Origin of the sequence: Bradyrhizobium sp. HKCCYLS3077 (genome assembly GCF_051167555.1) — a bacterium.
In the GTDB taxonomy this organism is placed as follows: domain Bacteria; phylum Pseudomonadota; class Alphaproteobacteria; order Rhizobiales; family Xanthobacteraceae; genus Bradyrhizobium.
The window spans coordinates 111,522-225,840 of record NZ_JBNPTH010000007.1 but is presented as its reverse complement, the minus strand read 5'-3'; the positions used below and the strand labels follow the sequence as shown (position 1 = coordinate 225,840).

Sequence of the window (114,319 nt, the reverse complement as noted above, 5' to 3'; positions counted from 1 at the left end):
GCTCCCGAATCCCGGCGCGGAAAAACGCGGGATCGCGTGGCCTGGCATTGTCGTAGCGACCGCCGCCCTCGACGCTGATCCATTTCGCCGGCACGATCGTTATGAGGTAGAGCATTACGCTGGCGAAAATGCATAGCTCAGCAATCGTCATGGCTCCTCCAGCCCGATGACATCGGTGAAATGGCCCTTATCTTGACAATGTCGAAACAAGCCGCCAAGCCACGCCCTTCACCAGTCACGGGCATCATGACCGCCGCCATCTCTCTCGACAATGCCAGGCCTGTCGAAGTCAGGCCCGTCGATATGAAGCCGTCACCAGCCGCGAGCACGGCGCGGGTCGGCGTGCTGCTCGTCAATCTCGGCACGCCGGATACGGCCGATGCCGCCGGCGTGCGCGTCTATCTCAAGGAATTCCTGTCCGACCGCCGCGTGATCGAGGACCAGGGACTGTTGTGGAAGATCATCCTCAACGGCATCATCCTCAATGTCCGGCCGCGCAAGAAGGCGAAGGACTACCAGTCGATCTGGAACAACGAGAAGAACGAATCGCCGCTCAAGACCATCACCCGCGCGCAGAGCGAGAAGCTTGCCACGGCGATGGCCGATCGCAGCCATGTCATCGTCGACTGGGCGATGCGCTACGGCAATCCGTCGATCAAGGCCGGCGTCGACGGCCTGATGGCCAAAGGCTGCGACCGCATCCTGGTGGTGCCGCTGTATCCGCAATATTCGGCCGCAACCTCGGCGACCGTCTGTGACGAGGCGTTCCGCGTGCTGACCGAGATGCGCGCGCAGCCGACGATCCGGGTGACGCCGCCCTATTACAATGACGATTTCTACATCGAGGCGCTCGCGGTCTCGATCGAGGAGCATCTCAAGACGCTGCCATATACGCCCGAGCTGATCGTGGCGTCGTTCCACGGCATGCCCAAGGAATATGTCGACAAGGGCGATCCCTATCGCGAGCAGTGCGTGGCGACGACGGAGCTGCTGCGCAAGCGGCTCGGCATGGACGACACCAAGCTGCTGCTGACCTTCCAGTCGCGCTTCGGCTTCTCGGAGTGGCTGCAGCCCTACACCGACAAGACCATCGAGAAGCTCGCCAAGGACGGCGTCAAGCGCATCGCGGTGGTGATGCCGGGCTTCGCCGCCGACTGCCTCGAGACGCTCGAGGAAATCTCCGGCGAGAATTGCGAGATCTTCAAGCACAATGGCGGCGAGGAATTCTCGGCCGTGCCGTGCCTGAACGACAGCGCGCCCGGCATGGAGGTGCTGCGGCAACTGGTGCTGCGCGAGCTGCAGGGCTGGCTCTGAAGCCGGCAGCGGTATTGCCGGCCGTCTAGGTAAGCTCCACTTCGGCACAAGATCGACGGAGCCGCGGCCGTCGAAAATATGTTGCTGAACCGTGACCATCGGACCCCCGACAAAATCATGCGGCAATCCCTAGATTGTGATTGCTGCAGAGTTCGGTGAGGAGACGGCTGTCTCCTCCCTTGGAGGATCCATGAGCGGTTTCGACATTTTCGCCATAGCGCTGGTGCTGCTGGTCATCTTCACGCTGTACTCCGGCGTAAAGACCGTGCCGCAGGGCTTCGACTGGACCGTGGAGCGGTTCGGCAAATACACCCGCACCTTGTCGCCGGGCCTCAACATCATCGTCCCGTTCTTCGACCGCATCGGGCGCAAGATCAACATGATGGAGCAGGTGATCGACATCCCCGAGCAGGAGGTCATCACCAAGGACAACGCCACCGTCACGGTCGACGGCGTCGCCTTCTACCAGGTGTTCGATGCGGCCAAGGCGAGCTACGAGGTCGCCAACCTCAACCAGGCGATCATCACCTTGACCATGACCAACATCCGCTCGGTGATGGGCTCGATGGACCTCGACCAGGTGCTGTCGCATCGCGACGAGATCAACGAACGGCTGCTGCGCGTCGTCGATGCCGCGGTGTCACCCTGGGGGCTGAAGGTCAACCGCATCGAGATCAAGGACATCGTGCCGCCGGCGGATCTGGTCGAGGCGATGGGCCGGCAGATGAAGGCCGAGCGCGTCAAGCGCGCCGACATCCTGCAGGCCGAGGGCCAGCGGCAGTCGGAGATTTTGCGCGCGGAAGGCGCCAAGCAGAGCCAGATCTTGCAGGCGGAAGGCCGCCGCCAGTCGGCGTTCCTCGATGCCGAGGCGCGCGAGCGCGCCGCGGAGGCCGAGGCCAAGGCGACGCAGATGGTGTCGGACGCGATCGGCAAGGGGGACGTCGCGGCGCTCAACTACTTCATCGCCGACAAATACATCAAGGCGTTCGGCCAGCTCGCGGACTCGCCGAATCAGAAGGTGATCATGCTGCCGATCGAGGCGACCGGCATGCTCGGCTCGCTCGCCGGCATCGGCGAGATCGCCAAGGCGACGTTCGGCGAGAATGCGGTCGCCGCCGCGCGCCGCGGCGGCTCGGTACCGTCAGCGGGCACGCCGCCGAAGCCGCCGGTGCCGCCGCAGGCTTGAGGCAGGGGAGGTCATCATGAGCGACATGTTCGTGACGCTCGGCACCTGGAACTGGCTGATCTTCGGCATCATCCTGATGGCGCTGGAGCTGCTGGCGCCCGGCGTGTTCCTGATCTGGCTGGGCCTTGCCGCGCTCGTGGTCGGTCTGCTGTCGTTTGCGTTCGCGCCGGGATGGCAGCTGCAAATCCTGCTGTTTGCGGTGTTTGCGATCGCCGCCGTGCCGCTGTGGCGGCGGCTCGCCCGCGCCAACGCCGCGCCGTCGCAGGACAACCCGTTCCTCAACCGCCGCTCGGCTGCGCTGGTGGGCCGCGAGTTCACCCTGGAGAAGCCGATCATCGACGGCAACGGCACGGTGCGCATCGACGACACGGTGTGGCGCGTGGCCGGCCCCGATACGCCCGCCGGCAGCCGCGTGCGGATCGTGCAGGCCGATGGCGCGCATCTGACGGTGACGGCGGCGTAGGTCTGCGGGCGGTGTTGCTTGATTGATGCGACGCTCTAACCGCGTCATTGCGAGCGCAGCGAAGCAATCCAGGGCGTCACGTGCGGCCCTGGATTGCTTCGTCGCTTCGCTCCTCGCAATGACGGGGAGAGAGAGGGCGGGGGCTCAATTCTGCAGCCTCACACCCAGCATCACCACGGTGCCCGACGACGCCGCGCCCGCGATGTTCGAATCCAGCTTGTCGTAGCGTAGCGTGCCCTTGACCCACAGGCTGCGGGTCATCTTGTAGACGAGGTTGCCTTCGGCCGAATAGGTCCGGTCGTTGCGGCCGTAGCCCTGGTAGTCGAGCGTGCCGAAGGTGAACTTGCCGATGCCGGTCAGCCAGCGTCGGAAATCGTGGTCGACCTGCACGGTGTAGGTGCGGATCAGCACGCCGGAGGCCCCCGCGACGGTGGTCTCGGCGACCTGCGTGTCCGAGAGGAAGCGCGCCGTCGTCAGCGGTGTCGCCGACCACACCAGCGAGGCCGAGGTCAGAAATCCCTGCAGCCGGTCGAGCCGTGGATCGGTGTAGCTGCGCGTGGCGTAGCCGAGCGAGAGCTCGCCGGTGAGCAGACGGGTGAACTCGAACGAGGTGCCGGCCTTGGCGTAGCCGCCGGCCGAATCGCGCTGATAGAAGGAGCGGTCGAACTGCCGGTCGTAGGTGCGGGTGTTGCCCTGCACCTCGACGAACGGCTTCAGGGCGGGCGTGACCTCGTAGGACACCCGGCCGATACCGCCGAACTGGTTGTAGTTGCGGTCGTCGTTCGAGGTCATCGTGCCGTCGGTCAGCTTGCTCTGCTGATAGCTGGTGCGGTCGGCGGTGGCGCCGGCCGAGATCTGCAGCCGGTTGAAGCGCTGATCGAAGCCTACGGTGGTGCCGAGCGTGGTGTAGACCGGATAGCGGGCCAGCCCCGCCTGCACGCTCGGGCTACCGGGATTGTCGGTCGCGGCGCGCAGGCGGAGCTGGGCGCCGACCGAGGTGTCGCGGGTGACATCGAGGCGGCCATCGACATGGCCGGTGAAGTCGGGACGGTCGAGCGTGGTCGGCGCCGAATTGATGCCGCCGTCCATCGTGGCCGGCAGGGTGCTGCCATAGCCGGTGAACGAGCCGCGCAGATCGGCGACCAGCGCGTGGCGCTCCCAGTTCGACACCGCCAGAAATTCCGGCGCGATCATCCAGGCCGGCATGCCGCGCGGCCGCGCGAGGCGCGCCGGGTTGCTGTCATAGCCGGCCGACAGCTCGACCGCGCCCTTGATCAGGAACGGCCCGACATAGTCGCCGACCGCGCCGAACGGGTCGTCGTCGATCCGCAGCCGCTTGCGCGGCGGCTGGCCGGGCACGGTGCCGGCCATCGCCGGCGGGACTGGCTGCCGGTTGGCGGAGGCGGACGGCGGCAGGGCCGGGCGGAGCTGCCCGGTCAGCTCACCCGAAGGCGGCGTGCCCGGCCCGGGCGCCGGCTTCGGCCGCGGTTGAGCGGGGTAGAATTTCGGCTTCTTGCGGGTGCGGTTCAGCGAATCATAGCCGACATCGGCCGCGCCGCTGGCGGCGGGCACGCCGGGCAGCGGGACCCGCGTCTGGCGCGCCGGGGAGCCGGGCGGAGGCGGCGTGGAGGGGACGCCGGGGGTCGTGACCGCATCGGACAGGCCGCTGACCGCGGTCCGCCGCAGCGGCGACTCCTGTGGGGCGAGAAAGCCGTCGCGCACGGGCCGGAAGACGTCGATGGTCTGGGCGCAGGCCGCGTCGGCGCCGAGGGTGCCGAGCAGCAGGCAAGCGGCGGAGACGCCGCGCCGCATCGCGCGCCCCCCGCGGCCGCTGTCAGGCCTCCACCCCACGATGAAAATACTCCAACAAAATCAATTGCGTCGCGAGGCCGTCCCGCGCCGCCGGCCAACACCGTCGTTAAGGGAGTAAAAACAAATATGGTTAATGGGCTGTTGATGACGCCTTGCCGCCTTACCCATGCTAAAGAGCGGCGCCTGACTGTCTCAGCCTTTGAATCAGCCTGGAAGCGAGAATGCCGAGATCGAAGCCGTTGACCGAAGCCCCTCCCGCCAACGCGGACATTCAATCGGCGCTGCGCACGCTCGACGCCGGCAGCAACGGCATTGCCGCGATCTCGGCGGCGTTGCGCGGCCCGTTGGGGGCGGCCTTCGCCGCCGCCGTTGAGCTGATCCGCCAGGCCAAGGGCCGCGCCATCCTGACCGGGCTCGGCAAGTCCGGCCACGTCGCGCGCAAGATGGCGGCGACCCTGGCTTCGACCGGCACGCCGGCCTTCTTCGTCCATTCCGCCGAGGCCGGCCACGGCGATCTCGGCATGATCACCTCGGATGACGTCGTCATCGCGCTGTCCTGGTCCGGCGAGCAGCCGGAGATGAAGACGCTGGTCAACTACACCAAGCGCTTCGCCATCCCGATGATCGCCATCACCTCGAATGCGCAGTCGTCGCTGGGGCAGGCGGCGCGGACCGTGCTGGAGCTGCCCAAGGCGCGCGAGGCCTGCCCGCACAATCTCGCGCCGACCACCTCGACGCTGATGCAGGCCGCGATCGGCGATGCGCTCGCGATCGCACTGCTCGAGGGCCGCGGCTTCACCGCGCTCGAATTCGCCAATTTCCATCCGGGCGGCAAGCTCGGCGCCATGCTCAAGCACATCTCGGACCTGATGCGCTCGGGCGATGCCGTGCCGCTGAAGCCCTTGGGCACCGGCATGGCCGATGCGCTGGAAGAGATGTCGGCCAAGGGCCTCGGCTGCGTCATCATCGTCGACGGCCGCGGCCATGTCGCGGGCATCATCACCGACGGCGATCTGCGCCGGAAGATGCGGTCCGACCTGCTGTCCGTTTCGGTCGACGAGATCATGACCGCCAACCCGCGCACCGTCCGCCGCGAGGCGCTGGCGTCGGAGGCGCTGGAGATCCTGAACTCCGCCAAGATCACCACGCTGATCGTGACCGACGGCGCCAAGCCGGTCGGCATCCTGCACATGCACGACCTGCTGCGTGCCGGGGTGGCGTGATCTCAGCCATCGTCATTGCGAGCGAAGCGAAGCAATCCAGAGTCCTTGCTGAGCCCTGGATTGCTTCGCTACGCTCGCAATGACGACGATTGATATAGCGGCCTGTGTTGTTGGAAGTTTTCGTCACGATGTCTCCCGACTTCAACCTCGACAAATATCTCGCCCGCATCGGCTATCGCGGGCCGCTGACGCCGAGCTTTGATACACTCGCCGGCTTGCAGGCGGCCCATGTCGATGCGATCGCCTTCGAGGGCATCGATCCCTTGCTCGGCCGTCCCGTGAACATCGATCTCGCGTCGGTGCAGGCCAAGATCGTCGACGGCCGCCGCGGCGGCTATTGCTTCGAGCAGAACGCGTTGTTGAAGGCCGCGCTGGAGGCGATCGGCTTCGCGGTGACGCCGCTGTCGGCGCGGGTGCGCTGGCGGCTCGATGCGGCCGCGCCGCATACGCCGCGCACGCACATGATGCTGAAGGTCGACCTGCCGGAGGGACCGTACCTCGCCGATGTCGGCTTCGGCTCCTGCCTGCTCGATACGCCGCTGCGGATGGTCCCCGACATCGAGCAGCCGACGGCGATGGGTATGTTCCGTCTGACGCTGTCCGATGGATTGTATTGGCTCGCGGCGAAGCAGCCGGCGGGCTGGCGCACGATGTATGTGTTCGATCTCACGCCGCAGATCCACGCCGACTATGTGCTCTCCAACTGGTTCACCTCGACCAGCCCGCTGACTCCGTTCACCTCGATGCTGATCCTGGAGCGGCTGACGTCCGAGGCGCGCTACAAGCTGGTCAACCGCCGGCTGGTGGTCGAGGCGCGCGACGGCGAAATCAGGAGCGAGCAGATCATCGAGACGCCGGAGGCGTTGCAGCGGGTCGTAGAGGAGGTCTTCGGCGTCACGCTGCCGGTTGCCGTCGATGCGATCTGGGCGCGGATCGAGAACTGATCGGAAGGCGATGCGATGGCGGACGAGTTTCAGCTGGAATCTTATCTCGCCCGTATCGCCTATCGCGGACCGCTTGCGCCGCACCTGGCCACGCTGAGCGCGCTGCAGGCCGCGCATGTCGATGCCCTGCCATTCGAAGCGCTCGATCCGCTGATGGGGCGCCCCGTCCATGTCGATCTCGCCTCGGTGCAGCGGAAGCTCGTCCACAGCCGCCGCGGCGGCTACTGCTTCGAGCAGAACGTGCTGTTCCAGGCGGCGCTGGAGGCGATCGGCTTCAAGGTCACCGGCCTCACCGGGCGGGTGCGCTGGCGCTCGCAGCCATCAGATCCGCTCGGGCCGCGGCAGCACATGATGCTGCTGGTGGAAGCCGAAGGCCGGCCATATCTCGTCGATGTCGGCTTCGGCATCTGCGTGATGGATGCGCCAATCGCGCTGGAGGTCGGGCCCGAGCAGACCACGCCGATGGGCACGTTCCGCATCGGCACGTGGGACGGGCTCTACACGATCAGCGCCAGGCAGCCGGCCGGCTGGCGCATGATGTACGCCTTCGATCTCGCCCCGCAGATCCATGCCGACTACGTGCTCGGCAGCTGGTACACGTCCACCAACGCGAATGTGCCGGCCACGCACACGCTGATGATGGAGCGCGTGGAGCCGACCGTGCGGCACAAGCTGGTCAGCCGCCGCTATCAGACGCAGGCCCGCGATGGCGAGGTGATCGAGGAGCGGACGGTCGAGAGCGCTGACGAACTCGGCCGGTTGATGGACGAGGTGTTTCGGGTGACGCCGCCCGTGCCGGTCGAGGACATCTGGGCGCGGACGACAGCCTGATTGTTAGTCGGCTTGATGTGTCAGTGATCGGCCGACCGTCCTGCCGCAAAGACGGTGCGCTCCCCTCCCCCTTGCGGGGAGGGGTCAGGGGTGGGGGTCCACGAATCCAGACCTACGTCGTTGAGCTGAACTCTTCCCCGCGGGCGAACCGCTCGCTTAAGCCGATGAACTTACCGCGTCATTGCGAGCGCAGCGAAGCAATCCAGAGGCCTGCCCACGACTCTGGATTGCTTCGCTGCGCTCGCAATGACGGAAGTAGCTAGAGTGGAGAGCGTCGGCGGGAGCTGCGACTGCCGCTTGCTAGGTTGAAGTCCGGCGGACTCAACTTCGTTCAGCGCCCGGGGACCCCCACCCCCGCCCCCTCCCCGCAAGGGGGAGGGGGCGCAGCGAACTCGGGGTTGGCGGATCGGGTCCAATTAAGAAGGTAGAGGCCAATACGCGCGGCGTCTGCCGCGCTCAGCGCGGCAGCTCGGTCTTGCCCATCAGGAACTTGTCGACGGCCTGGGCGCAGAGGCGGCCCTCGCGGATCGCCCACACCACCAGAGACTGGCCGCGGCGCATGTCGCCGGCGGAGAACACCTTCGGCAGCGAGGTCTGGTAGTCCGAGAGGTTGGCCTTGACGTTGCCGCGCGGGTCGAGGTCGACGCCGAGGCTCTTGAGCAGGCCCTCGTGCACCGGATGCACGAAGCCCATCGCCAGCAACACGAGGTCCGCATCGAGCACGAACTCGGTGCCGGGGATCGGCTTGAACTGGGCATCGACGCGCACGCAGTGCAGCTTCTTGACCGCGCCGTTCTCGCCCTCGAACTTCTGCGTCAGCACCGCGAACTCGCGCACCGCGCCCTCGGCTTGGCTCGATGAGGTCCGCATCTTCAACGGCCAGTTCGGCCAGGTCAGCTCCTTGTTCTCACGCTCCGGCGGCGCCGGCATGATCTCGAGCTGGGTGACGGAGAGCGCGCCCTGGCGCAGCGAGGTGCCGATGCAGTCGGAGCCGGTGTCGCCGCCGCCGATCACGACGACATGCTTGCCGCCGGCGAGGATGTCGGTGGCGTTGACGGCCTCGTTGCCGACACGGCGGTTCTGCTGCGGCAGGAAATCCATCGCGTAGTGGACGCCGGCGAGGTCACGGCCGGGGATCGGCAGGTCGCGCGGCGCTTCCGCGCCGCCGGTCAGCGCCACCGCGTCGTAATCCTTGAGCAGCGACTTCGGATCGATGCCGTCCTTGCCGCCGACATGGGCGCCGTAGTGGAAGATCACGCCTTCGCCTTCCATCTGCGCGATGCGGCGGTCGATGATGCCCTTCTCCATCTTGAAGTCGGGAATGCCGTAGCGCAGCAGGCCGCCGGCCTTGGCGTGCTTCTCATAGACGTGCACCTCGTGACCGGCGCGCGCGAGCTGTTGCGCGGCGGCAAGGCCCGCGGGGCCGGCGCCGACGATCGCGACCTTCTTGCCGGTCTTCACCGCGGCCGGCTCCGGCTTGATCCAGCCCTGCTCGAACGCCTTGTCGACGATCGCGCATTCGATCGTCTTGATGGTCACCGGATTGTCGTCGATGTTCAACGTGCACGACGCCTCGCACGGGGCGGGGCAGATGCGGCCGGTGAACTCCGGAAAGTTGTTGGTCGAGTGCAGGTTGCGCGACGCCTCTTCCCAGTTGCCATTGTAGATCAGGTCGTTCCAGTCCGGGATCTGGTTGTTGACCGGGCAGCCGGGCGTGCCCGGCGCGGCCGAGCCGGTGCCGTGGCAATAGGGGATGCCGCAGTTCATGCAGCGCGCCGCCTGGTCGCGCAGCTCCTTCTCGGAGAGCGGCACCACGAATTCCTGGAAATGCTTCAGCCGCTCGGCAACCGGCGCGTACTTGCGATCGTGCCGCTCGATTTCGAGAAAACCTGTGACCTTGCCCATGACCTACGACGTCCCTGACTGCTCGGGCCTCATGGTTCGAGACGGCGCTTTCGCGCCTCCTCACCATGAGGAATTTCCTCTGTGCTTCCCCTCATCCTGAGGAGCGGCGCCTTCGCCGCGTCTCGAAGGATGAGGCCTCGATCTCGGCCTCATGGTTCGAGACGGTGCTGCGCACCTCCTCACCATGAGGATCTAGTTTCCTGCTTCTCCTCACCCCCGGGGAGCGGCGCTTGCGCCGCGTCTCGAAGGGCGAGGCCCCGCTCTCGGCCTCATGGTTCGAGACGGCGCTTCGAGCCTCCTCACCATGAGGAGCAACATCAAGCCCCGATCGCGATCTTCGGCTCGGCGTCGGCCTTGGCCGCGAGCTCGCGAAGGGCGCGGCGGTACTCGACCGGCATGACCTTGCGGAACTTCGGCGCAAATTCCTTCCAGTTCGCCAGGATGTCGGCGGCGCGCTTGGATCCGGTGGCCTTGGCGTGACGCGAGATCAGGACGTGCAGGCGCTCGACGTCGGACGCCAGCAGGTTCTTGAACACGTCGACCCGGCCATGCGCCTCGAGGTCGCCCATCTGGTGATAGGTGTCCTCGGCGATCATCTCCTCCGACAAGACAGGCTCAAGCTCGACCATCGCCATGTTGCAATGCTTGTCAAAGTCGCCGGCCTCGTCGAGCACGTAGGCGACGCCGCCCGACATGCCGGCCGCGAAGTTGCGCCCGGTCTTGCCGAGCACGACCACGATGCCGCCGGTCATGTATTCGCAGCAATGATCGCCCGCGCCTTCGACCACGGCGACTGCGCCGGAGTTACGCACCGCGAAGCGCTCGCCGGCGATGCCGCGGAAGAAGCACTCGCCGGAGATGGCGCCGTACATCACGGTGTTGCCGACGATGATCGACTCCTCCGGCACGATGCCGGAATTGCGCGGCGGCTTGATGATGATGCGGCCGCCCGACAGGCCCTTGCCGACATAGTCATTGCCTTCGCCTTCGAGCTCGAAGGTCACGCCGTGCGCCAGCCATGCGCCGAAGGCTTGTCCCGACGTGCCCTTCAGGCTGACATGGATCGTGTCCTGCGGCAGGCCGGCATGGCCGTAGATCTTGGCCACCGCGCCCGAGAGCATCGCGCCCGCCGAACGGTTGGTGTTGTTGATCTCGGCTTCGATCTTGACCGGCGCGCCGCGGTCGAGCGCGGGCCTGGCCTGCTCGATCAGCTTGCGGTCGAGAACGGCCTCGAGGTGATGATCCTGCTTCTCCGAGTGGTGGATCTTCTGGCCCGGGGCTTCCTTCTGCTTCACGAACAGCTTGGAGAAGTCGAGGCCCTTGGCCTTCCAATGCGCCACCAGCTTGGACTGGTCTAGCATCTGCACCTGGCCGACCATCTCGTTGAAGGAGCGGTAGCCGAGGGCTGCCATGATCTCGCGGACCTCTTCGGCCACGAAGAAGAAGTAGTTGATGACGTGCTCGGGCTGGCCGGTGAAGCGCTTGCGCAGCACCGGGTCCTGGGTGGCGACGCCGACCGGGCAGGTGTTAAGATGGCACTTGCGCATCATGATGCAGCCCGCCGCGATCAGCGGCGCCGTGGCGAAGCCGAACTCGTCGGCCCCGAGCAGCGCGCCGATCACGACGTCACGTCCGGTGCGGAAGCCGCCGTCGACCTGGACGACGATGCGGCTGCGCAGCCGCTCGCGCACCAGGGTCTGATGCGTTTCGGCAAGGCCGATCTCCCACGGCGAGCCGGCATGCTTGATCGAGGTGAGGGGCGAGGCACCGGTGCCGCCCTCGAAGCCGGCGATCGTGACATGGTCGGCGCGCGCTTTCGCAACGCCGGCCGCGACGGTGCCGACGCCGATCTCGGACACCAGCTTGACCGAGACCTGACCGTCGGGATTGACGTTCTTCAGGTCGTAGATCAGCTGCGCGAGATCCTCGATCGAATAGATGTCGTGATGCGGCGGCGGCGAGATCAGGCCGACGCCAGGGGTCGAGTGGCGCACCTTGGCAATGGTGGCATCGACCTTGTGGCCGGGCAGCTGGCCGCCTTCGCCGGGCTTCGCACCCTGCGCCATCTTGATCTGCATCATGTCGGAGTTGACGAGATACTCCGTGGTCACGCCGAAACGTCCCGAGGCGACCTGCTTGATCGCCGAGCGCATGGAATCGCCGTTCGGCAGCGGCTTGAAGCGGTCGGCTTCCTCGCCGCCCTCGCCGGTGTTCGACTTGCCGCCGATCCGGTTCATGGCGATCGCGAGCGTCGTGTGCGCCTCGCGCGAGATCGAGCCGAAGCTCATCGCGCCGGTGGCGAAACGCTTGACGATCTCCTTGGCCGGCTCGACCTCGTCGAGCGGGACCGGCTTGCGCTTGTCGTCCTCGGCCGACTTGATCCGGAACAGGCCGCGCAGGGTCAGGAGCCGCTCGGACTGCTCGTTGAGCAGTTTGGCGAATGCCTGATAGCGGTCCTTGGAGTTGCCGCGCACGGCATGCTGGAGCGTTGCGACCGACTCCGCCGTCCAGGCGTGATCCTCGCCGCGGGTGCGGAAGGCGTATTCGCCGCCGACGTCGAGCGCGGACTTGTAGACCAGCGCGTCGCCGAACGCGTCGCGGTGACGGCGCGTGGTCTCCTCGGCGATTTCGGCGAGGCCGACGCCTTCGACGCGGGTGTGGGTGCCGGCGAAGAACTTCTGGACGAACTCGGCACGCAGCCCGACCGCGTCGAAGATCTGGGCGCCGCAATAGGACTGGTAGGTCGAGATGCCCATCTTCGACATGACCTTGAGCAGGCCCTTGCCGATCGACTTGATGTAGCGCTTGACGACCTCGTAGTCGCTCAGCGCGCCCGGCAGCTTGTCCTTCAGCGCGATGATGGTCTCGAAGGCGAGATACGGGTTGATCGCCTCGGCGCCATAGCCGGCCAGACACGCGAAGTGATGCACCTCGCGCGGCTCACCGCTCTCGACGACGAGACCGACCGACGTGCGCAGGCCGGTGCGGATCAGATGGTGATGCACGGCGGCGCAGGCCAGCAGCGACGGGATCGGGATCCGGTCGTTCGAGACCATGCGGTCGGACAGGATGATGATGTTGACGCCCTCGCGGACGGCAGCTTCGGCGCGGCCGCAGAGATCGTCGAGCACCTGCTCGAAGCCGGCGGCGCCCAGGCTCGCATCGAACGTGGTGTCGAGCGTGCGCGAGACGAAGTGGCTGTCGGAGACCTCCGAGATCGAGCGGATCTTCTCGAGGTCCGCATCCGTCAGGATCGGCTGATGCACTTCGAGCCGCTTGGTCGAGGCGACGCCTTCGAGGTCGAACAGGTTCGGGCGCGGGCCGATGATCGACACCAGGCTCATCACCAGCTCCTCGCGGATCGGGTCGATCGGCGGGTTGGTGACCTGGGCGAAGTTCTGCTTGAAGTAGGTGAACAACAGCTTCGGCTTGTCCGACAGCGCCGAGATCGGCGCGTCGTTGCCCATCGAGCCCGTCGCCTCCTCGCCGGTGGCCGCCATCGGCGTCATCAGGATGTTGATGTCCTCGGCGGTGTAGCCGAACGCCTGCTGCCGATCGAGCAGCGGCAAATTGGTGCGCGCGCCCTTGGTCGGCGCATCCGGCAGCTTCTCGACCTGGATCTGCGTCCGGGCGAGCCACTCGGTGTAGGGATGGCTGGCGGCGAGCTGCGCCTTGATCTCGTCATCCGGGATCAGGCGGCCCTGCTCGAGATCGACCAGCAGCATCTTGCCGGGCTGCAGCCGCCACTTGGTGACGATCTGGTCCTCCGGGATCTTCAGCACGCCCATCTCGGACGCCATCACGATGCGGTCGTCCTTGGTCACGAGATAGCGCGCCGGCCGCAGGCCGTTGCGGTCGAGCGTGGCGCCGATCTGGCGGCCGTCGGTGAAGGCGATCGCGGCGGGGCCGTCCCACGGCTCCATCAGCGCGGCATGATATTCGTAGAACGAGCGGCGCTCCTCGCTCATGAGCGGATTGCCGGCCCACGCCTCCGGGATCATCATCATGACCGCATGCGGCAGCGAGTAGCCGCCCTGCACCAGGAATTCGAGCGCGTTGTCGAAGCAGGCGGTGTCGGACTGGCCTTCATAGGAAATCGGCCAGAGCCGGCTGATGTCCTTGCCGAACAGCTCCGACGACACCGACGCCTGGCGCGCCGCCATCCAGTTGACGTTGCCGCGCAGCGTGTTGATTTCGCCGTTATGCGCGATCATCCGGTAGGGATGCGCCAGCGACCAGGTCGGGAAGGTGTTGGTCGAGAACCGCTGATGCACCAGCGCCAGCGCGCTCTCGAAGTCCGGCTCGTGCAAATCGGCGTAGTACTTGCCGAGCTGGTCGGCCAGGAACATGCCCTTGTAGATCACGGTCCGGCACGACATCGAGCACGGGTAATAGCCCGACATGCCGCGGTCGCGGCGCTGATAGATTGCCTGCGAGATCGACTTGCGGAGGATGTAGAGCTTGCGCTCGAACTCATCCTCGGTCTTGGCGGCGCCGTTGCGGCCGATGAACACCTGCATGCTGCGCGGCTCGGTCGGCTTGACCGTCACGCCCAGCGAGGAGTTGTCGGTCGGCACGTCGCGCCAGCCGAGCAGCACCAGGCCCTCGTCCTCGATCTGGTCGGCGATGATGCTCTTGATGACGTTCCGCCAGGCTTCGTCGCGCGGCATGAACAGCGCGCCGATGGCGTATTCGCCGGGGGCGGGCAGGGCAAAGCCGAGCTCCTTCGCCTTGCGCGAGAAGAAGGCGTGCGGGATCTGCACCAGGATGCCGGCGCCGTCGCCGAAGCGCGGGTCGGCGCCGACCGCGCCGCGGTGCTCGAGGTTGCACAGGATGTTCAGCGCATCGGCGACGATCTGATGCGACTTCTGGCCCTTGATATTGGCGATGAAGCCGACGCCGCAGGAATCCTTCTCCAGCGAGGGATCGTACAGGCCCTCAGCCTCGGGGCGCCACGTGTGCAGCTCGCGGGTGATCTCGGCCGGTTTTTCATGCGAATCCACAGCCAGCACCGCGCCGCCCAACTTTCCGTGCTCGACCTTCGATCCGCTCATATCCGTCCCCATCAGTTATTGGTCAGGGCCTTCACCACAGTCCGGTACACAGTCCGGCGCACCCCGGGCGCTGCGCGGGCCCCTCTCCGGAACCAACGCTCGTCCTTCTCAGCGAGCCGCATTTGCAGAGTTCAGGCCAGCCACCGGGGGACCATGTCCCACTGAACGACCGCGGCCTGTTCATGTCGCAGCGCCCACGATCGGGAGCGGCGCCGTAACATCATTGCAAAGTCTCGGTCACCTTTGCAACGAAATTTTAGACAGCAATTCTGTCCTAAACCGCAAGATGCCAAACTTGACCCTATCACACAAGCGGCCCGGAGTCCCCGGTTCCGCAGCGCTCAGGCCGGTATTCTCCAGGCAAATCTCCCGTTTTCTCTTCACTGAACGGCCCGTCCGGCTCGGCCGATCACGTGCATCGCTCGATTTTGCAACACGGCGCCCCGATCCCGCCCACACTCCGACCCATGACCGCCGGAATCGCGGCAGACCTTCTGTGGCACTTGAGAAGAAGCGAACAGCTTCACGTGCGGGGGCATGCAGGAGCTTTGAGCCATGAAGTTGCTAGTTGGAGCCGTCTCGGCCTCGTTGATCGCAGCCTTTGCCGCCCAGGCGGAGCCGCTGCCGGGTATGCGCGGGCCGTACACGGCGGTCTCCGATTTCGATGCGCCTTATTCCGAGGCGCCGCCGCCGGCGGTCGTGCCCGCGCCGCCGCCACGCTACGGCTACGGACCAGGGCCGGACGACGGCTATCGCGAGGAGCGCTACGCGCCGCCGGCGCCGGTGTACCGCCAGGATAGCTACCGCGACGGCTACCGGCAGGACGGCTACCGTGAAGGCTATCAGCAGGACTATGGCTATGCGCCCGCGTTCCTGCCGGTGCACGAGGTCTATGCCATCCTGCGCGACAACGGCTTCTCGCCGCTCGGCGCACCGCGCCAGCGCGGCAACGTCTATGTCGTCGCGGTGCTGGACCGCCAGGGCGAGGACGGCAAGCTCGTCGTCGACGCCCGCTCCGGCCGTATCATCCGCTTCGTGCCGGCGTTCCAATGGGGCGAGCAGTACGAGCGCATGCGCTACGAGCCGGCGCCGCGCGGCGGCCTCGACCGGCTGCCGCCGCCGACCGTGATCCGCGCTGATCCACGTATCGTGCCGCCGGCTCCGGTGGCGCCGCGGGTGGCGGCTGTTGCCCCGACGCAGGCACCAAGGCTGGCCGCTCCGGCCGTCCGACCCGCCGCGCCGTCGCCGCAGACCGCGGCGCTCGCGCCGAGGCCGGCTGACGCCCCGAAGGCCGCTGTGCCGAAGGTCGCCGACATCAAGCCGGCCGAGATCAAGCCTGTCGAGTTGAAGCCTGCCGAAACGAAGTCGGCAGACGTAAAGCCGGCAGAGACCAAGCCGATCGAGGCGAAGGCCGACGCGCCCAAGCCGGTCGAGGCGAAATCGTTGGAGGCGAAGTCGGCCGACGCCAAGCCCGTCCAGTCGGCGGCAGCCGCTCCGCAGACGACCGGATCGACCGCGCCGGCAGCCAAGCCGGCGCCGCAGATCCTGCCCACCGCAAAGATGCCGCCGGCGCAAGGCCTGGAGTAGCAGCAGCCGGCAAGCGGTCCGCCCAACCGCCTGCCGCCACCGCGACTGTCACCGCCCGGCTTGGCCGCGCGATCGGGTCGCCACCGGCACCTCGGTTCATCACCACCGCCGCGGCGTGCGGGATGCCCGCCTCTGCGGGCATCCCATCTTCAGTTGGAAGCCGGCATCGCCGGCCGCGCTACTCGTGCTGCCTGGCCGCCTTGAGGATCAGCTCCGCGATCTGCTTCGGATGCGAGACCATCGACAAATGTCCGGCATTGAGCTCGATCGTGGTGGCGTGCATGCGGCTGGCCAGGAAGCGCTCGAAATCGGGATCGATGGTCTTGTCCTGTTTCGACACCGCATAGAATGACGGCTTGTCGTGCCACGCCGCCTGCGTGGTGCGGTTGGCGAAGATCGTCGCCGCCGTCGGCCACTGCACGGCATAGAGCTCCTTTGCCGTGGTCGCATCGACGCCGTTGGCGAAGTCGTTCAGGAAGGCGCTCTCATTGAGCTTGGTCTCGCCGTCATGATCGACGATACCCGCCCGCGCCGGCGGAGTAGGATATTGCCCCGCGAGCTTGACGAAATCCTCGTCCGCATCGGGCGCCCGTGCCGCGACATAGACCAGCGCGCTGACCTTCGGATCGGTGCCGACCTCGCTCACGACCGTGCCGCCCCAGGAATGGCCGACCAGCACGGCCGGTCCGTCCTGCTGGTCCAGAGCGCGGCGGGTGGCGGCCGCGTCCGCCAGCGAGGTCAGGGGATTTTGCACGGCCGTGACCTTGAGGCCGGCGGCCTGCAGATAAGGGATGACCTTGGCCCAGCTGGAGCCATCGGCCCAGGCGCCGTGCACCAGGACGACATTATGGACCCTGAGCGGCGCTGCCGGCTGGGCGAGGGCGGGGCCGGCCAGGGAGGTCAGGGCGGCGATGAGGGTGAGAGTGCGAACGACGTTCAAGGAAAGGCTCCAGTGACTTAGGGGTAGGCAACACTGGGCTGTTCGCGTCCGGTACGCGGGCCGTTACCGACCTCACAAGTGTTTGATTGCACCGCAGCAAGGCTAGAGAAAACGCTTCGGTAGCTCTGCGCATGTCGTCTCCAGCGCGCGGTCGGTCGCTTCTAAGCCGCGCGGACCAGCCACCAGGTCCAGACCAGTTCGAGCGCGATCCAATGCTGCAGGCGCTGATAGAACCCAGCGTCGAGCAGCACCTCGCCGCGGCGTGGTCCGAGCGTCAGCCAGCCCTGGTCGCGTGCGGCGGCCAGCAGCTTGTTGAGATGGGTCCGCGAGACGTCTACGCGCGGCGCCAGGATTGATGGCTGGACGGCGGTCAGGACGCCTGCCCCGTCGGTGGGGCCGCAGTTCTGCAGCAGCTCGAGCAGAAGCAGATAGCCGGACGCCCGGTCCATGAAGGCCTGGATCTCCGGGAAGCCGTCATAGAGCCTGAAGCGATGGCGCGCGAAGACTTCGACATTGCCGCCGTAGAAGGCGAGCATCACATGGCGCTGGCGGCCCCATTCGTGCGCAGGCGCGGGAAGCGGCTGCACGGTCTCCAGCGCCGCGAGCCGCGCCGCGACATTGTCGCTCTGGATGTCCAGCAGCAGCGGCAACGGTCGCAGCCGCGTCGCGCGCCCGTCGGTCGGATGGTCGTCCTGCCCGATCAGGTCAAATGACAGCAGCGTCTGGATTGCGCCCTTCACCGCCTTCGGACCCGCGAGGCCTCCGTTGGTGCAGAGCTCGATGAGTTGCGAACTCGTCGTTCCCTCGGGGCTGACGTGATCGAGATAGACGATCAGAACCGCGACCGCCCAGCCCAGCGTATGGCCGAGCCCGATATTGGCCAGGCGACGGCCGGCATGCGTCTCGATCATGCCCTGGCAGAACGCCCGGACCGCGCGATCGAAGTCCGGATGGGACCGCAAAGCCCGCGCTTCCTGATCGAGCGCGGCCCGGTCCGGCGCGGAATTAGAGTCCCTTTGTTTCATTGCGTGCATTCCTGTGGCCGATCTACTTTCCCGTAGAAATACTGTGAAACAGACCAGAAAATCGAGGGGCAGCAGATCGTGGGGACGGCTGAACTGCGTTCCGGATATCGTCCGCCGGGCGCGGGGGACGGCTGCGATCCGAGCGGTCTAATCTCATGGCTCTTTCGGGCCGGCCAGCGCGGCCTGTACTCCCTGGCAGCCTTCGCGATTATCGCCTCGACATTGGCACTTGGCTCGAGCCCAGCGCGCGCCGTCATATGCGGTGTTGCAGGCGCGACCGCGGGAGGCAGCGTGGCGTCTGTGCCGTCTGGAACGGTGATCGCGGTCAATGCTTTTCCCCCTTCCGCTGTTTACGCGATACCCATCACGGGTGGTGCGCCCGCGGGCTCTCCTACGTATCTCGGGGCGCCGGGTGCCTTCGCCTCTCAGCCGATCGTGAATGGGGCGGGAAATGACGCAGGCGCGGCTGATAGTTTGGCATGCGGAGACGGTGCAGTTGCGAATGCAGCGGCAGCAACCGCAATCGGCGCCCGTTCGGAAGCAACTGGCGGTGCCAGCACGGCGTTAGGGATCGATGCTCGCGCCAGTGCAGTAAACTCCATTGCCATTGGCTCCTCCGTCGTCAATGCAAACTCCTACAACGGCATCGCCATAGGTCAATCGGCCGGTGTACTCCCAGCAAGTAACAACGCGATTGCGCTTGGCGTCGCAGCCAGGTCGAATGGTGACAACGCCGTCGCGATCGGCACTGTTAATACGGTCAATGGGAGAAGCAGCGTCGCCTTAGGCAGCTTCAACTCACTAAACGGCATTAACTTTGTCGGTACGCCGGGCTGGGGCGACAACGTCACCGTCCTCGGCTTCAACAATCAAGCCGCAAGGACGGCTAATGCGTCAGGCAGCGCCATCGTCGGCAATAGCAACGTGGTCAACGCCCAGAACGCGATCGCGATCGGCAACAACACGTTCGTGACTGGCGATACTTCAGTAACGATCGGCTTCGGCGCGGAGTCGTCTGGTCTCAGCGCGATCGCGATCGGCAATGGCGCTACGTCCGCCGCCAGCTCGGCGGTGGTCGGCGCCGGCGCCACCGACAACAGTTTCGCCAATGCTGCGGTCTACGGCGCCGGTGCCCAGGTCGGCGCGGCCGGCAACGTTGCGATCGGCAGCGGTGCCAACGCGGCCGGCGCCAATTCTGTCGCGATCGGCCAGGGTTCGGTGGCGAGCGCAGCCAATACCGTGTCCGTCGGAGCGGCGGGAAGCGAGCGGCGTGTGACCAACGTGGCCGCCGGCGTTAGCCAGACCGATGCCGTCAACGTCTCGCAGCTCAGCAGCGTGGCTGCGGGTGTCCAGACCCAGATCACCGGCCTGCAGACGCAGATCACCGGAATACAAACGCAGATCAACGGGCTGCAAAGCCAGATCAGCCAGGCCAATTCCGGCATCGCGATGGCGATGGCGATGGGCGGCGGCTTCCTGCCCGACAACAAGCGTTTTGCGCTCGCGACCAATTACGGCACCTTTGCCGGCCAGAGCGCGGTTGCGATGACCGCGCTGGCGCGGATCTCCGACAACGTCGTGCTGTCGGGATCGGCGAGCTACGGCATGCGCGCCGAAGGCGGCCAGTTCGGAGGACGCGTCGGCGTGCAGGTGGCGTGGTAGATCGTCGCCCGATCGTTGCTGCTGGCTCGGAACGGCGCTGCCGCTGGCTGCTGACCGGGTTGGCCGTCATGCTCGATCCGGGCTTAGTCCTCGCGCAGGGCGCACCACCGCCAGCGCCACCACCCGTTCAACAACAGCAGCCGGTCCCACAACAGGTCGCGCCTCAGCCGCAGCCCCAACCGTCGCCGCAATGGATGCAGATGCCGCGGATGCAGCTCGAGCGGCAATATGCTGGCCCGCTGCAGGACACCATCGTGCAGCGCTGGCGCGATCCGGCGGACGGGTCGGTCTGCTACATCTATCTGCCGATCACCGTGCAGCATTCGCCGCCGACGTCTGCCGGCTTCGTACAGTATGGCGGCAACGCGATCGGGACCATCTCCTGCTTTGCAGGCCCCGCGCCATCGCCGCCGCGCGCTGCTGCTCTGCCCCGTCCCGCGCCGCAGCAACGGGCTGCGCAATAATCGCGATCGCGATCAGCCGAACGACGGACCGCGCCGGTCCCCCACAAAAAACGCCCCGGTCTCCCGGGGCGTTCGTAGTCCTGATGAGCTGTCGGGCCGGTGACGCGGCGGCCTTCTCAGCCGTGCCTTCAATCGCTGGCCGCAGCGCGACCGGCCGCACCCGTCGATGCGCTGCCCTCGCCGCCTGCCGCCGCACGCAGTACGGTCTCTGCCTGCAGGAGTGAAGTTGTGGCTGTGCTCATATTCGCGCTCCTGGTGTGGCGGATGGTCACAGTTGCGGGCCGACCACGAACCCGAAGCCTGCGGGGGGCAACGAACATCTGCCCAGTCAAATGAAGGGCGTCGGTAAATCTCATTTGCACCCCCACAAGGAGCTAGTCCCATGACGCGCAATTCCCTCAATCGTGTTTCCGCTCTCGCCGCGGCAATCTCTGCTACCTTCCTGCTGACCGCTGCCCACGCGACCGTCCCGTCCGCTGCTCCGGCCGATACGGTCGTTGGTGCTCCGGTGCAGACGGCAGGCCTTGCCTGGCGCTGCGGCAAGAACAACCCGGCCGAGTGGGGCACGTTCGGCAATGGATGCCTGAAACAGAAGCGCGCGGCTCGGCGCAATGCATCCTTCATCGGCCCGGAGCCGTCTCAGCCAGCGTGATGGGGAAACTTCATCAGACCCTGGAGGCTGGCGGCCTCCGGGGTCTCCCCTATACCAACTCGCGGCGTGACTTCTGGTTAAGTCACCGCGATCTGGCGAGGCGCGGGGCAAACCAGCCAGGTGAGACGCGTCCGACCTCATCGGTCACCGACCACGCCGTCGTCGGCGCACTTGTGCAAGCACCGTCGCCGCTGGCTCTCAGCGTTGCCATCGCACGATGATCAATGACTCGACACTTCAGCATGATTCGCCGGAACGCGGCGGGTAGCGTCGCGGTCCTGACGCGTCAACTCCACCGCGTCTTACTGATCTCAGGCAAGCATAGCGAAACGCCCCGGTCTCCCGGGGCGTCTGCGACTGCAACGAATGACCGAAGATCGACGTGCGATCAGGCGGCGGCCTTCTCGGCGGTGCCTTCGAGCACCGGCTGCTCGGCGCCTTGCGCCGACGTCGAGATCGGAATCGACCGCGGCTTCTTGGCCTCGGGGATCTCGCGCACGAGGTCGACATGGAGCAGGCCGTTCTCGAGGCTGGCGTTCTTCACCACCACGTGGTCGGCGAGCTGGAACGAGCGCTCGAACGCGCGGGCGGCGATGCCGCGATACAGCACTTCGCTCTTCTTGCCGTTCTCATTGGCGGCCTTCTCGCCCTTGATCGTCAGCGTGTTTTCCTTCGCGACGAGGGAGAGTTCGTCCTTGCCAAAGCCGGAGACGGCAACGGTGATGCGGTAGGCGTTCTCACCGGTGCGCTCGATATTGTAGGGCGGATAGCCGGGGCTGGGCTCGGCGGTCGCCTGGTCGAGCAGCGAGAACAGACGGTCGAAACCGACGGTGGAACGATAGAACGGGGTGAGATCATAGGTACGCATGGTCAAAGTCCTCCATTGAGCGACTGCTGGGCAAACCCGCCCGCCATCGGGCCGGGCTGTCGTGCAGCCGTGACGGCCTGCACCTCCCCGATATGGTTCGGACGTCTGGACGTTCAAGGGCTCCCGAAAGCAGCTCTTTTTGCCGTTCCACCCCTTGATTCCCGCACCCTTTCACCTATTCGATGGGCGCCTCATGACGCTCGTCTCGATTCCCGCCAATCCCGTTCCCGAAAACGCCACCTCCGGCACCATCAAGACCCCTGATGGCGCCGAGCTGCGCTTTGCGCGCTGGGCGCCGCCGGCTGGGCGCAAGGGCACCGTCTGCGTGTTCACCGGCCGCAGCGAGTCGATCGAGAAGTATTTCGAGACGGTGCGCGATCTGCGCGACCGCGGCTTTGCGGTCGCGATCATCGACTGGCGCGGCCAGGGCCATTCGTCGCGGCGGCTGCGCGATTCCCGCAAAGGCTACGTGCGATCGTTTTCCGACTACGAGCTCGACGTCGAGACCTTCGTCACCGAGGTCGTGCTGCCGGACTGCCCGCCGCCTTACTTCGCGCTGGCGCATTCGATGGGCGGCACCGTGCTGCTGCGGCTCGCCCATGCCGGCAAGCGCTGGTTCGACCGCATCGTGTTGTCGGCGCCGATGATCGACCTGCCGGGCAACCGCACCTCGCTGCCGGCGCGGCTGCTGCTGCGCGCGATGCGGATCGCGGGGCAGGGCGGCCGCTACGTCCCGGGCGGCAATGACGAGATGAGCGGGCTGGCGCCGTTCGTCAACAATCCGCTGACATCAGATCCCGTGCGCTACGCCCGCAACGCCGCGATCCTCGAGGAGGATCCGACGCTCGGCATCGCCTCGCCCACCGTGGCCTGGGCCGATGCCGCCTTTTCGGCGATGATGACGTTTCGCGGCATGACCTATCCGTCGCAGATCCGCCAGCCGATCCTGATGCTGGCCGCCTCCAGCGACACCGTGGTGTCGACCGCGGCGATCGAGGAGTTCGCCTATCACTTGCGCGCCGGCTCGCATCTCGTCATCGCCGGCGCCAAGCACGAGATCCTGCAGGAGCAGGACCGTTACCGCTCGCAGTTCTGGGCCGCCTTCGACGCCTTCGTCCCGGGCACGCCGCTGTTCGGTTGAGCTGATTGCCCCAAACCCGGCGTCATTCCGGGGCAAGGCCGAAAGGCCTTGAACCCGGAATCTCGAACATGGCCTGGAATTCTTTTTCAACAAGCTTGAGATTCCGGGTTCAATCGTCGACGTGCGGCCGCGCATCGCCGATTGCCCCGGAATGACGGTGAGGAAGCTTATTGAGCTCGGTCCGACCCAGGAGCAGCATCCGCCTGTTTGCTGGACACCTCATCTCCTCGCGGGCTAGACCTATCGTTCCCCTCGCTTGGTGATGATGGATCGTGAGCAAGGCGCAGAACAGGTTGCAGGCGCAGGCGCTGCAGGAGGCCATCCACGCGCTGCGTGGGCGGCAGTTCGCGCGCGCCGAGCAGATCGCCGCCTCGATCCTGCGTACCGCCAAGACCGATCGCGCCGCGCTGCTTGTCCATTCCCATGCGCTGCTCGGGCAGCAGCGCGCCGCCGAGGCGGTTGCGCCGCTGGAAAAGGCAGCGTCGCGCGGCCCCGATCCCGAGATCGAGATGCTCTTGGGCGCCGCGCTCTGCGACTCCCGGCGCGCGGCTGACGGCCTCGCGCAGCTGCGCAGGACCGCGGCGCGGCGGCCGCCGTTCCTGCCGGCGTTTCAGGAACTGGCGGGGCGGCTTGCGAAATCCGGTCAGCTCGTGGACGCGATTGGTGTCATCGAGGAGGCGCTGACGCTGGCCTCCGACAGCGTCGATCTCAAGCTCGATCTCGGACGGCTCTGCCTGCAGGCCAACCAGCGTGCGCGGGCGCGCGAGAACTTCGTCGCGGCGCGCGACGCCGCGCCCGGTCGTCCCGACATCCTGATCGAGCTCGCCTGGGTGCAGTTCCTCGACGGCGACTACGCGGACGCGGCCGGGACCTACAAGCACGCGCTGGGCCTGCGCCCCGAGGACACCCAGACCCGCGCCAATCTCGCGATGTGCCTGATGGAGCTGGGCGACCGCGCCGGCGCGGAGGCGGCGCTGCGCACGATCATGCGCGGCCGGCCGCATCTGCTCAGCCGCGCCGCCTACACGATGGCCGTCAGCTCGCACGGCCGCTTCTTCTTCCGCCCGAGCGACGCCGCGAGATTCCTCGGCGCCGACGGGGCAGGGGCCATCAAGCCCTGAACTGCTTGCGGTACAGGCCCTGCTCGCGCTTCAGGGCGTCGCGGACGCTGTGAATCTCGGCAACGTCCTCGTCGGTGAACGGCGCGGTCTGCATCGCCCAATCCTGCCGCTTCACCGGGATGCATTGCGCGACCGGCGTGCCCCTGGGCAGCACGCCACGAAATGACATGTCGTGCCAATGCGCCGGGAAATGCACGAAGCTGTCGTGAAAGCGGTCGCTGTCGACGAGCCCCGTCACGGTGGTGAACGGCAGGTCGAAGCGGTTGAGCGGATGCGTGAACAGCAGCGACCAGCCCTCCGGCGCCTCGATCGTCCACAGATTGTGAAACTTCAGCAGGAAGCGGTCGGCCTCGAACAGCGGCGAGCCCGTGACCTGCGACACGTCGTGGAAGCTGACCGGCGAGCGCGGAAAATCGATCGCCCCGCCCGGCGGCAGCTCGTTGTCCCAACTGATGCCGCCGTCCTCGACCTTGAGGTCGCAGACCAGCGGAATCAGGAAGCCGGCCGTCATCGCATCGATGAACGGCGGGCAGCGCTTGACCGTCTGCTCGTCCGCCTGGTTGAGCTGACTGAACGCGGTGGCCGGCATCGCCTTGACCCAGTCGGGAATGCCCATCGGCGCCGGCACCGGCGGTGGGATCAGGCCGTCGAGCTCCCGCGGGCAGCGGAATTTCAGCGTGAGGGCATCAGTCTCGGACATCGGCGCCGCGGCTCTCCTGTGGTCGACAGGAGAGGTCTACGCCTCCGGCGCCGAAACGCCAACCCGCCGCTATTTGGTCGAGAGCACCTCGCCGAACCGCTCCCACTGCTTGCCGGTGAAGCGCATGAACTGCACCTGCTCGACCGGCAGGTGGTCGCCCTCCGATGTGCTGACCCTGATGCCCGGCAGCAGCATCGGCAGCTCCAGATCCTTGATCGACAGCGCCTGCTTCAGGATGTTCTCGCGCGACAGGTCGTTGCCGGCGGCCTTCAGCACGTGCTCCAGCACCATGCCGTTGTTGTAGCCGTTGACGTAGTTGGAATCGCGGATGTCGCCGTCGGGGACGTATTTCGCCATGTACTCGCGCCAGCCCTTGACGCCGGCATCATCGGCCCAGGCCGGATCGAGCGGGTCCTTGACGTAGGCGGTCGAGATGATGCCGGTGCCGGCTTCGAGCCCGGCCGGCTCCATCACCGAGGACATCCACACCGAGACATTGGTGAGGAACGTCATCGGCCGCCAATTGATCTCGAAGGTCTTGCGGATCGCCTGCGCGGCGAATTTCGGCGTCGCGGCGATGATCAGCGCGTCGGCGCCGCTCGATTTCAGCTTTACGATCTGCGAGTCGATGGTCGGCTCGGTCGACTCATAGCTTGCCACCGTCACCGCCGTGTCGAAGCGCTCGCCGAGCACGTCCTTCAGCCCGGCAAGATAGTCGCGGCCGAAATCGTCGTTCTGCGCGAGGATCGCGAATGTCGCGTCCGGCTTCTTTTGCAGCGCGTAGCGCGCATACATCCGCGCCTCGTTGCGGAACGGCGCCATCACGCCCATCAGCGCGAACGGAAACTGTGCGGGGTCGCCGAACTTCGAGGCGCCGGAGGCCACGAACAGCTGCGGCACCTTCTTGGCCGATAGATATTTGGCGATGGCGGTGTTGTGCGCGGTGCCCATGGTCGAGAAGATGAAGGAGACTTCGTCGCTCTCGACCAGCCGCCGCGTCTGCTCGACCGTCTTCGGCGGCACATAGCTGTCGTCGAGCGATATCAGATTGACCTTGCGGCCGTTGATGCCGCCGCGGTCGTTGACCATCTTGAAATAGGCCACCTCGCCCTTGCCGAGGATGCCGAAGGCGGACACCGGCCCGCTATAGGGCATGGTCTGGCCGATGCGGATTTCGCTCGCGGTGATGCCGGGCTGATCCTCGGCGCGCGCGCCAGGCGCCAGCACCGACGACATGACCACCAGACCTGCGGCTGCGATGACGCTTCGCATGGACTCCTCCCCTGAAGGCCGCTCGATCGGCGGCGTTTTGTTGGCAGCATAGGCTTGCCTCCGCGTCCGTCGCAAACAAAAAATATATTTTTGTATGAAAATCTATTTTTCGAGTCTGTTATGGTCGCGCACGATGCCATCGAGTCCTCCCATGTCCGGAAGCGCGACCCAGACCGTCTATGAGCAATTGCGTGCCAGCCTGCTCTCCGGCCTCTACCGGCCGGAGGAGAAGCTGAAGATCAGCGAGCTCGGCTCGGCGTTCTCGGTCAGTCCCGGGGCGATCCGCGAGGCGCTGGCGCGGCTGACGGCGGAGGGGCTGGTGACGGCGATGCCGCAGCGCGGCTTCCGCGTGGCGCCGGTGTCGGTCGCCGATCTCCGTGATCTCACCGAGATGCGTATCGAGATCGAGACCAAGTGCCTGCGCCGGGCGATCGCCAACGGCGATCTCGCCTGGGAGACGGCCGTGGTTGCCGCCCATCACCGCATGGCGGCGACGCCGATCGCCGCCGCCGACGGCAGCTTCTCGCCGGCCTGGACCATCGCGCATGGCGAGTTTCACGCCGCGCTCGCCCAGGCCTGCGGCAGCGTGTGGATGATGCGGGTGCGCGATCTCCTGTTCGTCCACAATGAGCGCTATCTGGACCTCGCCCGCAAGGCCGATCGCGGTCATCGCGACGTCGCGCGAGAGCACCGCGACCTGATGGAGGCGGCGCTGGCCCGCGACACCGAGCGGGCGGTAAATGTCATGACGGCGCATCTCGGCAAGACCCGGGACACGATCGAAGCGGCGCTGCTCGCGTCCGCCGCGCTGAGCGCGGCGAGGTGAGGGCGATGACAGCGCGGCCGCGGACTGTGCTCCGGCGGCTCTCGCGCAACGCGCCGGCTTGCGTCATCCTGCCCCCGCCGCGCCTGACCAGCATGCGTGCGACCGACCTCTGCGGCCCCTGCGCGTCACGGGCTGTAGGACGCCAACGAATGAGATGACCATGCGGGACCAGCGCGAATCTCTGAGGGCCCTTCAGGACTGGTACGCCGCCCAATGCGACGGCCAGTGGGACCCGCTGTCCGGAATCCGGATCGGGACCCTGGACAGTCCAGGGTGGTCGCTCCGGATCGACCTCTCATCCACCGGTTTGGCCGGGCGGCCGTTCACCGAGGTGAAGGTTCAGGGCGATGACGATGACGATTGGTGCCACTGCCGCATCCGCAGCGAGGTGTTCGAGGCCTTTTGCGGTCCCGACCATCTCGTCGATGTGATCGCGATCTTCCTGGCCTGGGCGGTTGCGGCCGCGCGGAATGCCGCGCACTGAGCGCAACACTCGCGCGTCCCGCGGCGACGCAAAGGGTGCATTCTGCGACCAGGATGGACAGCAGCGCTGCCGGGATTTCTGGTGACCGATCGGGTTAGCCGGCATATGATACCGTTAAACGTCGCCAGTAAGTCCGGAGAGGCCGCCTCGTGGATCGGTCGGAAAAGTATCGTTCGTTCTATGCCAAGTTGATCTGCGCCGCCGCGAAACACGATGATGCTCGCCTCGAGGAGGCGTTTCGCGCGGTCAGGCGCGAGCCCTTTGCAGGACCGGGTCCCTGGTGGATGATCATCGGCGGCCATCCCTATGTGCAGACGCCCGACGATGATCCGGCGTTTCTGTACCAGAACCTGCTGCTCGCTCTGGACCATGAGCGCGGCATCAACATCGGCCAGCCCGCCGCGCACGCGCTCTGGCTCGGCGCCTGCAAGATCAAGCCGGCGGATACCGTGGTGCAGATCGGGGTTGGCAGCGGCTACTACACAGCCATCCTCGCGCAACTGGTCGGTCCCCAAGGTCAAGTCTACGGCTATGAGATCGACGAGGCGATGGCGGCGCGGGCGCGCGAGAACCTGAAGGACCTGTCGAACGTCGGGCTGCGCACACAATCCGGCGCCGAGGCGGAGCTGCCGCCGGCCGACGTCATCTACGTCTGCGCCGGGGCGGCGAAGCCAAGCCCGAGCTGGCTGAACAGCCTGCGGCCTGGGGGACGCCTGCTTTTCCCGCTGGCGCCACAGGACGTGTTCGGCGGCATGCTGCTGATCACCCGTCCCAGCACGGGCGCGGCGTGGCCGGCCACGTTCGTCAGCCGCGCCGGATTCATCGGCTGCGTCGGCCTTCAGGACGACGAGGGAGGCCGTCGCTTGAGTGAAGCCTTCTCCGGCAGATGGGACGCCGTACGCTCGCTCCATCTCGATGATGCGCCCGATGAGAGCTGCTGGTTCGCGGGTGACGGCTGGTGGCTGTCGACCAGAGAGGTGACCGTTCCAGGGACGGACTAATTCGACTGCATCGGAAGCAGCCGAACGGTTACCATGCCACCGTCGTGCCGGGCGGGTGCACCGGCAAAGACGTGCATCATCACCAGCAAGCGCGTCCTGCGCGCGCCAGCAGTCCACCCCTGCTGCCGGCATCGCGATCTCCAGGCGGGAGAGCTGCACGATACTCACATTTTTCGTGCGCCCGCATACCGCGCGTAGCTCATCAATTTCAACCACCCCCCCCCGTCAGCGTTAAGCAGGCTTCATGCTGGCCGCCTTGCGCATTCAAGGATGCATTCACCACGCGCTATGCGGCCAGCTCCCTTCTCGATGCCCGGAAACTTCCCGGTAACGCGCCCTCCCTCTAGTGATGCGCATTGATATTTCCAGGAGGAGACATTCATGTTGAAGATGATCGCGCGAAAACTACTTGGTCCCCACGCCCTCAATTCCGGCTTCGGCCTGGTGACGATGTTCGCACTTACCGGCGTCGTCGCGTCTCTCGTGCTGGTCCAGCACGGTGTCAATCTCAGCCCGCCTGCGATGTTCTGATCCGCTGTCGCCACGATCGTGCTCCCAGTTCACGGAAGGATCTGGGAGACACGCCGAAGATCCTTGGTCTCTGGCGACGCAGGCTCCAAAGCCGCGCATCGCGCGACTGATTTGCCCGACAGGCGGGCGTTGCGAAAACCTGTCCAGCCCTACGACGAAAAATATTCTGATTTACAGAATTAAAAGCTCGTGTAGTCTGTGCGCGTCCGGTCTCCGCGAGGAGGGGCGTATCGCGGTCGTCACGAGCGTGGGAGGCTGGACGCGGTGGGCGCGGTGGGTCGCAGCGTGAGCAATCATGCCGACGAACGATCCGCTGCGCACGATGAAATCGCGTGGTCCTGACGCCCCGATGCTGGCGTCAAGCTCGCTGCGCTGTCTTGACGAAGCGCGCGGGCGACGGTGGCTAAGAGCCGGACACCGGGGAGATCGCGTATAACTCGTAAAGCCACCGCGCAGGGAAGGCCGGGTCTGTCCGGCTGAACCTGTGGTTCCTGCCCCGTGCATTCTTTTTCCGCACGGGGGCCACGGGCCTCAGTCGAGGTCCGGCCTTCCCTGCGCCCTCCCGTGATCAGCGGAGGGTGATGATGCGCAAAGCTCGGGCCATTCTGGTCGCGAGAGCGCGATCCCGTGTGTTATGCTGTTTGACATCCGTGTAGTATGTCCATGTGTAATAGCGTTGTCCTCACATGTGAGGACAGGCGTTGGAAATGAGCGCGCTGCTCGTGAATGCGCCCTCTCCCCCAAGGCGAAGCTTCGCTTCGCCTTGGGGGAGAGGGCGCTGTATCGGGCAGCGAGTGGTATGGCCTCAGCCCGCCTTCTTGCCGCGCGATCCGATCAGCTCGGCGACCAGCGGGTTCGGGTAGCGACGCTGCTGGCTGACGGCGAAGAACTGCTCCTTCAGGGCGCCGAGCCGCGCGCGCTCGACCAGCACGCCGGTGCGCAGTTCATCGATCACGACGATCGACGGCACCAGGGTGACGCTGCCGCTCTCGCGCGCCATCAGGCGCAGCATCGCCATGTCGTCGACCTCGGCGGCGATGATCGGGCGGATGCCGCTCGACCCCACCAACGCATCGAAGGCCGAGCGCAGCGCGCTGCCGCGGCCGGGCAGGATCACCGGCATCGTCGCGAGGTCCTGCGGAAAGCGAAAGCGGGCGGGCTTGGACGGCTTGCGGCTGACCAGGCTGACGCGCTGCTCGTCGATCAGCGTATTCTCGAAACTGCTGCGCGTATCCGGCGCCGCCGGGTGGTTGGCGAGCACGAGGTCGAGCTTGTGCGCATCGAGCTGCTCCAGCAGGTCGGCGAACTGGCCGGTGCGGATGATGAGCTCGACATCGCTACGGCCGAGCAGGGGCCGCAGGAACGCGATCTGGAAGTTGCGCGACAGATTGGCCGCCGCGCCTACCCGCAGCAACTGCCGTCCGGGCCGCAGGCCTGACAAGGCCTCGATCAGCTCGTGGCCGGACTTGAACACGCTGCCGGCGTAGTCGAGCGCGATGCGGCCGGCCTCGGTCAGCTGCAATGAGCGACCGGTGCGCTCGAACAGCTTCTGTCCGAGCTGATCCTCCAGCGCTTTCAACTGGATCGACAGCGAGGACGGCGACACGTTGAGGCGCTGCGCGGCGCGGCTCATGCTGCCTTCGGTGGCGATGATCCAGAAATAGCGCAGGTGGTGGTAGTTCAGGTGCGGCATGATATCGTTCTATAATCTCTAACGATCGTGTTCAATGATTGAAATTTTAAGAAGGCTTCGGGGCCGGTAAGACGTGGGGCCACCGTCTCATGTGATCAATCGTCCGAGCCCCCATGACCCAGCTTCTCCCCTGCCTCGCGGCGCTCGCGCCGCTCACGCTCTGTGTTGCCGCGTTCGCCGGCACCGATGCCGGCGCCCGGACCGTCGCCCGCCGCGCGATAGGGGCGGCGGCCGTGGCCTTCGCCATTGCCGTCACCGCGAGCCTCGCCGCAGCATTGTTCGGGGCAGGGCGGACGCCGCTGCTCGGGGCCTTCGGGCTCGGCCTGTCGCTGCAGCTCGATGCGTTGGCTGCGATCCTCATCGTGCTGGTCAGCTTCATCGGCCTCGTCGTCGTGCGCTACAGCCGCAACTATCTCGACGGCGATCCGGGGCAGGTCCGGTTCATGCGGTGGCTGCTGCTGACGCTGGCCGCCGTGTTGACGCTGCCGATCGCGGGCAACATGGTCGTGCTGTTCGTCGCCTGGGTCGCAACCAGCCTGTCGCTCGGCAAGCTGCTGCTGTTCTACGACACGCGGCCGGCGGCGATCCGCGCCTCTCGCAAGAAGTTCGTGGCCAGCCGGCTCGGCGACGCCTTCCTCGCGCTTGCCGCGTTGCTGCTCTACATCCGGTTCGGCACGCTCGAGCTCGGCGGCCTCGCTGCCCAGGCGCGCGCCGGCGAGGGAGCTGGATCGGCCGTCGTCACGATCGCGGCGCTGCTGATCGTCGCGACCGCGATGCTGAAGTCGGCGCAGCTGCCGCTGCATGGCTGGCTGATCGAGGTGATGGAGACGCCGACGCCGGTGTCGGCGCTGCTGCATGCCGGCATCATCAATGCCGGCGGCTTCCTGGTGCTCCGGCTCAGCGACGTGCTGCTGCTGGCAACACCGGCGCTCGACGTGCTCGCGGTCGTCGGCGGCGCCACCGCGCTGTTCGGCTCCCTGGTGATGCTGACGCAGACTTCGGTCAAGGTGCAGCTGGCTTATTCCACCGTCGCGCAGATGGGCTTCATGCTGCTGCAATGCGGCCTCGGCGCGTTCTCCGCGGCGCTGCTGCACATCGTGGCGCACTCGCTCTACAAGGCGCACGCCTTCCTGTCCTCGGGCAGCATCATCGATCTCGCCCGGGCGTCGTGGACGCCGAGCCCCGGCGGCCAGCCGCATGCGGCACGGCTGATCCTGGCGCTGGCCGCCGTGATCGGTCTCGCGCTGCTGACCGGGCTCGCCTTCGGCATGACCTTGCGCAGCAACCCCGCGCAGATCGCGCTCGGCGCGGTGCTGCTGATGGGGCTGGTGCATCTGATGGCCAATGCCATCGACGAGCGGCCGAACGGCTTCGTCATCGCCCGCGCCGCAGTCACCGCCGTCGGTGTCGCGATCGTGTACTTCGCGCTGCAGACGGGCATGGCCTGGCTGGTGGCCGGCAGCTTCCCCGCCTCGCGCCCGATCGACGGCGTCGTGCCGATGCTGATCGCGGTCGCCGTCGTGGTCTCGTTCGCGGCAGTCACCGTGTTCCAGAACCAGATGATGCGCCGTGCCGATGCACCGTTCTGGATCGCAGCTTACGTCCACCTGCGCAACGGCCTCTATCTCAACACGCTCGCCAACCGTCTCGTGCTGACGGTCTGGCCCCGCACCTCCACCTCCTCGCCGTCCAACCCGTGATCCGAGATTTCCCATGACCCAGGCCGCCTTTGCCATGACGACGACGGACCCGATCGACACCGCCGCCGATGCCGCGCTGATGGCCCGCATCGACAGCGCCTGCCAGCGGGTCGCGCCGCTGTGGCCGCTGAAGCATTTCGTCGCGGTGAACCCATTCCTCGGCTTCACCTCGCAGAGCTTCGCCGCGACGGCGGCGACCTTCGAGCGCGTGGTGCGCACGCGGATGCTGATGCCGCGGGCCTACTACCGGCAGGCGCTGGACGAGGGCCGGATCGACGATGCAGCGCTGGCGCAGGCGCTCGCGCTGCATCCCTCGACCGGCCTCGATGTCGAGGCGCTGAAGCAGAAGGCGCGCGCCGAGGCCGGGCTGTCATCGCCGCCCGCCGTGGTGGCGACCGTGGCCGAGGTGCTCGACCGGCTCGCCGAGGGCGATCGCTACGTCTCGCTGGTCGCCTTCATGATCGACGAGATCTCGGCGTTCTGCGCCACCTATTTCGACGAGGGCCAGGCGAGCTGGCCGAGCCCGGTGCGCAAGCTGAAGCCGTATGCGGCGTGGCGGACGCTGGCGGCCTGCGACCGCAATCCGGAAATGATGGGGCTCACCGGCTTCCGCAAGGCGATCGCCGAACTGCCGTCCGACCCGGTGCAGGCGATCGGGCTGATCGTCGACCGGCTGGGCATCCCCGAGCGGGCGGTCGAGGACTATCTGGTGCGCGCGCTGTTCGATCTCGGCGGCTGGTCGGCCTATGCGCGCTACATCGGCTGGAGCGCGCAGCTCGACGGCCAGCGGGACGAGACGCTCACGGAGCTGCTGGCGATCCGGCTCGCTTGGGGCTTCGCGCTGTTCCAGGCGCGCACTGATGACGCCTTCAAGGCGGCCTGGGCGCAGGCCATGGCGGAGGCGGCAAAGCTGCCGGCCGACCATCGGCTTGACGCGACGCCGGAGCTCGCGATCGATCTCGTCCTGCACGAGGCCTATGAGATCGCGTTCCGGAGCAAGGTCGTCGCCAGGCTCGCCGCGCACAGCACGCAGGCGGCGATCGCGCGGCTGCCGGCGCGGCCGCCGGTGCAGGCCGCGTTCTGCATCGACGTGCGCTCCGAGATCTTCCGGCGGGCGCTGGAGACGGCCTATCCCGAGGCCGAGACCATCGGCTTCGCCGGATTCTTCGGCTTCCCGATCGAATACGTCCCGATCGGTCACAACAAGGGTGGCGCGCAGTGTCCGGTGCTGCTCAAGCCCGCCTTCATCGTCTGCGAGGCGGTCAAGGACGCCGACGATGTCGAGCAGGCCGAGGTGCTCGGCCTGCGGCTGTTGCGGCGGCGCGCGGCCAAGGCGTGGAAGTCGTTCAAGGTCTCGGCCGTGTCGTCGTTCTCCTTCGTCGAGACCGCCGGCCTCGGCTTCGCCGCCAAGATCGCGACCGACAGCCTGGGCGTGACGCGGCCCGTGCCGTCGCCGGTGGTGGATGGACTCGATCCGGAGATCGCCGCGCGGGTCCAGCCGCGGTTGACGCCGGGCGAGCTCGGCGGGCGGATCACCGGCTTCAACGACGCGCAGCGCGTCGCGATGGCCGAGGCGGTGCTGAAGGCGATGTCGATGACCGGGCCGTTCGCGCGGCTGGTGCTGCTCGCCGGACATGGCAGCACGACCGTCAACAATCCGCACGCCTCCGGGCTCGATTGCGGCGCCTGCGGTGGTCACACCGGCGAAGCCAATGCGCGAGTGGCGGCGGCCGTGCTGAATGATTGGCGCGTCCGCGAGGGGCTGCGGGCCAAGGGCATCGACATCCCCGCCGATTGCTGGTTCATCGGCGCGCTGCACGACACCACGACCGACACGGTGACGCTGTTCGACGAGGATGAGGTTCCCGCGGTGTTCGCGCAGGATCTGTCGCGGCTCAAGGCGCGGCTGAACGACGCCGCGCGGCTGGCGCGGCTCGAGCGTAGCGCGCTGCTCGGCATCCGCGACACATCCGATGTCGACGACGCCGTGATCGCGCGCAGCCGCGACTGGTCGCAGGTGCGGCCCGAATGGGGGCTCGCCGGCAACGCCGCCTTCATCGCCGCGCCGCGGGGCTTTACCCGGGGGCTCGATCTCGGCGGCCGCGCCTTCCTGCACTCCTACGAGGCGGCGCGCGACGAAGGCCATCGCACGCTCGAGCTGATCATGACGGCGCCGATGGTGGTCGCGAGCTGGATCAATCTCCAATACTACGGCTCGACCGTGAACAACGCAGCCTTCGGCAGCGGCAACAAGGTGCTGCACAACATCGTCGGCCAGCTCGGTGTGCTCGAAGGCAATGCCGGCGATCTCAGGGTCGGGCTGCCCTGGCAGTCCGTGCATGACGGCAGCCGCTTCATCCATGAGCCGGTGCGTCTGAACGTCTTCATCGCGGCGCCGGAGGCCGCGATGGACGAGGTGATGCAGCGCCATCAGGGCGTGCGCGATCTCGTGGTCAATGGCTGGGTGATGCTGCATTCCCTCGGCGATCAGGGAACGATCCGGCGCTGCGTCCGCCCCGGCGACTGGAGGGCTGCATGAATGCGGCGGCGCGCCTCGCCGGGGGCAAGGCGCGCCGCGCGATGGTCTCACAGCGTCTTCAGATACTCGATCAGGTCCCAGCGCTCCTCTTCCGAGAACGCGCCGCCGATGATGCCGTTCGGATAGTCCTTGTTGGGCTTGGCCGGACCCTCGAACGAGTGCCCCAGCGTGCTGTTGCCCTTGATCGGCTTGCCATCGGAATCGTTGGTGGCGAACAGCGACTGTCCGACCTTGCACGAGGTCTCGCCGCCCTTCGGCACGTCGAAGCCGACATGCTTCGGATCATAGTCGCGGGCGCCCTGGCAGAACGAGGTCGGCCGCTCCGCCGCCGGCGTCAGCATCCAGTACAGCGACGGCACCGAGCCGTTGTGCAGATAGGGCGCAGTCGACCAGACGCCGTTGAGCGGGCGGGCGCGATAGCTCTTGCCGGCCGGATTCGGGCAGTTCTTGCGGTCGCCCCAAAGCGCCGCCTGCTCGGCCGGAGAGAGCTTGCGGTCCTCCATCCATTTGTCGCTCGCCTTCTGCACCACGGCCATCAGTGCGAGCGCATAGGGCATCTCGGTGGTCGAGCCCTGCGGCAGGTTGCAGCCCTTGAGGTCCTTGGCCGGGTCGACATTGAGGAAGCCGGGCACCTTGACCTGGCGATTGGCGAGGATGCTCGCCTGGCCGGGATCGGTCTGCATCGCATCGACCGACTTCTGCACCAGATCGAGGATCGGTCCCCTGGCGTTCCAGCCCTTGCTTTCCCAGTCCTCGGCCGGCTTGATCTTCCAGAAGCTCTTGTCCGGATAGGTCTTGTCGAACACGGGGTCTGCGACCGGGCCGAGATGGCACTCGACGCAGATGTTGGCGTAGAGCTTCCGGCCGCGCTCGACGCGCGCCGGGTCGATCTTCCAGGCGTCGTCGCCGCCGAACAGCTTCTCCGGCCATTTCGGCGAGGTGAGGCCGCCGAAAGCGGGCGTCGTCGTCGCGAACGGGTCGGGGCCGCGCAGCATGTCCTCGATATGCAGCAGGTTCTCGATCGCCATCGTCGAGCGCCACAGCCTGTTGCTCGCCGTCTCCGGCGAGAAATTGATCTGCGCGGACACGCCGAGCGCCTCGCCGGCATTGCGGATCAGCGGCTGCGCGATCGAGCCGTCATATTGCGCCCAGGAGAACCAGGGGACGGTCCAGATCGGCGGATAGGACACCGGCGCGTCGATGGCCTCCTGGTTGCCGAGCATGTTCGGCAGGCCGCTCACCGCCATGTCGAGATAGAAAACCTGGTTGCCGATGCGGTTGAGCGCATCGAGCCGGCCGAAGCCTTCCTCGGTCTCGGTCTGCCCCTTGGCCGCGATCGTCTTCGCGTAGTTGTTGGCCTGCATGTTGAGCGCGAAGTCGGTCGCCGCCTTCAGCCCCTTCTTGAGGGCGTCGCGATCGGCGTCCGAGGCGTTCGGCCCGAGCACGCGATCGGCGAAGCGCGAGAAGCGGCCGGGCACGTATTGCGTGAAGATCATCGCAAAGCCCATGGCCTCTTCGAGCTTGCGCAGGTCGACCATCCCCGGACCGCCGTCGAAGCGCACGCTGACGCCCTTGTAGTGGATGCTGCCGGAGTGGCAGGCGGCGCAGGTCAGTCCGATCTTGTCGGACTGCGGCGCGCCGGTGGCCGGATCGGTGGAGCCGGAGAGTCGCGCGAAGCCGACCGGGAGGCCGCCTTCACTACCGGCCGGCGTGGGCTTCAGGCCGGCCGGCAGCGCCGGCGCGGTCTCGGTCTTGGCGGAGCTCGCGGCATAGCCATAGGGGCGCAGCGCGCTCGGATCGCCATCGACGCTCTTCGGGCTCGGCATGAAGCCGAAGCGTTCGAGATAGGCGCTGTCGGAGATCAGGCCGGGTATGCCGAACGGCGTCAGGTAGGGCTGCTCCATCGCCATGAACCAGGCGTAGGGGATTGGGAAGGTCGCCGTGCCCTGGGTGACATGGTGAAACCAGTGCCGGTCCTGCGTGCTCCAGCCCTGGTCGAGCCAATAAGCCGCCTTGGTCGGCTCGGTCTCGGGCAAAGCGGGCGGAATGAACGCCGCGGCGCTCTTGGGCAGGACCTTGACGAGCTTGTCGCTGACGGCATCCGGCGCGGCCACCCAGGCGATCAGAACGGCGGCGCCGGCCACGATCACCGTGCCGACCAGAGCCTTGCCGACGCGCCAGACGATGCTGGCGGGCTTGGGCTTCGCCATCAGCCGCGCAGTGATCCGCTGCGGCAGGCGGCGGTCGATGAACAAGGTGCTGACCTCGGCGACCGAGAGATAGCGGCTGTCACCCTCGCCCTTGCCGAGGATGTTCAGCAGCACCGGCCATTCGCCCTTCATCAGGATGGGATAGTACCAGTGCGCCTTGTCGCCATCGCGCTTCAGATTGGCGGCCATGAAGGCGTCGATCTGCTTGGCGTTCAGGCCGCGCTCGGTGCCGCCGGCAGGATCCGGATAATCGCTGCCGAAGCTCGCGAACCGCTCGATCTCCGCAGGCTGGACCTTGGCCTCGGCATCCAGGATGCGCGAGCCGCCGCCGTGCTTGTCGAGCGGTCCGTTGCGGAGCTGGTCGAGATCGGCCCCCGACCACAGGCTCTTCAACAGCCGCAACGGCGACAGGCCGTTGGCGATCAAGGCGACGCCGAAGGTCTCGATGCCGACGATCCGCTTCTTGAAGCCGGTCTCGCCGCTCGCCGCCTCGACCCTGTCGGCGATGGTCTTCAGGGGGACGCTATGGCCGTCGACGAAGCCCCCGGCGACGAGCGCGCGCAGGAAGGGACATGGATTGTCGGACGAGACCGGGATCTGCCCCGGCAGTGCGTCACGGACGCGGGCGCTGTCTTCTTGCATCGAAGAACATCCTCGAAAAGCACCTGAGTGATGAAAACGGACTTACACGAACAAAGCGGGCCGGCATCCGATGACGCCGAACAACGGGCGGCGCAGCCGCCACCATCTGAACGGTACAATGCAATAGTGAATGATGGCGTAACCCGCCGCGCTGTCAACCTCAAGTCGCGATCGCGCTACTCGCCTGCGAATTTGGCCTTGGTATCGACCAGAGTGAGCTTGGTCAGCGGGATGCCGGCTTTGGCAAGGCCATCGCGATAATGGGTGAGGTCGGCCGGGTTGCGCCATCGGATGTTGCTCAGCAGGCGCTCGATCGTCATCCAGGGATGCTGGCTGAGGAGGCTGCCGACCGCTTCACCCGCCTCGACGGATCGTCCGAGCTGCGCCAGCGCCGCGGCGCGGATCGCGAGGCACTGCAGATGGTTGGGGTTCTGATAGTGCGACTCGCGCGCCCACGACAGCGACGCGTCATATTGACCGAGCAGATAATGGCTGAACGCACTCAGCACCGACCACTGATAGCGTGGGTCACTGTTGCCGCGCTGCGCCGCGACCGAGAACAGCTCGATCGCCTGACGGTGCTCCCCGGCGACGAGATGGCAGACGCCGAGCACGCCGCGCGCGCCCATGTCATAGGGATTGAGCTGCAGCGATTTGCGGGCGGCCTCCATGCCGGCCTCGACCCGCCCCTGCATCGCGTGGACATAGGCCAGCAGCGAGTAGGAGAAGGACGAGCGGGAATCGAGGCGCACGCCGGCCTCGGCGAGCGCCATCGCCTCGTCCCACAGCGCGCGCGTGTTCCTGATCCAGCCGAAATGGATGCCTTGCAGCAGGATGGTGCCGAGATAGGTGTGGGCGATGGCGAGGCCCGGGTCGATCTTGATCGCCTCGCGGAACAGCGCGATCGAGCTTTCGTAGTCGGCCTTGGTCGGCTGATAGTAGTGCGACAGGCCGCGTAGGAAGCGGTCCCACGCCGTCAGGTCGGTGGTCTTGGAGCGCACCGGCACAGCGGCCTCGGCGCGGTAGATCTCGGGAATCAGCGCCGTGCAGAGGTTTGCGGTGATGTCGTCCTGGACGGCGAAGAGATCGCCGATGTCGCGGTCGTAGCGGCCGGCCCACAGCTGCTCGCCGTTCTCAGGCGCGACCAGCTCCGCCGTCACCCTGATCTTGTTGCCGGCGCGCCGCACCGAGCCCTGGATCAGGTAGGTCGCATCGATTTCGCGCGCGATCAGGCGCGCGCTCATGCCGGCGTGCTTGAAGGCAAAGGTCGAGTTGCGGCTGAGCACGCGGAAGAACGACTGCAGCGACAGCGCGTGAATCAGGTCCTCGGCCAGACCGTCGGAGAAATATTCGTCGGTCTCGCCGCTGAGATTGGCGAAGGGCAGCACGCCGACGATCGCGGTTCGGTATTGCGCGGGCAGGGTCGCAGCGGCCCGGGGCTCGCGGGCGGTCTCGGGCGCGGCCGGGTCCCAGGTCCAGACGTTGATCGTCTCTTCGATGTTCTTGAACCGGAACGGACCGCGGTCGACGAAGGTCACCGTCAGGTGCTTGCTGGCTTCTTGGTAGGCCTTGTTGGAGACGGCGATCCCGCCGGGAGGCGCTGCGGCTTCAAGTCGCACCGCGGTGTTGACGCCGTCGCCGAACACCTCGTCCTCATCGAAGATGACGTCGCCCATGTTCAGGCCGAGGCGGAATTGCATGACGCGGTCGGCCGGGAGATGCGCATTGCGCTCGGCCATCAGCTTCTGCACCTCGACCGACGCGGCAATGGCGCCGACGACGCTCGGAAACTCCAGGAGAAACCCGTCTCCCGTGTACTTCACGATCCGGCCGCCGTGATTGAGGATGATCGGGTGGATGGCGCCACGATGCGCCTTGAACGCGGCATGGGTTCCCGCCTCGTCGGCGCCCATCATCCGCGAGTAACCGACCACATCGGCACAGACAATCGCGGCCAGCCGTCTCTCCATTCCGTCCTTGCTCCTACACAGGGCGATACCACGGCAACAGCGGTCGAATCCAATCATTTTGCGGAAGCAATGTGTAGGCCATGTGGCGGCTCGGCGCTATGCCGCGGGCCCGGCTCAGCTCAGCCCCGCCTTGATCAGCCCGTCGCGGTAGTGCTCGATGTCGGCACGGTGCTTCCAGCGGATGTTCTTCAGGTGACGGTCCAGCGTCAGCCAGGGATATTGCTCGCGCAGCGCCTCGATTGCGGCGCGCGCCTGCTCGGTGTCGCCAAGCTGCGCCAGCGCTGCGAGCCGGATCGTCAGCGCCTGGAGGTGATTGGGATACAGGAACAACTCCTCGCGCGCCCAGGACAGCGCGGCCTCATAGCGGCCGAGGAGATAGTGGCTGTAGGCGTTGAGCGCCGGCCATTGATAACGCGGATCGCTGTTGCCGCGCTGGGCGGCGATCGAGAACTGATCGATCGCCTGCTGGTGCTCGCCATTGACCATGTGGCACAGCCCAAGCACCCCGCGCGCGCCCATGTCATAGGCATTGAGCTCGGTAGCCTTGCGGGCGGCCTTCATGCCGTCGTCATGGGCCCCCTGCATGGCCTGTACGAAAGCGAGGATCGCATAGGCGAAGGAGGAGCGAGGATCGAGCCGCACGCTGTCCAACGCCAGGGTTTTCGCTTCGTCCCAGAGTGACCGAGAGCCCTTGATCCAGCCGAAGTTGATGCCTTGCATCAGAATGGTCGCGAGATAGGCGTGCGCGAGACCGAGGGTCGGATCGAGCGCGATGGCTTGCCGGAACAGCGAGATGGAGATTTCGTAGTCTGCCTTGGTCGGGCGATAGTAGTGCGACAGCCCGCGCAGGAAGCGATCCCAGGCGGTCGGATCGGCTCCAGGCGAGCGCACGGGGATCGAGGCCTCGACGCGATAGATCTCCGGCATCAGAGCCGCGCAGAGGCTGGTCGTAATCTCGTCCTGCATGGCGAAGAGATCGCCGAGGTCGCGGTCGTAGCGTCCAGTCCACAATTGGGCTCCGGTCTCGGGCGCGATCAGCTCTGCCGTGACTCGGATCTTGTCATGCGAGCGCCGTACCGTCCCCTGGATCAGATAGGTCGCGTCGATTTCGCGCGCGATCAGGCGGGGGCTGAGGGTGCGGTCACGGAAGCGGAACGTCGAGGTGCGGCTCAGGACGCGAAAGAACGACTGCAGCGACAAGGCGTGGATCAGATCGTCCGCGAGCCCGTCTGCGAGGTATTCATCGGAGCTGTCGGCAAGATTGACGAAGGGCAGCACGCCGACGATCGCCGTACGATATTGGGGCGGCAGGCGCTGTGTCCGGTCATGGGATGCCGTTTCACTGCCAGGCTCCCAGATCCAGGCCTGGACCGGCTCGGGCTGGTTCCGGAACTGGAAGCTTCCGGCGCTGCTCAGCCGGATCGGCAGCTGCGCGCTCGCTTCCTCATAGGCCTTGGCCGAAACGGCGACACCGCCCGGCGTCGCAATCGATTCCAGGTTAACAGCAACATTGATGCCGTCGCCGAACGCCTGGCCCTCGTCGATCGTGAATTCACCCTTATGGATCCCAAGCCGAAAGCGCATGCTGCGCTCGGCGGGAAGATCCGCGTTCCGCTCCGCCATCAGGCACTGCATCTCGATCCCGAACTGGATCGCGCTGGCGGCGCTGGCGAACTCCAGGAGGAAGCCGTCACCGGTGTGTTTGACGATGCGGCCGGCGTGATTGAGAATGATCGGATGAATGGCGCCGCGATGCGCCTTGAAGGCGGCATGCGTGCCGGCCTCGTCGATGCCCATCATCCGCGAATAGCCGGCGACGTCGGCGCAAAGGATGGCGGCAAGGCGTCGTTCCATCACATCGTGCTCCCACCTCGCGCATACCATGGCCGAGGCGGCCGAATCCAACCCTTTTGCGGAACCACTCACGAGACCTTGCCGGCGGAGGAAGCCACTTGCGGCCCGCCGTTTCCGACGGCAATAGGCGGGCATCCTCGATCATTAGACCTATCTGGTTAGGAAACGTTCAATCATGCTCGGCATTCACGACCTGTTGCTGTTTCTGGTGTCGGGCCTGTTGCTCAACATGACGCCAGGTCCGGACACGGCCTACATCATTGGCCGCAGCGCGCAGATGGGCTGGCGCGGGGGCGCCGCGGCCGCCTTCGGCATCAGCGCAGGCTGTCTCGTCCACGTCGTTGCAAACGCGGTCGGATTGTCGGCGCTGCTCACCGCGTCGGCCACGGCGTTTGCCGCGGTCAAATGGGCCGGTGCCGCCTATCTGGTCTATCTGGGTCTCACGCAGCTCCTGGCGCGGCGGCCCGCAGACGCGCAGGCCGGGAGGGAGATGACAACGGCGCCCGCGGCGACGTTGCGCCAAGTGTTCTGGCAGGGCGCTCTCACCAACGTTCTCAATCCGAAGGTGGCGATGTTCTTCCTCGCCTTCCTGCCGCAGTTCGTCGCGGCTGATGCGCCGCAAAAGCCGATCGCCTTCCTGCTGCTCGGCACGATCTTCATCGTCAACGGCACGATCTGGTGCCTTGGCGTGGCCGTGGTGGCGGCGCGGGCCGCGCGCCGCGTGCGCGGCTCTTCCGCGGCCCTGTCCTGGCTCAACCGCGCGATCGGTGGGCTGTTCGTCTATCTCGGCGTGAGGATCGCGATGCTGGAGGCGCGCTGACTACCAGGAAAGTTCGATCACAGCGCTGCCTGCCAGATAGAGTCCCAGGGCGATCATGGCGATCAGGAACACGCGGCGGAAGGCCTCGGCCGGCAACCGCGACCGCGCAGCTTGGCCGGCGAACATGCCGGCGAAGGCGCACACCATCGCCACTGCGCCGGGCAGGGCGGTCGCCGGGCTGAGCAGGCCGGAGCTCGTCAGGTTGAAGGCGAGGGTGACGGTGGCGACCGTGAAGAATACCCCGAGCGCCTGGACGAGTTCGTCCTTCTCCAGGCCGATCGCCTGCATATAGGGCACTGACGGGACCACCTGCACGCCGGTCGCGGCCGAGATGAGCCCGGTGACGAGGCCGACGATGCCGCCGACCCATTTCTCGTGGCGTGGCGCGACCTTGAAGGCGAATTTGGTGAGGCCCAGCACGGCGTAGAGCACCAGGAGAACGCCGAGCGCAACATTGCCGCAGCGCGTCGAGGCATGGCTGAGCGCGCCGGCATTGAGGCAGATGCCGATCGCCGTCCCCGCCATCAGCGGCCAGAGGCGCCGGGCGATGTCGCGCAGATAGGGGCCGGCAAAGGTCTGCCAGATATTGGTGATGACGGCGGGGACAATCACGATCGCAAGCGCCCGCCCGGGCGGCATGGCGACCGCGAGCAGGCCGACCGAGATAGTCGGCAGCCCCAGGCCGAGGGCGCCCTTGACGAAGCCCGCCAAGGTGAGCGCGACAGCGATGAAGATGAGGATGGAATCGATCATGGCCCTCACATTTGACCAGAGCGCGCGGCGCGCACAATGTGGAGGCTACGGAGACAGCCTTCGTCCTGAGCTGAGGCAGAGGAAGCATGCGTTTCGATCTGGTCGATCTGAGGCTCTTCATTGCCGTCGCCGAAGCCCGCAGCATCACCGGCGGGGCCGACCGTGCGCATCTGGCGCTGGCGTCCGCGAGCGCCCGGATCAAGGGTCTCGAGGACGCGTTCGGCGTGCAGTTGTTCAAGCGCGGCCGCCGCGGCGTCGAACTGACCGCAGCGGGCGAGAGCCTGCTTGATCACGCTCGCATCATCATCGCGCAGGTCGAGACCATGCAGGGCGAGCTCGCCGGGTTCGCGTCGGGCCTTCGCGCCAACGTTCAGCTGCTTGCCAACACCGTCGGCCTGGCCGAGCATCTGCCCAAGGCGCTGGCCGTCTTTCTGCGCGAGCATCCCGACATCAACGTCGACGTGGAGGAGCGCGAAAGCACTGACATCGCCGAGGCGATTGCGTCGGGCCGGGCCGATCTGGGCTTTGCGGCGGAGCACGCCTTGCCCGAGACGGTCGAGCGTTTCGCCTTCGGCGAGGACCGGCTGATCCTGGTCGCCGGCCGGCGCAGCGCGTTTGCGGGCCGCCGGCAGATCGATTTCAGCGAGACGGCGGGGGAGGACTTCATCGGGCTGACCCAAGGCACCGCGCTCAACGCCCATATCGGCCGGCATGCGGCGCGGCTCGGCATTCGCCAGCACGTGCGGGCGCGGCTGCGCGACTTCGATGCGATCTGCCAGATGGTGGCTGCCGGGATCGGCATCGCCGTCGTGCCGGAGGCCGCGGCGCGGCGTTGCGCGCGCTCGCTGCCGATCAGCCTCGTGACGCTCCGCGACGCCTGGGCGAATCGCAGGCTCGTGATCTGCGCCCGGAGCTTCGAGGCGCTGCCGCGTCCCGCCAGGCTGCTCGTCGAGCATTTGCGCAAGGCGGCGGGATGAGACAGCTTACGCGGCGCGCACGGTCTCCAGGAAGCGGGTGACTTCGAGCTTGAGCCGATTGCTTTCGCCGGCCAGCGACTGCGCCGCCGACAGCACCTGCGCCGATGCCGAGCCGGTTTCGGTGGCGCCGTGCTCGACCTGGACGATGTTGTCGGAGACGCGCTGCGTGCCCTGGGCGGTGTGCTGAATGTTGCGGGAGATGTTCTGGGTCGCAGCGCCCTGTTCCTCGATGGCGGCTGCGATGGCCGACGAGATATGTGAGAGCCGCTCGATCGTTCCGGATATCTCGCGGATCACGTCGACCGATTCCACGGTCGCGGACTGGATGCTCGCGATCTGCTGACCGATCTCGCCGGTGGCTTTCGCGGTCTGCTCGGCGAGCGCCTTGACCTCGGAGGCCACGACGGCAAAGCCGCGGCCCGCGTCGCCGGCGCGCGCCGCCTCGATGGTGGCATTGAGCGCCAGCAGGTTGGTCTGGCCGGCAATGGTGTTGATCAACTCGACGACGTCGCCGATCCGCGTCGCCGCGCGTGACAGCTCGCCGACCCGATCATTAGTGCGTCGGGCCTGCCCGACCGCCTCGCCGGCGATGCGGGCGGATTCCTGCACCTGGCGGCCGATCTCGTTGACCGACGCCGACAACTCCTCGGTGGCCGAGGCCACGGACTGCACGCCCGCGGCGGCCTCTCCGGAGGCGGAGGCGACGGAGGTCGCCAGCGCCTGGCCGTGTTGCGCATTGCGCGTCAGGGTCTGCGCCGAGGCTTCGAGCTCGGTCGATGCCGACGAGACCGTCTCGATGATCTGGCCCACGGCCAGCTCGAACCCTTGCGCGAGTGCGGTCATGTCGGCCTTGCGCTGCTGCGCCTGGCGCTTTTCGATCTCGTCCTGCTCGGCGCGCAGCCGCTCGGCTTCGATGCGGTTGGTCTTGAAGACCTCGACCGCATCGGCCATCTCGCCGATTTCATCGTGACGGCCGATGCCGGGAATGACGATCGAGGTGTCGCCGCCGGCGAGCCGCGTCATGGCGCGCACCATGCTGCGGATGGCACTGGAGATGCCGCGGCCGATCAGGAAGGAGATGCAGGCGACCAGCAGCAGTGACACCGCGAGCGTGAGCAGCATGCTGCTCCGGACGGTCCGGCCGGTGCTGGCCTCAGCGGCTTGCGCCGCCGCATATTGCTGGGCCACGGTCTTTGCGATCTCGGCGACCAAGGGCTCGATGTCGGCGAACGCTTTCGACATTGCCGCGGCGTGTCGCGCGGCTTCCTGGGAGCCGTCGGCCCAGGCCAGAAAGTCCTTCTGATACTTGTCGAGCTTCTGGACGATGTCCGCCTTGACGGAGGCCGCCAGCTCCGCTGCCGCCACGGCCTTGCCGAACTCGCCGGCAGTGGTCTTCAACTCGGCCACATATTTGGGATCGCGGCGCAGCATGAAGTCCTTCTCATGCCGGCGCAGCATCAGCATGCCGCTGGTCAGCCGGGGATCGTTGACGTCCTTCAGCCTGGCTTCGATGTCGTGGACGGCCGCGCGCAGCGATCCCGACAGGCCCAGCGTCTCGTTGAGGCCGAGGCGGACTTCCGCCTTTTCGGCTTCGGTGAATTCCATACTGTAGGTGGCGAATCCTGAAGCCACCGCGTCCGCCTTGCCCGCAATCATTGCTTCGCCATGGCTGCGGACGGTGCTGCGCAGATCGTCGAGCTCGCGCTTGATGGCCGCGCTGAGCTCGGCGTGGCGAGCCGCATATTTCTGGTCGCGCCGCAGCAGGAAATCCTTCTCGGCGCGGCGCGCCTCGAGCAGATCCGTCGCCAGCTTCTGGTTGAGATCGGCAATGCGACGGGCATTGTCTGCGACCTCGCGGGACGCTTCCTGGGACCGGCTTCCCAGGAAGTAGATGCCGCCGACGCTGGCAAGCGCTCCGGTTCCGATCAGGGCGATGGCCATGATCTTGTGGGTGAGGCGGAGCTTGGTGCCGAGCATGAATCGTCCCCGGGGTCAGTCGTGCGGCCGCGCCCGATGCGCGTCGGCCTGCATTTTCTGTAAACCTAGACAGCTCGCCTCAATGCCATGTTAACAATGCATCCTATTGTGAATTGTACGTATTTGTACGGAAGCGCCGTCGTCTCCCTCAGCCTGCAGCGAGTCGCTTCAGCGCCGCCTCGTGCACGCGCTTGTCGCCGGCCGCGATGATCCGCCCGCCGTTCTGGGCCGGGCCGCCCTCCCAATCGGTGACGATGCCGCCGGCACCGTTGATGATCGGGATCAGCGCCGCGATGTCGTAGGGCTTGAGCTCGGTCTCGATGACGAGATCGAGATGGCCGGCCGCGAGCATGCAATAGGAGTAGCAGTCGCCGCCATAGCGCGACAGCCGGGTCTCGGCCTCGACGCGGCTGAAGATGGCGCGGTCCGACTCGTTCATCAGCCGCGGGCTGGTCGTGTAGCACACGGCATCTTCGAGCCGCTCGCAGCGCCGGACCGACAGCCGGCGCTCGCCGGCTGAATTCCTGTAATTGGCCGATTCGTTGTCGCCGGCGAAGCGCTCGGCGATGAAGGGCTGGTGCATCATGCCGAACACCGGCGTGCCCTTGTGCAGCAGCGCGATCAGCGTCCCCCAGGTCGGAAAGCCCGCGATGAAGGACTTGGTGCCGTCGATCGGGTCGAGCACCCAGACATAGTCGGCGTCCTCGCGCTCATTGCCGAACTCCTCGCCGACGATGCCGTGCTGCGGGAAGTTGGCCTTGATCAGCCGCCGCATCACCGCCTCGGCGGCGCGGTCGGCTTCGGTCACGGGGTCGAAATCCTGCCGGTTGCTCTTGTTGTCGACCAGCAGCGAGGTCCGGAAGAACGGCAGGATGGTTTCGCCCGAGGCCGTCGCGAGGCGGCCGATGAAGGCAGAGAAGTCGATGACCGTCACGGCACGTCCTTCGAACAGGGAATCGGAAAGCGGATGATGCCGTCATGCCTATCGCAAAGCCGGGAGGTGCGCATCCGGATATGGAACAGCGACTTGGTATCTTGGATTCCGCCCGGTGACCGGCGGCTTCGCATCGGTGCGGGATTTCTGCCCTCGCCACCCAACCGAAACCAGAACCGAAAGGTACCCGATCCCGCCATTGATCAGACTTTTAGATCAAGTCATTGAACATTCATATGAAATAAGGATCGGGTCGCGCTCAATGCAACCCGGCCTGTGTTTTTTGCATGGGGTTTGGCCGAAAAACCCTTGCGCTTTGTGCAGCGCATCTGCATATTGTTGCGGTGCGGTAGCGCTTCGCGTTATCGCTGCCCTCCTTGGGCGTTTCCTCCCTAGACTTGGGCCGCTTGTCATTCAAGCGGCCCTTTTTTTTGCGCCGGCGCCAGCGGCGATCGTCGTGATTGCGGGCGAAGATGAGACGGCTCGGTCCGATCTATTCGGCCGCGGCCTGGAACGGGCCGAGATCACCGAGCGGCACGGTGGCCAGCACTTCAGCCAGGACCGCGAGATCTGAGGCGACCTGGGCGAAGCGCGGGCCGCGCTCGCGCTTGCGCTCGTCCATGTAGATCGCGCGGTTGAGCTCGATCTGGATCGCGTGCAGGCCGGAGGCCGGATTGCCGTAATGCTCGGTGATGAAGCCGCCCGCATAGGGCTTGTTGCGGCCGACCGAATAGCCGAGCCGTCCGAGCACATCCTCGAACAGGTCCGGCAGCAGCGACGCGCAGCTCGTGCCGTAGCGATCGCCGATCACCATGTCCGGCCGCCGCGGCTCGTCGCGCGACACGCCGACCGACGGCATCGAATGGCAGTCGACCAGCACCACGGTGCCGAACTGCTGATGCACGCGGTTGATCAGCCGCCGCAGCGCGCGGTGGTACGGCTTGTACAGCGTCTCGATCCGGTGCAGCGCCTCGTCGACATTGAGCCGGTCGCGATAGATCTCCTGGCCGTCGCCGACCACGCGCGGAATGGTGCCGAGGCCGCCGGCGACCCGCATCGAGCGGGTGTTGGCAAAGCTCGGCAGCCGGCCGGTGAACATCCGCGGATCGAGCTCGTAAGGCTCGCGGTTGACGTCGACATAGCAGCGCGGGAAATGCACGCGCACGACCGGAAAGCCGCGCGTCAAGAGATCGGCGATCAGCTCGTCCATGAACGAATCTTCGGAGCGTCGCAGCGACGGCAGGTCGATTCGCGAGGCCAGCAGGAACTCGTCGGGATAGACCGAGCCGGAGTGCGGCGAATTGAAGATGATGGGCGCGCGCCATTCGGCAGGCTCCATGATCTCGAACGGCGGCAATTCGCCATCAAAATCGGTCATCTCTGGGCGTCGTCCCCTCAGGTCACGTGCGTTGGTGTCACGTCTGTTGATGCGCCGGTATCTTCCGGCCGTCGTGCGTTGGACAACGCAGGCGCTTGCCTTCGCCAACTCGCATCTTCGATAATCCGAGCCGTTCTGCCAAGCGAAAAGCAATGAAAAAGATCATCCCCGGCTTGGAACAACTCTGAGCTGGCGCGCAGCTTTTGGGCGAAACGCGTGGCGTCGGCCCTCAAATTGCCTTGCCGATGTCGGATCAAAAGCTGCAATCTTTCACCCGAAATTTACCGCCCGTCAGGCTTAGTGGCGGCAACGCTCGCCTCTCACCGGTCCAGACTCCCAAGCCATGCACAAGATCCTGCTCGCAGAAGACGACAACGACATGCGCCGCTTCCTGGTCAAGGCATTGGAAAATGCCGGGTTCCAGGTTTCGCCCCACGACAACGGCATGTCGGCCTATCAGCGGCTGCGCGAGGAGCCGTTCGAGATGCTGCTCACCGACATCGTGATGCCGGAGATGGACGGCATCGAGCTGGCGCGCCGCGCCTCCGAGCTCGATCCGGACATCAAGATCATGTTCATCACCGGCTTCGCCGCGGTCGCGCTGAACTCCGATTCGGAGGCGCCCAAGAACGCCAAGGTGCTGTCCAAGCCGGTGCACCTCCGCGAGCTCGTCAGCGAAGTCAACAAGATGCTGGCGGCCTGAGCCGCCGGGACCGCGGCTCGCGAATTCGCGGATTATTCCCAATTTCGGCATTTTGCGTCCTTGCCTGCCTGCGCGGGAGCCGATATAGGGACGCCCACCCGAACGGACTTTATGGATTAGGGCACGTAGCTCAGCGGGAGAGCACTACCTTGACATGGTAGGGGTCACAGGTTCGATCCCTGTCGTGCCCACCATCGGCCGAAACGGCCGGTGGCCCAGCCTGGTCCCATTTTCCGATCATTGAAGATCTTCCATCGTGAATGAGCAGTGTTCGGCGCGGCGCGCCGGGACGCTCGCAAGGCAACGGCCAGGAGAGGCGCTAGAGCAGCCTCTTGTGCCGCCGCGTCGCTGACCGGGTCGGATTTGGCTCCAACCGGCCATCCATACCGATCGCCTCGGTCTCTCTCACCGTCTCCGTCATTGCGAGGAGCACTTGCGACGAAGCAATCCGGAGTCGCACGCGTGACTCTGGATTGCTTCGCTTCGCTCGCAATGACGGCGGCTGGCGTGTGATGACTGCGATGGCACATGGCTTCGCTGCCTCGCGGCGCGTTCTCGCGTCCGAGTCTTGCTGATCGATGTCCCTCTCTTGAAAGAGGGCACGGGGAATGCCGGGCGCTGGCCGCACCCATGGCCCGCCTGCAACAAAAAAGCAGGCGGCAGTCACCACAGGTTCAGCCGAGAACACCCGGCATTCCCCGCGCGATGGTTTTGACGGCTGCTTCGCGATCTCCCCGGTGCGCCGGGCTTTCTGGCCACCGTTATCAGCGCGGCGCGTGAGCGCCGGCACGGACGTGACACCAGCATCGGGGTGTCAGGACCACGCGACTTGACCGTGCGCATCAATGCCGTTCGTCCGCGCAGATGATCCACGCGCAGCACCAACACGCCCACCGCATCCCGCCTCGACGTTCGTGACGACCGCGAAGCGTCCCTCGTGTGAGACGGGACGACTCGGATAAAAGCATGATTTCTGGAAAAAAGAAAGAAGAAATTTTCGGCATGACGGCTGGACGGGGGCGGGTCCATCCGCTTGTGCAAGGGTGGCAAGCCGATCAGTGGTCGGATCAAATCAAGTTCCCAAGCGCCGCATTTGCATTGTGTTGAGGGTGTCCCGCTATCGTCCGCCGCCAACGAGGACCGCGAGGACGCCATGGCCGGGAATGCCAGACCCCAATCGAACTGGGCCCAGATCATCTCGGCCGCCGTGTCGGTGGTCGGCTTCGCCTTGCTGGCGTTGCAGATCAATCAGCTGCGCACCAATGCGCGCGAGGCTGCGGCGCGCCAGGTGTACATGTCCTACAGCGAGGCGCAGCTGCGCCACCCCGAACTGACCGAGCCCGACCTCGCGGCGCTGCGCGCCGACAGCGTCAAATACGTCCTGTACAAGAATTTCGTGGCGCATCTGCTCTTCGCCTATGACGAAATTCTCACGGTCTACGATCACGAGGAATGGCGCAGGAGTTTTGCCCAGGAGGTCAAATATCACATGAACTATGTCTGCTTCGGCATGACGCCGGACGACGATGCGACCTATTTCCCCAAGATGCGCGCGCTCTTGAAGGAGTTGCGCCGCAAATGCCCGGCCTCGCCCGACGCGCCGAAGCCAGCCGCGAATTGATCGGAGCGTGCGGGCGACCGGTGCGGACAGAACTCTGGATGCCTCGTCAGCTCGCGCAGTGTGCTGCAGCTTGCCCCGGACATGACGGAACGCCGTCCCTGATCGCGGGCGGCAGAACACGTCGATCAACCACCTTCCTGGACCTGCCGCCGGAGCTGGGAAGGTCCGCTTCTAGCTGTCGACCGGAAGTAAGTCGTCCGGCGCTCGCATGACCGCTTTTGACCCACAGCGGATTTGGAGCGGGCCAAGTGTATTCATCTGCCACGGTCGCAATCGTCGACCAAGCGCCTAAGATCATCGTCCGAGGGGCGCTCCACCATACGATCAAATCCCAGCGCAGAGCACTCTCTGCTGAATTGCCGATGCTCGAGCATTCGGGTGACGATAACGTAAGCAAAAAAATTGCCACCACCGGGATCACGAGCCAAGCCTCAGCATTGTAGCGCATGTCCTACCTGCGGGTTGCTCCGGCGAATATCAGCATCCATGCGAGCGCCAACAGTCTCACAACCCTCCAAAGATACTCACGAGGGCATAGCTTCGATCAAAAATGACGTATTCATCGCGACCGAAGGCATGGGAAAAATTGTTCCCGTGTCGCTCCAATTCCTCGTTGATCAGCTCGCCATTGATCCGATTTGCCAAGTTTTGTGGGGCGGTTAACGTGGACGGTATATCATCGATATTCCACACAATATCGCAGTAGGCGAAACCTTTGAGCTGCGGATCAAGGTTGGCTTCGGAATAACTCTTTCTCGCTTTTGCCCTGATCTCCGCCGGCAACTCGCCGCTATCATCAAGGCGGTTGAACGAGAGGTCGGACTTCGCTGGATAGAGAGTGCCGACTGCGCTGTCTTTGGATAAAAATTTCGGCAGCTCAAAATATGAGCTAAGTCGATGGCCCTCAAAGAGTACTCCCGGCCGACTTGGGTCCTGGTAAACAAATGTTGCAAAGCCAGCCGCCGCTCGAAACGCTGCCTCTGCATCTTGATTTCCATACCAATAGTTTGGCTTGCTCGAGGGCCAGTAGGGACGGATCGCCTCGCGCGCCACTTCAGGAAGCTTGACCCAAGAAAAGGCTCTACAAATAGAGCCCATAGCCCGATATCCCGGCTTCCAGTGCGGATGCTCCCATATGTTCTTTGCGTTTATGCCCAGGAGTTCGTAGGTGATGAAACTCTTCGGCGCCTCGGTGCGGCGCCATTCCTGCCATTCCTCGCGCGTCGCCCTGCTGATGGTGGCGCCGAAGAACTTTAGCTCAGAGATCGGACTCTCGTAAGCGTCCTCCGATGCATAGGCGAGCCCGATCCAGGGTTTGTCCGCATTCTCGTAAGTGACGACTAGCGGGAGCAGCGCTGCGGGCACCTTGCCGTTATCGGTGGTCTCTCCCCGGCATGCTTCTGGCGGGCGAATCACCACGCCGCGCCCGTCCGTCATTTTCAGGCCAAAGACCATCGGAGCAATACCGATCTCGAGCGTCCGATCATTGTCCTTGTAGGTCGTGATCCTGACATTGCAGCCGATCACGATGTCGAAGTGGAGCGGCTCGCCCTTGTAAGCGTAGCCGGCCTTGAACCGATAGTAGTAGCTACGATCCTGGCCGGGTGCGGCGACCTTGACAGACTTCGTGAAGCTCAGGGCGCCAAGGAGGAGCCACGGCTGCGAGAACAGCAGCGTTAGCCCCAAGCCGAGCAATACGACTGCGATCGCGAAGATCGAACTGGATAAGGTCTTCATGTCCATCTGTGCGCCGCGATTGCGGCCAGACTGCTGCAGTAGTGCTGCCTCATATCAAACATAGGTTGTGGATTCGATCAGCGACGTTAGACCTTTCTTGGTTAGGCTTTCACAAATTGTTAGCCAACGTTATGCGTGACGGCTAACGGCCGCTGATCGCCGGTCACAAGTCCGATGCTGGCCTGGCGGTCTACGATCACGAGGAATGGCGCAGGAGTTTTGCCCAGGAAATCAAATATCACATGAACTATGTCTGCTTCGGAATGACGCCGGACGATGATGCGACCTATTTCCCAAAGATGCGCGCGCTCCTGAAGGAGTTGCGCCACAAATGCCCGGCCTCTCCCGACGCGCCGAAGCCGGCCGGAATTGATCGGGTGCGTGCGGGGCTTCCGGTGGCGGGTAGATCTCGGTATGCCCAGCCTGTTCGCGCAGTTCACCGCCGCTCCCCCGGATATGACGGAACGCCGTCTCTGATCGCGGGCGGCAGAACACGTCGATCAACGCCCTTCCTGGACCTGTCGCCGGAGCTGGGAAGGTCCGTTTTTAGCTGTCGACCGGAATTAAGTCGTCCGACGCTCGCATGACCGCTTTTGGCCCAAAGGCGACATCGTTAGCGTTTAGTAACGGTGGCACAAAAGTTGTTCTCCTTCGATTTCCGCTTCCTTGTTCAGAGCGGTATAGAGTGCCGCGTTGGCAATATCGGCAAGCGACCAGGAAGATGAGAGCAAAGCTCGTAATTGCAACGCTTCTGATTTTCGGTGTGGTCGTTCTAGGTCACGCGTACCTTCGCGGCTACTCACCCTTCACCTCTCAATTTGTGCAGACATGTGATAGAGCAATCAAGGAGCGGTTGGTTGCTCCGTCCACCTATGAGCGGACTAGCGTAGACGAGTCTCGGAAGACAATCACGTTCGACGAGTTCTTCAAGGACCCGATACGGCGAGTGTCTGAGGCAGCCAGGAAAGCCATTGTCCAAGTCGAGCGAGTTTCGCCGGTTCAGTATATCGCGCTCATCGACTACCAAGCTAAGGACCGTGTCGGCGCCATCATTCGCGAGAGGGCAACATGCACTTTCAACTCACTTGATGGGAGCGACATGCCTGAACGTACAGGTTTTGTGCAGGTCGACGGCGAACATAATATAACGTGGGCTGCGAGGCAGCCGAACGCGGCCGCGCTCCTATCGCGCCTGGGACGGTGACTGGTGGTCGGCTGCTGCCCCATCTCGGACCTCTCGCCCGGCGCCCGCAATGTCCGCTGTCCGGGTGCAACCGGACGTCAACAGCCATCTAACGGCAAGGTGTCTTCTGACCTAAGCGGGCTTTGACTCCCGGCAGATCTAACCTGATCGGCCACCCACCTATCCTGGTCGTGCCATTCGAAGAAGCTCTCCGCCCGGACTGATGCGCCAGGGAATGTCGCCTTTCACCCGGTCTGAAATCATCAACGCGCTTTCTCTCGGCGGTGAGCCGATAGACAACTCCGGCGGCAGTACCGGCCGCAACGAGTTGCCAAGTCCCGACCTGGAAAGACGGAGGACGTTCCATGACCCATGCCCAATGCGCCTGTGGCAGCCTGAGGCTCTTGCTGCGAGCACCATCAAAAATGGTCGTCGCATGCCACTGCTTGGCATGTCAGCGGCGCACCGGCGCACCGTTCGGCGTCAACGCGTTCTATGCCATCGAGACCGTCGAGATCTCCGGACCGTCCACGGAGTTCGTTCATGTCGGCGAAAGCGGTCGAAACGTCCGAATGTTCTTCTGTCCGACCTGCGGTTCGACTGTCTACTGGAAGCCTGACGCGCTGCCCTCGATGATCGGGGTGGCTGTCGGCGCCTTGGCCGATCCTGACTTCCCCGCACCCGCCATATCGGTCTTCGAACGATCGAAACATCATTGGGTGAATGTCGAGGGACCGGTCGCGCACTTTCCGGCAAGCGGGATGCGGGACGCTCCCTTGAGCTGACGTACGCCGCTCGACGCGTGCGACGCGGCGTTGCCTTCGAGCCGACAGACGCGGAGACGGCGAGAGTTATCCCCGCGAGCAGCTGCAAGCTTGGCAGGGCCCTGTTGGGCAGCGTCGACGTGCAACCAGCGCTATTCCTGGTCTGTCTTCGATCCCTCCCTGGGGCTGCCATCGCTGAGGGGCAAGGCGATGGCTCGAATTGCTGGGCAATGCCTTTCCAGATGACCGACCACACGTCACCCGCGCGGTTTTCTTGTCATGAATTCTGAGCAAAGATGGAAGCGGATCTATCAGCTCATGGAGGACACGCCGCATGCGCCCCCACGTCGTTGCTCTGGCGCATGGTTCGCGCTCAATCCGGCTCTCGCCCTCGGCCAGCAGGCCGATTGCGGTGTGCCCGCGACGTTGGAAGACGGCTGGACCGTCGCGAAGCCGGAGGAGGTGGGCCTGGATGGGCCTCGCCTGTGCGCGATCGCCGGACGGCTCAGGGTCACGAATGCGAACGTCCACGGCGTGGTGATCGTTCGCGGCGGCAAGCTGGTCTTCGAGCAATATTTTGCCGGCTACGACGAGCCCTGGGGCGGCGATGCCGGGCGCTACGAATTCAGAGCCACGACATTGCACGACATGCGCTCCTTCACGAAGAGCGTCGTCTCGCTGCTGCTGGGGATTGCGCTCGATCGCAAGCTCATCGCCAACATCGACGAGCCCGTCACCAAATTCCTTCCCGAATACGCCGACGTGACGGCCGCCGGCTGGGACGGGATCACGCTGCGGCATCTGTTGACGATGTCCTCGGGAATGCAATGGGACGAAAACCTGCCGTGGAACGACAAGAATGACGAATGGCATCTGGTGAATGACCCGGATCCGCTGCGCTACGTGGTACAGAAGCCGATCGTCTTCGATCCGGGCACATTCTTCACCTACAATGGCGGCGGCACCGGGCTTCTCGCCAAGGTCATCGAAAAGGCATCGGGACAGCGGATCGATGTCTTCGCCGACGAGGCGTTGTTCAAGCCGCTCGGCGTCCATGATTGGCAATTGAAGGACTATCGCAACGGCACTCCGGCAACGGCCTCCGGGCTGCGTCTGCGTCCGCGCGATGCCGCCAAGATCGGCCAGCTCGTGCTCGATGGAGGGGAGTGGCAGGGGCGCCGGATCGTGTCCGCCGCGTGGATCGCGGACTCGATCAAGCCGCGGCTGCAGGCGCTCGGACTGTTCGGCGGTCTGTTCTACTATGGCTATCAGTGGTGGATCGGTCGCACGCTCGTCGACCAAAGAGAGGTCAAATGGGTCGCCGGCCAGGGCCTGGGCGGGCAGCGCTTGATCATCGTGCCGGAGGATCAACTCGTCATGATGGTCACCCAGGGTCTCTATGCGAACGGCCGGCAAGGGCAGGCGACGCTCGACCTGCTGGCCAATGTGGTTCTCCCGGCGGTGCGCGCCGAAGACACTCGGTGATGGGGAGGCACTTTCATGGAGCAGCGCTTTGTTTTCGATCAGGTTGCTAACGTTTATCAGGGCTCGCGACCCGACTATCCCGAGGCCCTCGTTGATGACGTCGTGGCGTATGCCGACCTGAAGCCCGGAGATGCTGTCCTCGAAATCGGTTGTGGCACGGGACAGGCAACGAAGAGCTTCGCGGCCCGGGGCCTGCAGATCGTCGCAATCGATCCCGGATCTGCAATGATTCGTGCAGCACGCGAGACGTTGGCAAGCTTTGATAATGTTGAATTGATCGAGACCACTTTCGAGGACTGGTCACCAAACAAAGCGCCGTTTCGACTGATCCTGGCGGCCCAGTCCTGGCACTGGGTTGCCCAAGAGTTGAGGTTCGTAAAGGCCGCGAAGGCGCTTTCACGCAACGGTTCGCTGGCCGTCTTCGGACATGTTCCGGTAGGACTGCCCGCCTTGTTGAGCGAGCAGTTCAAGGAGATATCATTGCGTCATACAGGCACCTGGGGACCCCCACCGGAAGCTTGGTACCTGCCCAGCGGCCCTTTGAAAGGCTGGTTTGACGAGTCAGGGCTGTTTGGAACGGTAGAACACCGGTTCTATCGGTGGAAGTTGCTGCACACGACCTTGAGCTACGCGAATCTCCTAAGGACGCGGTCAGATATCAGGATGATTGCGCAAGCGGCACGTGAAGAGCTGCTCGGCGACATATCTCAGGCGATCGATCGCTATGGAGGCGAATTGGAAGTTGACTACGAAACTCACCTCTACATTGCTCGACGGCTTGATATCGGGGCATAGCTTTATATCCCGCTCAAACGTGCGGAAGTGGTCCCATGAGTCCTTCCGATCATCATCGGCATTGTCGGTTCTCCAGGGGGGCAGTCGGACGTAAGCAGTCGCATGGCCGTTCTGCTTCTAACCCATTGCCGCCCTCGCTGACTGCCAATACAAATTCCATCGTGGTCCGTGTCACGGTGTACTGGATCGTCCGCCGGAGTTTGTCATCCGGCCGGCCCCGAGGCCCGACCGGGTGGCGGACGATGACAGCCGGAGTACCATGATCAATGTGCCAGGACTTCGGAAACGGGCGGTGACGGGATGTCAGCTTTTCTGGGGGGCGCTCCGGCGGGAGCGCCGTCGCCGGCAGAACCGCGGCTAGCGGCTCGAACCAGACTTTGACTTCCGGCAATTTTAACCGTCATCGGCTAATCAGGTATCCCTCTCGCGCGCTCATTCTGGCGCGCCAAAAATCTTGTTGGGGAGACGGTCGATGGCTCAACTCAGTTCCAGGCCGCGCATCGGCGAAGGGCGCATCGGCAGTTCGCTCTGCGCCGCGATCGGCGTGCTCAGCGTCGCCGCGGTGCTGTGCCTGCGCTACCCCGCCTTTCTGACGACGCCCGAGCTGCGCGTGCATTACGACGTCGAGCTGCTGCGCCTGACGCTGGCGGTCGCCATGGTCGCCGGGGCCTGGCTCGGCGTCGTCGGGATCGTGCTGGGCGGCCCGCGGGTGAGCGCGGCGATCGGGCTCAGCGGGCTGTTCCTCGCCACCCTGCTCGGCGGGCCCTATGTGCCGACGCCGGATTTTCAGCAGCCGCGCGTCTATCTCGGCCTCGACTGGCTGGTGCTCGATCTCTTCTTTACGGGGGCGGCCTTCGTGCTGCTCGAATGGGTGTTTCCGCGGGTGCGGCCGGAGCAGGGGCCGCTCAGCCCGGGCTGGAAGCTCGATCTCGCTTATTTCGGCGTGAATCATCTGCTGATCGGCGTCTTCCTGGTGGTCTCGACCCATTTTGCCCATGACGCGTTCGCCTGGGCGATCAGTCCGTCCTTGCAGGCGCATGTCGTGGCGCTGCCGGCGGTCGTCCGCTTCGTGCTGGTGATCCTGGCGGCCGATGCCGTCGAATACATCACCCACCGCGCCTATCACGAGGTGCCGTGGCTATGGCGCATCCATGCCGTGCATCATTCGCCCGAACACATGGACTGGCTGTCGGGGTCGCGGCTGCATTTCCTCGAGCCCTTGGCCACGCGCGCCCTGGTGCTGGTGCCGATCGTCCTGCTCGGCTTCCCGCAGGACACGATCTTCGCCTACCTGATCTTCATCTCCGTGCAGTCGGTGCTGATCCATTCCAACATCAAGATGGATGTCGGCTGGCTGCGCTACGTCATCGTCACGCCGCAATTCCACCACTGGCACCACGCCTCCGACGCCGAGGCGCTCGACAAGAACTACGCGGCGCATACCCCGCTGTTCGACATGCTCGGCGGAACGTGGCATCTGCCCAGGGATCGCTGGCCGGTCAACTACGGCACGGTGAAGCCGATCCCCGGCGGCATGTTCGGGCAGTTCATGCATCCCTTCGTCGGGCCGGTGAAGGAGTTTCTCGAACACCGAGACCCGTGACGCGGCGTGGTCGCTGGTCGTATTCTGGCAACACCCAGGGGCAGACGGGCGCAGCATATGAAGTTCAGAGGCGGGGATGTCACCAGCCGACCTGATCCATCACGAGGCCACCTATCGGCACCGGTGGTTCAGACGGCGCTCTGGATGTGCATCGTCATCCTGGCCGCGATGCTTCGTTCAGCGGAGGCGTGCGCCCAGGAGCCGGCGGTCGATCGCGAGAGATATTACGAGGCCGTGAATCACTGCCGCCATGCGGGACAGGCTCCGATGAGCCTCAGCCCGGACAAGCGCGTGCTCTGCTTCGACGGCGTGCTTGCCGAGAATATGGATGTCTCGTCGGCGAAGGATCTCCATGATGGGGGATTGTTCGTCGTGCGAAGTTTCGGAGGACATACAATTCCCGCGGTCACGCTGTCCGACATCGTCCGCGATCGTCGTGCCACGGTCGTGGTCTACGACCACTGCCTGTCGGCGTGCGCGCAATTCCTTCTCGTGGCGTCGGACAAGACCTACATCCTCAAGGACACGCTCGTCGCCTGGCACTATCCGCAGGGCCTCGAGCTATGCACGTATCTTGAAGCACCGCGGGACGGTGAGCCGAAGAAAGTGCAGCGTGGTCCGTGTCGGCAGGGCGGCGAACACGGCTTTACATATGAGCGGACGTTCACGGAGTTTTTCAAGGACCGCGCCGTCAAGCCGCCGCTCTCGCTTCCCACCGACAGTCTCTATGTGCGACGGATCGTCCGAAATCTCTACGCCGAAACTGGCGTCTTTCGCGACGTCATGTGGACGCTTCATCCACGATATTATCCAACCTTGTTCAAGACGAAGATCACTTACGAGGCCTATCCGGAAAGCCAGGACGAGGTCGACGACATGGTGAAGCGGCTCGGGCTCAGCGCCGGCCGCTCCGTGAAGGTCATCTACGATCCATGACATCGGGTCCGGATCGAGGTCGATCGCGAGCTGCTGTCAAAAACCGGTCGAGAGCGAAACCTTGCGCCACCGCGCGATGATGGCGGCATCGGAGGCGTGCTTCGCCTCGATCGCCGCGACGGTGTCGGCCCCGAGCGGCAGCCGCACCGGCGGGTCGGGCTCGTCGGCGAAGTCGACCAGCACCCGCGCGAGCTTGTCGGGATCGCCGGGCTGGGCGCCGTTGATTTGGCCCGCGTTCGCGCGGACCCGGCCTGCCGTCGCGCTGTAGTCGGGGATCTCGATGCGGCTGACCTTCAGCGACGAGGCATCCATGAAGTCGGTGCGGAAATAGCCCGGCTCGATCGCCGTCACATGGATGCCGAGTGGCGCCAGCTCGGCGCGCAGCGCCTCCGTCAGCGCCTCGACCGCGAACTTGGTCGCGCCATAGACACCGAAGCCGGCCGAGCCGCGATAGCCGCCGATCGAGGAGATGTTGAGGATGCGGCCCGAGCGCGCCTTGCGCATGTGAGGAAGCACCGCGCGGGTGACGGCGAGCAGGCCGAACACGTTGGTGCGGAAGACGGCCTCGATCTCGTCCTGGCTTGCTTCCTCGACCGCGCCCATCAGGCCGAAGCCGGCGTTGTTGAGGAGCACGTCGATCTTGCCGAACCGGTCGACCGCCGCCTGCGCCGCCGCGACCGCCTCGCTCTCTTTGGTCACGTCGAGCGCGAGCGCCAGGAGGTTGGGATGCGCCCCGATGCGCTTCGTGATCGCATTCGGATCGCGCGCCGTCGCCACGACGGCGTCGCCTCTCGCCAACGCCTGCTGCGCGACCAGCGCGCCGAAGCCGCGCGAGGCGCCTGTGATGAACCAGACTCTCATCGGATAACTCCTTGATGCATGTGAGGCTTGGAGAGCGCGTCGGCTCACGCCGCCGCGATGTCGATGGCGATCTTGCCGGCGCTGCCCGTCTTGAGCGCGTCATAGGCTGCGCCGACCTCTTCGAGCGCGAACCGGCGCGGGTCGAGCAGCGGCGCGAGCTTGCCGGATTCCACCAGCTGAGCGGCCTGTTCGAGGATCTCGCCGTGATGCCGCCGTCCCTTGCCGTCGAGCAGCGGCAGGAGCGTGAACACGCCGGAATAGGTGCCGCCCTTGAACGACAGCGGCGCCAGCGGATGCGTGCCCCAGCCCAGCGACGAGGTGACGTGGCCGAACCGCGCGACCGCGGCGAAGGCTGTGTCGAGTGCGCCGACCGTGTCGTAGACGACGTCGAAGCCGCGGCCCGCCGTGATGCGACTGACGGCGTCGGCGATCGGCTCGTTGCGGTCGATGAAGACAGCGCCGAGGCGCTCGATCACGGGCTGGCTCTGCGGATTGCCCGTCGCGAAAACCGTCGCGCCGAAGGCGAGGCCGAGCTGGACGACGATGTGGCCGACGCCGCCGGCGCCGCCGAGAACGAGCAGGGTCTGTCCCGGCCGGATGCCGATGCGATCGACCAGGCCTTCCCAGGCCGTGATCGTCACCAGCGGCAGCACGGCCGCCTCGCGCATGCTGAGGTTCGCCGGCTTGGCCGCGAGCAGATCGGCGTCGGCGCTGACATATTCGGCGAGCGTGCCGGGGTGGCCGCCGACACCCCCGACCATGCCGTAGACCTCGTCGCCCGGGCGAAACCGGGTGACGCCTTCGCCGATGGCTTCGACCGTTCCGGCCATGTCCAGGCCGAGGATGGCGGGAGCCGGGTGCCTCGCATGCGCCGCCTGGCCGGCGTGGATCTTGGTGTCGAGCGGGTTGGTCCCCGCCGCGGCGATGCGGACGAGGACTTCGCCGCGGCCCGGCGCGGGGCTGCTGATCGCGGTGACGCGCAGCGGCGAGCCGGTTTCGTGGAGAATGGCAGCCTTCATCGAGATGGTCATGGCGACCTCCTGCTGTGATGAAGGCATCATCGGCGCTCGCAGTCTGAATGGACATCATCGAATTCGTATGTAATTCATTCAGTTCTGAATGGGGCGCTGTCCGTCGCGTCCCTGTCCGAAAGGTCTTGCATGGAGTGGAGCGACCTGCGGATCTTCCTCGCCATCGCGCGCGAGGGCACGCTCGGCGCGGCCGCGCGGCGGCTCGGCCTGTCGCAGCCGACCATGGGACGCCGCCTCGCGGCGCTCGAAGCGGCCGTGAGCCAGACGCTGTTTCAGCGCACGGCCGAAGGCTTCGTGCTGACTCACGAAGGCACGGCGGTGCTGGCGCATGCCGAGCGGATGGAGGAGGAGGCGCTCGCGTTCGAGCGGCGCCTGGCGGGCGCGCAGGCGCAGCTCGACGGTTTCCTCAGGGTCTCATCGTCGGACTGGTTCGGCCGCCTGATGCTGACGCCGGTGCTGGTCGAATTCGGCCGGCTGCACCCGCGCGTCTGTGTCGAACTTCTGACCGACGCGCGGCTGTACAGTCTTCCCCGCCGCGAGGCCGATCTCGTGTTTCGCATCCGCGCGTTCGACGAGCCGGAGGTGATCTCGCGGCGGCTGCTGCACATTCCCTACGCCGTGTACGGTCCCACGGACGGCCCGCGGCGTGTCGAGGGCGATGGCGAGGGGATCAGGGTCGTTACCATGGACACGGCATTCGCGGACATGCCCGACGCGCGCTGGCTGGCCAAGCGACTGCCGAAGGCCGAGGTCGCGATGCGCAGCAACAACCGCGACGTTCAGGCCATGCTCTGTGCGCAAGGAGCGGGCCTCGCCGTGCTGCCCCGACCGCTCGGCGATGCGACGCCGGGCCTTCGACCCGTCGACGTCGGCGAGCAGCCGCCGGGACGCGACACCTATGTCGGCTATCACCGCGACCTGCGCCGGCTGGCGCGGCTGCGCGCGCTGCTCGACCTCGTGATCTCGCAGCTGGCCTCGGCGTGAGGCGCCATAGAAACCGCGACAGGCCCGATCAGGATGACCGCGCGGAGCCCTGGCCTTGCGGCCGAGGTCGAGGAGCATGTGGAGTTCATTGAGATAGCGATCGCCCACATTGAATGCTTTCGGCTGCACGCCGAAGACGGCGCTCTCATAGAGCAGCCGCGCGGGCTCGTTGCCACCGACGACCGTCAGCTGGACGAGTTCGATGCGTGAACGCGCTACATCCAGCAAGGCGCGGCGCTTGGGTGACGAATGACAATGTCGGACCTCATCAGGAACGTGCTCTTTGATCTCTAGGGCGCCACTGGCCGTCTGGTGAGTCTGCCACCGGCGCGCTGGTCGGGGCTATGGCTTGCGTTCGCCGCGCATCTCCTGGCCGTTCTGATGGAGAACGAGGTGGGTGATCTGCCCGGATGAAGCGGTGAAGAACTCCAACGGGGCATCGACCGGCTTGACGAAGAAGCGGCTTGGCGCCTCCGCGAACAGCTCGATCTTGCCCTGGCCCGTCGCCTGCGACATCAGCTTGCCGCCTTCCAGCGTGATGGTGACCGCGAAGGTCGGCGTCAGCTGATAGACGCCTGCATAGGTCGCGAGCAGGGCGGGATCGACCGCGATGCTGCTGCGGACGATCGGATGCAGATCCGGCCAGCCATAGACATGGGCGATGCTGCGCAGGATCTCGCCGGCCAGCAACTGGCCGCCTTGCGCATTGGTCATGACGATCGCGCCCTCGCCGCGCTGCTGATAGCCGACGAGAATGGCTTCGAAGCCGGCGTCGATGCCGCCATGCGAGAAGAACGGGTCGTCAGGGGAGCCACCGATCGGCAGACCGAGCGCGTGCCGGCCGAGGCCGGGGGTGAGCATCTCGCGGGTCATTTCGGCCGACAGCACATGGTTGGCATCGCCGCGCAGCGAGCGCTGGACCTCGATCACATAGCGGGCGAGGTCGGTCGGTGTGCTCCAAAGCCCAGCCGCTGCCATTTCCGGATAGGTGTGAAAACCGCCCGGGATCGGCGTGCCGTTGGCCCGGTAGGGCGTGGCGGCGCCGGAGCGCAGCGCCACCGGCAAGGGCTGCTCATAGGTGCTGCTGCGCATGCCGATCGGTCCCAGCACGGTGTCCTGCATGAGTTGGGGGAAGGACTGCCGAGAGATACCCTCGAGCAGCAGTTGCGCGATGGTGTAGCCGCCGCCGGAATATTTCCAACGGCTTCCCGGGGGCGCCTCGATGCGGACAGGCGCGGTGTTGGCGGGCGGCTCTCCATTCAGGATCTGCACCAGCGATGGCAGCGCCGCGCCGGCGGCGTAGCCGGGAAATCCATGGACCGTGAGTCCAGCCGTGTGGCTGAGCAATTGGCGCAGGGTGACGGCTCCGGGGGCTGCCGTGTTTGCCGGGAGCTTCCAGGAGGTCAGAGCGTGGTTGACGTCGGCATCGAGCGCCAATCGGCCTTGCTCGACGAGACGAAGCGCCGCCATCGCGGCGACAGGCTTACTGATGCTGCCGGCCTGGAACAGCGTCTCAGCGGTGACGGCGCGGCCGCCGACCTCCGCAACACCGAACCCCTGCGCCCATTCGATGGCGCCGTCGTGGATGACGGCGATGCTGACGCCCGGCACATGGCTGGCGGCCATGCGATCCTGCAGCCGCTGGCAGATGTGGGGATCGTCCTTCTCCACCACCTTGGTCATGAGACAGGCGCAGACGGCATCAATCTTTTGCTGGATGTCGGGCGCGGGCATGGTCTGGGCCGCCGTCGGTGTTGTCTGAGGCAACAGCGCAGCGAGGCACGCCGCCGCGGCGAAAATGCGAAATCGCTCCGCACTCATAGGTCGTCCCTTGCAGCCGGACTTCCAAACAAGTTAGCTCGATCCAGCAAGGAAGAGAAGCGAGCATCGGCGTACTCATGTCCGGACGATGATCTCTCTCCTGGATCGAGAGACGAACAGAGGCGAGAATAGCTTGAAGACCGTGTTGTCATTGCGCACGCCCAAATGGCTGCTTTGGGCAGACTTGATGGCGCTCTGGATTTGCGTCTTCATCCTGATCTTGGCGTTCCGTTCAGCGGATGCGTGCGCCCCAGGAGCCGGCGTCTGACCGCGACAGCGACTACGGTGCGGCTGGCCCGATCAGGACGACGCCGAGGCTTGGCCGTTGCGGTCGAGGTCGATGAGCATGTGGACTTCAGCGAGATAACGATCGTCAAGCTTGAATGCTTTCGGCTGCACGCCGAATACGTCGAAGCCGGTGCTCTCATAGAGCCGCCGGGCGGACTCGTTGCCGCTGACCACCGTCAGCTGGACGAGCTCAATCCGTGAACGCGCCACACCTAGCAAGGCGTTTAACAGCAGGCGCGCAACACCACGCCGCCTGAGGTCACGTCGGACATACACGCCCCACAACCGTCCAATGTGCTGCTTCGTCCCGTTCAGAAACGACAGGCCGGCAGTGCCGACCAAGTCGCCATCGCGAAGCGCGCCGAGGACATGCGCCTCGCCGAGCCAGGGCGTCATATCGACGTTTTTTTCCAACTCGAATGTGCTGCCGATGTATTCCGCCTCGGTCTGCAGCGCCGCGAGGCGGAGCGCCTTGAAGGCGATGACGTCGTCGGCGCGGAGTTGACGGACGACAACGTCAGGTCTCATGACGAGCATGCTCCGGAATCTGTTGGGCCGCCCGCCGTCTGGTGAGCTCCGCGACCGGAGCCTCGGCCGGCCGCGTCAACAGCGGCCGGCCGAGGGACGTTGATCGAGACGCGTCAGCGCGCGGACTTCGAGCGCTTGATCTCGGCGACCTTGAACTTGTTGCCGACCTGCAGGCTGCTGCAGTGCCACCAGATCTTGTTGCGGTCCCAGCCCAGGAAGGCCTTGGTCTGCTGGCAATCCGAGTAGTGGGCGTAGGTGAGCGTGTCCGAGCACTTGCCGTCGAACGGCACCGATTCCTGACCCGACAGGCTGCAGCCGATCCAGGGCTGGTTGCCGGACTTGAAGCTGGTCTCACAGCCGCCGTTGCAGCTGCTGGCGGCGCGCTCCAGCTTGGTGATCCTGTCCAGGACTTCGTTGCTCGTCGTGGACGGCGTCTGGCCGCCCGACACCACACGATTGGTCGAATGGCGGGTCGATGCCGCCCGGCGCGGTGCCGCCGTCTCTGCCGCCTCGGTCGGCCGGGCGGGCTTGGCCGCCGCCTTCGGGGCGTCGACGGTGACGCCGGGAAGCGTCGGGGCGGGGCCCGCAACGGGCTGAGCCGCGGCCGCGCCGCATAGGAGGATCGTTGCAAGCAGAGCAACGGCCGACGGAGTAACGCTCGACGACAATTTCATGACCACGTCCTTTCCTAGGACGGCTAGGCCGCCCCGATGCGCCAATTAAGCCACACTGAATTACCTATCCTAATATGATCAGCTTTGCTACTAAGTCTTGAAAAAAATTGCGCATAGCAGCCTGTTTGACGAGCCAATCCGATCGCGCCAATCCGAACGCTCGAGGTCGATGCGCCAGGTCCACATGCCATGTCGACGCCGTCTACGCGTTCAGTCGACGAGCCAAGGCTGTTTGGTCCGCCAAGCCTGGCCGAGCAGAATTGTCCGAGGCTTTCTGCCTCGCGGCTGCAGCGATGCGCCGGGGCGCCGCCGTTCGCAGCACGTTCGAAGCGCTCAAGAATTTGCTCATCACCGGCCCGCGTCAGGCGAGGGCCGGTGATGCGATGTCGGGTGAGCGCCTCAGCGCGCGGACCTCGACCGCCTGACCTCGGCCACCTTGAATTTGTTGCCGACCTGCAAGCTGCTGCAGTGCCACCAGATCTTGTTCTTGTCCCAGCCCAGCAACAGCTTGGTTTCCTGACAATCCGCGTAGTGGGCGTAGGTCAGTGTGTCCGAACATTTCCCGTCGAACGGCGTGGTTTCAGCGGCGGACAGGCTGCAGCCGATCCAGGGCTGGTTGCCGACCGGGAAGCTGGTTTCGCAGCCGCCGTTGCAACTGCTGGCCCGGCTCTCCAGCTGCGCGATACGCTGCTGGATCGCGTTCAGGCCACCGGTGCCCGTGGCGGCTTGGCCTCCCGTCGCAGTGGCGCTCGACCGGACCGCGCCCCTCCGGCGGGACGGGGCTGTCTCCGCCGCGCGGACCGGCCGCGACGGCTTGGCCATCGGTTTCGGCGCATCGACGGTGACGCCCGGCAGCGTCGGAGCGGGCCCTGCCACGGACTGGGCCGCAGCCGGTCCGAACAGCGCGATCGTTGTGAGCAGAGCGGCGGCCGACAGGGTCAACAGGCCGGACGATGATGTGCTGATATGCAACCGATTGAAAGTCGATGTGCTGTAAGACAATTCGCCGAAAGAGAAGCTCATGACCGCGTCCTTTCTGAGGGACGGCCAGGCCGCCCCAATGCGTCCAACTAACCACACTGAGTTACCTAACAGAAAGCCCGGAACTTCGCTACCGATGAGCAAAAAGAATCTCGCGTCGGCGGTCTGCGGACGCATGGCCGGCGCCGATCGCATGCGCGTTCGATGACCAGACGCGTCGGGCGAGACGCCAAGGGGTTCACGGCGGCCGCGCGGAGACCGGCTCGCGTGGCGGCGAGCTGATTAACCCGGCCGGACGAGGCTCTCCTGACGAGACGATCAGAACAGAGCGGGGCTCAAATCGACCCCATAGGTCAGCGTCAATATCCAGACAAAGACGGCCGCTGCACCGAACAACATCAAATGCTTGAGCAGCTCGCTTTGCGTCCCGTCGGACTGCTCGGAAAATGCTCTCGAAATAACTCTGGCCAGAGTCGTCATTTGCGACCTCCACCTCGGCCCTGCTTTGAAATACGTCAGGTTCACACTCGGAAAGGTTCACTTGAGAAGTTCATTTGGAAAGGTTCAGCATCGCATGGCCTTCATTAAGGCCCGGTTGCCGCTGTGCCCCGATGTCTCGGAAAAGTTCCTTCTGGAGCGGCGCCTGAGAAAGCTGTTAAGAGCATCGCATTCACGCACCTCACGAGGATGACGACACAATGACAACAAAGCGCGTGGTGTTCACCGGAGGAACGGGCAAGGCGGGCAGGCATGTGCTGCCGCATCTCATGGCCAAGGGCTACGAGCTGCTCAACGTCGACCTCAAGCCGTTCGATCACCCGGGGATCAACACTCTGGTCGCCGATCTCTGCGACAGCGGGCAGGCCTTCAATGCGCTGACCACGCATTACGGCTTCGGCGGCTTCAACGCCGGCCGGCCGGCGCAGGCGCCGGACGCCGTCGTGCATTTCGCAGCGATCCCGCGCGTGCTGATCGAGCCCGACAACGAGACCTTCCGGATCAACACGATCTCGACCTACAACGTGATCGAGGCGGCGGCCAAGCTCGGCGTGCGCAAGATCATCATCGCCTCCAGCGAGACGACTTACGGCGTGTGCTTCGCGGAAGGCGACAAGGACTTCCACAGCTTCCCGCTCGAGGAGGATTACGACACGGATCCGATGGATTCCTACGGGCTGTCGAAGGTGGTCAACGAAAAGACCGCGCGCGCCTTCGCGATGCGGTACGGCATCGACATCTATGCCTTGCGGATCGGCAACGTCATCGAGCCGCATGAATACGACATGTTTCCGCGCTTCCTCGCCGACCCGCCGTCGCGCAAGCGCAATGCCTGGTCCTACATCGACGCGCGCGACCTCGGCGAGATCGTGCATCTGGCTATCGAAAAGGACGGGCTCGGCTTCCAGGTCTTCAATGCGGTGAACGACACGGTGACGGCCACCATCCCGACGCGCGAGCTGCTGCGGCGCTATTGTCCGAACGTGCCGGTCACGCGCGAGCTCGGCGAACGCGAAGCGCCGCTGTCGAACCGCAAGGCGCGCGAGGTGCTCGGGTTCAAGGAAGAGCACGATTGGCGGAAATATGTGAAGGTGGGGTAGGGCGAAATCCTATCGCGTCGCGGGACGTTAATGGCATTGCCCCGGTCATTCCGGGGCAATCGTCGAGGCGCAACCGCGTAGCGGATGCGCCTCGGCGATTGAACCCGGAATCTCGAGTTGTTGAGAACAGACGCAAGGCAATCTCGAGATTCCGGGTTCAAGGCCTGCGGCCTTGCCCCGGAATGACGGGAGCTTGGAACGAAGAGGACGTCACGCGAGCTAAATCGCGAGATCGAGGCACCGGGCTTCGGGCTCACGCCATCCGCCGCCGGATCGCCAGCATCACGAGCGACAGCACGATGGTGCCGACGATGAACACAGCCGCGGCCGAGACGATCGCGGGGCTGATGTTCTCGCGGATCGTGGCGAACATCTGCCGGGCGAGGGTGCGCTGGTTGGGGCCGGCGACGAACAGGGTCAGCACGACCTCGTCGAGCGAGGTCGCGAAGGCGAACAGCGCGCCGGAGATGATGCCGGGGAGCGCAATCGGAAGCGTCACCGAGAACAGCACCGTCGGCGGCGCGGCGCCGAGGCTGGCGGCGGCCTGCTCCAGGCGGATGTCGACGCCCTGCAAAGCCGAGGAGACATTGACGAGCACGAACGGCACGGCGACCACGGTGTGGGCGATGATGACGCCGAGATAGGTGTTGGTGAGACCGTAGCGCGCGAACATCAGCTGCATGCCGACGCCGAGCACGACGGCGGGCACGACCATCGGCAGCAGGAACACCGTGCGCAAGGTGGAAAACAGCAGCGACGCGCGCTTGCCGCGCAGGCCGAGCGCGGCCAGCGTGCCGAGCAAAGTGGCGAGCACCGTCGTGCCGGCGCCGATCAGCAGGCTGTTGACGATCGACAGCCGCCAGGAGTCGGCGGTGACGAGCTCCTTGAACCAGCGGGTCGAGTAGCCGGGGATCGGATAGTTCAGGAACACACTGTCGGTCAGCGACAGCGGCAGCACCGCGACCAGCGGGCCGAGCAGGAAGATCACGACGAGGGCGGCGAACACGAGCTTGAGGATCGGCAGCGGCTTCATGCGCGCTGCTCCTCGACCGTCAGACGCATGTAGATGGCGTAGAGCAGGATGGTCATCGCCAGCAGCACCAGGCCAAGGGCGCCGGCCATGCCCCAGTTCGCAGCACCAGTCGCGTAATAGGCGATCACGGACGAGATCATCTGGTCGTTGGCGCCGCCGATCAAAGCGGGCGTGATGTAGTAGCCGAGGGCAGCCATGAACACGAGCAGGGCGCCGGAGACGACGCCGCGCATCGACAGCGGCAGCAGCACGTGAAAGAAGGCGCGCAGCGGATGCGCGCCGAGCGAGGCCGCCGCCGGCATCAGGTTGCGCGGGATCGCGATCAGCACGCTGAAGATCGGCAGCGCCATGAACGGCAACAGCACATGAGTCATCGCGATGACGACGCCGAGCCGGTTGAACATCAGCGGCACCGGCGCCGAGGTGAGGCCGAGCCCCTTCAAGGTCGCATTGATCAGGCCGTTGTCCTGCAGCACGACGTACCAGGCCGCGGTACGCACCAGAAGCGAGGTCCACAGCGGCAGCAGCACGGCGCCGAGCAGCACCTGCCGGCGCCATCCTTCGACCGAGGCCGCGACCATCGCATAGGGCAGGCCGATCAGGATGCAGGCAAGCGTCACCAGCGCCGAAGTGATGAAGGTCCGGATCATGATCAGCCGGTGGGCCGAGGCGCCCTCGGGCATTGCCGCGATGCTGCCGGAGGCATTGCGTTCGAGATCGACGGCCGCGAGCAGGTTCTTGTCGGTCCAGGGCGAGGCGACGGCCTCGGCGATCGTCGCCCAATAGGAGGTCTCGCTCCACCTTGAATCGACACCCACGAGATCGGTCGTGCCGCTGCCGTCGAGCGCGCGCCGGGTCTTGCCGAGCAGGCTACGGAAGCCGGATTGCGCGCTGTTGAGGCGTCGGACGAGATCGCCGAACTGCTCGTCGTTCTTCAGCGCGCGGATGTCCTCGGCAAAGGCGGTCTGAGCGGAGGCGGGCGGGGCGCCGCTACGATCCCAGCCGGACAGAGCTTTCGCCGTCCGCGGTAGCGCCTCGGTCGCGACGGGATCGGACACCGCCGACTTCATCATCGTCACCAGCGGCACGACGAAGAACGACAGCATGAACGCCAGCAGCGGCGCGAGCAGCAGGGCCGCCTTCAGGCGGTGGCCGAGGTCTGGTCGCATGATCCCACCACCCAGACATCCGACGCCGCAAAGGACAGCGCCACGTCGCGGCCGACCTCCGCCGCCTCGCTCATGCGATCGCCCTTGATGATCAGCCGCTGCTCGCCGACGGAGGCGACGAGACGCATGTGATCGCCGAAATATACGGCGTCGAGGATGCGCGCGGTGACGCGGTTCGCCGTCGCCGCGGCGTGATCGTTGATCCGGATCGCCTCGGGCCGGATCGAAACCCGCACCTTGCCGCCGTCGATGCGTGCGGCGGCAGCATGCGCCGACAGCGTGAGCCCGCCGTCCGTCGTCAGCCGGACCGTTTCGCCGGCCTGTTCCTCCACCTTGCACGACAGCAGATTGGTCTCGCCGATGAACTCGGCGACGAACGGCGTGCGCGGCAGCTCGTAGATCTCGCGGGGCGGGCCGATCTGCTCGATCCTGCCGTGGTTGAACACGGCGATGCGGTCGGACATCGTCAGCGCCTCGTCCTGGTCGTGGGTGACGAATACGATGGTGAGGCCGAGCCGGCGGTGCAAATCGCGGATGTCGAGCTGCATCTGCTCGCGCAGCTTCTTGTCGAGCGCGCCGAGCGGCTCGTCCATCAGCACCACCTGCGGCTCGAACACCAGCGCGCGCGCCAAAGCCACGCGCTGCTGCTGGCCGCCGGAGAGCTGCGCCGGCTTGCGCTCGGCCATGGCGGAGAGCTTGACCATGTCGAGCACGCGCGCGACGCGCGTCGCGATCTCGGCCTTCGGCGCGTTGCGCATCTTCAAGGGAAAGGCGATGTTGTCGCGCACGCTCATATGCGGAAACAGCGCGTAGTTCTGGAACACCACGCCCATGTTGCGCTTGTGCGGCGGCAGGCCGTCGACCCTGACGCCATCGACCGCGATCGTGCCGCTTGTGGCCTGCTCGAAGCCGGCGAGCATCATCAAGAGCGTGGTCTTGCCGGAGCCGGAGGGGCCGAGCAGGGCGATGAACTCGCCTCTGGCGATGTCGAGATCGAGATGGTCGACGACGGTCAGCGGGCCGAAGCGCTTGACCACCTGCCGGAACGAAATGAAGGGGCTGTCCATGAACGCTGGCTTTCGGCGCTGATCACGCCGGTACGCTTGCACGTGAGGCGGACGCACGATGCGGGGATCGTGCGTCCGAGGTATTCGGCGCAGTTAGCGCGCCAGCCAGGCTGGCGAAGTTAGCGCGCCAGCCAGGCGTTGAAGCGCTTCGACAGCTCTTCCGAATTGTCGGTCCAGAAGCCGACGTCGAGCGCGATCGCCTGCTTCAGATTGTCCGGCGTGGTCGGCAGCTCCGCGGCGTACTTCTCCGGCACCAGCTTGGCGGCGGCGATGTTCGGCAGGCCGTAGGCGATGTATTCCGGCAGCTTGGCCTGGTTCTCCGCCTGGCTCGCAAACGCGATGAAGTTCATCGCGGCGTCCTTGTTCGGCGAGCCCTTCAGCACCACCCAGCTGTCGACGGCGTAGATGCTGCCCGGGAAGACGAAGCCGAAATGCTTGCCCTCGGTGCGGTTGATGGCGGTGATGCGGCCGTTATAGACCGAGGTCATCGCGACCTGGCCCGATGACAGCAGTTGCAGCGGCTGCGCGCCGGCCTCCCACCAGACGATGTCGGCCTTCAGCGCATCGAGCTTCTTGAAGGCTCGCTCGACGCCTTCCTTGGTCTTCAGCACCTTGTAGACGTCGGTCGACGGCACGCCATCGGCCATCAGCGCGAATTCGAGCGTGTACTTGGCGCCCTTGCGCAGGCCGCGCTTGCCCGGAAACTTCTTGGTGTCCCAGAAATCCGCCCAGGTTTTCGGCCCATCCTTGATCTTGTCGCCGTCGAACGCCATGCCCGTGGACCAGACGATGGCGCCGACGCCGCAATCGCTGACGCCGGCCGGGATGAAGCCGTCTTTGCCGCCGAGCTTGCTCCAGTCGATCTTCTCATAGATGCCGTCGCTGCAGCCGAGCTCCAACTCCTCGGCCTCGACCTGCACTGCGTCCCAGTTCGGCACGCCGGCCTTCACCTTGGCCTGCAGCACGCCATAGCCGCCATCCCAGCTCTCGTCGAGCACGGTGGCGCCGAGCTTGGCGGCGAACGGCTGGAAATAGATCTTGCGCTGCGCGTCCTGATAGTTGCCGCCCCACGACACCACGGTGAGATCGCGCGCCTGCGCCGAGGCGATCACGCCGAGCAACGCGGCTGCAGCCACCAGCGCCGTCTTCGACACGGTTGCAACTGCGCCTCTGGCCCTCCGATCCGTCGTGTTCGACACCATTGCCGTCGTGGAGGTGGTCCGCAGACAAAACATGCTTGATGATCCCAGGCGCTTGAAAGGTTCAAAAAAGCTATCGGCTCGACCAAGCCGTGGCAAGCGCGAGTTTTGATCGTCACATGATGCTATTTTGGCGTTCATGCACTGCATCAGCGGCGCCGTGCGGCCGCCCGTCCGCGTCACCGCAACGTAGGATCTCGAGCGCGGTTGTGGTCTTATTCGATGTCCGTCTCCGCCGGCGGCGCCTCCTCATATCTCAGGAGGTCGCCGGGTTGGCAGCCCAGAAACCGGCAGATCCGCTCGAGGGTCTCGAAGCGCACACCCTTCACCTTGCCCTGCTTGAGAAGGGAGAGGTTGGCCTCGGTGATCCCGACATATTCAGCGAGGTCTTTGGACTTCACATTGCGTTCGGCGAGCATCACGCCCAGCCGCACTCGGATCGGCATGTCCTGTCCTTCAGACGAACTGATTGTTTTCGTCGGCGATCTCCAGCGCCTCGGTCATCACCCAGGCGATGACCGCGACCGTCCCTGCGAAGATCAGAGCTAGCGGCGTGTCCGATCCCATGCTCAGCGCGAGGGTCTTCGGTCCCGCCGGCTGTTGCAGGCTCAGGACCACGGACAGCGCCGCAGCAGCGAGTGGCTTCAACAGGGCTGATGCTGCGACAGCGATCGCGAATGCCCGGAGCTGTCGGATCGAGTCCCGCGAGAAGATGCGGCCGGCGGCGAAGGCGTCGAAGCAACGACGTCCGCTCAGCAAGCCCCAGATCAGCGTGCCCAGCGGGATCATGGCGATGGCGAACGCGAGCGCGCGCGTGGACGGGTCGATCTCGGTCACCGGAGCATGCGGAATTCCGGCCTGGCTGAACAGCGTGTGTGTCGGCGTCACGGCCCAATAGATTGCCATGGCCGCGGCAAGCAGAGCGGATGTCGCGAGGCAGCCCGCCGACATCAATCGGCTGAGCCGCCGAATGCGATCGCCGCGCCTGTCGTGCGCGGCCGTCGTGCCGAAAGTCTCTGCTGTCTGCGTCATGGTCGAACGGCTCCGCTGTTGATGGGTCTCTCGACGATCTGGCCATAGGGTGATCCAAAAATTATTGTTTGACAATAATTTATTTTCGCACGACAGATCGGTCCTCCGCTCGACTGCGGCTCTGCGCGACGGGTCTCACCCTCCCCTGGAGGGGGAGGTCGATCGCGGGCGGCACTCCAAGCTGCGCGTGCGGAATCGGGAACGTGCGCGAGGCTGCCAGATGCGATTCCGAAGAAACACATCGTCCACTCACTCAGGAGCCATTTCATGTCTCGTTGCCTGGCCAAACTGACCCCCACGGTCGCCGTCTTCGCGTCAGCTATCGCGGCGACGTCGCCATCCAGCGCCGCGCCGTCCACCTCCCAAGGCCTGATATCGGTCGCCCAGGTGACTCAGATGCTGGAGAAGGCGCCGACCGACCGCACGGCCCAGCAGGTTCTCACCGCCTACCTTGCCGGTGTCGGCGAGGCCGCCGGCGCAGTCGCCAGCATGGGGCGCGCGACCTGCCGGACATCGTTGAACTTGAGTGCCGCGCAGGCCGGTCAGGCGTTGAGCTCCGCTGCCGCAGCGCCCGATGCGGCGCAAACACCGGCAACGCCCTTGATCGTCAGGGACATGCTCGATCGCGCAGGATGCAAGCGGCCGTGAACCGTTCCGGCGCCGCAGTACGAGCACCAACGCCGATCGTCCGCATCCATGTCGTCACGTCGCGCCGTGACGCGGCTGTCTGGCGCCATGCCGTCGATTAGTCCGACGCGATGCTCTCGTCGAAGCGCTGCCGCGAGGCCTTGATCGCGGCGTGATGCCGCTCGGCCCAGCCGATCAGGTGTGACATCGGCCCGAGCAGGCTCCGGCCGACGTCGGTGAGGCTGTATTCGACGCTGGGCGGCACCGTCGGCAGCACGCGGCGGGCAATCAACCCGTCGCGTTGCAGGTCGCGCAAAGTCTGCGTCAGCATCCGCTGCGAGATGTCGCTGATCTCGCGCCGCAGCTCGCCGAAGCGGTGCGGCCGCCAGCCCAGCACGGCCAGGATGAGCAGGCTCCATTTGTCGCCGATCTGATTGATCACCGTGCGGATCGGACAATCGTCGATCGAGGCGAACTTCGCCTTCCAGCGGCCGGGATCATTGTCGCATGCGCCTTCAGCCGCGATCGTGCCGGGAGGGGCAGTTCCCTTCATGTGCCTATCTCCCAGAAAACTGCCTTCTTTCGGCGGGTCATCGTGGTTCCTAATGTAGTGCTGGTCTCGAAACGAGACTTTAAGGCGACTGCGGCCGAAAGCCAACGTCTTGCCCATCCCAGCCCCTCGTAATGAAGGTTAACGATGTCTCAATCCGTTCTCGTCTCCGGCGCCGCCGGGCAGCTCGGCCGCGCCGTGATCCGCCACCTGCTGACCACGCTCGGCGTGCCGGCCTCCCGCATCATCGCCACCACCCGCAAGCCGGAGCAGTTGCAGGCATTGGCGGCGCAAGGCGTCCAGGTCCGCAGCGCCGATTTCGACGATGCAGGCTCGCTTGTCGCGACGTTCGCCGGGGCGGAGCGGATGCTGCTGATCAGCACCGATGCGCTCGACCGGCCGGGCCGTCGGCTGCAGCAGCACAAGAACGCGATCGCGGCAGCCGAGCAGGCCGGCGTCAGTCATGTCATCTACACGTCCATGCCGAAGCCGGAGGGCTCGCCGATCCTGCTCGCGCCGGACCACGCGTTGACCGAGGCCGCTCTCAAAGACAGCCGGCTCGCCGGCTGGACCGTGCTGCGCAATCACTGGTACTTCGAAAATCTGATGAGCTCGTTGCCGCAGATCCTCGGTTCGGGCCGCTGGTTCACGGCGGACCAGGGTGGCGCGAGCGCGGACATCGCGCGCGACGATCTCGCGCGCGCGGCGGCGACGGTTCTCGCCGGCAGCGCCGGCGGCAAGCAGGTCTTCACGCTGAGTGGTGGGGAGGCGCTGACCAAGGCGCAAAAGGCGCAGATCATCTCGGCCGCGGTGGGCAAGCCGATCGAGGTGGTGCAGGTGCCCCTCGAAGGTCTCATTCAGGGCATGGTCGGCGCCGGACTGCCGCGACCGCTGGCGGAGGTGTTCGCGTCGTTCGAGCCGAATACGGCTCAGGGGCTGGTCGCCGAGGTGACGGGCGATTATCAGACGATCACCGGCGTTGCGCCGCAGAGCTTTGCCGATTGGGTCGAGAAGACCAAGCCTGCGTTCACATGAGGCCTGGCGTGGCGGGCCTGGCCCGCCACACGGTCGCCATCAGACGCCGTCGGCGCCTGAGCAGCATGGCGCGGCGGACGGGTCACGTCCCTGGCGATCGACCACCAGCGCCAGCGTCGTCGGTGTCGTGCCCAAACGCTGAGGCGGAGCCGGGAGCCGGTGTGTGACGCGGTGAACGCCGATGCGCTCGAAACCCTGCGCCGTCTTCATCAGCCGGGCTGCGACCAGATGATTCAAAAAATCCATGTTGCAACTCCTTCGTCAAATGACCCGGCGGCCTGGTGCGGGACAGGCCGCCGGGTCGGCGCAACGTGCTGGAGTTGGCGTCCTCCATCTCGCTGCGCTGGTCTGTGATCCGGTTCACAGTTTTGCAGAATTGATCGTGCACCGGATCATCGGGGAAGCATGATGAGGACGCCGACTGTCACTTGCCTCTACGTGAGAAGAGACGATTGCGTTTCGCGGCGGACGACATCACGCCTGTTCACATCGGCGTTTACTCCGCGGGCTGGGCCGCCACGGTGCCGTGGCCGCCGTGCTGGACGAGCGGCCGCATCCCGGTCAGGGTTCGCAGCAGCACGTAGAACACGGGCGTCAGGAACAGGCCGAACACGGTGACGCCGATCATGCCGGAGAACACCGCGACGCCCATCGCCCGCCGCATCTCCGAGCCCGCGCCGGTCGACAGCACCAGCGGCAGCACGCCCATGATGAAGGCCATCGACGTCATCAGGATCGGCCGCAGCCGGAGACGGCTGGCTTCGATCGCGGCGCGCAGCGGCGTGCGTCCGGCGAATTCGAGCTCGCGCGCGAATTCGACGATCAGGATCGCGTTCTTGGCGGAGAGGCCGACGAGCACGATCAGGCCGATCTGGGTGAAGATGTTGTTGTCGCCCTTCGAGATGTAGACGCCGGCCATCGCCGCCAGCAGCGCCATCGGAACGATCATCAGGATCGCCAGAGGGAGCGTCAGGCTCTCATAGAGCGCGGCCAGCACCAGGAACACCAAGAGGATCGCGAGCGGAAACACCCAGAGTCCGGAATTGCCGGCGATGAACTCCTGATAGGTCAGGTCGGTCCATTCGAAAGCAAATCCAGGAGGCAGCACCTCGGCCGCGATCTTCTCGGCCGCCGCCTGCGCCTGGCCCGACGAGAAGCCCGGCGCCGCCGCGGCGTTGATGTCCGACGACAGGAAGCCGTTGTAGCGGATCGCGCGCTCGGGACCGGCGCTCTGTCGGACGTTGAGCAGCGCCGACAGCGGCACCATCTCGCCCGTGGACGAACGGACCTTGAGCTGGCGAATGTCGTCGGCCCGGGCGCGGAACGGCGCGTCGGCCTGCACGCGCACCGAGTAGGTGCGGCCGAACTTGTTGAAGTCGTTCACGTAGTAGGAGCCGAGGTAGATCTGCAGCGTGTTGAACACCTCCGTCACGGGGACGCCGAGCTGTAGCGCCTTGGTGCGATCGATGTCGGCGAACAGCTGCGGCACGTTGACCTGGAAGCTCGAAAACGCGCCGGCGATCTCCGGTGATTTCTGCAAGGCGCCCATGAAGGCGGTGGTGACGTCGTTCAAGGCTTCGTAGCCACGGCCGGCGCGGTCCTCGATCTGTAGCTTGAAGCCGCCGATCGTGCCCAGGCCGTTGACCGGCGGCGGCGGGAACATCGCGATGAAGGCGTCCTGGATGCCTGCGTATTTCTTGTTGAGCTCCAGCGCAATCGCGCCGCCCGACAGCGACGGATCCTTACGCTCATCGAACGGCTTCAGCCCGGAGAACACGATGCCGGCATTGGAGGAGTTGGTAAAGCCGGAGATCGAGAGGCCGGGAAAGGCGATCGAGCTCTCGACACCGGGCTGCGTCAGCGCGATGTCGCTCATCTTGCGGATCACCTCCTCGGAGCGGTCGAGCGTGGCGCCGTCCGGCAGGCGGGCGAAGCCGACCAGGTATTGCTTGTCCTGGCCCGGCACGAAGCCGCCCGGCACCTGCTTGAACAGGACGGCGGTGGCGCCGATCAGCAGCACGTAGAGGATCATCACGGCGGCCTTGGCCGTGATCACCCTGGAGACGCTGCCGCTGTAATTGTCGGAGGCGCGGACGAAGGCGCGGTTGAAGCCGCGGAAGAACCAGCCGAGCGAACGGTCGAGGATGCGGGTGAGGCGGTCCTTCGGGTCGTGATGGCCCTTGAGCAGCAGCGCCGACAGGGCCGGCGACAGGGTCAGCGAGTTCACGGCCGAGATCACGGTGGAGATCGCAATCGTCAGCGCGAACTGCTTGTAGAACTGCCCGGTGAGGCCGGAGATGAAGGCCAGCGGCACGAACACGGCGACCAGCACCAGCGCGATCGCGATGATCGGGCCGGACACCTCGCGCATCGCCTGATAGGTGGCGTCGCGCGGCGACAGGCCGCTCTCGATGTTGCGCTCGACATTCTCGACCACGACGATGGCATCGTCGACGACGATGCCGATCGCGAGCACCAGGCCGAACAGGCTGAGCGCGTTGATCGAGAAGCCGAACAGATGCATCACCGCGAAGGTGCCGACGATCGACACGGGCACCGCCAGCAGCGGAATGATCGAGGCGCGCCAGGTCTGCAGGAACAGGATGACGACGATCACGACCAGCACAATCGCCTCGAACAGCGTGTGCACGACGGCCTCGATCGAGGAGCGCACGAATTGCGTCGGGTCGTAGACGATGTGATACTCGACGCCTTCGGGCATCGTCTTCTTGATCTCGGCCATGGTGGCGCGGACGTTGTCGGAGATCTGCAGCGCGTTGGAGCCGGGCGCCTGGAAGATCGGGATCGCCACCGCCTGCTTGTTGTCGAGCAGCGAGCGCAGGCCGTATTCGGAGGCGCCGAGCTCGATGCGGGCGACGTCGCGCAGCCGCGTCACCTCGCCATGCGCGCCGGTCTTCACCACGATGTCGGCGAACTGGTCCTCGTTGGAGAGGCGGCCCTCGGCATTGACCGAGAGCTGCAGGTCGAGGCCCTTGACGTTCGGCGATGCGCCGACCACGCCGGCCGCGGCCTCGACGTTCTGCGCCTGGATCGCCTTGACGATGTCGCTCGCCGAGAGGCCGTGCTCGGCGGCCTTCTGCGGATCGACCCACACCCGCATCGAATAGTCGCCGGCGCCGAACAGCTGGACGTCGCCGACGCCGTCGATGCGCGCCAGCCGGTCCTTGACGTTGAGCACCGCGTAGTTGCGCAGATAGGTCGTGTCGTAGCGGCCGTTCGGCGAGTTCAGGTGCACGACCATGGTGAGGTCGGGCGAGCTCTTCTTGGTGATGACGCCGAGCTGCCGCACCACGGCCGGCAGCCGCGGCTCGGCCTGCTGCACCCGGTTCTGCACCAGCTGCGTCGCCTTGTCCGGATCGGTGCCGAGCTTGAAGGTGACCGTGAGCGTCATCGCGCCGTCGGTGGTCGCCTGGCTGCTCATATACAGCATGTTCTCGACGCCGTTGATCTGCTCCTCGATCGGCGTCGCCACGGTCTCGGCGATCACCTTCGGATTGGCGCCGGGATAGGTCGCGCGCACCACGACCGACGGCGGCACGACGTCGGGATATTCCGAGATCGGCATCGAGAACAGCGCGATCAGGCCGCCGAGGAAAATGAGCGTCGACAGCACGCCTGCGAAGATCGGCCGGTCGATGAAGAATTTGGAGAGGTTCATGGGAGGCCCCGTGGTCGGGAGAGGTCAGCGTGTGGCTGACGTTGTTAGTTGTTGGTAGGCGTTTGAAAGACGCTGAGCGGCGCCAAATAGGATCTCGCTGTCGCCTCACCCTCGGCGTCGTCCCGGCGAACGCCGGGACCCATACCGCGGACGGCCAATTGTTGAAAAAGACTGTGGGTCATCATTCGTCGTCCACAAGCAAGGCCGGTGGTTATGGGTCCCGGCGTTCGCCGGGACGACATCTGTGGTTGGCGTTGGCAGAGGGGTCCGATGACGCTCAGCGCTGCGCCAGCTGCTTGTTGTCAGCCCCATCCCGCGCGCCCATCGCCGCCACCTGCGTCTTCAGCAACGCGCCAGGGCGCACCCGTTGCAGGCCATTGACCACCACGCGTTCGCCAGGCTTCAAGCCCGCCGAAATGATCCGCAGGCCCTCGACGCTGCCGCCGAGTGTCACCGGCCGATACACCGCGCGCTCGTCGTCGCCGACGACCATGACGAACTTCTTGTCCTGGTCGGTGCCGATGGCGCGCTCGTCGAGCAGCACCAGGGACTGCTGCTGCGGCTGGCCCATGCGGACGCGGGCGAACTGGCCGGGGATCAGGGTGCCGGTCTCGTTCTTGAACACGGCGCGGACGCGGATGGTGCCGGTCTGGCCCTGCACCTGGTTGTCGATCAGCTGGATGTGGCCCGACGCGGTGATGCCGCCCGACGTCGTCATCTCCACCGGGATGCGGTCGAGATTGCCGCGCTTGCCGGAGGCGTCGGCCACGGCGGCCAGCGCCCGCAGCACGACATCCTCGGTGGCGTCGAAGCTCGCATAGATCGGATTGACCGAGACCAGGTTGGTCAGCACCGGCGAGGCCGAGCCGGCGGCGACGAGATTGCCGACGGTGACCTCGATGCGGCCGACGCGACCGTCAACCGGCGCGCGCACCTGCGTGTAGTCGAGATTGAGCTTGGCCGCCTGGAGTGCTGCTTCCGCCGCCTTGACATTGGCGATCGCCTCGCGATTGCCGTTGTCGCGCTGGTCGAAGTCGCGCTTGGTGACGATCGAGCTGCCGACCAGTTGCGCGCCGCGCTCGAGCTCATTGGCGGCGAAGGAGGCGCGGGCACGCGCGGCTTCGAGCTGGGCCTGGGCGCGGTCGACCTCGGCGGCATAGGGCGCGGGGTCGATCTTGAACAGCACGTCGCCGGCCTTCACCAGCGAGCCCTCGGTGAAATTGGTGGCAAGGATGGCGCCGGCCACGCGCGGCCGGACCTCGACCCGCTCGACCGCTTCGAGCCGGCCGGAGAACTCGTCCCACAGGCTGGCCTTGCGCGGTTCGATGACGGAGACCGTCACCGGGACGGCCTGCTCCGGCGCAGCGGCGTGAGCCGCCTGCGGGACGGGGCTAAAATGGAAATACTGCGAACCGGCGTAGGAGCCGGCGGCGATCACCACGCCGGCGACGGCAACGGTGCTCAGCCACCGCTTCAGGCGGCTGGGGGAACTTGGTTCGGGCGAAGGCATTGTCGCGCTCCAGATTTGTAGTGCTCGCTACAAATGTGGCGCTGGCAACTCGTTCGCAAGAGACTTATGTAACGGATGCTACGAAAATCCTAGACGGAACTTTGGCGGCTGCGGCAGATCAAAGAAATGGCTAGGAATCGCAAATAGATAAGAATCAGTCGGGGCGGAGACGAAAACAGGAGTTTTGCAAAATGGGCGTCGGACGGCCCCGGAATTTCGATCGCGACACCGCGCTGGACCAGGCGATGGAGGTGTTCTGGCGCCATGGCTATGAGGGCGCGACCATCGCCCAGCTCACCGACGCCATGGGCATCAACCCGCCGAGCCTCTATGCCGCCTTCGGCAGCAAGGAGGCCCTGCTCAAGGCCGCGCTCGACCGCTACACCCTGCGCCGCGAGGCCTGGATGGAGGAGGTGCTGGGCGCGCCGACCGCCCGCGAGGTCACCGCGCGGATGCTGATGGGCGTCGCCGAGAAGCAGACCGACCCGTCCAACCCGCCCGGCTGCCTGCTGGTGCAGGGTGGCCTTGCCTGCGGCTCCGGCTCAGCCAACGTGCCGTTCGAGCTCGCCGCGCGCCGCGCCCAGACCGAGGAGCAGCTCCGCCATCGCTTCGAGCGCGCAAAGCAGGAGCGTGACCTGGCCGAGAGCGCCGACCCCGCCGCGCTCGCGCGCTATGTCTCCGCCGTCATCACCGGCATGAGCGTGATGGCGTCCTCAGGCGCCGACCGAGAGTCGCTGGCGCAGGTCGCCGAGGTCGCGATCAAGACCATCGCGGATCAGTCGGTGCCGGCGCCGGTCACCGCGAACTGATCGCTCGCATGCGCTGGGCGATGGGTCGCTCTGCCCTCGCGCTGTCTTGTGCTCGTGGACGCGATGCGGTCCCCTGCGGCCGCTTCATCGTCATCGCGCCAACTCAAGAGCCGTTCCTTCATGCGTGTCTTCTCCGCCGCCCTCGCCACCGAGACCAACACCTTTGCGCCGATGCCGACGGGGCTCGGGACCTTTCACGAGCGGGCGTATTTCCCGGCCGGTCAGCATCCGGACAAGATGCAGATGCATGGCGGGCCGCTGTGGGCGGCGCGGCAGGTTGGGCCGTCCAAGGGATGGACCTTGATCGAGGGCCTGGTGGCGGCGGCGGTGCCGAACGGGCTCGTCACACGCGCGGCGTTCGAGACCTTGCGCGATCAGATCCTCGCCGATCTCAAGGCCGCGCTGCCGATCGACATGGCGCTGATCGGGCTGCACGGCGCGATGATCGCCGACGGCTATGATGATTGCGAGGGCGAGCTGCTGTCGCAGATCCGCAAGATCACAGGCCCGGACGTGGTGATCGGCGCGACGCTCGATCCGCACGTCCACATGAGCGAGCTGATGGTGGACAGCGCCGATCTCTTGATCTGCTGGAAGGAATATCCGCACACCGACATTCTCGAGCGCGCGCAGGATCTGGTGAAGCATTGCACCGAGCTGGCCGAGAAGCGGCTCAAGCTGCGCAAGGCGCTGGTCGACACCGACATGATCGTGACCCTGCACACCACCCGCGAGCCGGTGCGCAGCTTCGTCGACCGCATCACCGCGCTGGAGGGCAAGGACGGCATCGTCTCGGCCTCGATCGTGCACGGCTTCGGCTGGGGCGATACGCCCGCGATGGGCACCAAGGTGCTGGTCTACAGCGACGCCGCCGCGGATCCCGATGGCGCGAAGGCGCAAGCGCTGGCGCGCAAGCTCGCGGACGAGCTGATCGGCATGCGCGACGCCGTGACCGAGCGCATGCCCGGCGTCGATGCCGCGCTCGACCAGGCGCTCGCCAAGGACGGCACCATCGTGCTGGGCGATGCCAGCGACAATCCCGGCGGCGGCGCGCCCGGCGATTCCACCTTCATCCTGCGCCGCGTGCTCGAGCGGAAGATCGAGAACGTCTGCGTCGGTCCGATGTGGGACCCGATCGCGGTGCGCATCGCCTTCGATGCCGGAATCGGCGCCAAGCTTCCCTTGCGCATCGGCGGCAAGATCGGCCCGCTGTCCGGCGAGCCGGTCGATGCGACCTGGGAGGTCAAGGCACTGAAGGAGAACATGGTGATGACCGGGCTCGCCGGCACGCCGGCCAAGCTCGGCGATTGCGCGCTGATCGCGTGCAATGGCGTCGAGGTCGTGATCACGACGTTCCGCTGCCAGGCGTTCGGGAAGGACTTCTTCACCCAGCTCGGCTGCGATCCCTCCACGCGCAAGCTCGTCGTGGTGAAGTCCGCGCAGCATTTCCGCGCCTCGTTCGCCCCGATCGCGGCCGACATCATCATGGTCGATGCGCCCGGCGTGGTCGCGCGCGACGTGACGAAATTGCCGTACGCCAAGATCAAGCGTCCGAAATGGCCGCTGGATGAGCTGCCGCAATCCTCGCGCGCATGATGTCCCAGAATGCGACGGCGTAGCGCGATGCTGTTAACGTTCGGAACGCGGCTGGAACGAACCGCGTCCGAATCAGCCGCGCATCGCGGTTTGAAATCTGTTCACGGCTAGATGTCGTGGTGCTCTGAGCAGACACGCAACATCCAGCGCGAGCGTTCGTCTCGCGCGGCTTGTCTTCACTTCAAAACGTTAAGCTCAGCGCGCGGCAAGGCTCACGTCGCCGACGATCCGAACCGCCGCATCCACGCTGCTCGCAAACCGATCGGCGTCGGCGAGAACGGCCCCGGCGGCGCGCGCGTGATCAAGGCGACGAGCAGCAGCGCGGCGATCGCGAGCCAGAAGCACAGCCAGAACGCATCGAGATAAGCCAGCACATTGGCCTCGCGCTGCACCTGGCCCGCCAGCGTGCCGACGGCGCGCGCCTTGGCCTGTGCGGCGCCGTGGCTGGTGAAATAGCCGGTCAGCCGCTGCAGCGCGCGGGCGACGTCAACGTCGCCGCTCTGGATGTTGAGGCCGAGATAGGCCGAATGCACCTGCTCGCGCACGCGCAGCCACGTCCCCATCAGCGCAACGCCGATCTCGGCGCCGCCGAGCCGCATGATCTGGATGTAGGCCGCGAACGACGTCGCGCGCGCCGGATCCGAATTCGACAGCGCCATGATGATGATCGGCAGCAGGGTCAGCGCCTGCCCGATCGACTGCAGCATGACGATGCCGATGAAGTCCTCGCGCGCCCAGGCATGGGTGAGCTGGGTGCCCCACAGATTGGCCGCCGCGAAGGCGCTGAACCCGAGGACGACGACGAGGCGCGCATCGACATGACGCAGCAGCCAGATCGACAGCGGCACCAGCACGATCAGCGGCAGCGCGCCATAGATCAGCAGGAGCGAGCCGCTCTGCTCGGGGCGCAACTGGGTGATCGTGGCCAGGAAGTTCGGCACCAGCGATGCGTTGGAGAGGCTGGTCAGCGTGTACAGCAGGATGACCGTCAGCGAGAGCCCGATGTTGCGCGAGAACAGCACGTTGAAATGCGCCCAGGGCTGCGGGCTGAGGGCCTCGTTGACGAGGAAGAGAACGAACAGCACGGCGCCGCCGGCAAGCAGCGCAACGACCGTGCCGGATTGCAGCCAGTCGAGCCGGTTGCCCTGGTCGAGACCGGCATAGATCATCGACACGGCGCTGCCGAGCAGCAGCATGCCGCCCCAGTCGGCATTGCGAAGCAGCGTGCGATTGACCGGCTCGGCGGGCGTGCCGAGATAGACCATCGCCGCCATCAGCGGCGCCAGCGCCACGCCCTGCCAGTACATCCATTGCCAGCCGAGATGCTCGACATAGAAGCCGACCAGGGAGGTCGAGGTGTCCAGCGCGAAGCCGACGCGGATGGAGTAGATCGAGATCGCCGGCAGCCACCAGCGGATCGGCAGGTTGCGGAAGATGATCATCAAGGTCGCCGGCACGAAGGTGCCGAGCAGCATGCCGTGGATGATCGCGAGCGTGATCAGGGTCGGGTAGTCCCGCACGAACGGAATGATCAGCGACACCACCGCATAGATCAGGCTGGGAATGCCGAGCACGCGGCGCAGGCCGAACACGGTCGCGAGCCAGGCCACGGCCGGCGCGATGAAGATCTGCGAGCCGATCGCCGCGGTCGAGAGCCACGCGCCCTGGTCGAAGCCGAGCGCGAACGCGCCGCGCAGGTCGGGCAGGCCGACCGAGGTCAGGCGGCTGTCGAAATTCGCCAGGAACGAGCCAAGCAGCACGGCGCCGACGGCGAACAGCGGATGCGCCGCCTGGCCGCCCTGCGACAGCGGTCCGCGATCGCTCGCACGGATACCCTCACGGATGCTCTCACTTGGCGCCATCGGCCGCGCCCGTGGTGCGGATGTGGGTCACGACCGACATGCCCGGCAGCAACCGGGTCAGCAGCTTCTGGTCGGCATCGAGTGCGATGCGCACGGGAATCCGCTGCACGACCTTGGTGAAATTGCCGGTGGCGTTGTCGGGCGGCAGCAGCGCGAATTGCGAGCCGGAGGCCGGCGCGATGCGCTCGACGCGGCCGTGCAGCGTCTCGCCCGGGAAGGAATCGACGGTGACGTCGACCGGCTGGCCCGGGGCGACATGCGTGAGCTGCGTCTCCTTGTAGTTGGCGATCACGAACACCTGGGGCAGCGGCACCACCGCGATCAGGCTGCTGCCGATATTGACGTAGTCGCCGGTCTGCACCTGGCGCTGGCCGACGACGCCGTCGAACGGCGCGGTGATCCTGGTATAGCCGAGCTTAAGCCGCGCCGCGGCCAGCGCGGCCTTGGCGCCGGCCAGATCGGCACCGCGCTGCTTCTTGGTGCCGGTGAGCACTTCGAGCTGATGACGCTGGGCGGCGATGACGGCGCGGCTGGCGCGCACATCGGCCTGCGCCTTGGCATAGGCGGCGGTGGCCTGCTCCAGCCGCTGCTTGGTGCCGGCCTCGCTCTGCGACAGCGATTGCTGGCGCTCTTCCTCCTGCCGGGCCTGCACCTCGGCGGCGCCGGCCGACACCTGCTGCGCTTCGGCCTGCGCAATGGTCGCGTATTGCAGCTCGACCTGGTTGCTCAGGTTGTCGAGCGCCGCCTGGGCGGCTTCGACATTGGCCTCGGCCTGCGCGACCTGCGCCTCGTAGTCGGCCGGATCGATCTGGATCAGCAGGTCGCCGGCCTTGACCCGCTGGAAATCGCTGACGGCAACCTTGAGCACCTCGCCGGCGACCCGGCTGGAGAGCTGGGTCATGTCGGCGCGGACATAGGCGTCGTTGGTGGTCTGCGTCGTGGCGTTGCCGGTCCAGGCATTCCAGCGCGAGGTGGCGAGCGCGACGAACGCCAGCGCGACCAGCACGGCCAGCAGCGGAATGCCGAGCCGCGCCCACAGCCCCGGCGCAGGGGCAGGCGAGGGCGGTGGCGCCGATGCCGCGCGTGGCGCCGTATCGACTTGGCTTGCTGGTTCACTCAAGACACGCCTCCTGCAGCTCCCGACATGGATCGAGCCAGACTACAGCTACCGCATTCTGCGATCCGCGCTACCTGTACTCTGGGGTATGGGGGATGCGCGCGGACGCTGGACAGCCATTCCCGCCCCATGGAACTTGTGCCGCGGCGGCGATGGCAACTCGCATGACCGGGCTCCCGTTCCCGGAGGAAGACCGTTCAACCCGGACTTGGTGTGGGCTGCGGCTTAGCTTACTCTGGCGATATTTCGCGCCGGCCGCAGGCATGGCTGCGCTGATATCGAGAATTCAGGGGAATTATGGGGAACAAGGGTACGATCCTGATTGCCGGCGGGGCCGGCTATATCGGGGCTCATTGCAGCAAGGCGGTTGCCGAGGCGGGTTTCACGCCGATCGTTTACGACAATCTGACGACGGGGCACCGTAGCTTCGTGAAATGGGGGCCGCTGGTGGTCGGCGACATCGCCGACAGCATCAAGGTGGCGAGCACCATCCGGCAATATGACGTGCGGGCCGTGATGCACTTCGCGGCCTGGAGCGCCGTCGGCGAGTCCGTGGCCGATCCGCAGAAATATTATCTCAACAATGTCGCGGGCACGCTCGGCCTGCTGCAGGGCATGCGCGAGGCCGGCTGCACGCGGCTGGTGTTCTCCTCGACCGGCGCGGTCTATGGCAATGCCGGACGTGAGCCGATCCCGGAGAGTGCGGCCGGGCCGACGGTCAATCCCTACGGCCGCTCGAAATTCATCATCGAGCAGATCCTGTCGGACTACCGCGCCGCCTACGGCTTCTCCGCCACGGCGCTGCGCTATTTCAACGCCTGCGGCGCCGACGCCTCAGGCGTGATCGGCGAACTGCGCGATCCCGAGACCCACCTCATCCCGCGCGCCCTGATGGCGATCCTCGGCCATGTCCCGGATTTCGCGATCTTCGGCACCGACTACGAGACGCCGGATGGCACCGCGGTGCGCGACTACATCCATGTCGACGACCTCGCCGCGGCCCATATCGCGGCGATCGGACGGCTGCTGGAGGGACACACTGGCGGCGCCTACAATCTCGGGACCGGCAGCGGCTATTCGGTGCGCGAGATCGTCGATGCGATCCGCCAGGAGACCGGCGAGCAGGTGCCGCTGGTCTATCGCGAGCGCCGCGCCGGCGATCCGCCGGTTCTGGTCGCCGATCCCCGGCGCGCCGAGCATGAGCTCGGCTTCAAGGCGCGCCACTCCGACCTCGGCCACGTCATCCGCTCGGCCTGGGCCTGGCACCAGAAGGCGCACCCGCGAATCGTCTGAGCAGGGGCGCCAGTCGAAGACACGCTACGCCGCCGCTGGCGGCGTATGCGCGTACTCGTCGATGAGGCTTTCCATGCGCTCGTCGTCGACCGACCAGCTGCCGATCTCGACGCTGTCACGGAAAAAATGGATGCTGTGCGCCGGTGAGCGGACGTTGTCGCCGCGAATCATCCGGAGCAGGTTTTGCGCCACGCGGCAGTGATCGCCGGGCAGCCTGAGATCGAAGAATGCATCGCCATAGCCCGGCAGGATGGTGCCGGCCGAATCGCGAACTTCCATGCGCAACTGTGCCATGCTCGCATTCAACGACAGCAACGGTTTCCGCCCGGTAAATGCCGCCGCGGCGGAGATGATTCGCGGCGCCGTCTAGGGCGTGATCATCTCGCGCGCGACTCCGCGCGGCGCGGTGATCTCCTTCCAGGTGGAATTGGCGACATGCACAGGCGGGAACGCCGGCCGTTCGACATAGCGGCCGTCGCCGGCTTGCGCGCGCAGCTCGCCGTCACGCCAGGCGATCCGTCCGCGCGATACGGTGACGACCGGGCCGCCGGTGCAGGTGAAGCCCTCGAAGACGTTGTAGTCGATGCGGCTGACCTGGCGGGTCGCGCTGATCGTCTTGTGCATCGCCGGATCCCACACCACGAGATCGGCGTCGGAGCCGGCCATCACGGCGCCCTTGCGCGGGAAGATGTTGAGGATGCGCGCGATGTTCGCCGAGGTGACCGCGACGAACTCCTCCTTGGTCAGGCGTCCCGTTTCGACTCCCGCGGTCCATAGCAGCGGCATCCGGTCCTCCAGCCCGCCGGTGCCGTTTGGAATCCTGCGGAAGTCGCCGCGACCGAGCCGCTTCTGCGCGAGCGTGAAGGCGCAATGGTCGGTCGCGACCACCTGCAGCGAGCCGGATTGCAGCCCGGCCCACAGGCTGTCCTGATGCGACCGGTCGCGGAACGGCGGCGACATTACGCAGGCCGCGGCCTGGTCCCAGTCCGCGGCGCGATACTCGCGCTCGTCGAGCAGCAGATGCTGGATCAGCGGCTCGCCATAGACCCGCTGCCCGGCGGCGCGGGCGCGGGCGATCGCCTCGTGCGACTGGCGGCAGCTCGTATGCACGACATAGAGTGGCGCGCCGGTCATATCGGCGATCATGATCGCGCGGCTGGTCGCCTCGCCCTCCACCTCAGGCGGCCGCGAGAAGGCGTGGCCCTCCGGCCCGTCGATGCCGCGCGCCAGCATCGCCTCCTGCATTCGCGCCACGACGTCGCCGTTCTCGGCATGGACCAGCGGCATCGCGCCGAGCGCGGCGCAACGCGCAAACGAGTTGTACAGCTCGTCGTCGTTGACCATCAGCGCGCCCTTGTAGGCCATGAAATGCTTGAAGGTGTTGATGCCGTAGGTTTGGACCACGATCTCCATCTCGTCGAAAACCTGCTTCGACCAGGAGGTCACCGCCATGTGGAAACCGTAGTCGGCCGCCGCCTTCTCCGACTTGCGCCGCCAGTCCTGATAGGCGGCCAGCATCGACTGGCCGGGATCGGGGATGCAGAAATCCACCACCATCGTGGTGCCGCCGGAGAGCCCGGCCTTGGTGCCCCATTCGAAATCGTCGGCCGACACGGTGCCCATGAAGCCGAGCTCGAGATGGGTGTGCGGATCGATCCCGCCGGGGATCACGTAGCAGCCGTCGGCATCGATCACCTCGGCCGACAGCGGCGGCTCGATTGCAGTGCCCACCGCGAGAATGGTGCCGCCCTGGATCAGGACATCGGCGCGCCGGGAATGATCGTGGTTCACCACCGTGCCGCCGCGGATGAACAGTGACATCGCTTCGCCCCCGCGCTTGTCATCGCCTGAGGCGGCATCCACCTGCCGCCACGGTCGAATCTAGCGCGGGCGCGTGAAACCGCCTGATCAAATTTTGACCAGGGCAGCGCCATACTCCGGGCAGACAACGCGCAGCTGATGTCGTCAGTTGGTCACGGCGCGGCCGGCGACCGGAAGCTGCTTGGGGCGTGGTTTGACCGTCCTGCCGTTCAGGATCCGGCCGATGATGGTGTTCCGCACCAGCAGGTGATAGCTCGCCAGCATGAGAGGAAGCGCGATCAGCAGAATGAGCGCGAACTTGACCGGCCATGGCCAATCGAGCTGCGAGACCAAAAGCTGCAGCGCCATCACGATGGGCATGTGGATGATGTAGAGCCAATAGGAGGCATCGGCGAGATAGCGCCGCGTATGGCTGAAGCCGGCCAGGAAGCGTAGCGCCAGGCCGATCGCGGCGAAGGTCGTGGTCCAGATCGCCAGCGCGTAGGCGATCGCGCCCGCGAGTCTGAGCGTGGCGAGATCGACCGGAGCACTCCAGACGCGGGTTGAGACCTGCATCACCGAGAACGCCAGCATGAAGCTGAGCGCGATCAGGATCGCGGCAGCGAGCGTGTTGGACAGCCAGCGTTGCTCCATGAGCCGCAGCAGCGCGATCTGCCGATGCAGCAGCCAGCCGACAGCTAAGGCACTGCCGAATCCGATCCAGGCCTGGCTGGGGGTGATCAGCGACTGGTCGGGCGTGCGCACGCCGATGAAGCCGATCCAGGTCGGATCGAGGCTGAGCGCGATCAGGATCGGCAATGCCAGAATCGCGGGCGCGAGCCGGCTGTGCATGATCAGCGCGAACAGGCGGTCCAGCACCGCGCGCAGCCGTCCGTCGGCGTCGACCGCGAGCACGATCCACCGCAACAGCAGGGCCGCGGCGTAGAGCTCGATCAGCATGTAAAGAAACCACAGATGCGTCAGCGGAAAGCGCGGCAGCACCGGCGGCCAGCCGCCCATGCCCGGCGTCGGCCCGCCGTTGGGAAAGTGGCTGGCCCACACCACCAGAGCGGCCATCGGCATCATCACGAGCGGCCAGGCGACCACCAGCGGCAGCGCGATCCGCAGCAGGCGGTCCTTGACGAAGCCCGCCGCCCCGCGGCGGTGCAGGCTCATGCGGGCGAAGAAGCCGGCCATCAGGAAGAAGGTCGTCATCCGGAAGATGTGGATGACGAAGGTGACGACGCCGAGAACGGCACTCGTATGGGTGTCTTCGATGAACCAGAACCGGTGCGGGCCGAGCGGCAGGAACGACGTCGCCGCGTGCAGCACGATGCCGAGCAGCAGCGCATAGGCCCTGACCGCATCGAGCGCATGCAGCCGTTCGGAGGAGGGGGAGATGACGTTGGTCATGGCGTTCTCAGGGAAAGAGGGACGGGGCCATTTCTGCGCCCGCGCGCCATGTCGCGTTGGCCGCATCCCGGATTCGGCCAGCCGAATTCTTCAATCACCTTGCCGAATTCTCAAAATCGGGTGGTGCCTCCGCGCCTCCTGCCAGCGCCTGGCGGCGGAATTCCGTCGGCGTCATGCCGGTCGCCATCTTGAAAGCGCGGTTGAACGGCCCGATCGACTGGAAGCCGGCGTCGATCGCGATGGTCAGCACCGGCACCTCGCGCTGGCTCGGATCTGCGAGTGCGGCCTTGGCGTCGTCGAGCCGGTAGCGGTTCAGGAAGGCGTTGAAGTTGCGATAGCCGAGGCCTTCGTTGATTGCCTGCCGCAGCCGATATTCCGGCACGTTGAGCGTGGCCGCGAGGCCTCCAATCGAGAGACCCTCCCTGCGATAGATGCGCTCCACCGTCATGAGCTGGTCGAGCCGGCGCAGCAGCAGCGGCGCCACGGCAGGGCGTTCGCCGGCGGTGATGTGCGCTCCCTGCGGCTCATCGGCGCCTGCAGCAGCCAGCATGGCGGGGCTCGGCAGCGCCGCCGCCGCGTTCGCTCCGAACAGAGTCCAGCTGGCGAGCATCGCAAGCGTGCACAGCGTCAGCGCGCTGATGAAGCTGCCGAGCCCGCCCGTATTGGCCGCGAGGCCAAGCACCTGTCCGGGGATCGGCAGCAGCGCCGGCCCGGCGACGAGGATGATGAAACTGAGGTTCAGGACCAGCACGGCCATGCGCAGCCGCCGCCGCCGCGCGATCAGGTCGTCGCGCCAGGTGGTCACGGTCTGCATCAGCGCGAGCAGAGAAAACGCGACCGCCACCACGGACAGGCCCTTGGCGCAGATCTTGGTGACCACAGGCCACATCGGCCAGCTCAGGGACGCCGTGAAGCCGAGGATAATCACGGCAAGCCAGACCGCGCCGTGCCACGGCTTCAGCGCAAAGTCGTCATCGAAGGCGGCGCGCGCCCACAGCCAGAACACGACCGGTTGCGCCGAGAGGATCGGCAGGGTCCACCAGAAGGTCGAGACCGGAATGAAAGGTGCAGTGGCGACGGCGAAACCGGCGCCACCCGCGGACATCGCAAGGCCGAGCACGGCCTGGCAATTGCCCGGACGCAGCCTGATCAACACGAGGACCATCATCGTGAACAGTCCACTCGCCGCGCCGCGCAGTCCGAGATCGAACGCCGTGAGACCGATGTCTTCCACCTTTGCAGGCCCCGTCATCACTGCTGTGCATATTGCATCCTGTGCGTGTCCCCGACAATCCCGCCCGGCTCATGCAGCGTGAACAGGCCCAGCGCATCGCGCACGTCCCGCAACGTTGCCTCCGTGACGCCACGCGCTTGCGCGGTGCCGCGCCTGATGACATCGAGAACATGACCCGGATCGCGCGCCAATAGATTTCGCCGCGCGCGGATCGGCGCCAGGATGGCCTGCAGCACCTCGTCCAGCCGCTCCTTGACGACGCTGTCACCCAGGCCGCCGCGGATATAGCGGGCCTTCAGGTTTGCGACCGCCGCCGGATCGTCGTCGAACGCATCGAGATAGGTGAAGACAACATTGCCTTCGATGCGACCGGGGTCCGAGGCCCTGACATGGTTGGGATCGGTGAACATGCGCCGGACGGCGTCGCGGATCTGGTCCGGCGCGGCGGAGAGCGGAATCGTGTTGCCCTGCGATTTGCTCATCTTGGCTTTGCCGTCGATGCCGGGCAGACGTCCGACGCGTGGTATCAGCGCGCGGGCCTCCGGCAGCACATCGCGCCCGGCCTGACGGTTGATGCGGCGGACGATCTCATTGGTCTGCTCGATCAGCGGCGCTTGATCCTCTCCCACCGGCACGATGGTCGCTTTGAACGCGGTGATGTCGGCGGCCTGCGCGACGGGATAGCAGAGAAAGCCGGCCGGAATGTCGCGGCCGAAACCGCGTGCCTGGATTTCGTCCTTGATGGTCGGGTTGCGCTCCAGCCGCGCCACTGTGACGAAGTTCATGTAGAGCAGAGTCAGATCGGCGAGCGCGGGCAGATGCGACTGGAGACAGATCGTCGTGAGGTCCGGCTCGATCCCGACGGCGAGATAGTCGGTCGCGATCTCCAAAATGTTCCGGCTCACCTTGGCCGGATCATGGGCGTTGTCCGTCAGCGCCTGCGCATCGGCGAGCAGCAGGAATTGCCGATGCGTGGATTGCAATGCCACGCGATTCTTCAGTGATCCGACATAATGGCCGAGATGCAGCGGGCCGGTGGTTCGGTCACCGGTGAGGATAACCGGACGTTCTGCGCATGTGGGCATGGTGGTTCTCCAGGGAATGAGAACCGTCGTTCGATCGGACGTCGATGCTGGTGCGCGATGCTGGTGAGGATGCAGACCACGTCGCAGGCCGATGAACGGCGGCGACGGGCGATGAATGACGAGGCCGTGCCGCTCCTAGATGGAGCGCCACCAGATGCAGGCAGGGATGAGCACGGCTCGGGTCATGATCTTCCTATCGGCGAAGCGCCGCGACAAAGCAAGGCGCGTGTGACGATGGAACTCAGACGGTCGATGCTCACGTGCCGGCCCGGTCGTTCGCCACCAGTCCCGTCACCATCGCCTTCACCATCGCCGCGATCTGCTGGCGCAGCAGCGCCAGCGGCACGGCGATCAGCTTCTGCTCGAGACCGAGCGCGACCATGCCGTGGACCGCCGAAAACAGACTGCGCGCGATCACGCTGATGTCGTCGAACGAGCGCTGCGGAAACAATGCCGCCAGCGGCTGGTGGATGTGACGGAACAGATGCATCTGATCGGCGATGGCCCAGTCCGGCAGCGGCTTGTCGGGCGCCATGCGATGTTCGAACAACGCGCGCCAGAGCTCGAGATTGTGGGCGGCGAAGTCGCAATAGGCCACCGCGATCCGCTCCAGCGCCGCCTCGGGGCCGGGCGGGCCGGCGCTCTCGGCGGCCGACAGCTCGGCATCGAGCCGTGCCAAGGTGCGGGAGCCAACCATCAGCACCAGCTCGTCGACATCGGCAACGAGGTTGTAGACGGCGCCGTTGGCGACACCGATCTCCTGGGCGAGATCGCGCGTCTTGAGGCCCGCCAGCCCCCTCGTCTTGATCATCCGCTCGGCCGACTCGATCAGGGCCTCGCGCTGTTTCGCACGTCTTTCCAGGGTTTTAGACATTGTTTACCAAAATCTTGAGCGATGCTCAAAATAATCCTTGAGCAGCGCTCAGGTTTGCGTTAGAAGAAATCACATGAGCGATGCTCATAACAGGGAGCTGACAATGTTCAAGACCGTTCTGACGCTGTTTCGGGGCACCGTCGCCGTCGCGGAGGAGGAGCTGCAGGACCGGACCGCGCTGGTGATCCTGGATCAGCAGATGCGCGATGCGGCCGCGGCCGTCGAGCGCAGCAAGCGCGCGCTGGCGCTCGCCATCGCGCAGGACCAGCAGGAGGGCAGGCGGCTGGAGGCCACCTTGGCCCGGATCACCGATCTCGAAGTGCGCGCCACCGCCGCGCTGGACGGCGGCCGCGAGGATCTGGCGCGGGAGGCCGCGCAGGCGATCGCAGGGCTCGAGGCCGAGCGCGATGCCGCCAAGACCGCGCGGGCGCTGTTCGCCACCGAGATCAGCCGGCTGAAGAAACACGTCGCCGGTGCTGAAGCCCGCATCGCCGAGCTCGATCGCGGCCGCCGCATCGCCCGCGCTTCGGAGGCCGTGCGCAACCTGCGTCGCGGCGGCATCGAGGCGGCGCGTCCCTACGAATGCACGCTGCCGGAAGCGGAGGCGACCTTGAAGCGGCTGCGCGAGCGGCAGATGGAGGCGCAGGCCGCCGACGAGGCGCTGATGGAGCTCGACGCGGCCACAGGCCCGATCACCACGGCCGAGAAGCTCGCCGAGCAGGGATTCGGCCCGCGCATCAAGACCACCGCCGACGACGTGCTGGCGCGGCTGAAGGCCGGCCGCAACGTCCCGGCAAACTGATGTCCTTGAACGACCCATCTTAACGCATCCATCCAACTCATGTCACAGGAGCCGATCATGAACCAGAACGCCCAGCCCCACAGCGGTGCCTTCGTCACCTTCTCCTACGTCTCGTTCGCTGCCTCCGCCTTCCTCGTAGCGATCGGCGTGTTCTTCATGCCGATCGATCTCTGGATGAAGGGCTATCTGACGATGGGCATCGTCATGCTGGTGCAGACCTGCGTCACCCTGACCAAGACGCTGCGCGACCGCCACGAGAGCAGCAAGCTCGTCAACCGCATCGAGGACGCCCGCGCCGAGCGCCTGCTGATGGAGGTGTCGAAGGCGGCGTGAGCCGTGACCTCTTCGCCTTTCGTCGCGTGGAAGGAGAGGTCCGTGGTGAAGGAGAGGCCGGTGCGCGGAGCGCCCCTCACCCCACCCCTCTCCCCGTGAAGAACGGGGAGAGGGAGCAGACCGTCCCTGCGGCGCTGGCCTCGACTCCATCACGCGGACACCCGGATAAAGATCGTAGATAGTCCTCCGCAACGAAGCCCGTATCATCGATCTTGTTGACGTCTGCCTGTGGCGAACTCGCGCGTTGCGGCGAGCCCGGCTGCGCTCCCTCTCCCCGTTCTTACGGGGAGAGGGGTGGGGTGAGGGGCAGCCACACGGGCAGACCTTGCTACCATGACGAACACCAGCGAGCTTAGAACGCGTGTCCTTTTTTGCAATCGAGCCCGTCGGCGCGAGGGGGATGCGCATCTTGCCATCGTTCAAGCGGCGTTTACCGTGCTGACAGCATGGCCGCTCGGCGTGATCGCGCATTAACGCCCGCGGCGCATATGACGCGAAGGGCAGGCAAGGCTCCGGCGAGCCATTTGCGTTGACGCCAGGCGGATGAGGGGGAATGAACATCGTCGCAGGCGCAAGGCGCATTCGTGACAATATCGGCTTCTGGATCACCGCGCTGGGCCAGGAGGCGATGGACCTGTCGCTGCGCACCCACGCGGATCTGCGCACGCGGATCGTCGAGAGTCCGGGCGCGACCTTGGACGATGCGGCGCTGGCCGCCCTCGTCGCCGATCTCCGCGCCATCGCCGGCAAGACGCTGCCCGCCGGCGATCTCACCTACGGCATTTTCTCCGGCCAGCGCGAGGCGCTCGCGCGCGCCATCATCACGCTCGTCTCCGACGCCTCGACCGGCCGGCCGATCGCCTTCAACGCGCTGGCGGTGATGCAGGTCGCGCGCGACGGCGAGACGCAGGAGGTCATTCATCTCGGGCTGGTGATGGTCGATCCCGACGCGCGCGGCAAGGGACTGTCCGGCGTGCTCTACGGCCTGACCACGCTGCTGCTGTTCATACGCGACGGCCTGCGGCCGAAATGGATCTCCAACGTCACGCAGGTGCCGGCGGTGGCCGGCATGGTGTGCGAGACCTTCTCCGACGTCTATCCCTCGCCGCAGCCGCAGGCGCGCGCGAGCTTCGCGCATCTCGAACTCGCGCGCGGCATCATGGCTGCGCATCGCGCGGTGTTCGGCGTCGGCCGCGAGGCCGGTTTCGACGAGACCCGCTTCGTCATTACCGATGCCTATACCGGCGGCTCGGATGCGCTGAAGAAGACCTATGACGAGGCGCCGAAGCATCGCGACGACGTCTACAACGGCTTCTGCGCGCGCGAGCTGGACTACGCCAGGGGCGACGACCTGCTGCAGCTCGGCCGCATCGATCTCGCCGCCGCCCGCCGCTATCTGCTGCGCGCAATTCCCTCGGGCTCGCTGCCGGCGCTGCTGGCAACCTCGGCCGTGCTGGCGCTGCAGCGGATGATCCTGCCGCTGCTGCATTGGCTCGATGACACAAGGCCGTTCGGCACCTTGCGCCCGCGCGTTCCGTCGAGCGAGGCCGGGCAATGATGCCGGGCGTCGTCGCCGACTCCGTCGTCAATCTCTGCGGCGCAATCGGCCTTGCCGTCGCCGCCGCGATGCTGCACCGGCGCGACCCCAGGGGGCCGCTGACCGCGCGGCTGGTCGCCTTGCTGGCGCTGGTCGCCACGCTGTTCCTGCTGCGCGGCCTCGCCTGGTGGACCGACAACGCCACGCTTGACCGCATCTCGCTGATCCCGGCGGCGTTGATCCCGCTCGGCGCGCTCGTCGTCACCGAGGGCCTGCTGCGCCGGCATGCGCATCGCGGACTGAAGATGGCGGCGCTGCTCGGCGGCGTCGTGCTCGCGCTGGCCGGAGCGCTCGGTCCGGTCGCGTTCGAGAACCACCATACGGCCGTGCTGTCGGCGTTTCAGCTCGCGGGCTTTGCGATCTGCGCCTGGCTGCTGCTCCGCCGCGACCGCGGCAACCTGCTTGCCTGGGAGAACCGCGCCATCGATCGCGTCGCCTCCGGCGCGCTGATCGTCATTCCCTTCATCGTCACCGATTTCCGCGTGCTCGCGCCGGACATGCCGGTGCGGCTCGGCGCGCTCGGCGCGCTGCTTGCGGTCACCGCGATCCTGATCGCGGGCGCCAGCGCCGAGGCGCAGCGCCAGGGCCTGTGGCTGACCTTGCTGCGACTCTCAGGCGCGGCCGTGCTCGGCGCCGCCGCAGCCGCGTTGTCGCCTGACGTCGATGTTGCGCAACTGACGCGCTTCTGCGCGGTGGCGATCGCGGGCGTGCTGACGATCGGCCTGTTGGGAGATGCGTTGCGCGCGATGCTCGAAGCGCGGCAGCCCGGCGTGCTCGATTCGATCGGCGCCGCCACCGCGGCGACGCGCGATGAGCTGATCGCCGAGCTCACCCGCCAGCCGATCTTCGAGAGCGCGCGACGCTATCGCGAGCCGGAGCTCGTCGCCTACGATCCGCCGCTGCTGCGCGACTTTTTCGCCTCCCGCCGCGTGCTGCGGCGGGCCGACGCTCCATGGGGCCTGGCAGCGAGCGACCCTTCCGTCGAGCGCATGGTCGCGCTGATGACGGCGCGGCATGCGACGCATGTGATCGTGCTGTCGCATCAGCCGGTCGATCTCATCGTGCTCGCGGTCTCCGTGATCGCGGCCGATCCGGCCACCGAAACCGCGCTCGCACTGGTCAGGCGCCTGCTGGTGCAGGCGCCCGAGGCGGCTACGCCCACATGTGATGATGGGCGTGCTGATGCTGCGACATGTCCACCTGGGGCAGGTCGATGACGGGCGCCTCCGCGACGGTCGTCGCGGCGCCGTGTGAGGACGCGGCCGCCGGCAGCATGATCACGTTCGCGGCCGGCTGGGCCATGATCTCCGCGAGCACGGCGGCCGCGCCGGCGTTGCCGCCGCCGGTCGTCGCCAGCACCTGCGCGACGGTGGTGCCGTTGACGTCATAGGCGCCGCCATTCACCGGGATGTTGTTGCCGCCGACGTCGGCCGCGTTCTGGTGCATCTGGTCGGCGGCGGCCGCCACCAGCGCCTTGTTGCCGGTCTGGAAGCCTTCGAGAATCTTCGCGATCTCGGCGCCGAGCGTGCTCTGGTCGCCGAGCAGCTCGTTGTCGAAGCGGGCCTGGAAGATGCCGCCCTGCGCCGCATCGAAATCGGTGACGTCCTTCTTGAACGTCATCAGGTCGGCGGTGACCTTGGCGATCGCGGCGGCGTCGCCGGCATTGACGGCTGCAATCGCGGCCTTGCCCAGCGCGTTCGACTGCGCGATGAACATGGCCCAGAAATCGGTCTGCGCCTGGTTGTCCTGATAGGCCGGCGTCGGATTGAGGAAGTCGCCGAACTGGGTCCAGCCGTTGAGGCCGTTCTGCTGCGCCATGTTGGCGAGGTTGGTGTCGCCGGCGACGATGTCGATGATGTCGAGGAAGTCGTCGTTCAGCGCCCGGCCGATGTCGACATTGCCCGCCGCGCCGTTGATATGGGTGTTGACCAGCGCGAGCTGATCGATGATCGCGAGCGCGTGGACGCCGGTGAGTCCGCCGAACTGCAGCGGGTTGGCCGCGACCAGCGCGTTGAGGCCGGCGATCAGCGCGTCGACATCGTTCTGGATGAGTTCGACATTGCTGTCGTTGACCCCGCCGAGCAGCCGGTTGGCGGCATCGTTGAAGATCAGCCCGAGCTCGGCCAGCGTGCCCTTCGGCGCGGTCGCAGCCGTGACGCCGTCCGGCAGAAGCTGCGGCACCTGCAGGAAGCCGGTGGCGCCGTCGGCATTGGTGGTCTTGCCGGCGAGCGTCGGATCGTTGTTGACGACGTTGAGAACGTCGAGATGCGCGTTGCGCAGCGCGGTCTCTGCGGCGGCGATGCTGCCGAACGCGCCGCCGCCGGTCACCGAGGCCATCGCGGCATCCTGCGCGATCGTGATGTCGGCGAGGATCTTGTTGACGCTGGCGAGCGCCTGGCCGTTGAACTGGCCGGCCGCGACCATCGCCTTCAGCCCGTCCTGAATCACGGTGAGGTCGCCGGTGTAGTTGTAGACGCTGCCCAGCCCCTGGCCGCCTTCCTCGACGACGTTGCGCCACAGCCCGCCTTCGAGGAAGCGCGTCGCGTCGTTGAAGACGATGCCGAGGTCGGCAAAGCCGAGTGCCGGCGTCGGCGGCGTGGGTGTGGGCGGAGTCGGTGTCGGCGGAGTCGGAGTGGGAGGCGTGGGGCACGGCGGCGGCGCCGGCTGGCAATGATGATTGTGATGATGGTGGTGGTGATGGTTGTGATGATGATGATCGTGGTGACTGTCGTGATGGTGACGGTGATGGCGCGTCATGTCCGATGGTCTCCCCAATGCTGCGCACCCCCCAACGCGTCGGGCGGCGCGCGATTTGCTGCGGCTGACGCGGGTGCGGTGATGGCGACGATCTGACGCCTGCTTCGTGGCGGCTTCGCGCAGGGATTGTGGAATGCGCCTGCGTCAGATTGTCGTGTCGCGCGAATGCGGCAGCTGCGGCGTCTCATCGCTTGACGGCGGATGTCTCGCTGCCGCGTGGACGAGCGGTCGGGCGCGGTGCCCGCCGCGATTCAGCGAGTTGCGGACACATTCGACGCCGTGATTCGCGCGATGATGGCGGTGCGGGAAGCCGATTGCGACGATCCGACGCGCCGGGAACCGGCACGGCGCCGTGTGGTCACGACGCGCCGCTGCCGCGGCGTGACCGGATCATGGCGATGTCTTAACGAACGTCGCAAAGGCGTCGGCATAGTCCGCATGCCAGCGTGACAGCGGCGGCCGGTTCTCGACGATGTCGCCGGCCGCCCACAGGATCCGCCGCTCGTCGAGCGCGCGGGTGACGTCGTTGTCGGGACACAGCACGTAGAAATCGCCCGCGGACACGCGTTCCAGCATGAAGTCGACGGTCTGCTCCGGCGTCCACGCGCCGGCCGGCTTCTCGACCCGGCCATTGGCGGTGAGCGGCGTGAACACGAAGCCGGGAATGAACAGATGCGCCGTGACCTGGCAGTCCGGCGTGTTGCGCAATTCGTGCTGCAGCGCCTCGGTGAACGCCTTCACGCCGGCCTTGGAGACGTTGTAGGCGGGATCGCCGGGCGGCGTGGTGATGCCCTGCTTGGAGCCGGTGTTGATGATGAGTGCGGGCTTGCCTTGCGCGATCATGTTGGGCGCGAACATTTGCGAGCCGTGGATGATGCCCCACAGGTTGACGCCGAGAATGCGCTGCCAATTGTCCTCCGGCCCGAACATCTTGCTGCCCGGCTGGATGCCCGCATTGTTCATCAGCACGTCGACGCGGCCGAAGCGCGCGCGCACCGCCGCCTCCAGCGCGGCCACGCTGTCGCGGCTGCTCACATCTGTCTTGGCGGTCATCACCGCGGCCTCGCCGCGCGACGCGGCGGCGCCGACCTTGGCGGCCGCCTCGTGCAGCCGGGCCTCGTCGACATCGGCGATGCAGACGTTCAGGCCGCGCTCGGCGAAGCGGATGGCGGCGGCGAGGCCGATGCCGGAGGCGCCTCCGGTGACGACGGCGGTGTGATCGGCTGACAGAGCAGGGTGGGGCACGGCGTATATCTCCGGCTGGACGAGAAAACATCTGTCTATGACGTCTGGACGCGGCCGCAAGATCATCCGGTTCGCGGCATGACAGGTCTTCGCGGCTGCAGCGCGCGCGATGGCCAGCAGTTGCAGGGCGCCCGCTTTCGGCATTCCGCTTTCAGCATGGAGGGTCTGCTCGTGCGGAGGTCGCACCAACATTGCCACCGTCATGTTTTGCGAACAAGATGATCCCAATCGACAATCACAACGACATCCAAAATGACGATCCTGGGGGAGAAATGCTGCCTGCGCTGTTTTCGCCGCTGACCATCGGTCCGTATCATCTCAAGCATCGCGTCGTGATGGCGCCGCTCACGCGCATGCGCGCCGCCAGGGAGACGCTCGCGCCGCGTCCGCTCAACGTCGAATATTATGCGCAGCGCGCCACTCCGGGCGGCCTGATCATCGCCGAAGCCTCGCCGGTGCTGCCGACCGGCACCGGCAGTCCGAACGTGCCGGGCATCTACAGCGATGCGCAGATCGCCGGCTGGAAGCAGGTCGTCGACGCCGTCCATGCCAAGGGCGGGATCATCTTCCTGCAGCTCTGGCATGTCGGCCGCGTGTCGCATTCCTCGTTCCAGCCGGGCGGCGCGCTGCCGGTGGCGCCGTCAGCGATCGCGATCGGCGATGATCTCAAGGCGATGACGGCGGAAGGGAAGGGCGCCGCCTATGAGACGCCGCGCGCGCTGGAAACCGATGAGATCCCCGCGCTCGTCGCCGCCTATGGCCAGGCCGCGCGCAACGCGATGGCGGCCGGATTCGACGGCGTCGAGGTGCACGGCGCGAACGGCTATCTGATCGAGCAGTTCCTGCAGACCCGGAGCAACCAGCGCACCGACCGCTATGGCGGCTCCATCGAGAACCGCTGCCGCTTCCTGCTCGAAGTGACTGAAGCCGTGATCGCGGCCTGCGGCGCCGACAAGGTCGGCGTGCGGCTGTCGCCCTATGGCATCGCCAACGGCTCCGGCGAGGCCGAGCCGATGCCGCTGTACACGCACGCGATCGAGGCGCTCAACAAGCTCGGCATCGCCTATCTGCACCTGATCGAGCCGCGCTCCTCCGGCGCCGGCCGCGCCGACGTCAACTGGCAGAACGTGCCGTCGGCGATTGCCCTGTTCCGTCCGATCTGGAAGGGCGTGCTGATCGGCGCCGGCGGCTTCACCGGCGAGCCGGCGGAGGCCGCCGTTGCCGGCGGCCAGGCCGACGCCATCGCCTTCGGCCGCTACTTCATCAGTAATCCGGACCTGCCGGCCCGCCTGCAGCACGGCTGGCCGCTGACGCCGTACAACCGCCCGACCTTCTATGGCGGTGAGGAGAAGGGCTACACGGATTATCCGGCGTATGATGCGACGGTGAACGCGTAGCGCCCGCGCTCTCTCCACCGTCATTGCGAGGAGCGAAGCGACGAAGCAATCCAGAGTCGCGCGCGCCGCCCCTGGATTGCTTCGCTCCGCTCGCAATGACGGGGAAAGAGCTTGCACTCATACTGAGGCTGTGTTGCTCGGAGGGAATCGTATGAAAAACCGCACCACCGGACGCTCGGCCTTTCTCGCGCTGCTCAAGGACGAGGGCATCACGCATCTGTTCGGCAATCCCGGCACCACCGAGCTGCCGGTGATGCATGCGCTGAAGGACCATCCCGATCTCACCTATGTGATGGCAATGCAGGAGAGCCTGGTGGTGGCGATCGCCGACGGCTTCAGCCGGGCCTCTGGCCGCCTCGTTGCTTGCAACGTTCATGTCGCGCCCGGCCTCGGCAATGCGATGGGATCACTCTACAACGCGCAGTTCACGGGCACGCCGATGATCCTGACCGCCGGCCAGCAGGAGCAGGGTCACGGCCTGATGGAGCCGCTGCTTTATGGTCCGCTGGTGCGCATGGCCGAGCCGCTGGTGAAATGGGCGGTGGAGGTGACGCGTCTGGAAGACCTGCCGCGCATCGTGCGTCGCGCGGCGAAGGTTGCGACCACCCCGCCCACGGGCCCGGTGTTCATCTCGCTGCCCGGCGACATCCTCAACGCGGAAGCCGGCATCGAGCTCGGCCGCTCGACCCGGATCGATGCCCGCGTTCAGCCGTCAGCCGACGCGCTGCAGGCGCTGGCGCAGCGAATCCTCAAATCGCAGCGCCCAGTGATCATCACCGGTGACGAGATCGTCAAGAGCGATGCGCTGCAGGCCGCTGCCGATTTCGCCTCTGCGCTGGGCGCGCCCGTGCATCAGCAGTCCGCGCCCTATGGCTCGCATTTCCTCTCCGAGCATCCCTGCTACATCGGCTCGCTGTCGCGCGCCCAGAAGCAGGTGCGCGATCTGCTCGCGCCGCATGATCTCCTGATCGTGCTCGGCGCCGACCCCTTGCGGATGTCCGTGCACAGCGAGATCGAGCCGCTGCCGGAGGGATTGCCGATCGTGCAGATCGGCCTGGTCGATTGGGAGCTGGGCAAGAACTTCGGCGCGGAGATCGCGCTCAAGGCCGACGTCCGCGAGACTCTCCTGCAACTCACGCCACTGCTGCGCGAACTCGGCGGCTCGGCCCTGCAAGCGACCGCGCAAGCGCGCATCGTGGAGCTGTCGTCGAAGAACTGGAGCGCACGACGCAGTACGCTCACTGCGCAGATCGAGACGGCCCGCGACAAGACGCCGATCGATCCCGATTATCTGGCGCTGCAGGTGGCCCAGGCGATGCCGGAGCACGGCATCCTGGTCGACGAGGGCCTGACCTCGGCGCGCTACATGACCGCGCTGTGGCCGTATCGCGACCGCTACAATTATCACGGCCTCGCCTCCGGCGGCATCGGCTGGGGCCTGCCGGCGTCGGTCGGTGTGAGCCTCGCCAATCCCAATCGTCCCGTGGTGTGCTACTCCGGCGACGGCAGCGCGATGTATTCGATCCAGGCGCTGTGGACCGCCGTCCACCACAAGCTGCCGCTGTCGGTCGTCATCGTCAACAATGGCGGCTACCGCATCATCAAGCAGCGGCTCTTGTCGTTCCACGGCGACGACAACTACATCGGCATGGATTTCGCCGATCCGCCGGTGGATTTCGCCGGGCTGGCACGGTCGCTCGGCTGCGAGGCGCTGCGCGTTAGCGATCCGCGCGAGCTGAAGCCCGTGTTGTCGGAGGCCTTCCGGCGCCCCGGCACCAAGCTGATCGAGGTCATGGTCAGCAACGCGGTGAATTGAGAGCGCCGTGGTTCCTCCGATGAGTTCGTCGATCGCGGGAGGAGCGGGCTGACGTATCGGTTTGGTGAGAGCTCCTCGCGCCATAACGGCCTCGGAGTTTCTCCTCATGGTGAGGAGCGCCGCTCGCGGCGCGTCTCGAACCATGAGGCCCGAGTAGTGGCCTCGCCCTTCGAGACGCCCGCCTGCGGCGGGCTCCTCAGGGTGAGGAGCAGAAGTCGTGCTTGAGGCTCACGGGAAGAATTCACTTTACGAATACCCGAATATGTGCTTTATTTCCGAAATCCCGCCTCGATACGGAGGGGCGCATCGCGATCGTCACGACACGCGAGGTGGGGTGCGACGGCTGTCGGCATGCCGCAGCGTGGGGAAGCCCGCGCGGACGAACGGCATCTGGCGGACGCAAAGGCGTGTGGTCCTGGCACCCCGACGCTGGTGCCAAGTCGCGGGTGATGATCCCGCCGATGACGGTGGCTATCAAGCCGGACACCGGGGAGAGCGCGCTATACGCGTGAAAACCGTCGCGCGGGGAATGCCGGATGACCGGCTGAACCTGTGGTGACTGCCGCCTGCTACTCTTTCTGCAGGCGGGCCATGGGTTGCGGCCAGCACCCGGCATTCCCCGCGCCCTCCGTCTTTCGAGGGTGTTCACAGCTCCAAGCTCGGATGCGCCATTGCATCGCGAGAACGAGGGCGCGCGTGCCCGTCGTTCATACCCCTTAGGCGCGAGGCGGGTGGTTCCGAAATTCGGGACAAGGCCGATGCTCCACTGAATTCAAACCCAGCCCCTTCCGCTTCTGCCGCGATCCCGATATGACGCCGCCTTCGTTGTGACTGGAAAAGCGCCATGACCAGGATTGATGCAATCGCCCGTGCCCGTCAGAGCCTGACCAGCGGTGACTTCCTGGCCGAGCTCGGCCGGCGGGTCGCCTATCGCACCGAGAGCCTCAATCCCGAGCGTAAGGACGAACTCGCTGCCTATCTGACCAAGGAGCTGACGCCATCCTTCGCCGAACTCGGCTTTTCCTCCGAACTCGTGCCGTCGCCGAGCGGCCGTGCGCCGTTCCTGATCGCGACCTATCATGAGAGCGACAGCGCCCCGACGGTGCTGAGCTACGGCCACGGCGACACGGTCGACGGCATGACCGGCGAATGGCGCGATGGCCGCGATCCCTGGGTGGTCACTCCCGACGGCAACCGGCTCTATGGCCGCGGCACCGCCGACAACAAGGGCCAGCACAGCATCAACATGGCGGCGCTGCGCGCGGTGCGCGACGCCCGCGGCGGCAAGCTCGGCTTCAACGCCAAGTTCATCATCGAGATGGGCGAGGAGATCGGCTCGCCGGATCTTGCCAAGGTGGCCGATCTGCATCGCGATGCGCTGAAGGCCGACGTCTTCATCGGCTCGGACGGCCCGCGGCTGTCGACCGCGCGCCCCACCATCTTTCTCGGCTGCCGCGGCGGCATCCGGCTGCATCTCGACGTGAACCTGCGCGACGGCGGCAATCACTCCGGCAATTGGGGCGGCGTGCTCGCCAATCCCGCGACCATTCTCGCCAACGCCATCGCCACCTTGGTGGATGGTCAAGGCCGCATCAAGCTGGACTCGCTGAAGCCGCCGCGCCTCACCAACGCGATCCGTGCCATCCTGGCCGACGTGAAGGTCGAGCCGACCGCCGACGAGCCGGCGCTGTCGGACAATTGGGGCGAGGACGGACTCACTCCGGCGGAGCGGCTCTATGCCTGGAACACGCTCGAAGTGCTGGCGATCTCCTCGGGCAATATCGACAAGCCGGCGAACGCGATTCCCGGCCGCGCCCGCGCCGTGCTGCAACTGCGCTTCGTGGTCGGCACCAAGGTCGACACCATCGTTGAGGATGTGAAGGCCCATCTCGTCGCGCACGGCTTCCCGATGATCGAGGTCAGCATGACGCAAGGCTTCGCGGCCTCGCGCGCCGACATCGACAGCCCCTGGATCAACTGGGCCGCGGAGTCGATCAAAATGAGCACCGGCAAGGCGCCCGCGGTGCTGCCGAACTTCGGCGGCTCGCTGCCCAATGACGTGTTTGCCGACGTGCTGAAGATGCCGACGATGTGGGTTCCGCACTCCTATCCCGGCTGCTCGCAGCACGCGCCGGATGAGCACATTCTTGTGGATGTCACGGAGGAGGCGCTGGGTCTGATGGCCGGGCTGTTCTGGGATCTGGGTGAGTTGCGGAAGCCGTTGTGAGTTGGGAGCTTGGATGAGCCACGCATCTCGCGGCAGCGACGGTCTCAACCTCGCCCCGCTTGCGGGGAGAGGTCGGATTGCATCGAAGATGCAATCCGGGTGAGGGGGGCTTTCCGCACGGTCGGTGGGTGTGGTTGCCCCTCACCCCAGCCCTCTCCCCGTGAAGGACGGGGAGAGGGAGCACACTGCGATCGTGGAGGGAGCGCCGATTCCAAACGAGCAGGGTCGCTCGCACGAGCGGGAACCAGAGCGAGAGTTGATGAGCACATACCGGTGCCGCTTCAGACTTTCGTCGCGTCGCCCGACCGCCGCGCCCCTCGTAGTTTACCATCCCGGCGTTCGGCGCTGCACTCTCGGGCCGAATCCCTTGTCGAACGGGGCGCTGGACAGGCAATTTGTCGCAAGCGTCCGAGAACTTGCCGCCGCGGGGCGGTCTATGGTGCCCGCGCTCGTCCGGCCGGAGATCATCCGAGGCCGGGCGGGACGATTTTGAGTTGGCTCAGGTTTATGCAAGCATCCGGCACTCAGCCGGATTGAGGAGATACAGATGAAGCAGCTTCGCCTATTTGGTCTGGCCTTTGCCGCCGCGCTGTGCGCCGGCCAGGCGCAGGCCGAGGACCTGACGGGGACCCTGAAGAACATCAAGGAGACCGGCGCCATCACCCTCGGCGTCCGTGACTCCTCGATTCCGTTCTCCTATCTCGATGACAGCCAGAAGCCGATCGGCTTCGCCATCGACATCTGCATGGGCATCGTCGATGCCGTGAAGAAGGAGCTCAAGCTCGACAAGCTCGAGGTCAAGCTCAACCCGGTGACGTCGTCGACGCGCATCCCGCTGCTCGCCAACGGCACCATCGATCTGGAATGCGGCTCGACCACCAACAACGCCGAGCGCCAGAAGCAGATCTCCTTCACTAACACCCACTTCCTGACGGCGAGCCGCTACGTCACGAAGAAGGCGAGCAACATCACCAAGATCGATGATCTGAAGGGCAAGACGGTCGTGTCGACCGCCGGCACCACCAACATCAAGCAGCTCACCGAAGCCAATGCCGCGCGCAACCTCGGCATCAACATCATCCCGGCCAAGGATCACGCCGAGGCTTTCCTGATGGTCGAGACCGATCGCGCGGTGGCGTTCGTGATGGACGACATCCTGCTGGCCAGCCTCGTCGCCGGCTCCAAGGATCCGGCCGCCTACGTCGTCTCCAGCGACGCGTTCTCCAAGCCGGAGCCCTACGGCATCATGCTGCGCAAGGACGATCCGCAGTTCAAGAAGGTCGTCGATGCCGCCACCGCCAAGATCTACACCAGCGGCGAGGGCGCCAAGCTGTATGACAAGTGGTTCATGCAGAAGATCCCGCCAAAGGGCCTCAACCTGAACACCCCGATCTCCGCCGAGCTGAAGGCCGAATTCGCCAAGCCGTCGGATTCGCCGGACCCGGAGTCTTATAAGCCGTAAATTAGGCCCAGCTCTCACCACGAAGCCGGTGCACTCCCTCCCCCCTTGCGGGGGAGGGTCGGGGTGGGGGGTAACCCAGGAAAGACTGCCTTTGTGGACCCCCACCCCCGACCCCTCCCCGCAAGGGGGAGGGGAGCGCACCGAGCTCTTGGCGAACTCTGCGTGATCTAGCTGTCGAGCGAAATCCCCCTCAGGACACCCCCGTGAACTACACCTGGAACTGGCACATCTTCCTGGAGCCGAACCCGACCGGGGCTGGCACCTATTTCGACATGCTGCTGGCGGGGCTGAAGGTCACGATCGTGACCTCGCTGTCGGCCTGGGTGATCGCGCTGATCTTCGGCACGATCGTCGGCATCCTGCGCTCGCTGCCGTCCAAGCTCGCGACCTGGATCGGTTTTCTCTACGTCGAATTCTTCCGCAACATGCCGCTGCTGGTACAGCTGTTCCTATGGTTCTTCGTGCTGCCGGAGCTGCTGCCGCGCGCCGCGGGGCTATGGCTGAAGCAGATGCCGAATGCGCCGTTCTACACGGCCGCCGTCGGCATCGGCCTGTTCATGTCGGCGCGCGTCGCCGTGCAGCTCGCGGCCGGCATCGGCTCGCTGCCGCGCGGCCAGAAGATGGCGGCGACCGCGCTCGGCCTCACCACCTTGCAGGTCTACCGCTATGTGCTGCTGCCGATGGCCTTCCGCATCATCCTGCCGCCGCTGACGTCCGAATTCCTCAACACCGTCAAGAACAGCGCGGTCGCGATCACCATCGGCCTGATCGAGCTGACCGGCGCGGCCCGCGCGATGCAGGAATTCTCGTTCCAGGTGTTCGAGGCGTTCAGCGCCGCGACCCTGATGTATCTCGTCATCAACATCATCGTCGTGATCGGCATGCGCCTCCTGGAGCGCGCGGTGGCGATCCCTGGCTACATCACGGGCAAATGAGATGCTGGCCAATTTCGATTTCGACGTCATCCGCCGCTCGCTGAGCTATCTGTTCATCGACGGCATGACATTCACCTTGACGCTGACCGTGCTGTCGGCGACCGGTGGTCTCATCTTCGGCACCCTGATCGCGCTGATGCGGCTGTCCGGCTATCGCGTGATGGGCTGGATCGCCGGGCTCTATGTCGACTTCATGCGATCGCTGCCGCTGGTGCTCGTGATCTTCTGGTTCTACTTCCTGGTCCCCTATATCGGGCAGTGGATCACCGGCTCGTCGCGGCCGATCAAGGTCGGCGCCTTCGCCTCCTCGCTGATCACCTTCATCATGTTCGAGGCGGCGTACTTCTCCGAGATCATGCGCGCCGGCATCCAGTCGATCTCGCGGGGACAGCCGGCCGCGGCTTCGGCACTGGGCCTGACCTACGCGCAGACCATGCGCTACGTCGTGCTGCCACAGGCGTTCCGCAACATGCTGCCGGTGCTGCTGACCCAGACCATCGTGCTGTTCCAGGACACCTCGCTGGTCTACGTGCTCTCGATCCCGGACTTCCTCGGCGCCGCGTCGAAGGTCGCGCAGCGCGACGGCCGCCTGGTCGAGATGTACCTGTTCGCAGCCCTGGTCTACTTCACCATCTCCTGCATCGCGTCCTACGGCGTCCGCCGCCTGCAGTCGCGCATCGCCATCATCAGGTAGTCGGCTCCCATGATCGAAATCAGCCACGTCAACAAATGGTACAGCCCGACCTTCCAGGTGCTGAAGGACTGCACGACCTCCGTCGCCAAGGGCGAGGTCGTGGTGGTCTGTGGACCCTCGGGCTCCGGCAAGTCGACCCTGATCAAATGCGTCAACGCGCTGGAGCCGTTCCAGGACGGTACGATCACGATCGACGGCCTCAAGGTCAATGACTCCAAGACCAATTTGCCGAAGCTGCGCTCGCGCGTCGGCATGGTGTTCCAGCACTTCGAGCTGTTTCCGCATCTGAAGATCATCGACAATCTCTGCCTCGCCCAGCAGAAGGTGCTGGGCCGCGGCCACGCCGAGGCCGAGACCAAGGGCATGAAGCTGCTGGAGCGCGTCGGCCTCAAGGAGCACGCGCAGAAATTCCCGGCGCAGCTGTCCGGCGGCCAGCAGCAGCGCGTCGCCATCGCGCGCGCGCTCGCCATGGACCCGATCGCGATGCTGTTCGACGAGCCGACCTCGGCGCTCGATCCCGAAATGATCAGCGAGGTGCTCGACGTCATGGTCGATCTCGCCCGCGAGGGCATGACCATGATGGTCGTCACCCACGAGATGGGTTTTGCCAAGAAGGTCGCCCACCGCGTCATCTTCATGGACCGCGGCGAGATCGTCGAGGACGCCAAGAAGGAAGACTTCTTCGGCCAGCCCCGCAGCGAGCGCGCGCAGCAGTTCCTGTCGAAGATTTTGTCGCATTAGCGTTCGAAGTTGTTCGCGGATTTAGTCGCAGACGACAGTCTGCTCCCTCTCCCCGTTCTTCACGGGGAGAGGGGTGGGGTGAGGGGCAACCGCACGAGAAGTGCATGCTGAGAAACCTGCACCCCCTCACCCGGATCGCATCTGGTGATGCAATCCGACCTCTCCCCGCACGCGGGGAGAGGTGAGGAGAGAGCGGTGTGCCCGTCGCCCACCATGTAACGAATAGGAGAAGCTACCTTGGACCCGATCGCTTACGTCAACGGCGCCTTCGTGCCGCTCTCCGAGGCCAAGGTCTCGGTGCTCGATCGCGGCTTCCTGTTCGCCGACGGCATCTATGAGGTGGCCGCCGTGCTCGATGGCAAGCTGGTCGACAGCGAGTCCCACCTCGCCCGCCTTGAGCGCTCGGTCGGCGAGATCGGCCTCGCGCTGCCGGAGAGTCTGTCCCGCATCGAGGAGCTGCAGAAGGAGCTGGTGGCCCGCAACCAGCTCGACCAGGGCATGGTCTATCTCCAGATCACCCGCGGCGCCGACAAGGGCCGCGACTTCCCGTTTCCGAAGGGCGACGTCAAGCCGACCCTGGTGATGTTCGTGACCGCCAAGAACATCGTCGACGCGCCTTCGGCCAAGACCGGCATCGGCGTCATCACCGTGCCCGACATCCGCTGGGCGCGCCGCGACATCAAGAGCGTCGCGCTGCTGGCGCAGGTGCTGGCGAAGCAGGCGGCTGCCGCGGCCGGCGCCGGCGAGGCCTGGATGGTCGAGGACGGCCACGTCACCGAGGGCGGCTCGTCGTCGACCTTCATCCTCACCAAGGACGATGTCATCGTGACCCGGCCGAACTCCAACGCGATCCTGCCGGGCTGCACCCGCAAGGCGGTGGTCAAGCTCGCCGAGGAGCGCCAGCTCAAGGTCGAGGAGCGACTGTTCACGGTCGACGAGGCGTTGGCCGCCAAGGAGGCCTTCATCACCAGCGCGAGCTCGTTCGTGCAGCCGGTGGTCACGATCGACGGCAAGCCGGTCGGCGACGGCAAGGTCGGGCCGGTGGCGGCGCGGCTGCGCGAGATCTATGTCGATTTTGCGCGGGCGACGGCGGTGTAGTTGAGAGAGCAGGTGCAGCATCGAAACTCGTTTGCATTGTCCGGCGCTTTGCTATCGTGGCCGCGCAACAGAAAATGCAGGGAGGCGTTTTGATGCGGTATCGGTGGGGCGTGCTCGCGGCTGGCTTGGTGATGACGGGCGCTGCGCTGAATGGGATCGGGGCGGCATCGGCCGATGACGGCTGGGTGACGCTGGTCGACGGCGACAAGAAGGTCGAGTTCACCGAGGTCGGGAAGGCCAACTGGGAGGCCAAGGACGGCACCCTGATGGCCGACAAGCTCGACGGCAAGGATCCGTCCTATCTGGTCACCAAGACCAGCTACAAGGATTTCCAGATCAAGGCCGAGTTCTGGGTCGACGACGCCGCCAACAGCGGCATCTTCATCCGCTGCGACCAGTCGGAGAAGATCGACTCCAACATCTGCTACGAGGTCAATATCTTCGACAAGCGGCCCGACCCGAAATACGGCACCGGCGCGATCGTGGACGTCTCAAAGGTCGATCCGATGCCGAAGGCCGGCGGCAAGTGGAATACGTTCGAGATCACCGCCAAGGGCACGCGGCTGACCGTGATCTTCAACGGCGAAAAGACCGCCGATGTCGACGACAGCAAGCATGCGGCGGGCCCGATCGCCCTGCAATACGGCTCGGGCGTGGTGAAGTTCAAGAAGGTGCAGATCAAGCCGCTTTAGCGGCCGTACACTCCGCGCAGCGGCGCTGGCCGCGGCTCGCACGATAGAGCCCCTTGCAGTACCAATGGCGCGCCATCATCTGCAGGGGATGACGCGCCAGCCTGGCCAGCGTCACCAGTTCGAACATGGCGGGCATTGCAGACTCCTTTACATTCTTTTGACGAGATGGGGCGGCGCTTCGATGATCGAAGTGCCGCCCCAGTCACATCAGCCATGCAGCTTCTTTGCGGTCTCGGCGATCACGCGGCCCTGATAGCGCGCGCCCGCCAGTTCGTTCTCGCTCGGCTGCCGGCTGCCGTCGCCACCGGTGATCGTGGTCGCGCCGTAGGGCGAGCCGCCGGTGACCTCATCGAGCTTCATCTGGCCGGCGAAGCCGTAGTTGAGGCCGACGATGGTCATGCCGAAGTGCAGCAGGTTGGTGATGATCGTGAACAGCGTCGTCTCCTGGCCGCCATGCTGGGTCGCGGTCGAGGTGAAGGCGCCGCCGACCTTGCCGTTCAGCGCGCCCTTGGCCCAGAGGCCGCCGGCCTGGTCGAGGAAGTTGGCCATCTGCGAGGCCATGCGGCCGAAGCGGGTGCCGGTGCCGACGATGATCGCATCGTAATCGGCGAGTTCCTCGACCTTGGCGATCGGGGCGGCCTGATCGACCTTGTAGTACGAGGCCTTGGCGACGTCGGCCGGGACCAGCTCCGGCACGCGCTTGATGTCGACGGTCGCGCCGGCTTCGCGGGCGCCTTCGGCCACCGCATTGGCCATCGCTTCGATGTGGCCGTAGGCGGAGTAGTAGAGAACGAGAACCTTGGTCATGACAGTCTCCGTGGGGACGAGGGTGATGAGAAAGATGGTCGCGGCCGGATCGCCGGCCGGGACCGTGACAAACAATTAGGCGGCGTCGACCAGCACCAGCTCGGAATCTTCGAGCGCGGTGATCTTCAGCGTGGCCTCATCGCGGATGGCGGCGCCGTCGCGGGCGTTCACACGGACGCCGTTGACCTCGACGCTGCCGGCGGCGGGCACGAGATAGATATGGCGGGCCTTATCCGCCGCATACTCCGCAGTCTCGCCGGCCTTCAGCGTGGTGCCCAGCACGCGCGCCTTGGCGCGGATCGGCAGCGCATCGGCGTCGTCGGCGAAGCCGCTTGCCAGCGTCACCAGTTTGCCGGAGCGGTCGGACTTCGGGAACGGCTTGGCGCCCCAGGTCGGCTGGCCGCCATCGGTGGTCGGCTCGATCCAGATCTGGAAGATGCGCGTCGTGGTCGGCTCGAGATTGTATTCGGAGTGCCGGATGCCGCTGCCCGCGCTCATGACCTGGACGTCGCCGGCCTCGGTGCGGCCCTTGTTGCCCAGGCTGTCCTGATGCGTGATCGCGCCTTCGCGGACATAGGTGATGATCTCCATGTTGCGATGGGGATGCGCCGGGAAGCCGGTGTTCGGCGCGATCTCGTCGTCGTTCCAGACGCGCAGGGCGCCGTGTCCCATGTTCGCGGGATCGTAATAGCTCGCAAACGAGAAATGGTGCTTGGCCTTCAGCCAGCCGTGGTCGGCGCCGCCCAGCGCCGCAAAGGGCTTCAGTTCGATCATGGGTCTGCTCCTGAGATGGCGCGCCGGACAGGCCGCCGCGCTGTTGGGCATTGGAATAGACCGGGAACCGGAGTATAGAAATAGAAACTGTTGAAACCTATTGTTTCCAAAAATGAGACTACGCCGATGGCGCGACTCCCGGATTTCGAGGCGATGGCGATCTTCGCCAAGGTGGTCGAACTGCGCTCCTTTGCCGGCGCGGCGCAGGAGCTGAGCGTCTCCAAGGCGTCCGTCTCCAAGGCGGTGAGCCGGCTGGAGGAGCGCTTGGGGACGCGGTTGTTCAACCGGACCTCGCGCCGCCTGGCGCTCACTGATGCCGGCCAGCGGCTGTCGGAGCGCGCGGCGCAGTTGTTGGCTGACGGCGAGGCTGCGGAGACCGAGGCCCTCGCGCAATCGCTCACGCCGCGCGGCTTGGTGCGGTTCGCCGTGCCGATGACTTTCGGCGTCAAGAAGATCGCGCCGCTGCTTCCGGCTTTCCTGGAGCAGTATCCGGAGGTCTCGATCGATCTCCACATGAGCGACGCCACGGTCGATCTGATCGGCGAGGGTTTTGATCTCGCGCTGCGCATTGCGCGGCTACCGGACTCCTCGCTCGTCGCGAGGCGGCTCTGTTCGATGCCGCGCTACACGGTCGCAGCGCCGTCCTATCTGAAGCGACGCGGGCGGCCGACGCATCCGATGCATCTCGCCGAGCACACCTGCTTCGGCTACGCCTACCTCTCCACCGCCGGCGTCTGGCACTACACCAACGCGGCCGGTGAGCAGGCGAGCGTGCGCCCGGCGGGACAACTGCGCGTCAACAATGGCGAGGCGCTGTTGCCAGCGGTGGTCGCCGGCCTCGGCATTGCGGATCTGCCGGATTTCATCGTCGGCGATGCCATTGCTTCGGGAGAGGTCGAGGTCGTGCTGAAA

General features: G+C 65.9%; 97 protein-coding genes and 1 tRNA gene (2 of these 98 only partly in view). 50 read left to right on the top strand and 48 right to left on the bottom strand.

Annotated elements, in window-relative coordinates:
• Positions 1-151 carry the 5' portion of an MAPEG family protein gene (locus ACQR0Z_RS27055; RefSeq protein ID WP_434861595.1) on the bottom strand. 257 nt of this gene lie to the left of the window's left edge, so the window shows 151 of its 408 coding nt (coding positions 1-151); the start codon lies at positions 149-151; its stop codon lies beyond the left edge, outside the window.
• A 95-nt stretch (positions 152-246) separates the two neighbouring features.
• Between ACQR0Z_RS27055 and hemH the strand changes: the two genes are divergently transcribed.
• The 3 genes from hemH to ACQR0Z_RS27040 all read left to right on the top strand — a co-directional run bounded on the left by hemH (position 247) and on the right by ACQR0Z_RS27040 (position 2,963).
• Positions 247-1,314 (top strand): ferrochelatase, encoded by a 1,068-nt coding sequence (gene hemH, locus ACQR0Z_RS27050; RefSeq protein WP_434861594.1) that lies wholly within the window; start codon positions 247-249, stop codon positions 1,312-1,314.
• 190 nt (positions 1,315-1,504) lie between these two features.
• Entirely contained in the window at positions 1,505-2,500 is a 996-nt protein-coding gene (locus ACQR0Z_RS27045; protein WP_434861593.1) for an SPFH domain-containing protein, read from the top strand.
• A 16-nt stretch (positions 2,501-2,516) separates the two neighbouring features.
• The gene (locus ACQR0Z_RS27040; protein ID WP_434861592.1) at positions 2,517-2,963 is read left to right on the top strand and encodes an NfeD family protein; all 447 of its coding nucleotides are present in this window, start codon (positions 2,517-2,519) and stop codon (positions 2,961-2,963) included.
• 144 nt (positions 2,964-3,107) lie between these two features.
• Here ACQR0Z_RS27040 and ACQR0Z_RS27035 read toward each other — a convergent pair whose 3' ends face one another.
• The gene (locus tag ACQR0Z_RS27035; RefSeq protein ID WP_434920663.1) at positions 3,108-4,814 is read right to left on the bottom strand and encodes an outer membrane beta-barrel protein; all 1,707 of its coding nucleotides are present in this window, start codon (positions 4,812-4,814) and stop codon (positions 3,108-3,110) included.
• Between the two features lie 182 nt (positions 4,815-4,996).
• Here ACQR0Z_RS27035 and ACQR0Z_RS27030 point away from each other — a divergent pair, with 182 nt between their 5' ends.
• The 3 genes from ACQR0Z_RS27030 (at position 4,997) to ACQR0Z_RS27020 (ending at position 7,773) form a co-directional block, all read left to right on the top strand.
• Positions 4,997-5,998: a KpsF/GutQ family sugar-phosphate isomerase gene (locus ACQR0Z_RS27030; RefSeq protein WP_434920662.1), complete on the top strand. Its 1,002-nt coding sequence runs from the start codon at positions 4,997-4,999 to the stop codon at positions 5,996-5,998.
• Between the two features lie 128 nt (positions 5,999-6,126).
• Positions 6,127-6,942 (top strand): arylamine N-acetyltransferase family protein, encoded by an 816-nt coding sequence (locus tag ACQR0Z_RS27025; RefSeq protein WP_434920661.1) that lies wholly within the window; start codon positions 6,127-6,129, stop codon positions 6,940-6,942.
• Between the two features lie 15 nt (positions 6,943-6,957).
• Positions 6,958-7,773: an arylamine N-acetyltransferase family protein gene (locus ACQR0Z_RS27020; protein ID WP_434920660.1), complete on the top strand. Its 816-nt coding sequence runs from the start codon at positions 6,958-6,960 to the stop codon at positions 7,771-7,773.
• A 456-nt stretch (positions 7,774-8,229) separates the two neighbouring features.
• Here ACQR0Z_RS27020 and ACQR0Z_RS27015 read toward each other — a convergent pair whose 3' ends face one another.
• Both ACQR0Z_RS27015 and gltB read right to left on the bottom strand, forming a co-directional pair.
• Positions 8,230-9,678, bottom strand: a complete 1,449-nt coding sequence (locus ACQR0Z_RS27015) for a glutamate synthase subunit beta (RefSeq protein WP_434920659.1) — start codon at positions 9,676-9,678, stop codon at positions 8,230-8,232.
• Positions 9,679-9,995: 317 nt separating this feature from the next.
• Positions 9,996-14,732 carry a glutamate synthase large subunit gene (gene gltB, locus ACQR0Z_RS27010; protein WP_434920658.1) on the bottom strand — a complete coding sequence of 1,579 codons (4,737 nt, stop codon included), beginning with the start codon at positions 14,730-14,732 and terminating at the stop codon, positions 9,996-9,998.
• Positions 14,733-15,287: 555 nt separating this feature from the next.
• Between gltB and ACQR0Z_RS27005 the strand changes: the two genes are divergently transcribed.
• On the top strand, positions 15,288-16,319 hold the full coding sequence (locus ACQR0Z_RS27005) for a hypothetical protein (RefSeq protein ID WP_434920657.1): 1,032 nt from the start codon (positions 15,288-15,290) through the stop codon (positions 16,317-16,319).
• Between the two features lie 178 nt (positions 16,320-16,497).
• On the opposite strand, the gene ACQR0Z_RS27000 is transcribed toward ACQR0Z_RS27005, so the two are convergent.
• Complete coding sequence (locus ACQR0Z_RS27000; RefSeq protein WP_434920656.1) at positions 16,498-17,259, bottom strand: alpha/beta fold hydrolase; 762 nt, start codon at positions 17,257-17,259, stop codon at positions 16,498-16,500.
• Positions 17,260-17,420: 161 nt separating this feature from the next.
• On the bottom strand, positions 17,421-18,284 hold the full coding sequence (locus ACQR0Z_RS26995) for a hypothetical protein (protein ID WP_434920655.1): 864 nt from the start codon (positions 18,282-18,284) through the stop codon (positions 17,421-17,423).
• A 291-nt stretch (positions 18,285-18,575) separates the two neighbouring features.
• On the opposite strand from ACQR0Z_RS26995, the gene ACQR0Z_RS26990 reads away from it, so the two are divergent.
• The 3 genes from ACQR0Z_RS26990 to ACQR0Z_RS26980 all read left to right on the top strand — a co-directional run bounded on the left by ACQR0Z_RS26990 (position 18,576) and on the right by ACQR0Z_RS26980 (position 21,062).
• Positions 18,576-19,946 carry a YadA family autotransporter adhesin gene (locus tag ACQR0Z_RS26990; RefSeq protein ID WP_434920654.1) on the top strand — a complete coding sequence of 457 codons (1,371 nt, stop codon included), beginning with the start codon at positions 18,576-18,578 and terminating at the stop codon, positions 19,944-19,946.
• Positions 19,947-20,146: 200 nt separating this feature from the next.
• Positions 20,147-20,410 (top strand): hypothetical protein, encoded by a 264-nt coding sequence (locus ACQR0Z_RS26985; RefSeq protein ID WP_434861581.1) that lies wholly within the window; start codon positions 20,147-20,149, stop codon positions 20,408-20,410.
• Between the two features lie 382 nt (positions 20,411-20,792).
• Positions 20,793-21,062 carry a hypothetical protein gene (locus ACQR0Z_RS26980; protein ID WP_434920653.1) on the top strand — a complete coding sequence of 90 codons (270 nt, stop codon included), beginning with the start codon at positions 20,793-20,795 and terminating at the stop codon, positions 21,060-21,062.
• Between the two features lie 388 nt (positions 21,063-21,450).
• Here ACQR0Z_RS26980 and ACQR0Z_RS26975 read toward each other — a convergent pair whose 3' ends face one another.
• Entirely contained in the window at positions 21,451-21,930 is a 480-nt protein-coding gene (locus ACQR0Z_RS26975; RefSeq protein WP_434861579.1) for an Hsp20 family protein, read from the bottom strand.
• A 193-nt stretch (positions 21,931-22,123) separates the two neighbouring features.
• Here ACQR0Z_RS26975 and ACQR0Z_RS26970 point away from each other — a divergent pair, with 193 nt between their 5' ends.
• A complete protein-coding gene (locus tag ACQR0Z_RS26970) occupies positions 22,124-23,071 on the top strand; it encodes an alpha/beta fold hydrolase (protein WP_434879380.1) in 948 nt (315 codons plus the stop codon).
• Between the two features lie 272 nt (positions 23,072-23,343).
• Positions 23,344-24,192, top strand: a complete 849-nt coding sequence (locus ACQR0Z_RS26965) for a tetratricopeptide repeat protein (RefSeq protein WP_434920652.1) — start codon at positions 23,344-23,346, stop codon at positions 24,190-24,192.
• Here the strand turns inward: ACQR0Z_RS26965 and ACQR0Z_RS26960 are convergent.
• Together ACQR0Z_RS26960 and ACQR0Z_RS26955 are read right to left on the bottom strand one after the other, a co-directional pair.
• A complete protein-coding gene (locus ACQR0Z_RS26960; protein ID WP_434920651.1) occupies positions 24,182-24,892 on the bottom strand; it encodes a hypothetical protein in 711 nt (236 codons plus the stop codon). The two genes, ACQR0Z_RS26965 and ACQR0Z_RS26960, sit on opposite strands and share 11 nt — an antisense overlap.
• A 69-nt stretch (positions 24,893-24,961) precedes the next feature.
• Positions 24,962-26,164, bottom strand: a complete 1,203-nt coding sequence (locus tag ACQR0Z_RS26955; RefSeq protein WP_434920650.1) for an ABC transporter substrate-binding protein — start codon at positions 26,162-26,164, stop codon at positions 24,962-24,964.
• A 151-nt stretch (positions 26,165-26,315) separates the two neighbouring features.
• On the opposite strand from ACQR0Z_RS26955, the gene ACQR0Z_RS26950 reads away from it, so the two are divergent.
• The 4 genes from ACQR0Z_RS26950 to ACQR0Z_RS26935 all read left to right on the top strand — a co-directional run bounded on the left by ACQR0Z_RS26950 (position 26,316) and on the right by ACQR0Z_RS26935 (position 29,006).
• On the top strand, positions 26,316-26,990 hold the full coding sequence (locus ACQR0Z_RS26950) for a GntR family transcriptional regulator (RefSeq protein ID WP_434861574.1): 675 nt from the start codon (positions 26,316-26,318) through the stop codon (positions 26,988-26,990).
• 160 nt (positions 26,991-27,150) lie between these two features.
• Entirely contained in the window at positions 27,151-27,474 is a 324-nt protein-coding gene (locus ACQR0Z_RS26945) for an immunity 53 family protein (RefSeq protein ID WP_434920649.1), read from the top strand.
• A gap of 149 nt (positions 27,475-27,623) precedes the next feature.
• A complete protein-coding gene (locus tag ACQR0Z_RS26940; protein WP_434920648.1) occupies positions 27,624-28,475 on the top strand; it encodes a protein-L-isoaspartate O-methyltransferase family protein in 852 nt (283 codons plus the stop codon).
• A 381-nt stretch (positions 28,476-28,856) separates the two neighbouring features.
• Positions 28,857-29,006, top strand: a complete 150-nt coding sequence (locus ACQR0Z_RS26935; protein ID WP_172132221.1) for a hypothetical protein — start codon at positions 28,857-28,859, stop codon at positions 29,004-29,006.
• An 805-nt stretch (positions 29,007-29,811) separates the two neighbouring features.
• Here the strand turns inward: ACQR0Z_RS26935 and ACQR0Z_RS26930 are convergent.
• Positions 29,812-30,699 carry a LysR family transcriptional regulator gene (locus tag ACQR0Z_RS26930; RefSeq protein ID WP_434920647.1) on the bottom strand — a complete coding sequence of 296 codons (888 nt, stop codon included), beginning with the start codon at positions 30,697-30,699 and terminating at the stop codon, positions 29,812-29,814.
• A gap of 113 nt (positions 30,700-30,812) precedes the next feature.
• Between ACQR0Z_RS26930 and ACQR0Z_RS26925 the strand changes: the two genes are divergently transcribed.
• Positions 30,813-32,399, top strand: a complete 1,587-nt coding sequence (locus ACQR0Z_RS26925) for an NADH-quinone oxidoreductase subunit L (RefSeq protein WP_434920646.1) — start codon at positions 30,813-30,815, stop codon at positions 32,397-32,399.
• A 13-nt stretch (positions 32,400-32,412) separates the two neighbouring features.
• Positions 32,413-34,938 (top strand): YbcC family protein, encoded by a 2,526-nt coding sequence (locus ACQR0Z_RS26920; RefSeq protein WP_434920645.1) that lies wholly within the window; start codon positions 32,413-32,415, stop codon positions 34,936-34,938.
• Positions 34,939-34,985: 47 nt separating this feature from the next.
• Here the strand turns inward: ACQR0Z_RS26920 and ACQR0Z_RS26915 are convergent, their stop codons facing one another.
• The 3 genes from ACQR0Z_RS26915 to ACQR0Z_RS26905 all read right to left on the bottom strand — a co-directional run bounded on the left by ACQR0Z_RS26915 (position 34,986) and on the right by ACQR0Z_RS26905 (position 41,614).
• The gene (locus ACQR0Z_RS26915) at positions 34,986-37,790 is read right to left on the bottom strand and encodes a di-heme-cytochrome C peroxidase (protein ID WP_434920644.1); all 2,805 of its coding nucleotides are present in this window, start codon (positions 37,788-37,790) and stop codon (positions 34,986-34,988) included.
• A 176-nt stretch (positions 37,791-37,966) separates the two neighbouring features.
• Positions 37,967-39,760: an adenylate/guanylate cyclase domain-containing protein gene (locus tag ACQR0Z_RS26910; protein ID WP_434879370.1), complete on the bottom strand. Its 1,794-nt coding sequence runs from the start codon at positions 39,758-39,760 to the stop codon at positions 37,967-37,969.
• A gap of 114 nt (positions 39,761-39,874) precedes the next feature.
• The gene (locus ACQR0Z_RS26905; protein WP_434861565.1) at positions 39,875-41,614 is read right to left on the bottom strand and encodes an adenylate/guanylate cyclase domain-containing protein; all 1,740 of its coding nucleotides are present in this window, start codon (positions 41,612-41,614) and stop codon (positions 39,875-39,877) included.
• Between the two features lie 175 nt (positions 41,615-41,789).
• Here ACQR0Z_RS26905 and ACQR0Z_RS26900 point away from each other — a divergent pair, with 175 nt between their 5' ends.
• A complete protein-coding gene (locus ACQR0Z_RS26900) occupies positions 41,790-42,434 on the top strand; it encodes a LysE family translocator (RefSeq protein WP_434920643.1) in 645 nt (214 codons plus the stop codon).
• Here ACQR0Z_RS26900 and ACQR0Z_RS26895 read toward each other — a convergent pair whose 3' ends face one another.
• Entirely contained in the window at positions 42,435-43,187 is a 753-nt protein-coding gene (locus tag ACQR0Z_RS26895) for a sulfite exporter TauE/SafE family protein (protein ID WP_434920642.1), read from the bottom strand. It abuts the gene before it with no gap.
• An 86-nt stretch (positions 43,188-43,273) separates the two neighbouring features.
• Here ACQR0Z_RS26895 and ACQR0Z_RS26890 point away from each other — a divergent pair, with 86 nt between their 5' ends.
• A complete protein-coding gene (locus ACQR0Z_RS26890; RefSeq protein ID WP_434920641.1) occupies positions 43,274-44,164 on the top strand; it encodes a LysR substrate-binding domain-containing protein in 891 nt (296 codons plus the stop codon).
• 6 nt (positions 44,165-44,170) lie between these two features.
• On the opposite strand, the gene ACQR0Z_RS26885 is transcribed toward ACQR0Z_RS26890, so the two are convergent.
• The 3 genes from ACQR0Z_RS26885 to ACQR0Z_RS26875 all read right to left on the bottom strand — a co-directional run bounded on the left by ACQR0Z_RS26885 (position 44,171) and on the right by ACQR0Z_RS26875 (position 48,453).
• Positions 44,171-46,141: a methyl-accepting chemotaxis protein gene (locus ACQR0Z_RS26885; protein ID WP_434920640.1), complete on the bottom strand. Its 1,971-nt coding sequence runs from the start codon at positions 46,139-46,141 to the stop codon at positions 44,171-44,173.
• 148 nt (positions 46,142-46,289) lie between these two features.
• On the bottom strand, positions 46,290-47,075 hold the full coding sequence (hisN, locus tag ACQR0Z_RS26880) for a histidinol-phosphatase (RefSeq protein ID WP_434879365.1): 786 nt from the start codon (positions 47,073-47,075) through the stop codon (positions 46,290-46,292).
• Positions 47,076-47,568: 493 nt separating this feature from the next.
• On the bottom strand, positions 47,569-48,453 hold the full coding sequence (locus ACQR0Z_RS26875) for an N-formylglutamate amidohydrolase (protein ID WP_434861559.1): 885 nt from the start codon (positions 48,451-48,453) through the stop codon (positions 47,569-47,571).
• 343 nt (positions 48,454-48,796) lie between these two features.
• Here ACQR0Z_RS26875 and cpdR point away from each other — a divergent pair, with 343 nt between their 5' ends.
• The 3 genes from cpdR to ACQR0Z_RS26860 all read left to right on the top strand — a co-directional run bounded on the left by cpdR (position 48,797) and on the right by ACQR0Z_RS26860 (position 50,777).
• A complete protein-coding gene (cpdR, locus tag ACQR0Z_RS26870) occupies positions 48,797-49,156 on the top strand; it encodes a cell cycle two-component system response regulator CpdR (protein ID WP_006610087.1) in 360 nt (119 codons plus the stop codon).
• A gap of 119 nt (positions 49,157-49,275) precedes the next feature.
• Positions 49,276-49,350 (top strand) — tRNA-Val (locus ACQR0Z_RS26865).
• A gap of 959 nt (positions 49,351-50,309) precedes the next feature.
• Positions 50,310-50,777 carry a hypothetical protein gene (locus ACQR0Z_RS26860; protein ID WP_434879364.1) on the top strand — a complete coding sequence of 156 codons (468 nt, stop codon included), beginning with the start codon at positions 50,310-50,312 and terminating at the stop codon, positions 50,775-50,777.
• A 504-nt stretch (positions 50,778-51,281) separates the two neighbouring features.
• Here the strand turns inward: ACQR0Z_RS26860 and ACQR0Z_RS26855 are convergent.
• Positions 51,282-52,520 carry a hypothetical protein gene (locus ACQR0Z_RS26855; protein ID WP_434920639.1) on the bottom strand — a complete coding sequence of 413 codons (1,239 nt, stop codon included), beginning with the start codon at positions 52,518-52,520 and terminating at the stop codon, positions 51,282-51,284.
• A gap of 1,542 nt (positions 52,521-54,062) precedes the next feature.
• Between ACQR0Z_RS26855 and ACQR0Z_RS26850 the strand changes: the two genes are divergently transcribed.
• From ACQR0Z_RS26850 to ACQR0Z_RS26830, 5 genes are all read left to right on the top strand, one after another.
• Positions 54,063-54,482, top strand: a complete 420-nt coding sequence (locus ACQR0Z_RS26850; protein WP_434920638.1) for a GFA family protein — start codon at positions 54,063-54,065, stop codon at positions 54,480-54,482.
• A 258-nt stretch (positions 54,483-54,740) separates the two neighbouring features.
• Entirely contained in the window at positions 54,741-55,946 is a 1,206-nt protein-coding gene (locus ACQR0Z_RS26845) for a serine hydrolase domain-containing protein (RefSeq protein WP_434920637.1), read from the top strand.
• Between the two features lie 15 nt (positions 55,947-55,961).
• On the top strand, positions 55,962-56,741 hold the full coding sequence (locus ACQR0Z_RS26840; RefSeq protein WP_434920636.1) for a class I SAM-dependent methyltransferase: 780 nt from the start codon (positions 55,962-55,964) through the stop codon (positions 56,739-56,741).
• Positions 56,742-57,213: 472 nt separating this feature from the next.
• Positions 57,214-58,344, top strand: a complete 1,131-nt coding sequence (locus ACQR0Z_RS26835) for a sterol desaturase family protein (protein WP_434920635.1) — start codon at positions 57,214-57,216, stop codon at positions 58,342-58,344.
• Between the two features lie 267 nt (positions 58,345-58,611).
• A complete protein-coding gene (locus ACQR0Z_RS26830; RefSeq protein ID WP_434861549.1) occupies positions 58,612-59,280 on the top strand; it encodes a hypothetical protein in 669 nt (222 codons plus the stop codon).
• Between the two features lie 36 nt (positions 59,281-59,316).
• Here the strand turns inward: ACQR0Z_RS26830 and ACQR0Z_RS26825 are convergent, their stop codons facing one another.
• Both ACQR0Z_RS26825 and ACQR0Z_RS26820 read right to left on the bottom strand, forming a co-directional pair.
• Positions 59,317-60,141: an oxidoreductase gene (locus ACQR0Z_RS26825; protein WP_434920634.1), complete on the bottom strand. Its 825-nt coding sequence runs from the start codon at positions 60,139-60,141 to the stop codon at positions 59,317-59,319.
• 44 nt (positions 60,142-60,185) lie between these two features.
• On the bottom strand, positions 60,186-61,172 hold the full coding sequence (locus ACQR0Z_RS26820; RefSeq protein WP_434920633.1) for an alcohol dehydrogenase catalytic domain-containing protein: 987 nt from the start codon (positions 61,170-61,172) through the stop codon (positions 60,186-60,188).
• A gap of 129 nt (positions 61,173-61,301) precedes the next feature.
• Here ACQR0Z_RS26820 and ACQR0Z_RS26815 point away from each other — a divergent pair, with 129 nt between their 5' ends.
• On the top strand, positions 61,302-62,156 hold the full coding sequence (locus ACQR0Z_RS26815) for a LysR family transcriptional regulator (RefSeq protein ID WP_434920632.1): 855 nt from the start codon (positions 61,302-61,304) through the stop codon (positions 62,154-62,156).
• A gap of 33 nt (positions 62,157-62,189) precedes the next feature.
• Entirely contained in the window at positions 62,190-62,366 is a 177-nt protein-coding gene (locus ACQR0Z_RS26810; RefSeq protein ID WP_434861545.1) for a hypothetical protein, read from the top strand.
• 132 nt (positions 62,367-62,498) lie between these two features.
• Here ACQR0Z_RS26810 and ACQR0Z_RS26805 read toward each other — a convergent pair whose 3' ends face one another.
• From ACQR0Z_RS26805 to ACQR0Z_RS26785, 5 genes are all read right to left on the bottom strand, one after another.
• Positions 62,499-63,890, bottom strand: a complete 1,392-nt coding sequence (locus tag ACQR0Z_RS26805; protein ID WP_434920631.1) for a serine hydrolase — start codon at positions 63,888-63,890, stop codon at positions 62,499-62,501.
• 387 nt (positions 63,891-64,277) lie between these two features.
• Entirely contained in the window at positions 64,278-64,793 is a 516-nt protein-coding gene (locus ACQR0Z_RS26800; RefSeq protein WP_434920630.1) for a GNAT family N-acetyltransferase, read from the bottom strand.
• A gap of 113 nt (positions 64,794-64,906) precedes the next feature.
• Positions 64,907-65,467, bottom strand: a complete 561-nt coding sequence (locus ACQR0Z_RS26795) for a hypothetical protein (protein WP_434920629.1) — start codon at positions 65,465-65,467, stop codon at positions 64,907-64,909.
• Between the two features lie 399 nt (positions 65,468-65,866).
• Positions 65,867-66,490 (bottom strand): hypothetical protein, encoded by a 624-nt coding sequence (locus ACQR0Z_RS26790; RefSeq protein ID WP_434920628.1) that lies wholly within the window; start codon positions 66,488-66,490, stop codon positions 65,867-65,869.
• 276 nt (positions 66,491-66,766) lie between these two features.
• Positions 66,767-66,928 (bottom strand): hypothetical protein, encoded by a 162-nt coding sequence (locus tag ACQR0Z_RS26785; protein ID WP_434920627.1) that lies wholly within the window; start codon positions 66,926-66,928, stop codon positions 66,767-66,769.
• 218 nt (positions 66,929-67,146) lie between these two features.
• Between ACQR0Z_RS26785 and ACQR0Z_RS26780 the strand changes: the two genes are divergently transcribed.
• Positions 67,147-68,046 (top strand): NAD-dependent epimerase/dehydratase family protein, encoded by a 900-nt coding sequence (locus ACQR0Z_RS26780; RefSeq protein ID WP_434920626.1) that lies wholly within the window; start codon positions 67,147-67,149, stop codon positions 68,044-68,046.
• Between the two features lie 253 nt (positions 68,047-68,299).
• Here ACQR0Z_RS26780 and ACQR0Z_RS26775 read toward each other — a convergent pair whose 3' ends face one another.
• From ACQR0Z_RS26775 to ACQR0Z_RS26750, 6 genes are all read right to left on the bottom strand, one after another.
• On the bottom strand, positions 68,300-69,079 hold the full coding sequence (locus ACQR0Z_RS26775) for an ABC transporter permease (RefSeq protein WP_434920625.1): 780 nt from the start codon (positions 69,077-69,079) through the stop codon (positions 68,300-68,302).
• Entirely contained in the window at positions 69,076-70,185 is a 1,110-nt protein-coding gene (locus ACQR0Z_RS26770; protein WP_434920827.1) for an ABC transporter permease, read from the bottom strand. The genes ACQR0Z_RS26775 and ACQR0Z_RS26770 overlap by 4 nt, the downstream gene beginning before the upstream one ends.
• 35 nt (positions 70,186-70,220) lie before the next feature.
• The gene (locus ACQR0Z_RS26765; protein ID WP_434879348.1) at positions 70,221-71,315 is read right to left on the bottom strand and encodes an ABC transporter ATP-binding protein; all 1,095 of its coding nucleotides are present in this window, start codon (positions 71,313-71,315) and stop codon (positions 70,221-70,223) included.
• A 119-nt stretch (positions 71,316-71,434) separates the two neighbouring features.
• Complete coding sequence (locus tag ACQR0Z_RS26760) at positions 71,435-72,451, bottom strand: ABC transporter substrate-binding protein (RefSeq protein ID WP_434920826.1); 1,017 nt, start codon at positions 72,449-72,451, stop codon at positions 71,435-71,437.
• Positions 72,452-72,729: 278 nt separating this feature from the next.
• A complete protein-coding gene (locus tag ACQR0Z_RS26755; protein WP_434920624.1) occupies positions 72,730-72,960 on the bottom strand; it encodes a helix-turn-helix domain-containing protein in 231 nt (76 codons plus the stop codon).
• 10 nt (positions 72,961-72,970) lie between these two features.
• A complete protein-coding gene (locus ACQR0Z_RS26750; RefSeq protein ID WP_434920623.1) occupies positions 72,971-73,546 on the bottom strand; it encodes a DUF2975 domain-containing protein in 576 nt (191 codons plus the stop codon).
• 396 nt (positions 73,547-73,942) lie between these two features.
• Here ACQR0Z_RS26750 and ACQR0Z_RS26745 point away from each other — a divergent pair, with 396 nt between their 5' ends.
• Entirely contained in the window at positions 73,943-74,194 is a 252-nt protein-coding gene (locus tag ACQR0Z_RS26745; protein WP_434920622.1) for a hypothetical protein, read from the top strand.
• 97 nt (positions 74,195-74,291) lie between these two features.
• On the opposite strand, the gene ACQR0Z_RS26740 is transcribed toward ACQR0Z_RS26745, so the two are convergent.
• Complete coding sequence (locus ACQR0Z_RS26740; RefSeq protein WP_434920621.1) at positions 74,292-74,726, bottom strand: winged helix-turn-helix transcriptional regulator; 435 nt, start codon at positions 74,724-74,726, stop codon at positions 74,292-74,294.
• 144 nt (positions 74,727-74,870) lie between these two features.
• Between ACQR0Z_RS26740 and ACQR0Z_RS26735 the strand changes: the two genes are divergently transcribed.
• Entirely contained in the window at positions 74,871-75,758 is an 888-nt protein-coding gene (locus ACQR0Z_RS26735; RefSeq protein WP_434920620.1) for an SDR family oxidoreductase, read from the top strand.
• Positions 75,759-75,797: 39 nt separating this feature from the next.
• Here the strand turns inward: ACQR0Z_RS26735 and ACQR0Z_RS26730 are convergent, their stop codons facing one another.
• The 3 genes from ACQR0Z_RS26730 to ACQR0Z_RS26720 form a co-directional block, all read right to left on the bottom strand.
• A complete protein-coding gene (locus ACQR0Z_RS26730) occupies positions 75,798-76,004 on the bottom strand; it encodes a hypothetical protein (RefSeq protein ID WP_434920619.1) in 207 nt (68 codons plus the stop codon).
• 250 nt (positions 76,005-76,254) lie between these two features.
• On the bottom strand, positions 76,255-79,437 hold the full coding sequence (locus ACQR0Z_RS26725) for an efflux RND transporter permease subunit (protein WP_434920618.1): 3,183 nt from the start codon (positions 79,435-79,437) through the stop codon (positions 76,255-76,257).
• 277 nt (positions 79,438-79,714) lie between these two features.
• Complete coding sequence (locus ACQR0Z_RS26720) at positions 79,715-80,947, bottom strand: efflux RND transporter periplasmic adaptor subunit (RefSeq protein WP_434879343.1); 1,233 nt, start codon at positions 80,945-80,947, stop codon at positions 79,715-79,717.
• Positions 80,948-81,138: 191 nt separating this feature from the next.
• On the opposite strand from ACQR0Z_RS26720, the gene ACQR0Z_RS26715 reads away from it, so the two are divergent.
• Together ACQR0Z_RS26715 and ACQR0Z_RS26710 are read left to right on the top strand one after the other, a co-directional pair.
• The gene (locus ACQR0Z_RS26715; protein ID WP_434920617.1) at positions 81,139-81,756 is read left to right on the top strand and encodes a TetR/AcrR family transcriptional regulator; all 618 of its coding nucleotides are present in this window, start codon (positions 81,139-81,141) and stop codon (positions 81,754-81,756) included.
• 120 nt (positions 81,757-81,876) lie between these two features.
• Positions 81,877-83,352, top strand: coding sequence for a M81 family metallopeptidase (locus tag ACQR0Z_RS26710; RefSeq protein ID WP_434920616.1), 1,476 nt, complete (start codon positions 81,877-81,879; stop codon positions 83,350-83,352).
• 212 nt (positions 83,353-83,564) lie between these two features.
• Here the strand turns inward: ACQR0Z_RS26710 and ACQR0Z_RS26705 are convergent, their stop codons facing one another.
• Complete coding sequence (locus tag ACQR0Z_RS26705; protein ID WP_434920615.1) at positions 83,565-85,214, bottom strand: MFS transporter; 1,650 nt, start codon at positions 85,212-85,214, stop codon at positions 83,565-83,567.
• The gene (locus ACQR0Z_RS26700) at positions 85,201-86,334 is read right to left on the bottom strand and encodes an HlyD family secretion protein (RefSeq protein WP_434879340.1); all 1,134 of its coding nucleotides are present in this window, start codon (positions 86,332-86,334) and stop codon (positions 85,201-85,203) included. Before ACQR0Z_RS26700 ends, ACQR0Z_RS26705 begins: the two co-directional genes overlap by 14 nt.
• Positions 86,335-86,628: 294 nt before the next feature.
• Between ACQR0Z_RS26700 and galE the strand changes: the two genes are divergently transcribed.
• Entirely contained in the window at positions 86,629-87,624 is a 996-nt protein-coding gene (gene galE, locus ACQR0Z_RS26695) for a UDP-glucose 4-epimerase GalE (RefSeq protein ID WP_434920614.1), read from the top strand.
• A 24-nt stretch (positions 87,625-87,648) separates the two neighbouring features.
• Here galE and ACQR0Z_RS26690 read toward each other — a convergent pair whose 3' ends face one another.
• The 6 genes from ACQR0Z_RS26690 to ACQR0Z_RS26665 form a co-directional block, all read right to left on the bottom strand.
• The gene (locus ACQR0Z_RS26690) at positions 87,649-87,939 is read right to left on the bottom strand and encodes a hypothetical protein (RefSeq protein WP_434920613.1); all 291 of its coding nucleotides are present in this window, start codon (positions 87,937-87,939) and stop codon (positions 87,649-87,651) included.
• Positions 87,940-87,990: 51 nt separating this feature from the next.
• Positions 87,991-89,445 (bottom strand): dihydropyrimidinase, encoded by a 1,455-nt coding sequence (gene hydA / locus ACQR0Z_RS26685; protein WP_434920612.1) that lies wholly within the window; start codon positions 89,443-89,445, stop codon positions 87,991-87,993.
• 144 nt (positions 89,446-89,589) lie between these two features.
• Positions 89,590-90,837, bottom strand: a complete 1,248-nt coding sequence (locus ACQR0Z_RS26680) for an acyltransferase family protein (RefSeq protein ID WP_434861521.1) — start codon at positions 90,835-90,837, stop codon at positions 89,590-89,592.
• Between the two features lie 94 nt (positions 90,838-90,931).
• The gene (locus ACQR0Z_RS26675; protein WP_434920611.1) at positions 90,932-92,089 is read right to left on the bottom strand and encodes a helix-turn-helix domain-containing protein; all 1,158 of its coding nucleotides are present in this window, start codon (positions 92,087-92,089) and stop codon (positions 90,932-90,934) included.
• Positions 92,089-93,156, bottom strand: a complete 1,068-nt coding sequence (gene trpS / locus ACQR0Z_RS26670) for a tryptophan--tRNA ligase (RefSeq protein ID WP_434920610.1) — start codon at positions 93,154-93,156, stop codon at positions 92,089-92,091. The genes ACQR0Z_RS26675 and trpS overlap by 1 nt, the downstream gene beginning before the upstream one ends.
• Before the next feature lie 256 nt (positions 93,157-93,412).
• Positions 93,413-94,030, bottom strand: a complete 618-nt coding sequence (locus ACQR0Z_RS26665; protein ID WP_434920609.1) for a TetR/AcrR family transcriptional regulator — start codon at positions 94,028-94,030, stop codon at positions 93,413-93,415.
• A gap of 103 nt (positions 94,031-94,133) precedes the next feature.
• On the opposite strand from ACQR0Z_RS26665, the gene ACQR0Z_RS26660 reads away from it, so the two are divergent.
• The 4 genes from ACQR0Z_RS26660 (at position 94,134) to ACQR0Z_RS26645 (ending at position 97,979) form a co-directional block, all read left to right on the top strand.
• Positions 94,134-94,832 (top strand): PspA/IM30 family protein, encoded by a 699-nt coding sequence (locus tag ACQR0Z_RS26660; RefSeq protein ID WP_434879332.1) that lies wholly within the window; start codon positions 94,134-94,136, stop codon positions 94,830-94,832.
• Positions 94,833-94,889: 57 nt separating this feature from the next.
• Positions 94,890-95,165, top strand: a complete 276-nt coding sequence (locus ACQR0Z_RS26655) for a YiaA/YiaB family inner membrane protein (protein WP_009029394.1) — start codon at positions 94,890-94,892, stop codon at positions 95,163-95,165.
• A gap of 553 nt (positions 95,166-95,718) precedes the next feature.
• On the top strand, positions 95,719-96,723 hold the full coding sequence (locus tag ACQR0Z_RS26650) for a hypothetical protein (protein ID WP_434920608.1): 1,005 nt from the start codon (positions 95,719-95,721) through the stop codon (positions 96,721-96,723).
• Positions 96,723-97,979, top strand: a complete 1,257-nt coding sequence (locus ACQR0Z_RS26645) for a hypothetical protein (RefSeq protein WP_434920825.1) — start codon at positions 96,723-96,725, stop codon at positions 97,977-97,979. The genes ACQR0Z_RS26650 and ACQR0Z_RS26645 overlap by 1 nt, the downstream gene beginning before the upstream one ends.
• Here ACQR0Z_RS26645 and ACQR0Z_RS26640 read toward each other — a convergent pair.
• Both ACQR0Z_RS26640 and ACQR0Z_RS26635 read right to left on the bottom strand, forming a co-directional pair.
• Positions 97,915-99,519, bottom strand: a complete 1,605-nt coding sequence (locus tag ACQR0Z_RS26640) for a hypothetical protein (RefSeq protein ID WP_434920607.1) — start codon at positions 99,517-99,519, stop codon at positions 97,915-97,917. The genes ACQR0Z_RS26645 and ACQR0Z_RS26640 overlap by 65 nt on opposite strands.
• A 390-nt stretch (positions 99,520-99,909) precedes the next feature.
• On the bottom strand, positions 99,910-100,764 hold the full coding sequence (locus ACQR0Z_RS26635; protein WP_434920606.1) for an SDR family NAD(P)-dependent oxidoreductase: 855 nt from the start codon (positions 100,762-100,764) through the stop codon (positions 99,910-99,912).
• 272 nt (positions 100,765-101,036) lie between these two features.
• On the opposite strand from ACQR0Z_RS26635, the gene ACQR0Z_RS26630 reads away from it, so the two are divergent.
• The 9 genes from ACQR0Z_RS26630 (at position 101,037) to ACQR0Z_RS26590 (ending at position 111,826) form a co-directional block, all read left to right on the top strand.
• On the top strand, positions 101,037-102,161 hold the full coding sequence (locus ACQR0Z_RS26630) for an alkene reductase (RefSeq protein WP_434920605.1): 1,125 nt from the start codon (positions 101,037-101,039) through the stop codon (positions 102,159-102,161).
• Between the two features lie 151 nt (positions 102,162-102,312).
• Positions 102,313-103,977 (top strand): thiamine pyrophosphate-binding protein, encoded by a 1,665-nt coding sequence (locus tag ACQR0Z_RS26625; protein WP_434920604.1) that lies wholly within the window; start codon positions 102,313-102,315, stop codon positions 103,975-103,977.
• Between the two features lie 844 nt (positions 103,978-104,821).
• Entirely contained in the window at positions 104,822-106,204 is a 1,383-nt protein-coding gene (locus ACQR0Z_RS26620; RefSeq protein WP_434920603.1) for a M20 family metallopeptidase, read from the top strand.
• Positions 106,205-106,751: 547 nt separating this feature from the next.
• Positions 106,752-107,666 (top strand): amino acid ABC transporter substrate-binding protein, encoded by a 915-nt coding sequence (locus ACQR0Z_RS26615; RefSeq protein WP_434879325.1) that lies wholly within the window; start codon positions 106,752-106,754, stop codon positions 107,664-107,666.
• Positions 107,667-107,869: 203 nt separating this feature from the next.
• Entirely contained in the window at positions 107,870-108,601 is a 732-nt protein-coding gene (locus tag ACQR0Z_RS26610; RefSeq protein ID WP_006612549.1) for an amino acid ABC transporter permease, read from the top strand.
• A gap of 1 nt (position 108,602) precedes the next feature.
• A complete protein-coding gene (locus tag ACQR0Z_RS26605) occupies positions 108,603-109,295 on the top strand; it encodes an amino acid ABC transporter permease (protein ID WP_434879324.1) in 693 nt (230 codons plus the stop codon).
• Positions 109,296-109,304: 9 nt separating this feature from the next.
• A complete protein-coding gene (locus ACQR0Z_RS26600; RefSeq protein ID WP_434879323.1) occupies positions 109,305-110,036 on the top strand; it encodes an amino acid ABC transporter ATP-binding protein in 732 nt (243 codons plus the stop codon).
• A 237-nt stretch (positions 110,037-110,273) separates the two neighbouring features.
• Positions 110,274-111,134, top strand: coding sequence for a D-amino-acid transaminase (locus tag ACQR0Z_RS26595; protein WP_434920602.1), 861 nt, complete (start codon positions 110,274-110,276; stop codon positions 111,132-111,134).
• A gap of 92 nt (positions 111,135-111,226) precedes the next feature.
• On the top strand, positions 111,227-111,826 hold the full coding sequence (locus tag ACQR0Z_RS26590) for a 3-keto-disaccharide hydrolase (RefSeq protein WP_434861506.1): 600 nt from the start codon (positions 111,227-111,229) through the stop codon (positions 111,824-111,826).
• On the opposite strand, the gene ACQR0Z_RS26585 is transcribed toward ACQR0Z_RS26590, so the two are convergent.
• The 3 genes from ACQR0Z_RS26585 to ACQR0Z_RS26575 form a co-directional block, all read right to left on the bottom strand.
• Entirely contained in the window at positions 111,813-111,962 is a 150-nt protein-coding gene (locus ACQR0Z_RS26585; protein ID WP_434861505.1) for a hypothetical protein, read from the bottom strand. The two genes, ACQR0Z_RS26590 and ACQR0Z_RS26585, sit on opposite strands and share 14 nt — an antisense overlap.
• Positions 111,963-112,033: 71 nt before the next feature.
• Positions 112,034-112,633 carry an NAD(P)H:quinone oxidoreductase gene (gene wrbA / locus ACQR0Z_RS26580; protein WP_006611356.1) on the bottom strand — a complete coding sequence of 200 codons (600 nt, stop codon included), beginning with the start codon at positions 112,631-112,633 and terminating at the stop codon, positions 112,034-112,036.
• Between the two features lie 75 nt (positions 112,634-112,708).
• A complete protein-coding gene (locus ACQR0Z_RS26575; RefSeq protein ID WP_434920601.1) occupies positions 112,709-113,407 on the bottom strand; it encodes a pirin family protein in 699 nt (232 codons plus the stop codon).
• 126 nt (positions 113,408-113,533) lie between these two features.
• On the opposite strand from ACQR0Z_RS26575, the gene ACQR0Z_RS26570 reads away from it, so the two are divergent.
• Positions 113,534-114,319: the 5' portion of a LysR family transcriptional regulator gene (locus ACQR0Z_RS26570; RefSeq protein ID WP_434861503.1), read on the top strand. The gene runs 123 nt beyond the window's last position; the window shows 786 of its 909 coding nt (coding positions 1-786); its start codon is at positions 113,534-113,536; its stop codon lies off the right edge, out of view.

Bases quoted from the DNA above. Each gene is read 5' to 3' on its own strand.
- hemH (WP_434861594.1), top strand. From the start codon at position 247: ATGACCGCCGCCATCTCTCTCGACAATGCCAGGCCTGTCGAAGTCAGG.
- ACQR0Z_RS27045 (WP_434861593.1), top strand. From the start codon at position 1,505: ATGAGCGGTTTCGACATTTTCGCCATAGCGCTGGTGCTGCTGGTCATC.
- ACQR0Z_RS27040 (WP_434861592.1), top strand. From the start codon at position 2,517: ATGAGCGACATGTTCGTGACGCTCGGCACCTGGAACTGGCTGATCTTC.
- ACQR0Z_RS27030 (WP_434920662.1), top strand. From the start codon at position 4,997: ATGCCGAGATCGAAGCCGTTGACCGAAGCCCCTCCCGCCAACGCGGAC.
- ACQR0Z_RS27025 (WP_434920661.1), top strand. From the start codon at position 6,127: ATGTCTCCCGACTTCAACCTCGACAAATATCTCGCCCGCATCGGCTAT.
- ACQR0Z_RS27020 (WP_434920660.1), top strand. From the start codon at position 6,958: ATGGCGGACGAGTTTCAGCTGGAATCTTATCTCGCCCGTATCGCCTAT.
- ACQR0Z_RS27015 (WP_434920659.1), bottom strand. From the start codon at position 9,678: ATGGGCAAGGTCACAGGTTTTCTCGAAATCGAGCGGCACGATCGCAAG.
- gltB (WP_434920658.1), bottom strand. From the start codon at position 14,732: ATGAGCGGATCGAAGGTCGAGCACGGAAAGTTGGGCGGCGCGGTGCTG.
- ACQR0Z_RS27005 (WP_434920657.1), top strand. From the start codon at position 15,288: ATGAAGTTGCTAGTTGGAGCCGTCTCGGCCTCGTTGATCGCAGCCTTT.
- ACQR0Z_RS26995 (WP_434920655.1), bottom strand. From the start codon at position 18,284: ATGAAACAAAGGGACTCTAATTCCGCGCCGGACCGGGCCGCGCTCGAT.
- ACQR0Z_RS26985 (WP_434861581.1), top strand. From the start codon at position 20,147: ATGCCGCGGATGCAGCTCGAGCGGCAATATGCTGGCCCGCTGCAGGAC.
- ACQR0Z_RS26980 (WP_434920653.1), top strand. From the start codon at position 20,793: ATGACGCGCAATTCCCTCAATCGTGTTTCCGCTCTCGCCGCGGCAATC.
- ACQR0Z_RS26975 (WP_434861579.1), bottom strand. From the start codon at position 21,930: ATGCGTACCTATGATCTCACCCCGTTCTATCGTTCCACCGTCGGTTTC.
- ACQR0Z_RS26970 (WP_434879380.1), top strand. From the start codon at position 22,124: ATGACGCTCGTCTCGATTCCCGCCAATCCCGTTCCCGAAAACGCCACC.
- ACQR0Z_RS26960 (WP_434920651.1), bottom strand. From the start codon at position 24,892: ATGTCCGAGACTGATGCCCTCACGCTGAAATTCCGCTGCCCGCGGGAG.
- ACQR0Z_RS26955 (WP_434920650.1), bottom strand. From the start codon at position 26,164: ATGCGAAGCGTCATCGCAGCCGCAGGTCTGGTGGTCATGTCGTCGGTG.
- ACQR0Z_RS26950 (WP_434861574.1), top strand. From the start codon at position 26,316: ATGTCCGGAAGCGCGACCCAGACCGTCTATGAGCAATTGCGTGCCAGC.
- ACQR0Z_RS26945 (WP_434920649.1), top strand. From the start codon at position 27,151: ATGCGGGACCAGCGCGAATCTCTGAGGGCCCTTCAGGACTGGTACGCC.
- ACQR0Z_RS26935 (WP_172132221.1), top strand. From the start codon at position 28,857: ATGTTGAAGATGATCGCGCGAAAACTACTTGGTCCCCACGCCCTCAAT.
- ACQR0Z_RS26930 (WP_434920647.1), bottom strand. From the start codon at position 30,699: ATGCCGCACCTGAACTACCACCACCTGCGCTATTTCTGGATCATCGCC.
- ACQR0Z_RS26925 (WP_434920646.1), top strand. From the start codon at position 30,813: ATGACCCAGCTTCTCCCCTGCCTCGCGGCGCTCGCGCCGCTCACGCTC.
- ACQR0Z_RS26920 (WP_434920645.1), top strand. From the start codon at position 32,413: ATGACCCAGGCCGCCTTTGCCATGACGACGACGGACCCGATCGACACC.
- ACQR0Z_RS26915 (WP_434920644.1), bottom strand. From the start codon at position 37,790: ATGCAAGAAGACAGCGCCCGCGTCCGTGACGCACTGCCGGGGCAGATC.
- ACQR0Z_RS26910 (WP_434879370.1), bottom strand. From the start codon at position 39,760: ATGGAGAGACGGCTGGCCGCGATTGTCTGTGCCGATGTGGTCGGTTAC.
- ACQR0Z_RS26905 (WP_434861565.1), bottom strand. From the start codon at position 41,614: ATGGAACGACGCCTTGCCGCCATCCTTTGCGCCGACGTCGCCGGCTAT.
- ACQR0Z_RS26900 (WP_434920643.1), top strand. From the start codon at position 41,790: ATGCTCGGCATTCACGACCTGTTGCTGTTTCTGGTGTCGGGCCTGTTG.
- ACQR0Z_RS26895 (WP_434920642.1), bottom strand. From the start codon at position 43,187: ATGATCGATTCCATCCTCATCTTCATCGCTGTCGCGCTCACCTTGGCG.
- ACQR0Z_RS26890 (WP_434920641.1), top strand. From the start codon at position 43,274: ATGCGTTTCGATCTGGTCGATCTGAGGCTCTTCATTGCCGTCGCCGAA.
- ACQR0Z_RS26885 (WP_434920640.1), bottom strand. From the start codon at position 46,141: ATGCTCGGCACCAAGCTCCGCCTCACCCACAAGATCATGGCCATCGCC.
- ACQR0Z_RS26875 (WP_434861559.1), bottom strand. From the start codon at position 48,453: ATGACCGATTTTGATGGCGAATTGCCGCCGTTCGAGATCATGGAGCCT.
- cpdR (WP_006610087.1), top strand. From the start codon at position 48,797: ATGCACAAGATCCTGCTCGCAGAAGACGACAACGACATGCGCCGCTTC.
- ACQR0Z_RS26860 (WP_434879364.1), top strand. From the start codon at position 50,310: ATGGCCGGGAATGCCAGACCCCAATCGAACTGGGCCCAGATCATCTCG.
- ACQR0Z_RS26855 (WP_434920639.1), bottom strand. From the start codon at position 52,520: ATGGACATGAAGACCTTATCCAGTTCGATCTTCGCGATCGCAGTCGTA.
- ACQR0Z_RS26850 (WP_434920638.1), top strand. From the start codon at position 54,063: ATGACCCATGCCCAATGCGCCTGTGGCAGCCTGAGGCTCTTGCTGCGA.
- ACQR0Z_RS26845 (WP_434920637.1), top strand. From the start codon at position 54,741: ATGAATTCTGAGCAAAGATGGAAGCGGATCTATCAGCTCATGGAGGAC.
- ACQR0Z_RS26840 (WP_434920636.1), top strand. From the start codon at position 55,962: ATGGAGCAGCGCTTTGTTTTCGATCAGGTTGCTAACGTTTATCAGGGC.
- ACQR0Z_RS26835 (WP_434920635.1), top strand. From the start codon at position 57,214: ATGGCTCAACTCAGTTCCAGGCCGCGCATCGGCGAAGGGCGCATCGGC.
- ACQR0Z_RS26830 (WP_434861549.1), top strand. From the start codon at position 58,612: ATGAGCCTCAGCCCGGACAAGCGCGTGCTCTGCTTCGACGGCGTGCTT.
- ACQR0Z_RS26825 (WP_434920634.1), bottom strand. From the start codon at position 60,141: ATGAGAGTCTGGTTCATCACAGGCGCCTCGCGCGGCTTCGGCGCGCTG.
- ACQR0Z_RS26820 (WP_434920633.1), bottom strand. From the start codon at position 61,172: ATGACCATCTCGATGAAGGCTGCCATTCTCCACGAAACCGGCTCGCCG.
- ACQR0Z_RS26815 (WP_434920632.1), top strand. From the start codon at position 61,302: ATGGAGTGGAGCGACCTGCGGATCTTCCTCGCCATCGCGCGCGAGGGC.
- ACQR0Z_RS26810 (WP_434861545.1), top strand. From the start codon at position 62,190: ATGACCGCGCGGAGCCCTGGCCTTGCGGCCGAGGTCGAGGAGCATGTG.
- ACQR0Z_RS26805 (WP_434920631.1), bottom strand. From the start codon at position 63,890: ATGCCCGCGCCCGACATCCAGCAAAAGATTGATGCCGTCTGCGCCTGT.
- ACQR0Z_RS26800 (WP_434920630.1), bottom strand. From the start codon at position 64,793: ATGAGACCTGACGTTGTCGTCCGTCAACTCCGCGCCGACGACGTCATC.
- ACQR0Z_RS26795 (WP_434920629.1), bottom strand. From the start codon at position 65,467: ATGAAATTGTCGTCGAGCGTTACTCCGTCGGCCGTTGCTCTGCTTGCA.
- ACQR0Z_RS26790 (WP_434920628.1), bottom strand. From the start codon at position 66,490: ATGAGCTTCTCTTTCGGCGAATTGTCTTACAGCACATCGACTTTCAAT.
- ACQR0Z_RS26785 (WP_434920627.1), bottom strand. From the start codon at position 66,928: ATGACGACTCTGGCCAGAGTTATTTCGAGAGCATTTTCCGAGCAGTCC.
- ACQR0Z_RS26780 (WP_434920626.1), top strand. From the start codon at position 67,147: ATGACAACAAAGCGCGTGGTGTTCACCGGAGGAACGGGCAAGGCGGGC.
- ACQR0Z_RS26775 (WP_434920625.1), bottom strand. From the start codon at position 69,079: ATGAAGCCGCTGCCGATCCTCAAGCTCGTGTTCGCCGCCCTCGTCGTG.
- ACQR0Z_RS26770 (WP_434920827.1), bottom strand. From the start codon at position 70,185: ATGCTGTCGTTCTTCGTCGTGCCGCTGGTGACGATGATGAAGTCGGCG.
- ACQR0Z_RS26765 (WP_434879348.1), bottom strand. From the start codon at position 71,315: ATGGACAGCCCCTTCATTTCGTTCCGGCAGGTGGTCAAGCGCTTCGGC.
- ACQR0Z_RS26755 (WP_434920624.1), bottom strand. From the start codon at position 72,960: ATGCCGATCCGAGTGCGGCTGGGCGTGATGCTCGCCGAACGCAATGTG.
- ACQR0Z_RS26750 (WP_434920623.1), bottom strand. From the start codon at position 73,546: ATGACGCAGACAGCAGAGACTTTCGGCACGACGGCCGCGCACGACAGG.
- ACQR0Z_RS26745 (WP_434920622.1), top strand. From the start codon at position 73,943: ATGCTGGAGAAGGCGCCGACCGACCGCACGGCCCAGCAGGTTCTCACC.
- ACQR0Z_RS26740 (WP_434920621.1), bottom strand. From the start codon at position 74,726: ATGAAGGGAACTGCCCCTCCCGGCACGATCGCGGCTGAAGGCGCATGC.
- ACQR0Z_RS26735 (WP_434920620.1), top strand. From the start codon at position 74,871: ATGTCTCAATCCGTTCTCGTCTCCGGCGCCGCCGGGCAGCTCGGCCGC.
- ACQR0Z_RS26730 (WP_434920619.1), bottom strand. From the start codon at position 76,004: ATGGATTTTTTGAATCATCTGGTCGCAGCCCGGCTGATGAAGACGGCG.
- ACQR0Z_RS26725 (WP_434920618.1), bottom strand. From the start codon at position 79,437: ATGAACCTCTCCAAATTCTTCATCGACCGGCCGATCTTCGCAGGCGTG.
- ACQR0Z_RS26720 (WP_434879343.1), bottom strand. From the start codon at position 80,947: ATGCCTTCGCCCGAACCAAGTTCCCCCAGCCGCCTGAAGCGGTGGCTG.
- ACQR0Z_RS26715 (WP_434920617.1), top strand. From the start codon at position 81,139: ATGGGCGTCGGACGGCCCCGGAATTTCGATCGCGACACCGCGCTGGAC.
- ACQR0Z_RS26710 (WP_434920616.1), top strand. From the start codon at position 81,877: ATGCGTGTCTTCTCCGCCGCCCTCGCCACCGAGACCAACACCTTTGCG.
- ACQR0Z_RS26705 (WP_434920615.1), bottom strand. From the start codon at position 85,214: ATGGCGCCAAGTGAGAGCATCCGTGAGGGTATCCGTGCGAGCGATCGC.
- galE (WP_434920614.1), top strand. From the start codon at position 86,629: ATGGGGAACAAGGGTACGATCCTGATTGCCGGCGGGGCCGGCTATATC.
- hydA (WP_434920612.1), bottom strand. From the start codon at position 89,445: ATGTCACTGTTCATCCGCGGCGGCACGGTGGTGAACCACGATCATTCC.
- ACQR0Z_RS26680 (WP_434861521.1), bottom strand. From the start codon at position 90,837: ATGACCAACGTCATCTCCCCCTCCTCCGAACGGCTGCATGCGCTCGAT.
- ACQR0Z_RS26675 (WP_434920611.1), bottom strand. From the start codon at position 92,089: ATGACGGGGCCTGCAAAGGTGGAAGACATCGGTCTCACGGCGTTCGAT.
- trpS (WP_434920610.1), bottom strand. From the start codon at position 93,156: ATGCCCACATGCGCAGAACGTCCGGTTATCCTCACCGGTGACCGAACC.
- ACQR0Z_RS26665 (WP_434920609.1), bottom strand. From the start codon at position 94,030: ATGTCTAAAACCCTGGAAAGACGTGCGAAACAGCGCGAGGCCCTGATC.
- ACQR0Z_RS26660 (WP_434879332.1), top strand. From the start codon at position 94,134: ATGTTCAAGACCGTTCTGACGCTGTTTCGGGGCACCGTCGCCGTCGCG.
- ACQR0Z_RS26655 (WP_009029394.1), top strand. From the start codon at position 94,890: ATGAACCAGAACGCCCAGCCCCACAGCGGTGCCTTCGTCACCTTCTCC.
- ACQR0Z_RS26650 (WP_434920608.1), top strand. From the start codon at position 95,719: ATGAACATCGTCGCAGGCGCAAGGCGCATTCGTGACAATATCGGCTTC.
- ACQR0Z_RS26645 (WP_434920825.1), top strand. From the start codon at position 96,723: ATGCCGGGCGTCGTCGCCGACTCCGTCGTCAATCTCTGCGGCGCAATC.
- ACQR0Z_RS26640 (WP_434920607.1), bottom strand. From the start codon at position 99,519: ATGACGCGCCATCACCGTCACCATCACGACAGTCACCACGATCATCAT.
- ACQR0Z_RS26630 (WP_434920605.1), top strand. From the start codon at position 101,037: ATGCTGCCTGCGCTGTTTTCGCCGCTGACCATCGGTCCGTATCATCTC.
- ACQR0Z_RS26625 (WP_434920604.1), top strand. From the start codon at position 102,313: ATGAAAAACCGCACCACCGGACGCTCGGCCTTTCTCGCGCTGCTCAAG.
- ACQR0Z_RS26620 (WP_434920603.1), top strand. From the start codon at position 104,822: ATGACCAGGATTGATGCAATCGCCCGTGCCCGTCAGAGCCTGACCAGC.
- ACQR0Z_RS26615 (WP_434879325.1), top strand. From the start codon at position 106,752: ATGAAGCAGCTTCGCCTATTTGGTCTGGCCTTTGCCGCCGCGCTGTGC.
- ACQR0Z_RS26605 (WP_434879324.1), top strand. From the start codon at position 108,603: ATGCTGGCCAATTTCGATTTCGACGTCATCCGCCGCTCGCTGAGCTAT.
- ACQR0Z_RS26600 (WP_434879323.1), top strand. From the start codon at position 109,305: ATGATCGAAATCAGCCACGTCAACAAATGGTACAGCCCGACCTTCCAG.
- ACQR0Z_RS26590 (WP_434861506.1), top strand. From the start codon at position 111,227: ATGCGGTATCGGTGGGGCGTGCTCGCGGCTGGCTTGGTGATGACGGGC.
- ACQR0Z_RS26585 (WP_434861505.1), bottom strand. From the start codon at position 111,962: ATGCCCGCCATGTTCGAACTGGTGACGCTGGCCAGGCTGGCGCGTCAT.
- wrbA (WP_006611356.1), bottom strand. From the start codon at position 112,633: ATGACCAAGGTTCTCGTTCTCTACTACTCCGCCTACGGCCACATCGAA.
- ACQR0Z_RS26575 (WP_434920601.1), bottom strand. From the start codon at position 113,407: ATGATCGAACTGAAGCCCTTTGCGGCGCTGGGCGGCGCCGACCACGGC.